At 73.1% G+C, this 111,348-nt stretch carries 110 protein-coding genes, 1 pseudogene and 1 riboswitch (2 of these 112 only partly in view); of the genes and pseudogenes, 63 read left to right on the top strand and 48 right to left on the bottom strand.

What is annotated here, in order from left to right; translation table 11 throughout:
• Both AOQ37_RS22485 and AOQ37_RS22490 read right to left on the bottom strand, forming a co-directional pair.
• A protein-coding gene (locus tag AOQ37_RS22485) for an NADPH:quinone oxidoreductase family protein (protein WP_062646396.1) crosses the window boundary here: on the bottom strand, positions 1–662 show its 5' portion. 310 nt of this gene lie to the left of the window's left edge; only the first 662 of its 972 coding nucleotides appear in the window; it begins with the start codon at positions 660–662; its stop codon lies off the left edge, out of view.
• Positions 663–774: 112 nt separating this feature from the next.
• Positions 775–1,350: a helix-turn-helix domain-containing protein gene (locus tag AOQ37_RS22490; protein ID WP_062646397.1), complete on the bottom strand. Its 576-nt coding sequence runs from the start codon at positions 1,348–1,350 to the stop codon at positions 775–777.
• 70 nt (positions 1,351–1,420) lie between these two features.
• On the opposite strand from AOQ37_RS22490, the gene AOQ37_RS22495 reads away from it, so the two are divergent.
• From AOQ37_RS22495 to AOQ37_RS22515, 5 genes are all read left to right on the top strand, one after another.
• The gene (locus AOQ37_RS22495) at positions 1,421–2,368 is read left to right on the top strand and encodes an NAD(P)/FAD-dependent oxidoreductase (RefSeq protein WP_107085272.1); all 948 of its coding nucleotides are present in this window, start codon (positions 1,421–1,423) and stop codon (positions 2,366–2,368) included.
• A 143-nt stretch (positions 2,369–2,511) separates the two neighbouring features.
• Positions 2,512–4,050, top strand: coding sequence for an ATP-dependent DNA ligase (locus AOQ37_RS22500; protein ID WP_062646398.1), 1,539 nt, complete (start codon positions 2,512–2,514; stop codon positions 4,048–4,050).
• A complete protein-coding gene (locus AOQ37_RS22505) occupies positions 4,047–4,520 on the top strand; it encodes an NUDIX hydrolase (RefSeq protein WP_062646399.1) in 474 nt (157 codons plus the stop codon). Before AOQ37_RS22500 ends, AOQ37_RS22505 begins: the two co-directional genes overlap by 4 nt.
• A gap of 77 nt (positions 4,521–4,597) precedes the next feature.
• Positions 4,598–5,983 carry an NADP-dependent succinic semialdehyde dehydrogenase gene (locus AOQ37_RS22510; protein ID WP_062646400.1) on the top strand — a complete coding sequence of 462 codons (1,386 nt, stop codon included), beginning with the start codon at positions 4,598–4,600 and terminating at the stop codon, positions 5,981–5,983.
• A gap of 25 nt (positions 5,984–6,008) precedes the next feature.
• A complete protein-coding gene (locus tag AOQ37_RS22515; RefSeq protein WP_062646401.1) occupies positions 6,009–6,245 on the top strand; it encodes a DUF6213 family protein in 237 nt (78 codons plus the stop codon).
• 28 nt (positions 6,246–6,273) lie between these two features.
• Here the strand turns inward: AOQ37_RS22515 and AOQ37_RS22520 are convergent, their stop codons facing one another.
• Both AOQ37_RS22520 and AOQ37_RS22525 read right to left on the bottom strand, forming a co-directional pair.
• Positions 6,274–6,951, bottom strand: a complete 678-nt coding sequence (locus AOQ37_RS22520; protein ID WP_062646402.1) for a hypothetical protein — start codon at positions 6,949–6,951, stop codon at positions 6,274–6,276.
• Between the two features lie 128 nt (positions 6,952–7,079).
• Positions 7,080–8,306, bottom strand: a complete 1,227-nt coding sequence (locus AOQ37_RS22525) for an acyl-CoA dehydrogenase family protein (RefSeq protein WP_062646403.1) — start codon at positions 8,304–8,306, stop codon at positions 7,080–7,082.
• Positions 8,307–8,483: 177 nt separating this feature from the next.
• Between AOQ37_RS22525 and AOQ37_RS22530 the strand changes: the two genes are divergently transcribed.
• Complete coding sequence (locus AOQ37_RS22530; RefSeq protein WP_020131608.1) at positions 8,484–9,125, top strand: TetR/AcrR family transcriptional regulator; 642 nt, start codon at positions 8,484–8,486, stop codon at positions 9,123–9,125.
• 109 nt (positions 9,126–9,234) lie between these two features.
• Here AOQ37_RS22530 and def read toward each other — a convergent pair whose 3' ends face one another.
• A complete protein-coding gene (gene def, locus AOQ37_RS22535) occupies positions 9,235–9,792 on the bottom strand; it encodes a peptide deformylase (RefSeq protein WP_062646404.1) in 558 nt (185 codons plus the stop codon).
• Between the two features lie 158 nt (positions 9,793–9,950).
• Between def and AOQ37_RS22540 the strand changes: the two genes are divergently transcribed.
• The 5 genes from AOQ37_RS22540 (at position 9,951) to AOQ37_RS22560 (ending at position 14,488) form a co-directional block, all read left to right on the top strand.
• Positions 9,951–11,189, top strand: coding sequence for a MurT ligase domain-containing protein (locus AOQ37_RS22540; protein WP_062646405.1), 1,239 nt, complete (start codon positions 9,951–9,953; stop codon positions 11,187–11,189).
• A gap of 17 nt (positions 11,190–11,206) precedes the next feature.
• On the top strand, positions 11,207–11,935 hold the full coding sequence (locus AOQ37_RS22545; protein WP_062646406.1) for a type 1 glutamine amidotransferase: 729 nt from the start codon (positions 11,207–11,209) through the stop codon (positions 11,933–11,935).
• Positions 11,936–12,151: 216 nt separating this feature from the next.
• A complete protein-coding gene (locus AOQ37_RS22550; RefSeq protein ID WP_062646407.1) occupies positions 12,152–13,177 on the top strand; it encodes a 6-phosphofructokinase in 1,026 nt (341 codons plus the stop codon).
• Between the two features lie 117 nt (positions 13,178–13,294).
• A complete protein-coding gene (locus tag AOQ37_RS22555; RefSeq protein WP_062646408.1) occupies positions 13,295–14,245 on the top strand; it encodes a cytochrome c oxidase assembly protein in 951 nt (316 codons plus the stop codon).
• Between the two features lie 60 nt (positions 14,246–14,305).
• Complete coding sequence (locus AOQ37_RS22560; RefSeq protein ID WP_062646409.1) at positions 14,306–14,488, top strand: hypothetical protein; 183 nt, start codon at positions 14,306–14,308, stop codon at positions 14,486–14,488.
• Here the strand turns inward: AOQ37_RS22560 and AOQ37_RS22565 are convergent.
• The 4 genes from AOQ37_RS22565 to AOQ37_RS22580 are packed head-to-tail and all read right to left on the bottom strand — an operon-like array spanning position 14,457 to position 18,533.
• A complete protein-coding gene (locus tag AOQ37_RS22565) occupies positions 14,457–15,680 on the bottom strand; it encodes a sensor histidine kinase (RefSeq protein ID WP_062646410.1) in 1,224 nt (407 codons plus the stop codon). The genes AOQ37_RS22560 and AOQ37_RS22565 overlap by 32 nt on opposite strands.
• Positions 15,677–17,407: a sodium/solute symporter gene (locus AOQ37_RS22570; protein ID WP_062646411.1), complete on the bottom strand. Its 1,731-nt coding sequence runs from the start codon at positions 17,405–17,407 to the stop codon at positions 15,677–15,679. Before AOQ37_RS22570 ends, AOQ37_RS22565 begins: the two co-directional genes overlap by 4 nt.
• On the bottom strand, positions 17,404–17,772 hold the full coding sequence (locus AOQ37_RS22575) for a hypothetical protein (RefSeq protein ID WP_374701537.1): 369 nt from the start codon (positions 17,770–17,772) through the stop codon (positions 17,404–17,406). Before AOQ37_RS22575 ends, AOQ37_RS22570 begins: the two co-directional genes overlap by 4 nt.
• Entirely contained in the window at positions 17,769–18,533 is a 765-nt protein-coding gene (locus AOQ37_RS22580) for a LytR/AlgR family response regulator transcription factor (RefSeq protein ID WP_062646413.1), read from the bottom strand. Before AOQ37_RS22580 ends, AOQ37_RS22575 begins: the two co-directional genes overlap by 4 nt.
• A 78-nt stretch (positions 18,534–18,611) precedes the next feature.
• Here AOQ37_RS22580 and AOQ37_RS22585 point away from each other — a divergent pair, with 78 nt between their 5' ends.
• From AOQ37_RS22585 to AOQ37_RS22610, 6 genes are all read left to right on the top strand, one after another.
• Complete coding sequence (locus AOQ37_RS22585) at positions 18,612–19,097, top strand: Lrp/AsnC family transcriptional regulator (protein WP_062646414.1); 486 nt, start codon at positions 18,612–18,614, stop codon at positions 19,095–19,097.
• A gap of 163 nt (positions 19,098–19,260) precedes the next feature.
• The gene (gene ddaH / locus AOQ37_RS22590) at positions 19,261–20,073 is read left to right on the top strand and encodes a dimethylargininase (protein ID WP_062646415.1); all 813 of its coding nucleotides are present in this window, start codon (positions 19,261–19,263) and stop codon (positions 20,071–20,073) included.
• Complete coding sequence (gene rocD, locus AOQ37_RS22595) at positions 20,070–21,299, top strand: ornithine--oxo-acid transaminase (RefSeq protein WP_062646416.1); 1,230 nt, start codon at positions 20,070–20,072, stop codon at positions 21,297–21,299. Before ddaH ends, rocD begins: the two co-directional genes overlap by 4 nt.
• 145 nt (positions 21,300–21,444) lie before the next feature.
• Positions 21,445–23,910: a SpoIIE family protein phosphatase gene (locus AOQ37_RS22600; RefSeq protein WP_062646417.1), complete on the top strand. Its 2,466-nt coding sequence runs from the start codon at positions 21,445–21,447 to the stop codon at positions 23,908–23,910.
• A gap of 81 nt (positions 23,911–23,991) precedes the next feature.
• Positions 23,992–25,245: a PP2C family protein-serine/threonine phosphatase gene (locus tag AOQ37_RS22605; RefSeq protein ID WP_062646418.1), complete on the top strand. Its 1,254-nt coding sequence runs from the start codon at positions 23,992–23,994 to the stop codon at positions 25,243–25,245.
• A 353-nt stretch (positions 25,246–25,598) separates the two neighbouring features.
• Positions 25,599–26,333, top strand: a complete 735-nt coding sequence (locus AOQ37_RS22610) for a lysophospholipid acyltransferase family protein (RefSeq protein ID WP_062646419.1) — start codon at positions 25,599–25,601, stop codon at positions 26,331–26,333.
• Positions 26,334–26,421: 88 nt separating this feature from the next.
• Here AOQ37_RS22610 and AOQ37_RS22615 read toward each other — a convergent pair whose 3' ends face one another.
• The 8 genes from AOQ37_RS22615 to AOQ37_RS22650 form a co-directional block, all read right to left on the bottom strand.
• On the bottom strand, positions 26,422–27,954 hold the full coding sequence (locus AOQ37_RS22615; RefSeq protein WP_374701538.1) for an alpha/beta hydrolase: 1,533 nt from the start codon (positions 27,952–27,954) through the stop codon (positions 26,422–26,424).
• A 187-nt stretch (positions 27,955–28,141) separates the two neighbouring features.
• Complete coding sequence (locus AOQ37_RS22620) at positions 28,142–28,900, bottom strand: urease accessory protein UreD (protein ID WP_062646421.1); 759 nt, start codon at positions 28,898–28,900, stop codon at positions 28,142–28,144.
• A 1-nt stretch (position 28,901) separates the two neighbouring features.
• The gene (ureG, locus tag AOQ37_RS22625; RefSeq protein ID WP_062646422.1) at positions 28,902–29,579 is read right to left on the bottom strand and encodes an urease accessory protein UreG; all 678 of its coding nucleotides are present in this window, start codon (positions 29,577–29,579) and stop codon (positions 28,902–28,904) included.
• Between the two features lie 139 nt (positions 29,580–29,718).
• Entirely contained in the window at positions 29,719–30,393 is a 675-nt protein-coding gene (locus tag AOQ37_RS22630) for an urease accessory protein UreF (RefSeq protein ID WP_062646423.1), read from the bottom strand.
• 34 nt (positions 30,394–30,427) lie between these two features.
• Positions 30,428–32,149 carry an urease subunit alpha gene (locus AOQ37_RS22635; RefSeq protein ID WP_062646424.1) on the bottom strand — a complete coding sequence of 574 codons (1,722 nt, stop codon included), beginning with the start codon at positions 32,147–32,149 and terminating at the stop codon, positions 30,428–30,430.
• On the bottom strand, positions 32,142–32,453 hold the full coding sequence (locus tag AOQ37_RS22640) for an urease subunit beta (protein WP_062646425.1): 312 nt from the start codon (positions 32,451–32,453) through the stop codon (positions 32,142–32,144). Before AOQ37_RS22640 ends, AOQ37_RS22635 begins: the two co-directional genes overlap by 8 nt.
• A 10-nt stretch (positions 32,454–32,463) precedes the next feature.
• Positions 32,464–32,766 carry an urease subunit gamma gene (locus AOQ37_RS22645; protein WP_062646426.1) on the bottom strand — a complete coding sequence of 101 codons (303 nt, stop codon included), beginning with the start codon at positions 32,764–32,766 and terminating at the stop codon, positions 32,464–32,466.
• Between the two features lie 581 nt (positions 32,767–33,347).
• Positions 33,348–33,635, bottom strand: coding sequence for a type II toxin-antitoxin system Phd/YefM family antitoxin (locus AOQ37_RS22650; protein WP_062646427.1), 288 nt, complete (start codon positions 33,633–33,635; stop codon positions 33,348–33,350).
• 86 nt (positions 33,636–33,721) lie between these two features.
• Here AOQ37_RS22650 and AOQ37_RS40500 point away from each other — a divergent pair, with 86 nt between their 5' ends.
• The 3 genes from AOQ37_RS40500 to AOQ37_RS22660 all read left to right on the top strand — a co-directional run bounded on the left by AOQ37_RS40500 (position 33,722) and on the right by AOQ37_RS22660 (position 35,234).
• On the top strand, positions 33,722–33,880 hold the full coding sequence (locus AOQ37_RS40500; protein WP_159401367.1) for a hypothetical protein: 159 nt from the start codon (positions 33,722–33,724) through the stop codon (positions 33,878–33,880).
• 7 nt (positions 33,881–33,887) lie between these two features.
• Complete coding sequence (locus AOQ37_RS22655; RefSeq protein WP_062646428.1) at positions 33,888–34,193, top strand: hypothetical protein; 306 nt, start codon at positions 33,888–33,890, stop codon at positions 34,191–34,193.
• Positions 34,194–34,614: 421 nt separating this feature from the next.
• Positions 34,615–34,757: riboswitch (cyclic di-AMP (ydaO/yuaA leader) on the top strand.
• Positions 34,758–34,760: 3 nt separating this feature from the next.
• On the top strand, positions 34,761–35,234 hold the full coding sequence (locus tag AOQ37_RS22660) for a C40 family peptidase (protein WP_062646429.1): 474 nt from the start codon (positions 34,761–34,763) through the stop codon (positions 35,232–35,234).
• A gap of 64 nt (positions 35,235–35,298) precedes the next feature.
• Here AOQ37_RS22660 and AOQ37_RS22665 read toward each other — a convergent pair whose 3' ends face one another.
• Positions 35,299–35,781, bottom strand: a complete 483-nt coding sequence (locus AOQ37_RS22665; protein ID WP_062646430.1) for an ATP-binding protein — start codon at positions 35,779–35,781, stop codon at positions 35,299–35,301.
• A 213-nt stretch (positions 35,782–35,994) separates the two neighbouring features.
• Here AOQ37_RS22665 and AOQ37_RS22670 point away from each other — a divergent pair, with 213 nt between their 5' ends.
• The gene (locus AOQ37_RS22670; protein ID WP_062646431.1) at positions 35,995–36,855 is read left to right on the top strand and encodes a helix-turn-helix domain-containing protein; all 861 of its coding nucleotides are present in this window, start codon (positions 35,995–35,997) and stop codon (positions 36,853–36,855) included.
• Positions 36,856–36,864: 9 nt separating this feature from the next.
• Positions 36,865–37,119 (top strand): DUF397 domain-containing protein, encoded by a 255-nt coding sequence (locus AOQ37_RS22675; protein WP_062646432.1) that lies wholly within the window; start codon positions 36,865–36,867, stop codon positions 37,117–37,119.
• A gap of 41 nt (positions 37,120–37,160) precedes the next feature.
• Here AOQ37_RS22675 and AOQ37_RS22680 read toward each other — a convergent pair whose 3' ends face one another.
• Positions 37,161–38,288 carry an 8-amino-7-oxononanoate synthase gene (locus AOQ37_RS22680; protein ID WP_062646433.1) on the bottom strand — a complete coding sequence of 376 codons (1,128 nt, stop codon included), beginning with the start codon at positions 38,286–38,288 and terminating at the stop codon, positions 37,161–37,163.
• Positions 38,289–38,435: 147 nt separating this feature from the next.
• On the opposite strand from AOQ37_RS22680, the gene bioB reads away from it, so the two are divergent.
• Genes bioB through bioD form a run of 3 tightly spaced genes read left to right on the top strand, consistent with a single transcriptional unit; the run spans position 38,436 to position 41,708 of the window.
• Complete coding sequence (gene bioB / locus AOQ37_RS22685) at positions 38,436–39,701, top strand: biotin synthase BioB (RefSeq protein ID WP_062646434.1); 1,266 nt, start codon at positions 38,436–38,438, stop codon at positions 39,699–39,701.
• Positions 39,694–40,983 (top strand): adenosylmethionine--8-amino-7-oxononanoate transaminase, encoded by a 1,290-nt coding sequence (locus AOQ37_RS22690; RefSeq protein ID WP_062646435.1) that lies wholly within the window; start codon positions 39,694–39,696, stop codon positions 40,981–40,983. The genes bioB and AOQ37_RS22690 overlap by 8 nt, the downstream gene beginning before the upstream one ends.
• A 2-nt stretch (positions 40,984–40,985) precedes the next feature.
• Positions 40,986–41,708, top strand: coding sequence for a dethiobiotin synthase (gene bioD / locus AOQ37_RS22695; RefSeq protein WP_062646584.1), 723 nt, complete (start codon positions 40,986–40,988; stop codon positions 41,706–41,708).
• Here bioD and AOQ37_RS22700 read toward each other — a convergent pair.
• A complete protein-coding gene (locus AOQ37_RS22700) occupies positions 41,705–44,083 on the bottom strand; it encodes a helix-turn-helix transcriptional regulator (RefSeq protein WP_063781175.1) in 2,379 nt (792 codons plus the stop codon). The genes bioD and AOQ37_RS22700 overlap by 4 nt on opposite strands.
• A 114-nt stretch (positions 44,084–44,197) precedes the next feature.
• On the opposite strand from AOQ37_RS22700, the gene AOQ37_RS22705 reads away from it, so the two are divergent.
• The gene (locus AOQ37_RS22705) at positions 44,198–44,884 is read left to right on the top strand and encodes an esterase/lipase family protein (RefSeq protein ID WP_062646436.1); all 687 of its coding nucleotides are present in this window, start codon (positions 44,198–44,200) and stop codon (positions 44,882–44,884) included.
• 123 nt (positions 44,885–45,007) lie between these two features.
• Positions 45,008–45,694, top strand: a complete 687-nt coding sequence (locus AOQ37_RS22710) for a class I SAM-dependent methyltransferase (protein WP_062646437.1) — start codon at positions 45,008–45,010, stop codon at positions 45,692–45,694.
• Here the strand turns inward: AOQ37_RS22710 and AOQ37_RS22715 are convergent.
• Together AOQ37_RS22715 and AOQ37_RS22720 are read right to left on the bottom strand one after the other, a co-directional pair.
• Positions 45,689–46,063, bottom strand: coding sequence for a hypothetical protein (locus tag AOQ37_RS22715; protein WP_062646438.1), 375 nt, complete (start codon positions 46,061–46,063; stop codon positions 45,689–45,691). The two genes, AOQ37_RS22710 and AOQ37_RS22715, sit on opposite strands and share 6 nt — an antisense overlap.
• A gap of 4 nt (positions 46,064–46,067) precedes the next feature.
• Positions 46,068–46,310 (bottom strand): toxin-antitoxin system, antitoxin component, encoded by a 243-nt coding sequence (locus AOQ37_RS22720; protein WP_062646439.1) that lies wholly within the window; start codon positions 46,308–46,310, stop codon positions 46,068–46,070.
• Positions 46,311–46,457: 147 nt separating this feature from the next.
• Between AOQ37_RS22720 and AOQ37_RS22725 the strand changes: the two genes are divergently transcribed.
• The 9 genes from AOQ37_RS22725 to mug all read left to right on the top strand — a co-directional run bounded on the left by AOQ37_RS22725 (position 46,458) and on the right by mug (position 57,233).
• Positions 46,458–47,324, top strand: coding sequence for an ABC transporter ATP-binding protein (locus AOQ37_RS22725; RefSeq protein ID WP_062646440.1), 867 nt, complete (start codon positions 46,458–46,460; stop codon positions 47,322–47,324).
• 4 nt (positions 47,325–47,328) lie between these two features.
• The gene (locus AOQ37_RS22730; protein ID WP_062646441.1) at positions 47,329–49,896 is read left to right on the top strand and encodes an ABC transporter permease; all 2,568 of its coding nucleotides are present in this window, start codon (positions 47,329–47,331) and stop codon (positions 49,894–49,896) included.
• An 86-nt stretch (positions 49,897–49,982) separates the two neighbouring features.
• Entirely contained in the window at positions 49,983–50,855 is an 873-nt protein-coding gene (locus AOQ37_RS22735; RefSeq protein WP_062646442.1) for a TIGR03621 family F420-dependent LLM class oxidoreductase, read from the top strand.
• Between the two features lie 236 nt (positions 50,856–51,091).
• On the top strand, positions 51,092–51,517 hold the full coding sequence (locus AOQ37_RS22740) for a GNAT family N-acetyltransferase (RefSeq protein ID WP_062646443.1): 426 nt from the start codon (positions 51,092–51,094) through the stop codon (positions 51,515–51,517).
• Positions 51,518–51,729: 212 nt separating this feature from the next.
• Positions 51,730–53,070, top strand: a complete 1,341-nt coding sequence (locus tag AOQ37_RS22745) for a hemolysin family protein (RefSeq protein WP_062646444.1) — start codon at positions 51,730–51,732, stop codon at positions 53,068–53,070.
• Positions 53,067–54,098, top strand: coding sequence for a hemolysin family protein (locus AOQ37_RS22750; protein WP_062646445.1), 1,032 nt, complete (start codon positions 53,067–53,069; stop codon positions 54,096–54,098). Before AOQ37_RS22745 ends, AOQ37_RS22750 begins: the two co-directional genes overlap by 4 nt.
• 267 nt (positions 54,099–54,365) lie before the next feature.
• On the top strand, positions 54,366–55,145 hold the full coding sequence (locus AOQ37_RS22755; RefSeq protein WP_062646446.1) for an SGNH/GDSL hydrolase family protein: 780 nt from the start codon (positions 54,366–54,368) through the stop codon (positions 55,143–55,145).
• Positions 55,146–55,248: 103 nt separating this feature from the next.
• Complete coding sequence (gene purB / locus AOQ37_RS22760) at positions 55,249–56,691, top strand: adenylosuccinate lyase (protein ID WP_062646447.1); 1,443 nt, start codon at positions 55,249–55,251, stop codon at positions 56,689–56,691.
• Positions 56,688–57,233: a G/U mismatch-specific DNA glycosylase gene (gene mug, locus AOQ37_RS22765; RefSeq protein ID WP_078890310.1), complete on the top strand. Its 546-nt coding sequence runs from the start codon at positions 56,688–56,690 to the stop codon at positions 57,231–57,233. The genes purB and mug overlap by 4 nt, the downstream gene beginning before the upstream one ends.
• 6 nt (positions 57,234–57,239) lie before the next feature.
• On the opposite strand, the gene AOQ37_RS22770 is transcribed toward mug, so the two are convergent.
• Positions 57,240–57,650, bottom strand: a complete 411-nt coding sequence (locus tag AOQ37_RS22770) for a hypothetical protein (protein WP_062646586.1) — start codon at positions 57,648–57,650, stop codon at positions 57,240–57,242.
• Positions 57,651–57,849: 199 nt separating this feature from the next.
• On the opposite strand from AOQ37_RS22770, the gene AOQ37_RS22775 reads away from it, so the two are divergent.
• Positions 57,850–59,007, top strand: coding sequence for an ROK family transcriptional regulator (locus AOQ37_RS22775; RefSeq protein WP_062646449.1), 1,158 nt, complete (start codon positions 57,850–57,852; stop codon positions 59,005–59,007).
• A 213-nt stretch (positions 59,008–59,220) separates the two neighbouring features.
• Here the strand turns inward: AOQ37_RS22775 and AOQ37_RS22780 are convergent, their stop codons facing one another.
• Complete coding sequence (locus AOQ37_RS22780; protein WP_062646450.1) at positions 59,221–59,982, bottom strand: GntR family transcriptional regulator; 762 nt, start codon at positions 59,980–59,982, stop codon at positions 59,221–59,223.
• 457 nt (positions 59,983–60,439) lie between these two features.
• Between AOQ37_RS22780 and AOQ37_RS22785 the strand changes: the two genes are divergently transcribed.
• The gene (locus tag AOQ37_RS22785; protein ID WP_062646451.1) at positions 60,440–61,270 is read left to right on the top strand and encodes an alpha/beta fold hydrolase; all 831 of its coding nucleotides are present in this window, start codon (positions 60,440–60,442) and stop codon (positions 61,268–61,270) included.
• Between the two features lie 45 nt (positions 61,271–61,315).
• Here the strand turns inward: AOQ37_RS22785 and AOQ37_RS38940 are convergent.
• Positions 61,316–62,209: pseudogene (locus tag AOQ37_RS38940) on the bottom strand (EamA family transporter); the annotation flags it as partial.
• Here AOQ37_RS38940 and pdxR point away from each other — a divergent pair.
• From pdxR to AOQ37_RS22805, 3 genes are all read left to right on the top strand, one after another.
• Positions 62,200–63,636 (top strand): MocR-like pyridoxine biosynthesis transcription factor PdxR, encoded by a 1,437-nt coding sequence (gene pdxR / locus AOQ37_RS22795; RefSeq protein ID WP_062646453.1) that lies wholly within the window; start codon positions 62,200–62,202, stop codon positions 63,634–63,636. The pseudogene AOQ37_RS38940 and the gene pdxR overlap by 10 nt on opposite strands.
• 199 nt (positions 63,637–63,835) lie before the next feature.
• Positions 63,836–65,422 carry an alkaline phosphatase D family protein gene (locus AOQ37_RS22800; RefSeq protein WP_062646454.1) on the top strand — a complete coding sequence of 529 codons (1,587 nt, stop codon included), beginning with the start codon at positions 63,836–63,838 and terminating at the stop codon, positions 65,420–65,422.
• A gap of 266 nt (positions 65,423–65,688) precedes the next feature.
• Positions 65,689–67,065, top strand: a complete 1,377-nt coding sequence (locus AOQ37_RS22805) for a GNAT family N-acetyltransferase (protein ID WP_062646455.1) — start codon at positions 65,689–65,691, stop codon at positions 67,063–67,065.
• A 138-nt stretch (positions 67,066–67,203) separates the two neighbouring features.
• Here the strand turns inward: AOQ37_RS22805 and AOQ37_RS22810 are convergent, their stop codons facing one another.
• The gene (locus tag AOQ37_RS22810; RefSeq protein WP_062646587.1) at positions 67,204–68,439 is read right to left on the bottom strand and encodes a trans-sulfuration enzyme family protein; all 1,236 of its coding nucleotides are present in this window, start codon (positions 68,437–68,439) and stop codon (positions 67,204–67,206) included.
• 60 nt (positions 68,440–68,499) lie between these two features.
• Here AOQ37_RS22810 and AOQ37_RS22815 point away from each other — a divergent pair, with 60 nt between their 5' ends.
• Together AOQ37_RS22815 and AOQ37_RS22820 are read left to right on the top strand one after the other, a co-directional pair.
• The gene (locus tag AOQ37_RS22815; RefSeq protein WP_062646456.1) at positions 68,500–68,991 is read left to right on the top strand and encodes an Lrp/AsnC family transcriptional regulator; all 492 of its coding nucleotides are present in this window, start codon (positions 68,500–68,502) and stop codon (positions 68,989–68,991) included.
• Positions 68,992–69,024: 33 nt separating this feature from the next.
• Positions 69,025–70,716, top strand: a complete 1,692-nt coding sequence (locus tag AOQ37_RS22820; protein WP_062646457.1) for a DUF885 domain-containing protein — start codon at positions 69,025–69,027, stop codon at positions 70,714–70,716.
• Positions 70,717–70,738: 22 nt separating this feature from the next.
• Here AOQ37_RS22820 and AOQ37_RS22825 read toward each other — a convergent pair whose 3' ends face one another.
• On the bottom strand, positions 70,739–71,254 hold the full coding sequence (locus AOQ37_RS22825) for a rhodanese-like domain-containing protein (protein WP_374701536.1): 516 nt from the start codon (positions 71,252–71,254) through the stop codon (positions 70,739–70,741).
• Positions 71,255–71,481: 227 nt separating this feature from the next.
• On the opposite strand from AOQ37_RS22825, the gene AOQ37_RS22830 reads away from it, so the two are divergent.
• Positions 71,482–71,928, top strand: coding sequence for an Lrp/AsnC family transcriptional regulator (locus AOQ37_RS22830; RefSeq protein ID WP_062646458.1), 447 nt, complete (start codon positions 71,482–71,484; stop codon positions 71,926–71,928).
• Here the strand turns inward: AOQ37_RS22830 and AOQ37_RS22835 are convergent.
• From AOQ37_RS22835 to AOQ37_RS22845, 3 genes are all read right to left on the bottom strand, one after another.
• Positions 71,889–74,912 carry an AAA family ATPase gene (locus AOQ37_RS22835; protein WP_062646459.1) on the bottom strand — a complete coding sequence of 1,008 codons (3,024 nt, stop codon included), beginning with the start codon at positions 74,910–74,912 and terminating at the stop codon, positions 71,889–71,891. The genes AOQ37_RS22830 and AOQ37_RS22835 overlap by 40 nt on opposite strands.
• On the bottom strand, positions 74,909–76,072 hold the full coding sequence (locus AOQ37_RS22840) for an exonuclease SbcCD subunit D (RefSeq protein ID WP_062646460.1): 1,164 nt from the start codon (positions 76,070–76,072) through the stop codon (positions 74,909–74,911). Before AOQ37_RS22840 ends, AOQ37_RS22835 begins: the two co-directional genes overlap by 4 nt.
• 208 nt (positions 76,073–76,280) lie before the next feature.
• Positions 76,281–76,907 (bottom strand): YigZ family protein, encoded by a 627-nt coding sequence (locus tag AOQ37_RS22845; RefSeq protein ID WP_062646461.1) that lies wholly within the window; start codon positions 76,905–76,907, stop codon positions 76,281–76,283.
• Positions 76,908–77,028: 121 nt separating this feature from the next.
• Here AOQ37_RS22845 and AOQ37_RS22850 point away from each other — a divergent pair, with 121 nt between their 5' ends.
• Positions 77,029–78,996, top strand: a complete 1,968-nt coding sequence (locus AOQ37_RS22850; RefSeq protein WP_062646462.1) for an APC family permease — start codon at positions 77,029–77,031, stop codon at positions 78,994–78,996.
• 45 nt (positions 78,997–79,041) lie between these two features.
• Here the strand turns inward: AOQ37_RS22850 and AOQ37_RS22855 are convergent, their stop codons facing one another.
• Both AOQ37_RS22855 and AOQ37_RS22860 read right to left on the bottom strand, forming a co-directional pair.
• On the bottom strand, positions 79,042–79,593 hold the full coding sequence (locus AOQ37_RS22855) for a SixA phosphatase family protein (RefSeq protein WP_062646463.1): 552 nt from the start codon (positions 79,591–79,593) through the stop codon (positions 79,042–79,044).
• Positions 79,590–80,348: a hypothetical protein gene (locus AOQ37_RS22860; RefSeq protein WP_062646464.1), complete on the bottom strand. Its 759-nt coding sequence runs from the start codon at positions 80,346–80,348 to the stop codon at positions 79,590–79,592. Before AOQ37_RS22860 ends, AOQ37_RS22855 begins: the two co-directional genes overlap by 4 nt.
• Before the next feature lie 111 nt (positions 80,349–80,459).
• On the opposite strand from AOQ37_RS22860, the gene AOQ37_RS22865 reads away from it, so the two are divergent.
• Entirely contained in the window at positions 80,460–80,867 is a 408-nt protein-coding gene (locus AOQ37_RS22865) for a CoA-binding protein (protein WP_062646465.1), read from the top strand.
• Between the two features lie 48 nt (positions 80,868–80,915).
• Positions 80,916–82,124: a 4-hydroxybenzoate 3-monooxygenase gene (locus AOQ37_RS22870; RefSeq protein ID WP_078890311.1), complete on the top strand. Its 1,209-nt coding sequence runs from the start codon at positions 80,916–80,918 to the stop codon at positions 82,122–82,124.
• 1 nt (position 82,125) lies between these two features.
• Here AOQ37_RS22870 and AOQ37_RS22875 read toward each other — a convergent pair whose 3' ends face one another.
• A complete protein-coding gene (locus AOQ37_RS22875; protein ID WP_062646467.1) occupies positions 82,126–82,485 on the bottom strand; it encodes an ArsR/SmtB family transcription factor in 360 nt (119 codons plus the stop codon).
• A 61-nt stretch (positions 82,486–82,546) separates the two neighbouring features.
• Here AOQ37_RS22875 and AOQ37_RS22880 point away from each other — a divergent pair, with 61 nt between their 5' ends.
• Positions 82,547–83,662 carry a cation diffusion facilitator family transporter gene (locus AOQ37_RS22880; RefSeq protein ID WP_062646468.1) on the top strand — a complete coding sequence of 372 codons (1,116 nt, stop codon included), beginning with the start codon at positions 82,547–82,549 and terminating at the stop codon, positions 83,660–83,662.
• 179 nt (positions 83,663–83,841) lie between these two features.
• Here the strand turns inward: AOQ37_RS22880 and AOQ37_RS22885 are convergent, their stop codons facing one another.
• Both AOQ37_RS22885 and AOQ37_RS22890 read right to left on the bottom strand, forming a co-directional pair.
• Positions 83,842–84,399 (bottom strand): YbaK/EbsC family protein, encoded by a 558-nt coding sequence (locus AOQ37_RS22885; protein WP_062646469.1) that lies wholly within the window; start codon positions 84,397–84,399, stop codon positions 83,842–83,844.
• Between the two features lie 43 nt (positions 84,400–84,442).
• Complete coding sequence (locus tag AOQ37_RS22890; RefSeq protein WP_062646470.1) at positions 84,443–85,015, bottom strand: helix-turn-helix domain-containing protein; 573 nt, start codon at positions 85,013–85,015, stop codon at positions 84,443–84,445.
• Positions 85,016–85,121: 106 nt separating this feature from the next.
• On the opposite strand from AOQ37_RS22890, the gene AOQ37_RS22895 reads away from it, so the two are divergent.
• Positions 85,122–85,979: a DMT family transporter gene (locus AOQ37_RS22895; RefSeq protein WP_062646471.1), complete on the top strand. Its 858-nt coding sequence runs from the start codon at positions 85,122–85,124 to the stop codon at positions 85,977–85,979.
• Positions 85,980–86,004: 25 nt separating this feature from the next.
• On the opposite strand, the gene AOQ37_RS22900 is transcribed toward AOQ37_RS22895, so the two are convergent.
• Positions 86,005–86,796, bottom strand: coding sequence for an acyltransferase (locus AOQ37_RS22900; RefSeq protein ID WP_078890312.1), 792 nt, complete (start codon positions 86,794–86,796; stop codon positions 86,005–86,007).
• 76 nt (positions 86,797–86,872) lie between these two features.
• On the opposite strand from AOQ37_RS22900, the gene AOQ37_RS22905 reads away from it, so the two are divergent.
• On the top strand, positions 86,873–87,400 hold the full coding sequence (locus tag AOQ37_RS22905; RefSeq protein ID WP_062646472.1) for a gamma carbonic anhydrase family protein: 528 nt from the start codon (positions 86,873–86,875) through the stop codon (positions 87,398–87,400).
• A gap of 16 nt (positions 87,401–87,416) precedes the next feature.
• On the opposite strand, the gene AOQ37_RS22910 is transcribed toward AOQ37_RS22905, so the two are convergent.
• On the bottom strand, positions 87,417–88,076 hold the full coding sequence (locus AOQ37_RS22910) for a DedA family protein (RefSeq protein ID WP_062646473.1): 660 nt from the start codon (positions 88,074–88,076) through the stop codon (positions 87,417–87,419).
• 259 nt (positions 88,077–88,335) lie between these two features.
• Complete coding sequence (locus AOQ37_RS22915; RefSeq protein WP_062646474.1) at positions 88,336–90,246, bottom strand: RICIN domain-containing protein; 1,911 nt, start codon at positions 90,244–90,246, stop codon at positions 88,336–88,338.
• Positions 90,247–90,643: 397 nt separating this feature from the next.
• Here AOQ37_RS22915 and galU point away from each other — a divergent pair, with 397 nt between their 5' ends.
• The gene (galU, locus tag AOQ37_RS22920; RefSeq protein ID WP_107085265.1) at positions 90,644–91,582 is read left to right on the top strand and encodes a UTP--glucose-1-phosphate uridylyltransferase GalU; all 939 of its coding nucleotides are present in this window, start codon (positions 90,644–90,646) and stop codon (positions 91,580–91,582) included.
• A 176-nt stretch (positions 91,583–91,758) separates the two neighbouring features.
• Here galU and AOQ37_RS22925 read toward each other — a convergent pair whose 3' ends face one another.
• The gene (locus tag AOQ37_RS22925; protein WP_062646476.1) at positions 91,759–92,196 is read right to left on the bottom strand and encodes a DUF4442 domain-containing protein; all 438 of its coding nucleotides are present in this window, start codon (positions 92,194–92,196) and stop codon (positions 91,759–91,761) included.
• Between the two features lie 248 nt (positions 92,197–92,444).
• On the opposite strand from AOQ37_RS22925, the gene AOQ37_RS22930 reads away from it, so the two are divergent.
• Positions 92,445–93,494, top strand: a complete 1,050-nt coding sequence (locus AOQ37_RS22930) for a DUF8017 domain-containing protein (protein ID WP_062646477.1) — start codon at positions 92,445–92,447, stop codon at positions 93,492–93,494.
• Positions 93,495–93,607: 113 nt separating this feature from the next.
• Here AOQ37_RS22930 and AOQ37_RS22935 read toward each other — a convergent pair whose 3' ends face one another.
• Both AOQ37_RS22935 and tuf read right to left on the bottom strand, forming a co-directional pair.
• Positions 93,608–94,399 (bottom strand): spermidine synthase, encoded by a 792-nt coding sequence (locus tag AOQ37_RS22935; RefSeq protein WP_107085274.1) that lies wholly within the window; start codon positions 94,397–94,399, stop codon positions 93,608–93,610.
• Positions 94,400–94,540: 141 nt separating this feature from the next.
• A complete protein-coding gene (tuf, locus tag AOQ37_RS22940) occupies positions 94,541–95,722 on the bottom strand; it encodes an elongation factor Tu (RefSeq protein ID WP_062646478.1) in 1,182 nt (393 codons plus the stop codon).
• A gap of 265 nt (positions 95,723–95,987) precedes the next feature.
• Here tuf and AOQ37_RS22945 point away from each other — a divergent pair, with 265 nt between their 5' ends.
• Positions 95,988–96,548 (top strand): hypothetical protein, encoded by a 561-nt coding sequence (locus AOQ37_RS22945; RefSeq protein ID WP_062646479.1) that lies wholly within the window; start codon positions 95,988–95,990, stop codon positions 96,546–96,548.
• A gap of 3 nt (positions 96,549–96,551) precedes the next feature.
• Here AOQ37_RS22945 and AOQ37_RS22950 read toward each other — a convergent pair whose 3' ends face one another.
• Positions 96,552–97,280, bottom strand: a complete 729-nt coding sequence (locus tag AOQ37_RS22950; RefSeq protein ID WP_062646480.1) for a DNA alkylation repair protein — start codon at positions 97,278–97,280, stop codon at positions 96,552–96,554.
• A gap of 49 nt (positions 97,281–97,329) precedes the next feature.
• On the opposite strand from AOQ37_RS22950, the gene AOQ37_RS22955 reads away from it, so the two are divergent.
• On the top strand, positions 97,330–98,133 hold the full coding sequence (locus AOQ37_RS22955; protein ID WP_062646481.1) for a TVP38/TMEM64 family protein: 804 nt from the start codon (positions 97,330–97,332) through the stop codon (positions 98,131–98,133).
• A 14-nt stretch (positions 98,134–98,147) separates the two neighbouring features.
• Here AOQ37_RS22955 and AOQ37_RS22960 read toward each other — a convergent pair whose 3' ends face one another.
• Positions 98,148–99,317, bottom strand: coding sequence for a thiolase family protein (locus AOQ37_RS22960; protein WP_062646482.1), 1,170 nt, complete (start codon positions 99,315–99,317; stop codon positions 98,148–98,150).
• A 210-nt stretch (positions 99,318–99,527) separates the two neighbouring features.
• On the opposite strand from AOQ37_RS22960, the gene AOQ37_RS22965 reads away from it, so the two are divergent.
• Positions 99,528–99,998, top strand: coding sequence for a winged helix-turn-helix transcriptional regulator (locus AOQ37_RS22965; protein ID WP_062646483.1), 471 nt, complete (start codon positions 99,528–99,530; stop codon positions 99,996–99,998).
• Positions 99,999–100,113: 115 nt separating this feature from the next.
• On the opposite strand, the gene AOQ37_RS22970 is transcribed toward AOQ37_RS22965, so the two are convergent.
• From AOQ37_RS22970 to AOQ37_RS22980, 3 genes are read right to left on the bottom strand one after another with little or no spacing between them, the layout of a single operon-like run.
• Positions 100,114–100,836: a cupin domain-containing protein gene (locus tag AOQ37_RS22970; protein ID WP_062646484.1), complete on the bottom strand. Its 723-nt coding sequence runs from the start codon at positions 100,834–100,836 to the stop codon at positions 100,114–100,116.
• Entirely contained in the window at positions 100,830–101,759 is a 930-nt protein-coding gene (locus tag AOQ37_RS22975; protein WP_062646485.1) for a DUF6807 domain-containing protein, read from the bottom strand. Before AOQ37_RS22975 ends, AOQ37_RS22970 begins: the two co-directional genes overlap by 7 nt.
• Positions 101,756–102,925: a Gfo/Idh/MocA family protein gene (locus AOQ37_RS22980; protein WP_199825070.1), complete on the bottom strand. Its 1,170-nt coding sequence runs from the start codon at positions 102,923–102,925 to the stop codon at positions 101,756–101,758. The genes AOQ37_RS22975 and AOQ37_RS22980 overlap by 4 nt, the downstream gene beginning before the upstream one ends.
• Positions 102,926–103,604: 679 nt before the next feature.
• Here AOQ37_RS22980 and AOQ37_RS22985 point away from each other — a divergent pair.
• From AOQ37_RS22985 to lnt, 6 genes are all read left to right on the top strand, one after another.
• A complete protein-coding gene (locus AOQ37_RS22985) occupies positions 103,605–104,480 on the top strand; it encodes an undecaprenyl-diphosphate phosphatase (RefSeq protein ID WP_062646487.1) in 876 nt (291 codons plus the stop codon).
• Positions 104,481–104,653: 173 nt separating this feature from the next.
• On the top strand, positions 104,654–104,833 hold the full coding sequence (locus AOQ37_RS38945; RefSeq protein WP_078890313.1) for a hypothetical protein: 180 nt from the start codon (positions 104,654–104,656) through the stop codon (positions 104,831–104,833).
• A 41-nt stretch (positions 104,834–104,874) separates the two neighbouring features.
• On the top strand, positions 104,875–105,891 hold the full coding sequence (locus tag AOQ37_RS22990) for a YhjD/YihY/BrkB family envelope integrity protein (RefSeq protein WP_062646488.1): 1,017 nt from the start codon (positions 104,875–104,877) through the stop codon (positions 105,889–105,891).
• 63 nt (positions 105,892–105,954) lie between these two features.
• Positions 105,955–106,488 carry a GNAT family N-acetyltransferase gene (locus tag AOQ37_RS22995; RefSeq protein WP_062646489.1) on the top strand — a complete coding sequence of 178 codons (534 nt, stop codon included), beginning with the start codon at positions 105,955–105,957 and terminating at the stop codon, positions 106,486–106,488.
• A gap of 135 nt (positions 106,489–106,623) precedes the next feature.
• Positions 106,624–107,091, top strand: coding sequence for a nuclear transport factor 2 family protein (locus AOQ37_RS23000; protein ID WP_062646490.1), 468 nt, complete (start codon positions 106,624–106,626; stop codon positions 107,089–107,091).
• Between the two features lie 148 nt (positions 107,092–107,239).
• Positions 107,240–108,811, top strand: coding sequence for an apolipoprotein N-acyltransferase (gene lnt / locus AOQ37_RS23005; protein WP_062646491.1), 1,572 nt, complete (start codon positions 107,240–107,242; stop codon positions 108,809–108,811).
• On the opposite strand, the gene AOQ37_RS23010 is transcribed toward lnt, so the two are convergent.
• A complete protein-coding gene (locus tag AOQ37_RS23010; RefSeq protein WP_062646492.1) occupies positions 108,729–109,640 on the bottom strand; it encodes a Gfo/Idh/MocA family protein in 912 nt (303 codons plus the stop codon). The two genes, lnt and AOQ37_RS23010, sit on opposite strands and share 83 nt — an antisense overlap.
• Before the next feature lie 159 nt (positions 109,641–109,799).
• Between AOQ37_RS23010 and AOQ37_RS23015 the strand changes: the two genes are divergently transcribed.
• Positions 109,800–110,312, top strand: a complete 513-nt coding sequence (locus AOQ37_RS23015; RefSeq protein ID WP_062646493.1) for a DinB family protein — start codon at positions 109,800–109,802, stop codon at positions 110,310–110,312.
• A gap of 111 nt (positions 110,313–110,423) precedes the next feature.
• A complete protein-coding gene (locus AOQ37_RS23020) occupies positions 110,424–110,912 on the top strand; it encodes a hypothetical protein (protein ID WP_062646591.1) in 489 nt (162 codons plus the stop codon).
• A 284-nt stretch (positions 110,913–111,196) separates the two neighbouring features.
• Here AOQ37_RS23020 and AOQ37_RS23025 read toward each other — a convergent pair whose 3' ends face one another.
• A protein-coding gene (locus AOQ37_RS23025) for a tetratricopeptide repeat protein (RefSeq protein ID WP_062646494.1) crosses the window boundary here: on the bottom strand, positions 111,197–111,348 show its final stretch. 349 nt of this gene lie beyond the right edge of the window; 152 of the gene's 501 nt are visible here — the last part of the coding sequence; the start codon falls outside the window, past its right edge; its stop codon occupies positions 111,197–111,199.

A 111,348-nucleotide genomic window follows, 5' to 3' on the forward strand; every position in this document is an offset into this window, starting at 1 on the left:
GCGACCTTGGCGGACTGGGTGTAGGCCTCGCCGCCGACGGGGTCGTAGATCACGTCGGCGCCCCGGCCGCCGGTGGCCTCCTTCACGGCGCCCACGACGTCCTCGGCCCGCCGGTCGATGACCAGGTCGCAGCCCAGCTCCCGGGCCACGGCGGCCTTCTCGGGGCCGCCCACGACGCCGATGACGGTCGCGCCCGCCGCCTTCCCGAGCTGCACGGCCGCGCTGCCGACCCCTCCGGCGGCAGCGTGGACGAGCAGGGTCTCGCCGGCCTCCAGGTGCGCCCTGCGGTGCAGGCCGAACCAGCCGGTCTGGTAGCCGATGTGCAGCGCGGCGGCCTCGGCGTCGTCCAGCGACCCGGGCGCGGGCAGCAGGGCGGCCGCGTCGGCGACGGCGTACTCGGCGAAACCGCCGTACGGCAGGGCCGGGTTGGCGATCACGCGACGGCCGTCCTCGGTCTCGCCGCAGATCTCCACGCCCGGCGTGAAGGGCAGCGGGGGCCGCACCTGGTAGTGCCCCCGGACCATCAGCACGTCCGGGAAGTTGATGTTCGCGGCACGCACCCTGAGCAGGACCTGACCCTCGCCGGGCGTGGGCCGCTCCACGTCCTCGAGCCGCATCACCTCGCTCGGCTCGCCGTTCTCGTGCACCTGCCATGCCTGCATGCGGAGCCTCCACGGGACTGCGTCGTCCGACCGGCGTTCCGACCGGCCCGATCCGCATACTAAGCGGTCGCTTGCCATGAGGGAACAGGCGGCGGTCCAGGAGTCGCCTCCGTCACCCCTGCCGCGGCCTCGCTCGAACATGCATCCGCTCCCCCTGTGGCCCGAACAGGCTCAGGAACTCGGCCGGCCCCTCCCCCGTCGACCCGAACCAGTGCGGCAGGCGCGTGTCGAACTCCGCGGCCTCGCCCGCCGTCATCACCACGTCGTGGTCCGCGAGGACCACCCGAAGCCGCCCGGACATCACGTACAGCCATTCGTAGCCCTCGTGGGTGCGCAGCACCGGCTCCTCGTCGCTGCGGGGCACCAGCACCTTGAAGGCCTGGAGTCCGCCGGGCTGGCGGGTGAGTGGCCAGAAGGTGCGCCCGTGCCGCACGATCGGCTTGGCCGCCCGCACCCGCGGATCGTCCGCCCGTGGCGCCCCGACCAGCTCGTCCAGCGGCACCTGGTGGGCCTGGGCGATCGGCAGCAGCAGTTCCAGGCTGGGCTTGCGCAGCCCGGACTCCAGCCGCGAGAGCGTGCTGACGGAGATGCCGGTGGACTCCGACAGCGCCGCCAGCGTCACCTCCCGCTCCTTGCGGAGCCGCCGCAGCCTCGGTCCGACCTCCGCGAGTACCTCATCGGTCGTCATGCCTCCATATTGCCGAAGCGGCAAATATGTTTGTCAATACCGGAGGGTCCCGGCGACCGTGGTCGCGGAGGTGGTCACCGTGACCGAGAAGACCGAGGATTTCGAAGTGATCGTGGTCGGCGGGGGCGCCGCCGGCCTGTCCGCGGCGCTCGTCCTGGGCCGGGCCAGGCGCCGCACCCTGGTCGTCGACGCGGGTGAGCCGCGCAACGCGCCCGCCGCCCACATGCAGGGCTATCTGTCGCGGGACGGCATGTCACCCGCCGAGTTCCTCGCCGTCGGCCGCGAGGAGATCGAGCGCTACGGCGTGGAGCTGGTCCGCGACCGGGCGGTGGACGTCACCCGGGACGAGGGCTTCGCCGTACGGCTCGCGGGAGGCCGGACCGTGCGGGCCCGGCAGTTGGTCGTGGCGACCGGCCTGAAGGACGAGCTGCCGCCGGTCCCCGGCCTCGCCGAGCGCTTCGGCCGGGACGTGCTCCACTGCCCCTACTGCCACGGCTGGGAGGTCCGCGACCAGGCCTTCGGCGTGCTCGCCAGCACCGCGACGAGCGTCCACCAGGCCCTGATGGTGTCCCAGTGGTCCAAGGACGTGACCCTCTTCCTGCACACGGTCGCCGAGGCGGAGCTGACCGGCGAGGACCTGCGCAGGCTGGCCGCGGCCGGGGTGCGGGTGGTCCCCGGCGAGGTGGCCGGGCTGACCGTCGAGGACGACCGGCTCACCGGGGTCCGGCTCCGAGGCGGGCGGGTGTACGAGCGGGAGGTGGTGTTCGTGGCGCCCCGGGCGGTACCGCGGACGGACCTGCTCGCCCGGCTGGGCGCCGAGATGAGCGAGACCCCCTTCGGGACCTACCCCGTGGTCGACGGGCGGGGCCTGACGACCGTGCCCGGCCTGTGGGCCGCCGGCAACGCCTCCGGCTTCGCCGAGCAGGTCGTGAACGCGGCCAGCCGCGGCTACCGGGCCGGGGCCGCCATCAACGGGGAGCTCCTGATGGCGGACCTCGACGCGACGGCCGTCCGCTGAGCGGTCCAGGCCCGTCGGGCCGCGGTTCGGCAGCGCCCCCGAGAGGCACGGGGAACCGTGCGACCAGCCACGACGCGTCCGCGGACGACAAGCGACCCGCTCCCCGGCGTGTAAAACAGCGGAGCGCGCCGCACCATGGCTGCATGCTGTTGACCCGGCTCGCCGACGTGTCCCGCGAGGTCGCCGCCACCTCGGCCCGCTCCCGCAAGATCGCCCTGCTCGCCGGACTCTTCCGGGAAGCGGAGCCGGACGACGTACCGATCGTCATCCCCTATCTGGCCGGACGGCTCCCCCAGGGCCGGCTGGGCGTCGGCTGGAAGGTGCTGAGCCGGCCGGTCGCCCCGGCCGACGGGCCCACCCTCACCGTGCGGGAGGTGGACGCCCGGCTCACCGAGCTGGGCACGGTGTCGGGCACCGGCTCGCAGGCCGAACGGACGCGCCTGGTCGGTGAGTTGATGGGCGCGGCCACCGCCGACGAACAGCGCTTCCTGCTCGGTCTCCTCACCGGCGAGGTCCGGCAGGGCGCGCTGGACGCCGTCGCGGTGGAGGGCCTGGCACAGGCGACCGGGGCGCCCGCCACGGACGTCCGCCGGGCGGTGATGCTGGCCGGGTCGCTGCGGACGGTGGCACAGGCGCTGCTCGCGGACGGGCCGGCGGCGCTGGAGGAGTTCCGGCTCACCGTCGGCCGCCCGGTGCTGCCGATGCTCGCGCACACCGCGTCCACCGTGACCGAGGCGGTCGGCAAGCTCGGCGTCTGCGCGGTGGAGGAGAAACTGGACGGCATCCGCGTCCAGGTGCACCGCGACGGCGACGACGTCCGCCTCTACACCCGCACCCTCGACGACATCACCGACCGGCTGCCCGAAGTGACGGACGCGGCAAGGCGGTTGACGGGATCGCGGTTCATCCTGGACGGCGAGGTCCTCGCCTTCGACGAGACGGGCCGCCCGCGCTCCTTCCAGGAGACGGCCGGCCGGGTCGGCTCCCGGGTGGATGTGACGGCGGCCGCCGAGGCGGTCCCCGTCGCCCCCGTCTTCTTCGACGTGCTCTCCGTGGACGGCCGGGACCTGCTCGACCTGCCCTTCGCCGAACGGCACGCGGAGCTGGACCGGCTGGTGCCCGAGCCGATGCGGGTGCGCCGCACGGTCGTGTCCGGCCCCGAGGACGCCGCGGCCGCCGAGGAGTTCTCGAGGCAGACCCTGCTGCGCGGTCATGAGGGCGTGGTGGTGAAGGCCCTCGACGCGCCGTACAGCGCGGGCCGGCGCGGCGCCTCCTGGCTGAAGGTCAAGCCCGTGCACACGCTCGACCTGGTGGTGCTGGCCGCCGAGTGGGGCCACGGACGGCGCACCGGCAAGCTCTCCAACCTGCACCTCGGCGCCCGCACCGCGGACGGCGGCTTCGCCATGCTCGGCAAGACCTTCAAGGGCCTGACCGACGCCCTGCTCACCTGGCAGACGGAACGCCTGAGGGAACTGGCCGTCGAGGAGAGCGGGTACGTGGTGACCGTGCGCCCCGAACTCGTCGTGGAGATCGCCTACGACGGTCTCCAGCGCTCCACCCGCTACCCGGCCGGTGTCACGCTCCGCTTCGCCCGCGTCCTGCGCTACCGCGAGGACAAACGCCCGGAGGAGGCGGACACGGTGGAGACCCTCCTCGCCGCCCACCCGGAGGTGCGCCCTTGACCCCCGCCACGCCGAAGCGCAGCGCGGGCCTGCTGTTGTTCCGGCACACCGCCGACGGCCCTCAGGTGTTGCTGGGCCATATGGGCGGACCGTACTTCGCGAGGAGGGACGCCGGGGCGTGGACCGTCCCGAAGGGCGAGTACGAGCCCGACGAACCGGCCTGGGAGGCGGCCCGCCGCGAGTTCCGGGAGGAGCTGGGCCTGCCGCCGCCCGACGGCGAGGCGATCGATCTCGGCGAGGTCCGGCAGAAGAACGGCAAGATCGTCACCGCCTGGGCGATCGAGGCGGACCTCGACCCGGCGGCGATCACCCCGGGCACGTTCACCATGGAGTGGCCGCCGAGGTCCGGCCTGACCGAGGAGTTCCCGGAGCTGGACCGGGTGGCCTGGTTCGGGCTCGGCCGGGCCCGCGAGCTGATCGTCACGGCACAGGCCGCGTTTCTCGACCGGCTGGCGGAGCACTCGTCCTGAGCGGATGCGCACGCGTTGCGGCCCGGGGTCCGGCGCGGGAAGGTCGAAGCACGGTTCAGCTCTTCAGGAGGTCGGTCATGCCCATCGCGACGGTGAACCCGGCGAACGGCGAGACGCTTCGGACGTACGAGGCCATGGGCGAGGAGGAGGTGGAGCGGCGGCTCCAGCTCGCGGAGGCCACGTTCCGCACGTACCGGACGACTGCGTTCGCCGAGCGCGCCCGCCTCCTCGGCCGGGCCGCCGACCTCCTCGAGGAGGACCGGGCGGAGATCGGCCGGGTGATGACCACCGAGATGGGAAAGCCGGTGAAGCAGGCGCGCGCGGAGGCGGCGAAGTGCGCCAAGGCGATGCGCTGGTACGCGGAGCACGCGGCGGAGCTGCTCGCCGACGAGGATCCGTCCGCCGCCGACGTGAAGGACTCCGGCGCGGCGCGCGCCCTGGTCCGTTACCGGCCGCTGGGCCCGGTGCTCGCGGTGATGCCGTGGAACTTCCCGCTGTGGCAGGTGGTCCGCTTCGCCGCGCCGGCCCTGATGGCGGGCAACGTGGGCCTGCTCAAGCACGCCTCGAACGTGCCGCAGACCGCCCTGTACCTGGAGGACCTGTTCCACCGGGCCGGTTTCACCGAGGGCTGTTTCCAGACGCTGCTCGTCGGCTCCGGCGCGGTCGACGAGATCCTGCGCGACGAGCGGGTCAAGGCGGCGACCCTGACCGGGAGCGAGCCGGCCGGGCGGGCGGTCGCCGCCACCGCCGGGGAGATGATCAAGAAGACGGTGCTGGAGCTGGGCGGCAGCGACCCGTACGTGGTGATGCCGTCGGCGGACGTCGACCGGGCCGCGCGGGTGGCGGTGACCGCCCGGGTGCAGAACAACGGGCAGTCGTGCATCGCCGCCAAGCGGTTCATCGTTCACACGGACGTGTACGACGCGTTCACCGAGCGGTTCGTCGCGGGCATGGCGGCGCTGAAGGTCGGCGACCCGCTGGAGGAGGAGACCGAGGTCGGGCCGCTGGCGAGCGAGCAGGGGCGGGCGGACCTGGAGGAACTGGTGGACGACGCGCGGCGTGGCGGCGCCGCCGTCCTGTGCGGGGGCGAACGGCCCGACGGGCCGGGCTGGTACTACCCGCCGACCGTGCTCTCCGGGATCACCCGCGAGATGCGCATCCACCGGGAGGAGGCGTTCGGTCCGGTCGCGACGCTGTACCGGGCGGCCGACCTGGACGAGGCGGTGCTCATCGCCAACGACTCCCCGTTCGGCCTGAGTTCCAACGTGTGGACCCGGGACGAGGCCGAGGTCGACCGTTTCGTACGGGATCTGGAGGCCGGTGGGGTGTACTTCAACGGGATGACCGCGTCCCATCCGGGGTTCCCGTTCGGCGGGGTGAAGCGGTCCGGGTACGGCCGTGAGCTGTCCGGGCACGGAATCCGGGAGTTCTGCAACATCACCACGGTTTGGCACGGTGCGTGAGCGTCGCGCGGCTACGATCCCGGATGTGAACCGCGAAGTGACTCTGCCTCTGATCGTCGATGACCGCGGGACCTTGCAGGTGGCCGCGGCCGACGTGAGCAAGCTGCTCCGCACGTTGGGCGGTCGGTGGCTGCATCTCGTCGAGGCCGGAGCGGACGGGCTGGACGAGGACACCGTCGCCGCGTTGACCATCGAGCTCGCCAAGCTGGCCGACCGGATCGATGTGGCGTGCATCGCGCACAGCAGCGGAGGTACGCCGTAGGGGGCGCCCCCGAGGGCGCCCCCGCGCGCTATTTCACGTTGCCCGCGAAGATGGACGTCTCGGAGTCGTAGTCGGGCGCCACCTCGACCTGGAGGTACCTGGCGGTCTTGGGGAGTTCGCATCCCCAGGCGAACGACAGCGAGCGGCCGGCCAGGACGCTGGTGTCGGGGGTGCCGTCGAGACCGTCGTCGAAGATGGCCTCGGCCTCCTTGCCCTCGTCGCCGTAGGCGCAGTTCACGGTCATGCTGGTGGCGTCGAAGGTGGTCTTCGAGCTGTTGACGACCTTGATCGTGAACTTGACGTAGGGCGTGTTCTCGGGGGACGCGTAGTCGTGGGAGACGCTCCGGGAGAACTTCGACAGGCTGATCTCCACCTCGTTGTCGTAGACGACGGTGTCCGAGAGCGTGTAGGCGCCGTCCTCGGTCTCCTCCGCCGCCGGTTCGTCGCCGGTGTCCGTCCCGGCGGCCGCGTCGGTACCGCCCGCGAACTCCGTCTCGGTGACGGTGACGGTGGGCGCGGCCTCCGCGGCCCCGTCACCGTCGTCGCCGGTGACGGTCACCGTGACGGCGGACGCCAGGACCGCCGCGACCACGGCCGCGGCCGCGGCGACGAGGACCGTGGTGGACCTGCGGGGCGGCGGGGGCGGCGGAGGCGGGAACTGCGGGCCGTAGCCGGGCATCGGCGGTGGCGTGAATGCGTTGCTCATGGTCCCCCCAGGACTGTTCCGTTGAAGAGTGAATCATCCCTTGTGCGAGGTCAAGTGGGGAGTCCTGGAACACCGGCGGCCCTCCGGGGGTCCTCCCGGAGGGCCGGAACACGCCGCCGTCCGGCGCTTCAGCGGATCGGCATCCCCGACAGGGTGCGGGCGATCACCAGGCGCTGGATCTCGCTGGTTCCCTCGAAGATCGTGTAGATGGCCGCGTCGCGGTGCATGCGCTCCACCGGGTACTCCCTGGTGTAGCCGTTGCCGCCGAGGATCTGGATCGCCTGCGCGGTGACCGTCTTCGCCGTCTCGCTGGCGTACAGCTTCGACATCGAGCCCTCGGCGGCGGTGAACGGCTTGCCGTTGACCGCCATCCAGGACGCGCGCCAGACCAGCAGCCGGGCCGCGTCGATCTGCGTGCGCATGTCCGCGAGCTGGAAGGCGACGCCCTGGTTGTCGATGATCGGGCGGCCGAACTGCTCACGGGTCTTGGCGTAGTCGAGGGCCACCTCGTACGCGGCGCGGGCCGTGCCGACGGCCATGGCGCCGACCGCCGGCCGCGAGGCCTCGAAGGTCGCCATCGCCGCGTTCTTCACCCGCTCGCCACCGGTCCTCGCCCGCTCGCGGGCCCGCGCCAGCCGCTCGTCCAGCTTCTCCTTGCCGCCGAGGAGGCAGGAGCCGGGGATCCGCACGTTGTCGAGGATCACCTCGGCGGTGTGCGAGGCGCGGATGCCGTGCTTCTTGAACTTCTGGCCCTGGGCGAGGCCCGGGGTGCCCGGCGGGACGATGAAGGAGGCGTGCCCCTTCGAACCGAGCTCGGCGTCCACGGCCGCGACGACCACGTGGACGTTGGCGATGCCGCCGTTGGTCGCCCAGGTCTTGGTGCCGTTGAGCACCCACTCGTCCTTGGCCTCGTCGTAGACGGCCCGCGTCCGCAGCGAGGCGACGTCGGAGCCCGCGTCGGGCTCGGAGGAGCAGAAGGCGGCCACCTTCACGTCACTGGCGTCGCCGTACATCTGCGGGATCCAGGTGCCGATCTGCTCCTCGGTCCCGTTGGCGAGCACGCCGACGGCGGCGAGGCCGGTGCCCACGATCGACAGGGCGATGCCCGCGTCGCCCCAGAACAGCTCCTCCATGGCCATCGGGATACCGAGGCCGGTGGGGTCGAAGTACTGCTGCGCGTAGAAGTCGAGCGAGTAGATCCCGACCTTCGCGGCCTCCTGGATGACCGGCCAGGGAGTCTCCTCACGCTCGTCCCATTCGGCGGCCGCGGGGCGGATGACGTCGGCCGCGAAGCCGTGCAGCCAGTCCCGGACCTCCTTCTGTTCGTCGTTGAGCTCCATGGTGAACTCGGCCATGTCCCCTCCAGGGCGGAACGTGCGTGTTACTAGCGGTAACGCGAGTCTGTTACCGGTCGGTAGGAAAAGTCAACTCCTGCTCACGGCCCGGGAGCCGCCCGGCCCGTTCGATGTCAGGCTGCTGCCAGGTGTTAGTTTGCGCAGGCGTCACCGAATCAGCACGGGTGGGGAGAGCTCATGGACACCACACAGCGGACCGAGCAGCAGCGGTCCGCCGACCGCCGAAGGCGCGAGCTGCTGGAGGCCGCCGACCGGGTGGTGCTGCGCGACGGCCCGCAGGCCTCGATGAACGCGATCGCGGCGGAGGCGGGCATCACCAAACCGATCCTCTACCGGCACTTCGGTGACAAGGGCGGACTCTACGCCGCGCTCGCCAAACGGCACACGGACGCGCTGCTGGACTCGCTGCGGGCCGCGCTGGACGCGCCCGCCGAGCGGCGCGAACGGGTGGAGGCCACGCTGGACACCTACCTCGCGGCGATCGAGGCCCGGCCCCAGGTCTACCGGTTCCTGATGCACCCCTCGGACGGGTCGCCCGGCGAGCAGGGTTTCGACGTGGGCAAGCACTCGGCGCCGCTGCTCCGGCGGATGGGCGAGGAGCTGGCCCAGGTCATCGAGGACCGGGTGGACCTCGGACCCGGGAGTCAGCAGCTGGCCCGGGTGTGGGGACACGGGATCGTCGGCATGATGCACGCGGCCGGGGACTGGTGGCTGGGCGAGCGGCCCTGCACCCGTGCGGAGCTGGTGCGGAGCCTGGCCGATCTGCTGTGGGGCCGCCTCGCGGCGGCAGGGGACAAGCTCGGCGGCCCCGGGTTCTGACCCCCGCCCGCCGGGCCCGGAAGTCTCCGCCCCTCGCCTGCCGGGCGGAAGACGCACGCGGCCGCTCCCGCCACCCCGCGCGGCCGCCCGGGGACACCGCCCCGCGGGCTCAGGCGGCCGGACCGGCCGTCCGGCTCCAGGAGGCCCGTGCGGCCCTGCGCGAGAGCCTCCTCCCGCGCCAGCCGGTCACGCGGTCCGCGTACACCGTGCCCTCCAGGTGGTCCGCCTCGTGCTGCAAGCATCTGGCAAAGAATCCCGTGCCGTGCACGGTGACCGGCTCGCCCGTCACCGTGAACCCCTCGACCACCGCGTGGTCGTGACGCTCCGTCCCCGCCTCCAGGCCCGGCAGCGACAGACAGCCCTCCGGGCCGCGCAGGACGATGCCGTCCGCCCGTACCAGCCGGGGGTTCACCACATGGCCCAGGTGACGGACGTCCTCGTCGTCGGGGCAGTCGTAGACGAAGACCCTCAGCGGCACGCCCACCTGGTTCGCGGCGAGTCCCACACCCTGGGCCGCGTACATCGTGGCGAACATGTCCTCGACGAGCCGGGCGAGTTCGGGGCCGAAGTCGGTGACGTCCTCGCACCGGGTGTGCAGGACGGGGTCACCGAGCAGGGAGAGGGGCCGGACGCGCCCGCGGGCGCCCGGGATGGAGCCGTGTCGCATGATGGCAAGGGTACGGTCCTTTCTGACACGCGCATGCCGCTCACGGGCGTGAGGTGGTGCCGGGATTCGGGAGTGCGAATGGATCTCGATAGGCTGACCACTCACCACGTTGCCGTACGGCAGAGGCGCGGCGCGTACGCAAGGAGGATCGAGAACTGATGGCAGGCAACTCGGACCCGCTCACGCCGCGGGCCAAGATCGCCGTGACCGCCGGCAAAGCGGTCGCGGCGGCGTCGCGCGCCGCGGGGCGCGGCAGCGGTTCGGTGATCGGCGGCCGGGTGGCGCTCAAGCTCGACCCCGACCTTCTCGCCCGGCTCGCCCAGAACCTGGACGTCATCCTCGTCTCGGCGACCAACGGCAAGACCACCACCACCCGGCTGATCGCCGAGGCCCTGCGCGCCGCCGGGCCGGTCGTGTCCAACGCGCTCGGCGCCAACATGCCGGCCGGCATCACCTCGGCCCTCGCGGGCGGGTCGGAGGCGAAGTACGGCGTCATCGAGGTCGACGAGAAGTACCTCGCGGGTGTGGCCCGGGACACCTCCCCCAAGTGCATCGCGCTGCTCAACCTCTCCCGCGACCAGCTGGACCGCGCGGCCGAGACCCGCATGCTCGCGGAGAACTGGCGCGAGGGGCTCGCCGGTTCCAAGGCGGTCGTGGTCGCGAACGCCGACGACCCGCTCGTGGTGTGGGCCGCGTCCTCCTCCCCCAACGTGATCTGGGTCGCCGCCGGGCAGATGTGGAAGGACGACGCCTGGTCGTGCCCGTCCTGCGGCGGTGTGATGCAGCGGCCCGGCGACGACTGGTTCTGCGGCGAGTGCGGATTCCGGCGTCCGACGCCGAGCTGGGCGCTGTCCGGGGACCACGTCCTCGACCCGCACGGGTCGGCCTGGCCGATCCACCTCCAGCTGCCGGGCCGCGCCAACAAGGCCAACGCCGCCTCCTCGGCCGCCGTGGCCGCCGTCTTCGGGGTGCCGCCGCAGGTGGCGCTGGAGCGGATGTACGCGGTGCAGGCCGTCGCCGGGCGCTACGACGTCGTCCAGTTCCAGGGGCGTGACCTGCGGCTGCTGCTCGCGAAGAACCCGGCGGGCTGGCTCGAGACCTTCAGCCTGATCGATCCGCCGCCCACCCCGGTGATCCTCTCGGTGAACGCGCGCGGGGCCGACGGCACCGACACCTCCTGGCTGTGGGACGTCGACTACACGCGTCTGACCGGCCACCCGATCTTCGTCGTGGGTGACCGCAAGCTGGACCTCGCGGTGCGCCTGGAGGTCGCCAACCAGCACTTCCAGGTGTGCGAGAACCTCGACCAGGCCGTGCAGCAGGCGCCGCCGGGCCGGATCGAGGTCATCGCGAACTACACCGCGTTCCAGGACCTGCGCCGCCGCGTCGGCAACTGACCCCGAAGGACGTTTCCATGAGCGACAACCAACTGCGGCTGGTGTGGATCTACCCGGACCTGCTGAGCACCTACGGCGACCAGGGCAACGCCCTCGTCGTGGAGCGCCGCGCGCGGCAGCGCGGTCTCGACGTGGCGCGTCTCGACGTGCGCAGCGACCAGCCGATCCCGACCTCCGGCGACATCTACCTCATCGGGGGCGGCGAGGACCGTCCGCAGCGGCTCGCGGCGGAGCGACTGCGCCGGGACGGGCACCTGTACCAGGCGGTGCAGAACGGCGCGATCGTCTTCGCGGTGTGTGCCGGCTACCAGATCCTGGGCCACGAGTTCGTGAACGACCTCGGCCAGCGTGAGCCCGGTCTCGGTCTGCTGGACGTGACGACGACGCGCGGCGAGGGCGAGCGGTGCGTCGGCGACGTCCTCGGGGACATCGACCCGCGGCTCGGTCTGCCCCCGCTGACCGGCTTCGAGAACCACCAGGGCGTCACCCACCTCGGTCCGACCGCCCGTCCGCTCGCCCGCGTCTCGCTCGGCAAGGGCAACGGCACCGGCGACGGCACCGAGGGCGCGTACAACGACACCGTGTTCGGCACCTACATGCACGGCCCCGTGCTCGCCCGCAACCCGCTGATCGCGGACCTGCTGCTGAAGCTGGCCCTCGACGTGAACGCGCTGCCGCCGATCGACGACCACTGGTACGAGGCGCTCCGCAACGAGCGCATCAGCGCCGCTCAGCAGCCCGCGTAGGCACGGTGGTGCGGCCGTCCGGACGACCGTGTGTTCACCTGATGGTCAGGGTGACGTCAGCAGCCCGTCTGACGGTGCATCCGCACAGGTGAGCAGGCACGTCCAGCAGGCGGACGCATGCTTCGGCCCCGCCCCCTCCTGCCGCTAGGGTGGCGGGGATTCGAGCCGGACAGTGTGGTCCGGACCGGCCCACACTGGAGAAGGTTGTTTCGGGCTATGCGCATTGGTGTCCTCACGTCCGGCGGCGACTGCCCCGGCCTGAACGCCGTCATCCGGTCCGTCGTGCACCGCGCCGTGGCCGACCACGGCGACGAGGTCATCGGCTTCCGGGACGGCTGGAAGGGCCTCCTGGAGTGCGACTACCTCAAGCTCGACCTCGACGCGGTGGGCGGCATCCTCGCCCGCGGCGGCACGATCCTCGGCTCCTCCCGGGTCCAGCCCTCGCATCTGCGGGACGGCGTGGAGCGGGCCCGGGGCCATGTCGCGGAACTCGGCCTCGACGCGATCATCCCCATCGGGGGTGAGGGCACGCTCAAGGCGGCCAAGCTGATGTACGACAGCGGGCTGCCCATCGTGGGCGTGCCGAAGACCATCGACAACGACATCGCCGTCACCGACGTCACCTTCGGCTTCGACACCGCGGTCGGTGTCGCGACCGACGCGCTGGACCGGCTGAAGACCACCGCCGAGTCCCACCAGCGGGTGCTCGTCGTCGAGGTCATGGGACGGCACACCGGCTGGATAGCTCTTCAGTCCGGGATGGCGGCCGGCGCCCACGCCATCGTCGTACCGGAACGGCCCTTCGACATCGAGGAGCTGGCCCGCCGGGTCGGCGAGCGGTTCGAGGCGGGCAAGCGGTTCGCGATCGTCGTCGCGGCGGAGGGCGCGAAGCCCAAGGCCGGCAGCATGGCCTTCGACGAGGGCGCGAAGGACATCTACGGGCACGAGCGGTTCGCCGGGATCGCCCGGCAGCTCTCCATCGAGCTGGAGTCCCGGCTCGGCAAGGAGGCCCGGCCGGTCATCCTGGGCCATGTGCAGCGCGGCGGCACGCCGACGGCGTACGACCGGGTGCTCGCCACGCGGTTCGGCTGGCACGCGGTGGAGGCGGTGCACCGGGGCGAGTTCGGCAAGATGACGGCCCTGCGGGGGACGGACATCGTGATGGCGCCGCTGGCGGACGCGGTCGCGACGCTGAAGACGGTTCCCGAGGACCGGTACGCGGAGGCGGAGACGGTGCTCTAGCCGTCCGGCGGGCTCGGGTCCCGCGGGTCGCCCCCGGTGACGGAGGTCGCCGGGGGCTTCTCTACTCTTGTGGGCGGCAGGAAACGTACAACCCCCCACGAATCAGGAGCCGGCGGCATGGGACACAGCGGGCACGGCATGACCATGGATCTGCCGCCGTTCACGCTGGGGCGGGGCCTTCAGTGGTCGGCGGACCCGTTCTTCCTCGTCGGCTGCCTGGTGGGGCTGGGGCTGTACGGGTGGGGTGTCCTGCGGCTGCGGCGGCGCGGGGACGCGTGGCCGGTGGGGCGGACCGTGTCGTTCGTCGTCGGGGTGCTGACCATCGGGCTCGTGATGTGCACCCGGCTGAACGACTACGGCATGGTCATGTTCAGCGTGCACATGGTGCAGCACATGGTGATCAGCATGCTGTCGCCGATCCTGATCCTGCTGGGCGCGCCCATGACGCTGGCGCTGCGCGCGCTGCCGGCCGCCGGGCGGGGCCGCAAGGGGCCGCGGGAGCTGCTGCTGATGCTGCTGCACAGCCGCTACCTGCGGATCATCACGCATCCCGCGTTCACCATCCCGCTGTTCATCGCGAGCCTGTACGCGCTGTACTTCACGCCGATCTTCGACTTCCTGATGGGCTCCAGGGCGGGGCACCTCGCGATGATGGTGCACTTCCTCGCCGTGGGCGTGGTGTTCTTCTGGCCGATCATCGGGGTGGACCCGGGTCCGAACCGGCCCGGCTATCTGATGCGGATGCTGGAGCTGTTCGCGGGGATGCCGTTCCACGCGTTCTTCGGCATCGCGCTGATGATGGCGTCGCAGCCGATGGTGGGCACGTTCGAGAACCCGCCCGCCTCGCTCGGCATCGACGCGCTCTCCGACCAGAACGCGGCCGGCGGCATCGCCTGGGCGTTCAGCGAGATCCCGTCCGTGCTGGTGCTGATCGCGTTGCTGTTCCAGTGGTACGGCTCCGAGCAGCGGCAGGCCCGGCGCAAGGACCGGGCCGCGGACCGCGACGGCGACCAGGAGCTGGAGGCGTACAACGCCTATCTTGCGTCGCTCGACGCACACGGGCGCTGAACCCGGGGCACCATGGAGGGGACGCGCCCTGCGGAGGGCGGCCCCGAGGAAGGTGTCGCGATGGCAGGTACCACGGACAGTTCGACGAAGACCATGGGGGTGCTCACCGTCGGCGGACTCGTCGCGGTGACCGCCTACACGGTGGCGCTCGGCAGCAACGGCTGGCTGTGGTTCGGCTGGGTCGTGCTGGGACTGATCACGCTCGCCATGATCATGACGCGGACCGGCCCTGGCCGCCGGTGAGGCGGGCCGCCGAGTGGACGCCCGGCTGGTACTTCGGCAGCCGGGCGGTGATCTTCATCCCCGCCCCCAGGGCCGTCTCGATGACCAGGCCGTGGTCGTCGCCGTACACCTGGCGGAGCCGGTCGTCCACGTTGGACAGTCCGATGCCTCCGGAGGGGCTCGCCTCGCCGGCCAGGATGCGGCGCAGCGCGACCGGGTCCATGCCGGCGCCGTCGTCCTCGATGACGACCAGGGCCTCGGCGCCGGCGTCCTGCGCGGTGATCTGGATGTGGCATTTGTCGGCCTTGCCCTCCAGGCCGTGTTTGACGGCGTTCTCGACGAGCGGCTGGAGACAGAGGAAGGGCAGCGCCACCGGGAGGACCTCGGGGGCTATCTGGAGGGTGACGGCGAGGCGGTCGCCGAAGCGGGCCCGGACCAGCGCCAGGTAGTGGTCGATGGCGTGCAGTTCGTCGGCGAGGGTGGTGAAGTCGCCGTGCCTGCGGAACGAGTAGCGGGTGAAGTCGGCGAACTCCAGGAGCAGCTCGCGGGCGCGTTCGGGGTCGGTGCGGACGAACGACGCGATCACCGCGAGCGAGTTGAAGACGAAGTGCGGACTGATCTGGGCACGCAGGGCCTTGATCTCCGCCTCGATCAGTTTCGTGCGGGACTGGTCGAGGTCCGCCAGTTCCAGCTGGACGCTCACCCAGCGGGCCACCTCCCCGGCCGCCCGGACCAGGACGGCCGACTCACGGGGCGCGCAGGCCACCAGGACGCCGTGCACCCGGTCGTCGACGGTGAGCGGGGCCAGCACGGCCCAGCCGACGGGGCAGTCGGCGTGCTCGCAACTGAGCCGGAACGCCTCGCCGCGCCCGCTCTCCAGGGGGCCGGCCAGCCGTTCCATGATCTCGGCGCGGTGATGTGACCCCACGCCGTCCCAGACCAGCACCCGCGACTCGTCGGTCAGGCACAGCGCGTCCGTGCCGAGCAGGGTGCGCAGTCTGCGGGCCGATCTGCGGGCCGTCTCCTCGGTGAGGCCCGCCCTGAGCGGCGGCGCGGCGAGCGAGGCGGTGTGCAGGGTCTCGAAGGTGGCGTGCTCGACGGGGGTGCCCAGGCCGCCGAGGTTCTCCGGGCGGGCGGTGCGGCGGCCCAGCCAGAAGCCCGCGGCGAGGAAGGGCAGGATCGCGATGCAGACGCCCGCGAGGAAACCGCTCATGCCTTCGCCTCCGCCGCCCGCAGCTCGTGCGTGCTCAGCTCCTCGGGCAGGTGGAACCGGGCCAGGATGGCCGCCGTGCCGGGCGGGACCCGCCCCGGGGTGGCCAGGGACACCAGGATCATGGTGAGGAAGCCGAGCGGTACGGACCACAGCGCGGGCCAGGCGAGCAGCGCGTGCAGGCCGCCCGTGCCGGGGAAGCCCGCCATGGTGGCGGCGACGGCGACGAACGCCGAACCGCCGCCCACGAGCATCCCGGCGGCCGCGCCGGGCGGGGTCAGCCGTCGCCACCAGATGCCGAGGACCAGCAGCGGGCAGAAGGAGGACGCCGACACCGCGAAGGCGAGCCCGACCGCGTCGGCCACCGGCAGCCCGCCCACCAGCAGGCTCGCGGCGAGGGGTACGGCCATGGCGAGCCCGGTGCCGAGCCGGAAGTGCCGCACGCCCCGGCTCGGCAGGACGTCCTGGGTGAGCACGCCGGCGACCGCCATCGTCAGCCCGGAGGCCGTGGACAGGAAGGCGGCGAAGGCTCCCCCGGCGACCAGTGCGCCCAGCAGGTCGCCGCCGAGGCCGCCGATCACCCGGTCGGGCAGCAGCAGGACGGCCGCGTCGGCGTCGCCGCCGAGGGCCAGCTCCGGGGCGTAGAGGCGGCCCAGGGCGCCGTAGACGGGCGGCAGCAGGTAGAAGGCGCCGATCAGGGCGAGGACGGCGACCGTGGTGCGGCGGGCGGCGACGCCGTGCGGGCTGGTGTAGAAGCGGACGACGACGTGCGGCAGGCCCATCGTGCCGAGGAAGGTCGCGAGGATCAGGCCGTAGGTGGCGTAGAGGGGGCGCTCCTCCCGGCCGGCCGCGAGCGAGGTGGACATGCCGCCGTTGCTGCCGCGCTCGGCGACCGGGACGGCGGTGCCCTCGGCGAAGGTGAGGCGGGTGCCCCGGGCGATGTGGTGGGTGCCGACGGGGAGCCGGAGCACGGTGTCCCGGTGCGGGCGGCCGTCGATGGTGCCGTCCACCGTCACGGTCAGCGGGCGGTCCAGCCGGAGGTCGAGGGTGGCGTCGACCCGGACGACGCGCTGCTCGCGGAAGGTGGCCGGTTCGGCGAAGGCGTCCCGGGGCGCGCCGTCGCCCTGCCAGGCGAGGACCAGGAAGAGGGCGGGGACGAGCAGGGCGGTGAGCTTGAGCCAGTACTGGAAGGCCTGCACGAAGGTGATGCTGCGCATACCGCCCGCGGCGACGGTCGCGGTGACGACGACCGCGACGATCAGCCCTCCGAGCGAGTCGGGGGCGCCGGTCAGGACGGTCAACGTCAGCCCCGCGCCCTGGAGTTGGGGCAGCAGATAAAGCCAGCCGACGCCGACGACGAAGGCGCCCGCGAGCCGCCGGGACGACTGGGAGGCGAGGCGGGCCTCGGCGAAGTCGGGGAGCGTGTAGGCGCCGGAGCGGCGCAGCGGGGCGGCGACGAAGAGCAGCAGCACCAGGTAGCCGGCGGTGTAACCGACCGGGTACCAGAGCATGTCCGGCCCCTGGACCAGGACCAGGCCCGCGATGCCGAGGAAGGAGGCGGCGGAGAGGTACTCGCCGCTGATGGCGGCCGCGTTCAGGCGCGGGCCGACGGTGCGGGAGGCGACGTAGAAGTCGGAGGTGGTGCGGGAGATGCGCAGGCCGAAGGCGCCGACGAGGACGGTCGCGACGACGACGAGCGCGACGGCGGGGACGGCGAAGGCCGAGTTCATCGGTCCTCGACCAGCCGGACGAAGTCCCGCTCGTTGCGTTCGGCGCGGCGCACGTACCAGCGGGCGAGCAGGACGAGCGGGGCGTAGAGGCAGAAGCCGAGGACGGCCCATTCGAGGCGGCGGGAGTCGGGCATCGCCGCGAAGAGCAGCGGCAGCGGGCCCACGAGCAGCGTGAGCACGGCGAACACCGCGAGGGCGGCGCGCAGTTGGGAGCGCATCAGGGAGCGGACGTAGGTGTGGCCGAGGGTGGTCTGCTCGTCGATCTCGGTCCGCGGACGGTAGTAGCCGGAGGCGCGGCCGGTACGGCGGGCGGGTCCGGTGACGACGACCCGCCGCTCGGCGGGGTCCTGGTGGGGCACGGTCAGGGCCTCCGCATCAGCAGGTCGCGCAGTTCGCGGGTGTGGCGGCGGCTGACCTGGAGTTCCTCGCCGCCGACCAGGACGCTCACCGTGCCGGTGTCCAGACGGAGTTCGCCTATGTGGCGCAGGGCGACGAGATGACGGCGGTGGATGCGGACGAAGCCGCGGGCGCGCCAGCGCTCCTCCAGGGCGGACAGCGGGATGCGGACCAGGTGGCTGCCGCGTTCGGTGTGCAGCCGGGCGTAGTCGCCCTGGGCCTCGACGTGGGTGATGTCGTCGACGGCGACGAAGCGGGTCACCCCGCCGAGCTCGACGGGTATGTGGTCCGGGTCGGGCTCGTGCACGGGGATGCGCGGCGCTGCTCCGCGGCGTTCCGCGGCCCTGAGTTCGACGGCGCGGCGGACCGCCTCGGCGAGGCGTTCCTTGCGGACCGGTTTGAGGACGTAGTCGACGGCCTTGAGGTCGAAGGCCTGGACGGCGAAGTCCTCGTGGGCGGTGACGAACACGACCAGGGGCGGTCGCGCGAAGCCGGTGAGGAGGCGGGCGAGGTCGAGGCCGTCGAGGCCGGGCATCTGGATGTCCAGGAAGACCACGTCGATGGCCTCGGGGCCGTCGGGCCCCGATTCCAGGGCGCGGTTGATGCGGCGCAGCGCCTCGGTCGCGTCGCCCGCGCCCTCCACGGTGCCGATCCGGGGGTCCGCGGTGAGCAGGTACAGCAGCTCCTCCAGCGAGGGGCGTTCGTCGTCGACGGCGAGGGCGCGCAGCATGAAGGTGGAGTGTAGGGGCGATCGGCGCGGCTGGACATGTACCGGGGTGTGGACGTACGCGCTGGATACAGTGCCCGCATGAACAGCGTGCCCGTCCCCTTCGACGAACTCGACCGGAAGATCGTCACCGCTCTGATGGCGAACGCCAGGACGAGCTTCGCCGAGATCGGGACGGCCGTCGGGCTGTCCTCGACGGCCGTCAAGCGCCGGGTGGACCGGCTGCGGGAGACCGGGGTGATCACGGGCTTCACGGCGACCGTGCGGCCGTCGGCGCTGGGCTGGCGCACGGAGGCGTACGTGGAGGTGTACTGCGAGGGCGCCGCGCCCCCGAGGCGCCTCGCGGAGGTGGCGCGCAACCATCCGGAGATCACCGCGGCGATGACGGTGACGGGCGGGGCGGACGCGCTGCTGCATGTGCGGGCGCGGGACGTGGAGCACTTCGAGAACGTGCTGGAGCGCATCCGGGCCGAGCCCTTCATCCGCAAGACGATCAGCGTGATGGTGCTGTCCCATCTTCTGCCGGACAGCCCGGAGGCGGGCGCGAGCCAGCCCGCTCCCGAATAAACCTCCGTTGGCGCAGCGAACCTGCGTCCACCTGGCATATCACGCAGCATTCCTGCGTCGACACGCAATGCTTGTTCCTTGTCGGGCGTCCCCGTCAGTTCCTACCTTGGTGTCAACCCCCAGTCGACCCGCAGGGAAAAGGGAAAGGTGGAGGTACCTCTCAGTGACCGAGACCCGTGTGCGGCGCCCCCGGCGCTTCCTCGTCTGTGAGCCCAGACACTTCGCCGTGCAGTACGCGATCAACCCCTGGATGCGGCCCGGGAGCCCCGTCGACGTCGACCTCGCCCAGGAGCAGTGGCAGACGCTGATCAGCGCCTACCGGGCCCACGGCCACACCGTGGACACCGTGGAGCCGGCCCCCGGGCTCCCGGACATGGTGTTCGCCGCGAACTCGGCGGTCGTGGTGGCGGGCCGGGTCTTCGGCTCCCTGTTCCACGCCCCCGAGCGGCGGCCCGAGTCCGTGCACTACGACACCTGGTTCAAGGCGGCGGGCTACGACGTCCACCGGCCGGAGTCCGTCTGCGAGGGCGAGGGCGACCTGGTGTGGACGGGCCGGTACGTGCTGGCCGGCACCGGCTTCCGCACGACCCGGGAGGCGCACCGTGAGGTGCAGGAGTTCTTCGGCCATCCGGTGATCAGCCTGACCCTGGTGGATCCGCACTTCTACCACCTGGACACGGCGCTGTTCGTCCTCGACGACGACAACATCTCGTACTACCCGGAGGCGTTCTCCTCCGGCAGCCGTGAGGTGCTGGCCCGGCTGTATCCGGACGCGGTGCTCGCCACCCGCGAGGACGCCATGGTCTTCGGCCTGAACTCGGTCTCCGACGGGCGCCATGTGTTCATCGCGCCCCGCGCCGAGGCCCTCGCCTCCCGTCTCACCGAGCGCGGCTATGTCCCCGTCCCCGTCGACCTCTCGGAGTTCCAGAAGGCCGGCGGCGGCATCAAGTGCTGCACGCAGGAGATCCGTTCATGACCGCACCCGTCGTCCCGACGCGCACCTCCGCCGATCTGATCCGCGCCGAGGAGCCCGTCCTCGCGCACAACTACCATCCGCTGCCCGTGGTCGTCGCGAGCGCCGAGGGCGCCTGGGTGCGGGACGTCGAGGGCCGCCGCTACCTCGACATGCTGGCCGGCTACTCGGCGCTCAACTTCGGCCACCGGCATCCACTGCTGATCGAAGCGGCCCACCGCCAGCTGGACCGTCTCACCCTCACCTCCCGCGCCTTCCACAACGACCGGCTCGCCGGCTTCGCAGAGCGGCTCGCGGCGCTGACCGGCCTGGACATGGTCCTGCCGATGAACACGGGCGCGGAGGCGGTCGAGAGCGGCATCAAGGTGGCCCGCAAGTGGGCGTACGAGGTCAAGGGCGTGCCCGCCGACCGGGCGACGATCGTGGTGGCCGCCGACAACTTCCACGGCCGTACGACGACGATCGTGAGCTTCTCCACGGACGAGACGGCGCGGGCGGGCTTCGGGCCGTTCACCCCGGGCTTCCGGATCGTGCCGTACAACGACCTGGCGGCGCTGGAGGCGGCCGTCGACGAGACGACGGCGGCGGTGCTGATCGAGCCGATCCAGGGCGAGGCGGGGGTCGTCATCCCCGACGACGGCTATCTGGCCGGGGTGCGGGAGCTGACCCGCCGCGAGAACTGCCTGTTCGTCGCGGACGAGATCCAGTCCGGGCTCGGCCGGACCGGGCGCACGCTCGCCGTGGAGCACGAGGGGGTCGTTCCCGACGTGCTGCTGCTCGGCAAGGCGCTGGGCGGCGGGATCGTGCCGGTGTCGGCGGTGGTGGCCCGGCGGGAGGTGCTGTCGGTGCTGCGGCCGGGCGAGCACGGTTCGACGTTCGGCGGCAACCCGCTGGCCGCCGCGGTGGGCACGGCGGTGGTGGAACTGCTGGAGACGGGTGAGTTCCAGCGCCGGGCGACCGAGTTGGGCGCGGTCCTGCGGGACGGGCTGACCGGGCTGGTCGGCAAGGGCGTCGTCGGCTTCCGGGCGCGCGGGCTGTGGGCCGGTGTCGACGTCGACCCGGCGCTGGGCACCGGCCGCGAGGTGAGCGAGCGCCTCATGCGCGAGGGCGTCCTGGTCAAGGACACCCACGGCTCGACCATCCGGCTGGCGCCGCCGCTGACCATCACCGGCGAGGAACTGACCTCGGCGCTGGCCACCTTGGAGGGCGTGCTGAGGCGGGACTCCTGAGGGACGCGCCCCGCGCGGGGCGCGGACTCCCGGCCGCGCCGGCGCGCGGAACCCGTCTCCCGGGTGGCTCCGCCGCTGTCGTGCAGGCAGGGTGAGGATTGAGTCAGGAGGTGGTAGACCACTCTCAGCGACAGAGAGGTCGGCCGTGGGCACACACGACGAGGACGACGTCGCCCGCCGGTGGTTCGACGTGGCGGACACCGCCCCCCTGCTGCTGGACGCGCGGGGGGTGGTGACGAGCTGGACCAGGGACGCCGAGCGCCTGCTGGGATTTCCGGCCGCCGAGGCGGTGGGCGAGGGCCTGGCGGGGCTGCTCGCCCCCGAGGAAGCCGGACGGTTGCCGTACGTCCTGGAGCGGTGCCGTCGGGACGGCGGCTGGGCGGGGCTGCTGTCGGCCCGCCGCCGGGACGGGCGGCCGGTGCCGGTCATGGCGCGGATCACCTCGGCCGACGAGCCCGGCGGCAGCGCGCGCTGGCTGGTGCTGCTGAACGAGATGGCGGACGCACCGGGCTGGGACATGAGCCGCGCGGTGCTGGAGCAGATGATCGGAGGCTCCCCGATCGGCATCGCGATGGTCGACACCGACCTGCGTTGCGTGTGGTCGAACGCGGCCCTGGCCCAGTTCGGCGGCGGCCGGCCCGAGGACCGGCTGGGGATGCGGCTGGCCGAGGTCCAGCCGGGGCTGGACTCCGAGGCGATCGAGGCGCAGATGCGGCGGGTGCTGGCGACCGGCGAGCCCGTCCTCGGCTACGAGCTCGTGGGGCGGGTACGGGCGGCGCCGCACCGCGAGACGGCGCACATGCTGTCGTTCACGCGCCTGGAGGACGACCACGGCGACCCGATGGGCGTCTACTACACGGTCGTGGACATGACCGAGCGGCACCGGGCCCGGCAGCGGCTCGCGCTGCTCGACCGGGCCGGCCGGCGCATCGGTCGCAGTCTGGACATCGCCCGGACCGCCCAGGAGCTGGCGGACGTGTCGGTGCCGGGCTTCGCCGACCTCGTCACCGTGGACCTGCTGGAGCCGGTGCTGCGGGGCGCGGAGCCCTCGCCCGCCCAGGTCCCGGACGGTACGGACGGCTCCGTCACCCTGCGCAGGGCGGGCCGGCGGTCGGCCGGCGGTCCCGGGGACACGACGGGCACCCGCGAGGTCGTGCACCGGGCCGGCTCGCCCGCGGTGCGCTGTCTGGTCGGCGGGCGGCCCTGGCGGGTCGAGCGCCTCGACCCGCTGGACCCGCTCGATCCGTTCACCGCGCGGTGGGTCGCCGCAGTGCCCGCCGGGACCGAGCCGCCCAGCGCCCTGATCGTGCCGGTCCGGGCGCGTGGCGTCACCCTCGGCGTCGTCACCTTCCTGCGCCGGCACCGCAACGAGCCGTTCGGCGAGGACGATCTGGTCCTCGCCGAGGACCTGGTCTCCCGGGCGGCCGTCTGCGTGGACAACGCCCGTCGCTACACGCGCGAGCGGGACGCGGCCCTGGTGCTCCAGCGCAATCTGCTCCCCCGCCGGCTGCCCGAGCAGGACGCGGTCGAAGTGGCCGCCTGCTACCGGCCGGCCGACGAGCTGACCGGCCTCGGCGGCGACTGGTACGACCTGATCCCGCTGTCGGGGGCGCGGGTGGCGCTGGTGGTCGGCGAGGTGCCCGGGCACGGCATCGACGCCGCGGCGGCCATGGGGCGCCTGCGGACCGCCGTACGCACCCTCGCCGCCCTGGACCTGCCCCCGGAGGAGATCCTCGCGCACCTCGACGACCTGGTCACCCGCATGGACGACGAGGAAGGCGTGGCGGCCGAGACGGAGCCGCCGGAGCCGTGGACGGACGGGGCCCGGACGGTGGGCGCCGCCTGCGTGTACGTCGTCTACGACCCCGTCGACGGACGGTGTGTGATGGCCGCCGCCGGTCACCCCGCCCCGGCCGTCGTCCTGCCGGACGGCACCGTCACGTTCGTCGAGCTGCCCCAGGGGCCGCCGCTCGGCGTGGGCGGAACGCCGTTCGAGTCGGCCGAGGTGACCCTGCCGGAGGGCAGCACGCTGGCGCTGCACACGGACGGTCTGCTGGCCCGGGGCGAGCGGTGGGCGCTGGACACCGACCGGGAACGGCTGCGGCGGGCGCTGGAGCAGTCGGCGGACACGCTCGAGCTGCGCTGCGGGACGGTGATCGACGCCCTGGTCCCGGCGCGTCCGTACGACGACGTGGCCCTGCTGATGGCCCGGACCCGGCGGCTGCCCGCGGACCGGGTCGCGGACTGGGAGCTGCCCGCCGACCCGGCGGCGGTGGCCGAGGCCCGCAAGACGGCGAGCCGCCGGCTGGCGGAGTGGGGGCTCACGGAGCTGTCGTTCACCACCGAGCTGGTCGTGAGCGAGCTGGTCACCAACGCCATCCGGTACGCATCGGGACCGATCCGGCTGCGGCTGATCCGTGAGCGCACCCTGGTGTGCGAGGTCTTCGACGGCGGCACCACCGCGCCGCATCTGCGCCATCCGCGCGCCACCGACGAGGGCGGCCGGGGGCTGCTGCTGGTCTCGCAGGTCACGCAGCGGTGGGGCACCCGCTTTCTCCCCGAGGGCAAGATCATCTGGGCCGAGCAGTCCCTCACGGATCCCGACGGGTGACCGGCCGCACGCAGCGGCTCGCCCACCCATTCGTCGCATGACATGAGAAACTGGCGCAAGACCGGCGGATGGGGCGCGGCCATGAACGACACGGCGATCGACTACGCGGCGGTGTTCCAGGCGCTGCCGGGCGCGGTGGCGCTGCTGACGCCGGAGCTGGTGTACGCGGACGCCAACCGGGAGTTCCTGCGCGTGTCCGGCCGCAAACGCGAGCAGCTCATCGGCCGGCACCTCTTCGAGGTCTTCCCCGACAACTCCGGCGACGGGGCCGCGAACGGCATGCGCAACCTGGAGGCGTCGCTGCACCGCGTCCTGGACACCGGCGAGCGGGAGTCCATGGCGCTCCAGCGGTACGACGTGGAGTCGGTCGAGCGGCCCGGCGAGTGGGACGAGCGCTACTGGAGCCCCGTCAACGCCCCCGTCCACGGACCCGACGGCTCGGTGGTGCTGCTGGTGCACCGGGTCGAGGAGGTCACCGAGCTGATCCGGGCCCGCGGCCGTCGCGGGGCGGGCGGGAACGGGGCGCGCCACGGCATCCGGAGCCGCGTCCTGGAGGCCGAGCTGTACACCCGGGCCCGCGAGCTCCAGGAACTCAACGAGCGGCTGCGGCTGGCCCACGCCCGCGAGCGCGAGGTGGCCCTCGCCCTCCAGGAGGCGATGCTGCCGGCCGGCCGGCAGGTCGGACACCACCGGGCCGCGGTGCGCTACCGGCCGGCGGTCGGCGCGCTCAACGTGTGCGGGGACTGGTACGACCTGGTGGACCTCGTCGGCGGCAACCGCCTCGGCGTGTCGGTCGGCGACGTCGTCGGGCACGGGCTGGAGGCCGCCGGGGTGATGGGCCAGCTGCGCAGCGCGCTCAGCGCGACCTCCCGGGTCGCCGCGGGTCCGGCCGAGGCGCTGAACGTCCTCGGGCGGTACGCGCATGTGGTGGACGGCGCCGAATCGGCCACCGCGGTGACCACCTTCATCGACTTCGACCACCGCACCATCACCTACAGCAGCGCCGGGCACCCGCCGCCCGTGCTGGTGCACGCCGACGGCCGGGTGGAGTTCCTCGACCGGGCGACCGACCCCCCGCTCGACGCGCGGCCCACGCCGGTGCGCCGGCCCCAGGCCCGCACCTCCTACGACAGCGGTGCCACCCTCGCCCTGTACACCGACGGGCTGGTGGAACGGCGGCACGAGGACATCGACACGGGGCTCGCCCGCCTCGCCGACGCCCTCGCCCGCCACCGGAAGGCGGACCCCGAGCCCCTCGCCGACGCCGTCCTGCTGGAACTGCTGCCGCCCGGGGGCGCGACCGACGACACGGCGCTGGTGATCGTACGGCTGTGAGGACCACCGCCGGCGATGCCCGGCGTCCGGGGAGCGCGACGGCGGCATGAGCCGCGCCGTGAAGTCCGTTCATCGCCGGGGGAGTTCGGGGCCGGGGGTGCCGCTCGGCGGCCGCGGCATCAAGACCGGCAAGCCGGGGCACCCGTCCCGGGGGCTGCGTCCTCGGCGGAGGTGACAACCGCTACGGTTGCGGCAAGATCCGTGGAGATTCGACGAGAAAGCGTTCGCGCGCGCCCGCCCGGCGGCCGCGCGATCGCCGCCCGGCGCTCCCTGCGGCTTGCTGCGGACCGTCCGGGAGCAGCACCCTGGTCAGGCGGCCGACCCGCCGATCCGCCGGAGTGAGGAGCGACCCCTTGTTCTACTACGTGCTCAAGTACGTCTTGCTGGGCCCCCTGCTGAGACTGGTCTTCCGACCGCGGATCGAAGGCCTCGAGCACGTTCCGGACTCGGGTGCGGCCATCGTCGCGGGGAACCACCTGTCGTTCTCGGACCACTTCCTGATGCCCGCGATCCTCAAGCGCCGCATCACCTTCCTCGCGAAGGCCGAGTACTTCACGGGGCCCGGCATCAAGGGCCGGCTGACCGCGGCCTTCTTCCGCAGCGCGGGCCAGATCCCGGTGGACCGCTCCGGCAAGGAGGCCGGCCAGGCCGCCATCCGCGAGGGCCTCGGCGTGCTCGCCAAGGACGAACTGCTCGGCATCTACCCGGAGGGCACCCGCTCGCACGACGGCCGCCTGTACAAGGGCAAGGTCGGCGTGGCGGTGATGGCCCTCCGCGCTCAGGTCCCCGTCATCCCCTGCGCGATGATCGGCACCTTCGAGGCACAGCCGCCCGGCAAGGTGATCCCGACCCTGCACCCGGTGGTGATCCGCTTCGGTGAGCCGCTCGACTTCTCCCGCTACCTCGGTATGGAGAACGAGAAGGCGGTGCTGCGCGCGATCACCGACGAGATCATGTACGCGATCCTGACGCTGTCCGAGCAGGAGTACGTGGACCAGTACGCGGCCGTCGCCAAGGCGGAGGAGGCCGCGGCGAAGGCGGCCAGGGCGGAGAAGGAACGCAGGTTCCCCCGGCTGCCGTCACGTTGACGGACCGTCATCACTCGACGCCCCGTCAGGAAGATGGAAAGGGCGGCCGGATCGCTCCGGCCGCCCTTCGCTGTCCTACGGGGTGGTGCTACGGCTTGGGCGTGGCGTGCGGCGCGCAGGTCACGTCCGCGGAGTCCAGCTTGCCGGTGAGGAGGTAGGCGTCCACCCGCGAGTTGACGCAGGTGTTCACCAGGCCGGTGACGCCGTGGGAGCCGGCGTCCTTCTCGGTGATCAGACGGGAGCCCTTGAAGCGCTTGTGCAGTTCGACGGCGCCCTCGTACGGGGTGGCCGCGTCATCCGTGGACTGCACGATGAGCACCTGCGGCAGGCCCTTGTGGGTCTTGACGTCCACCGGGGTCTGCTGCTGGACCGGCCAGAAGGCGCACGGCAGGTTCATCCAGGCGTTGGCCCAGGTCATGAACGGGTAGTCCTTGTGGAGCCGCGTGTTGTCGCTGTTCCACTTCCGCCAGCTGGTCGGCCACTTGGCGTCGGTGCACTCGACGGCGGTGTAGACGGCGTTGCCGTTCTCCGAGGAGATGTTGCCGGCCGTGTCGGTCAGGTCCGGGGCGGCCGCGTCGACGATCGCCTGGGTGTCTCCCGCGAAGTACTTGCTGAAGACCGTGGCGACCGGGACCCACGAGGAGTCGTAGTACGGGGCGCTCTGGAAGAACGAGATCAGCTCGGCCGGGCCGACGATCCCGCCGATGGGGTTCTTCTTCGCGGTGGCGCGCAGTTCGAGCCACTTGGCCTGGACGGCGGCACGGGTGGTGCCGAGGTGGAAGGTGGCGTCATTGGCGGCGACCCAGTCCTCCCAGTCCTTCCAGCGGCCCTCGAAGGCGACGTCCTGGTCGAGGTTGGCCTCGTACCAGATCTTCTCCCGGGAGGGGTTGACCACGCTGTCGACGACCATGCGGCGCACATGGCCCGGGAACATGGTGCCGTAGACCGCGCCGATGTAGGTGCCGTAGGAGACACCCAGGTAGTTGAGCTTCTTCTCGCCCAGTGCGGCCCGGATGACGTCCAGGTCGCGGACGGTGTTCGGGGTGGTCATCTGCGCCAGCACGGCCTTGCCGCTGCGCTCGGCGCACCCGTCCGCGTACTCACGGGCGAGCTTGATCTGGCCGAGCTTGTCGGCCTCGCTGTCCGGGACCGGGTCGGCCTTCGGCGCCTTGACGAACTCCTGCGGGTCGATGCAGGAGATGGGCGCGGAGTGGCCGACACCGCGCGGGTCGAAGCCCACGAAGTCGTAGGCCTTCGCCACGTTGGTCCAGACGGGGGCCTTGGTGGTGACGCGGCGCGGGAAGCGCAGGCCCGAGCCGCCGGGACCGCCGGGGTTGTAGACGAGCGCGCCCTGGCGCTCCGCGGCCGTGCCCGTGTTGCCGATGCGGTCGACGGCCAGCTTGATCTGCTTGCCGTTCGGCTTGGCGTAGTCCAGCGGCACGGTGACCCAGCCGCACTGGATCGGCTTCTCCAGGCCCCAGTCGGCGGGACAGTCCTGCCAGTCGATGCCGGCCTTGCCGGCCCGCTCCGCCGCGAGCGCGGCACCGCGCGCCTCGCGGTCCTGGCCCGACCGGTCGCTCGTCGCGCTCGCCGTGGGCGCCGTGAAAGCGCCGGCGAGCATCGTCGCGGCGACGAGCACGCCTGCCGAGCCGAGCGCCGTGGTGCGCTTGTTGGGTCGTATGTCCTTCAAGTGGGAACTCCCCCTACCTGGTTATGGCGGCAGAGGGATCCTCGCGGCTGTGAGGCACCTGAGAAAAGGTGTCGTTGACCTTCTTTGCCAATCCGATAACCGGAAAGTGATGTACCGCTCACCGGATGTCGACATGGGTGAGCGCCTCGTCCAACGCCCGCCGCAGCCGCAGCGCGTCGGGCGCGACGGCGCTGACGAGGGTGGCGGGCCCGGCCAGCGGCATGACCCGGGCGTACTCGCCGACACTGCGTGCGGCCGTGGGCGCTCGATGGAACTCCGGGCGCACGACTACGAGTTGCCCCACCGCACGGTACCCCGCGAGGACGGCGGGCCCGTCCCAGCCGCCGGGTGCGCCGGGCCCGCAGGCCAGTTCCTGATCGAGGACGACCCGCCCCGCGACCCGCACGGTGAGCCGACTGGTCAGCCTCCCCGGCTCCTCCCCCACCCGGCCGAGCACCTGCTCCTCGCGCAGCACGAGCCGGGCGTCCGCCCCGAGGTCGGCCCGTGTGGTGACGAACAGGTCGCTTCCCTTGGCGGAGATCAACTGCTCGGGCATCCACCGGAGTTCGCCGCCGTCGGCGACCGCGAGACGGACGTCGTAGTGGGCCTCGTCCTTGGTCTGTCCGGGCAGGGCGATGGTGGCGGCCGCCGAACCGACGTGCAGCCGGGCGCCGTTGCCGACCTCGGCCTCGACGGCGAAGCGGTCGCCGCCGAGCGGTCCGCTCATCGCGCCGACGAGCAGCACGCGGGCCTCCTCGCCGGTGCCGCGGGTGCGCCGCAGGGCGAGCGGTCCGTCGCTCTCGAGGACGGGCAGGGCGGTGCCTCCGCGTCCGTCGGCCCTCGCCCCGATCCGCGCGGTCGCGTGCACTCCGCTCATGTCACGCCGTCCAGGCGGCGATCCGCGCCCGGACCCACGCGGCGACATCGGCGACCCCGGCCTCGCCGCGCAACGACTGGAAGACGACCGGGAGTTCGGCCCGCTGGGCCTTGGCGTCGGCGGCCATCCGGGCCAGGTCGGAGCCGACGTACGGCGCGAGGTCGGTCTTGTTGACGACGAGCAGATCCGCGGTGGTGACGCCGGGGCCGCCCTTGCGCGGGATGTCGTCGCCGCCCGCGACGTCGATGACGAAGACCTGCGCGTCCACCAGGCCCTTGGAGAAGGTGGCGGTGAGGTTGTCCCCGCCGGACTCGACGAGGATCAGGTCCAGCGGCCCGACCTCGTCCTCCAGATCCTCCACCGCCTCGAGGTTGGCGGAGATGTCGTCCCGGATCGCCGTGTGCGGACAGGCGCCCGTCTCGACGGCCGTGATCCGCTCGGGCGGCAGCACCGCTTCCCGGAGCAGGAACTCGGCGTCCTCGCGGGTGTAGATGTCATTGGTGACGACGGCGAGGGACAGTTCGTCGCGCAGGGCCCTGCACAGGGCGGCGACGGTGGCGGTCTTGCCGGATCCGACGGGACCGCCGAGCCCGATCCGCAGGGCGCGGCGTGAACCGTCCGCCCGGCGCGCGTCGGCGCCGACGGCGGCGGGCCCGTGGTGGGAGTGGTCGAGATGCACAACGGCTCCTGTTCGCCCGGGCTGGGTGATGCAGCCCGTCCGGAGTTCGAGGACGAGGCCCGTTTCAGGGCCGAACGGGGTATGGGGGGGGCGGCGCCCCCGGGGTCGGGAACGGGAAGATGCGGCGGGGCGGGAATCCTCACGAGGCGAACAGCCGCACCGGCCAGCCGGCATGCACCTCCGCCCCGATCTCCAGCAGCGGCGCCGAAGCCGCCGGCAGCACGTCGACACCCTGGGTCGGCGCGGCCGTCCCGCAGGACACCGCCCGGTCGACCACCCGGTCCAGCTCCGGCGCCAGCCGGGCCAGCACGCCGGTCGCCGCGAACGGGTCGAGGCCGAGCAGCCGCACCACGGCCGTCGCCGGTCCGCTCACACTCTCGTAGACCGCGCAGTACGCCGCGTCCGCCGCGCCGAGCCCGGCCGCCCGCGCGGTCAGCCCCAGCACCACCGGCTGATGCGCCCCCGCGGGGAACTCCCCCGCCAGGGCGTCGAGTTCGGCGCTCGGCCAGGTCGCGCGGGCGGCCCGCATCAGCTGCCGGCCCAGTTTCCTGGCGGTCAGCCGCAGTGCCGGGGACGGGGTGCGGGCGTCGGCCGCCGCGTCCAGCTCCGCCGGGTCGGCGCCGGCCGCGGCGGCGGCCGCCAGCGCCGCCGTCACCACGCCCGCGGTGTGCAACCTCCCCCGCAGGAAGGCCTCCAGGCCGGTCACACCGGTGATCCGACCCGCCTTGACGGCCTCCTCCGCCCCGCCGGAGTGCGCGTGGCCTCCGGCGGGGAAGCGGCCGTCGGCCAGGACGAGCAGTGCTGCCCTTGTCACATCGAGGTCCTCAGAACAGAGATGGGCACCGGCATCAGAACAGGAAGTAGCGCTGTGCCATGGGCAGTTCGGCGGCCGGGGTCGCCTCGACCAGTTCCCCGTCGATGTGCACGGCGAAGCTGTCGGGGTCGACCCGGACCCGCGGCCGGGCGTCGTTCTCCCGCATGTCCGCCTTGGTCACCGCGCGGGTGGACTCGATGGCGACGAACCTCTTGCCCAGCTGCACCCGCTCCGGCAGTCCGTCCTCGATCGCCAGCGGCGCCACGAAGTTGAACGAGTTGGACGCGGGCGCCCGGCCGATCGCGCCGTACATCGGACGCGGCAGGATCGGCTGCGGCGTCGGGATCGAGGCGTTGGCGTCGCCCATCTGCGCGTACGCGATCTGCCCGCCCTTGATGACGAGGTGCGGCTTGACGCCGAAGAACGCCGGCTCCCACAGCACCAGGTCGGCGAGCTTGCCTCCCTCGACCGACCCGATCTCGCGGGCCAGGCCCTGGGCGAGCGCCGGGTTGATCGTGTACTTGGCGATGTAGCGGCGCACCCGGTGGTTGTCCGCCGGGCCGTCGCCCGGCAGCGATCCCCTGCGCCGCTTCATGACGTGTGCCGTCTGCCAGGTGCGCAGGACGACCTCGCCGACCCGGCCCATGGCCTGCGCGTCGGACGAGATGATCGAGATCGCCCCGAGGTCGTGCAGGACGTCCTCGGCGCCGATCGTCGACGGACGGATGCGCGACTCGGCGAACGCCAGGTCCTCGGGGACCGCGGGGTTGAGGTGGTGGCACACCATCAGCATGTCGAGGTGTTCCTCGGCGGTGTTCACGGTGTACGGCCGCGTCGGGTTCGTCGAACTCGGCAGCACGTGCGGCTCGGAGACCACCGTCATGATGTCCGGCGCGTGTCCGCCGCCCGCGCCCTCGGTGTGGTACGCGTGGATGCCGCGTCCGGCGATCGCGGCGAGCGTGTCGCCGACGAACCCGGCCTCGTTGAGGGTGTCCGTGTGGATCGCGACCTGGATGCCGGTCCGGTCGGCGACGGTCAGCGCGGCGTCGATGACGGCCGGCGTCGAGCCCCAGTCCTCGTGCAGCTTCAGCCCGAGCGCCCCGCCCCGGATCTGCGAGAGCATCGCGTCCTGCGAGACGGTGTTGCCCTTGCCGAGGAAGCCGATGTTCAGCGGGTACTGCTCCATCGCCTCCAGCATCCGCGCGAGGTGCCACGGGCCGGGCGTCACGGTGGTCGCCTTCGAACCCTCGGCCGGCCCGGTGCCGCCGCCGACCAGCGTGGTGACCCCGGCGGACAGCGCCTCGTCGGCGATCTGCGGACAGATGAAGTGGACGTGCGCGTCGACCGCGCCGGCCGTCAGGATCCGTCCGTTGCCGGCGATGATCTCGGTCTCCGGGCCGATGACCAGGTCCGGGTGGACCCCGTCCATCGTGTCGGGGTTGCCGGCCTTGCCGATGCCGGTGATGCGCCCGTCGCGGATGCCGACGTCGGCCTTCACCACACCCCAGTGGTCGACGACGACCGCGCCCGTGATGACGGTGTCGGGCGTGCCGTCCGCGCGGGTGGCGCGGGACTGGCCCATGGACTCACGGATGACCTTGCCGCCGCCGAACACCGCCTCCTCACCGGCGAGTCCGGGGCCGCCGCAGCGGTCCTCCTCGATCTCGATCAGCAGGTCGGTGTCGGCGAGCCGGATGCGGTCGCCGGTCGTCGGGCCGAACAGGTCGGCGTACGCGGCACGCGAGATCTCAGGCATCGAGGGCACCTCCGGTCTCCCCGCGCAGACCGGGCACGACCCGGGCGCCGGCGAGGGGGACGAGTTCGACGTCGACGGGGATGCCCGGCTCGAAGCGCACCGCGGTGCCGGCGGCGACGTTCAGCCGCTTGCCGTGCGCGGCGGCGCGGTCGAACTCCAGGCCCGGGTTGGCCTCGGCGAAGTGGTAGTGGGAGCCGACCTGGACGGGCCGGTCGGCGGCGTTGAGAACGGTGAGCCGGGTGACCTCGCGGCCCTCGTTGTAGACGACCGGCTCGTCGGCGAAGAGGATCTCTCCGGGAATCATCGCTGTCCCCTCAGACGATCGGGTCGTGGACGGTGACGAGCTTGGTGCCGTCCGGGAAGGTGGCCTCGACCTGGACGTCGTGGATCATCTCGGGGATGCCCTCCATGACGTCGTCGCGGGTGAGCAGCTTGCGGCCGGAGGCCATCAGCTCGGCCACCGTACGGCCGTCCCGCGCGCCTTCGAGGAGGTGCGAGGTGATGAGGGCCACGGCCTCCGGGTGGTTGAGCCTGAGCCCGCGGGCCCGGCGCTTCTCGGCGACGTCGGCCGCCACGTGGATCAGCAGCCTCTCCTGCTCGTGCGGGGTCAGTTGCACGTCCCACCTCACATCCTCGCTCCGGACCGTGCGGGGCCCGGTTGCCGCGGCCACGGGAAAAGACCCTGGTGGCATGGACCGGCAGGCTAGTTGGACCGCATTTCGAGCAAGTTAACCGAGCTGTGACCGGTTCAGGCCCACGACGGCGGGGGCCACACACTCGTCGACGCGCGCGGCCCGTCCCGCGCCACCTCCACCGGGACGGGCCCGTACGGCGACTGCTGGACGAGGAAGTCCGGCGCCACGGAGATCCTCGTGCGGGCCGCGGGATCGGGCGTCGTATCGGAGCGCGTCGTCCCTCGTCGTATCGGCGCGCGTCGTCCCGGCCTCCTGACGGGCGACGCCGATCCGCCCCCTGCCTCGCGCACCCGCCCGGCAACCCTCGCTCGGGACACCGCGCGACCGGAGAGGGACCGGCCCGGCACGAGGGCGCCTTCGCGATCCGTCACCAGGCCGGCCGAACGGACGCCGGCGCGGCCGTGGAGGACCGGGCCGTATACGGCGCGGCGGCCGTCACCGCCCGAGGAGCCCGAGCCGCTGACCACCTCGGCCGCGAGCCGAGTGTGCGCGGCGCGTGCGCCCTACGACGGATTCGGCCGCCGGTACTCCGCCGTGACCCCGAACCGGTGCTGTTCGCGGGGAGCGGACGCGACCCCCCGCACGGTGGTCACCGAGCTGATCACCGGCTCGTCCACGGCCCTGTCGAGCGCGTCGAGATCGTCGAGCCGCTCCAGGTCGGCGGCGGAGACGAGGGCGACGAGAGGCTTGCCGTGCCGGGTCACGACGACCCGTTCACCGCCGTACACGACGCGGTTGATCAGGTCGGCGAGTTCAGCCCTGGCTTGCGTCACCGGAATCTCGTAGGCCATACACCCATTCTAACGTCACGTACGCCCTGTACATTTTTTACAGATCCTGTCGGACGCTGGCGTCAGACGCAGAAGGAGGGGCTCCGATGAACCGACCGTCCGCCCGTCATGTCCCGCCCGAGCGCACGAGCTTCGGGCAGTGGACCATGGATCCGTGCACCGCCCGGGAGGCCGTGGAGTACGGCCCGGTGGACGGGATCGTCCCCGGCCGCAGGACCCCGGCCGGCCCGGCCGGCGGGAGGTGAGCCGCCGATGGTGCCCGAGCTGCCGCCACTGCCCGCGCTGACCCGCGCGGAGGCCGAGCTGATCGACGGTTACCTCGACGTGGTGGACATGCTCGGCCGGATCAACCCCGCCCACCACGGGGACACCTACCGCGGACTGCGCGCCGCGCAGGCGCTGGTGGCCAAGGCGACGGCGCTGCGGTACGCGCTGACGCTGATGCACCAGCGGGGCGAGAACGAGCTGCACGCGCCCACGCTCGCGCGGGCGCTGCGCGTCCTGGACGGGGAGCGCCGTACCGCGCGGGTCACACTGCCCCCGCTCGCCGAGAGTTGACCCGGCCGGCCCCCCTCCGGTCCGGGTCGCGCGCGGCCAGGACGCGACGACCGCACCGGAGTTGAAACGACCCATAAGGCGTACCCCCGTTCGGCAGAGCGTCTACTGGTTCCCCGGACACCCCGAAGTTGCGCAAATGGGGCACTCCGCGGGCCGAACGGGGGGCGTCACCGCTGGTGGGAGGCCTTCCGGCGGTTCGACACCTGATCGTCCATCAGAGTGTTCACCCGAACAGGTGAGTGGTGAGTAACCCCACAAATCCCCGGTTCCGTTGGGATTTTCGGACATCGGTGAGCCAAGATCCCTGACTGACGACAAGCCCCCGCCACAAGCGGCGGGGCGGTCCGGGCGGACGCCGAGTCCTGCCGCCGCCCGGATGACCGGTCGACAGGAGTGCATCGGCAGGAGTGGAGGACCCAAGCACGACGGGTCGCCGGGACGGTCGTCTCCGTAGGAGAGACGCCGGACCGAGCAGCCCTTGGGGTGAAGCCGCAGCAGCGGCCGGGCAACTTCGCCAGCCCGAATCCGACAGGTCATCCTTCACAGGCGGCTGACGAAGGGTTGCGCATGACTGCGCTCAATCGTGTCCCGTCGCTCATGGCCCGGGCCGGTACGGCCTCGGCTTTCGCCATCGCCGCCGTGGGCGGCTCGGTCGTGGTCCCGGGGCTCGCCCCGGACGCCGCGGCCGCCACACCGGCGACGAAGGCGCTCCAGATCGCGGCTTCCAAGAAGGGTGCACCGTACAAGTACGGGGCCACGGGTCCGAAGAGGTTCGACTGCTCGGGGCTCACGCTGTACTCGTTCAAGAAGGCGGGCAAGAGCCTGCCGCGCACGGCGGCCCAGCAGTACAACAAGACGAAGCACATCAAGGCATCCAGCCGCAAGGCGGGCGACCTCGTGTTCTTCCACTCGGGCTCGAACGTGTACCACGTCGGGATCTACGCGGGTAAGGGCAAGATCTGGCACTCGCCGAAGACCGGCGACGTGGTGAAGCTCCAGAAGATCTGGACCAAGAGCGTCTGGTACGGGCGGGTCCGCTAGGGCAGTCCGCGCCCCGGTCGCGGGGCTGGTCCTCCCGGGGAGGTGGGGGCGTCCTGACGCGCCTTCACCGCCCCGGGAGCTCACCGTCCGCCGGAGCCGTCAGGGCCCCGGCCACCGGCTCCGCCGCCGCGGCGGCCCACGGGAGCTCCACGGTGACCGTCTTGCCCCCTTCGCGGGTGGGCATCACTCTCAGCCTGCCGCCGTACTCCGCGGTGAGCCAGCGAATGATCACCATGCCTCGGCCGTTGTCCTGCTGGACGGCGGCCGGCAGTCGTTTGGGGAAGCGCGGATGGCTGTCGGTGACCCCGACGCGCAGGTGTTCGTCACGGTCGAGGACGAGGTCCACCGTGAAGGTGGGTGACTGCCCGAAGGTGTGCTGTACGGCGTTGGTGGCGAGTTCCGAGACGATCAGCCGGACGGCGTCGGCCATCTCGGTGTCCGCCGGCAGACCCCATTCCCCGAGTGCGCCGGCCACGAAGACGCGGGCCGTGGAGACCGAAGCGGGATCGCTCGGCAGAGTGACGGATGCTTCCAGGTGATCTGCCATGGCGACGTCGTCCCTTTCCCACGGGACCGGGAGCCCGACACGGTGTGGATGGTTCGAGTACGGTCCCGGACTGGTGCTTCTCCGCCAGACTGCCATTACCGCGTCGGTCACGGGTGGGATCCACCAAGATATGCATATATCTGTCGCCCAATGCGGTGAACTCTGCGACGGCAGAGCGTATTTGGTCGGCCCGATAGGAGTAAGGAGGAGCCCATGCAGCACGGTCCCGCGGTGCGCCGCCGAAAGCTGGGCGCCGAACTGCGCAATCTGCGCGCCCGGGCGGGACTCACCAGTGGTGAGGCGGCCCGGCTCGTGGGCTGGCACCAGTCCAAGGTGAGCCGCATAGAGACCGGTATCAGTGGATCGAAACCGGCCGATGTGCGGTTACTCCTCGACGCCTACGGTGTAGCGGATCCGCAACTGCGGGATCTGATGATGGCGTTGGCGGCCGCCGACGGCAGTGGCGGCCGGGACCACTGGTGGCACGCCTACCGCGGGGTGCTGCCGCCCGCCTACCGGGACTTCATCAGTCTGGAGTCGCAGGCGAGCGCGATGCGCACCCTGGAGACCACGGTGGTGCCGGGGCTGCTCCAGACGCGGGAGTACGCCCGCGCGGTGACCAGGGCCGCCGTGGAGGGGAGCGACGAGGATCAGCTCGACACCCTGGTGGAGGTGCGGCTGGCCCGCCAGGACGTGCTGCGCGCGCAGCCGCCGCTGGAGCTGTGCGCGGTGCTCGACGAGGCGGTGCTACGGCGGGAGGTGGGCGGGCCCGAGGTGATGGCACGACAGCTCGGCCGACTCGTGGAGGCCGCGCGATTGCCCCAAGTTCGGCTCCAGGTACTGCCGTTCGCGGCCGGAGCCCATATCGGGGTAACTGGCCCTTTCGTTATCTTCTCATTTTCGCGCACTTCTGATCTGGATGTTGTCGTTCTCGACCACTTGACGAGTAGCCTCTATCTCGAACGGAAAGAAGACCTCCAGGCCTACACCGAGGCCTTCAACGCCCTTCGGGCGCACGCCCTTTCGCCCGGGGACTCATCGGATTACATCGCCGCGATAGCCGACGGCGCGTAAGGAGGCACCATGTCCGCACCACCGCGGAACGTACCTTCCAGTACCGATCCCGACCGGCTCCCGGATGTGCGATGGCTGCGCAGCAGCTACAGCACGGGAGCGAACAACTGTGTGGAGACGGCCCGGCCGGCCTCCGGCCCCTGGGCCGGTCTGCTCGCCGTGCGCGACTCCAAGGACCCGGCCGGACCCGCCCTGCTCTTCTCCCCCGAGAGCTGGTCGGGCTTCACAGCCGTGTTCGCGGGCCCGCCGACCGCACCGGAGTAGCCGAAGCGGTCAGCGGCGGTCCACGGCCGTGTCACGCCGACTCATGGTCGTGTTTCGCCGATCACCCGTACAGCACGTTCCAGCTCGGCCCCGGAGAGGTCCGCACGAGCGGTCAGCCTGAGACGTGAGATGCCGTCGGGCACGGAGGGAGGACGGAAGCAGCCCACGGCCAGGCCTGCCGACCGGCAGTCCGCCGCCCAGCGCAGGGCCCCCTCCGGGGACGGCGCACGCACGGAGACGACCGCGGCGTCCGGACGCACCGCCGCCAGGCCCGCGGCCGTCAGCCGCGCGTGCAGCTCCCCCGCCACCGCACGCGCACGCGCCGCGCGTCCCGGCTCCCGGCGCAGCAGCCTGAGGGCGGCCAGCGCCGCGCCCGCCGCCGCCGGGGCCAGACCCGTGTCGAAGATGAACGTCCGGGCCGCGTTCACCAGATGCTCGATCACCCGCGCGGGACCCAGCACGGCGCCGCCCTGGCTGCCCAGCGACTTGGACAGCGTCACGGTGACGACGACGTCGTGGGCGCCCGCCAGACCCGCCGCGCGGGGCGCGCCCTGCCCGCCGTCCCCGAGCACACCGAGCCCGTGGGCGTCGTCGAGGACCAGCCCGGCGCCGTGCTCCCGGCAGGCGGCCGCCAGGGCGGCCAGCGGGGCTGCGTCGCCGTCGACCGAGAAGACCGTGTCGGAGACGGCCACCGCCGGGCCGTCGTGCGTGCCGAGCGCCTTGCGCACCGCGTCCGGGTCGGCGTGCCCGACGACCTGGGTGGCGCCGCGGGCCAGCCGGCAGCCGTCGATGAGGGAGGCGTGGTTGCCCGCGTCGGAGACGATGAGCGAGCCGTGCGGGGCCAGCGCGGTGACCGCTGCCAGGTTGGCCGCGTACCCGGAGGAGAACACGAGGGCCGCCTCGAAGCCGCAGTGCTCGGCGAGTTCCCGCTCCAGCTCGCCGTGCAGCTCGGTGGTGCCCGTGACGAGCCGGGAGCCGGTCGCGCCGCCGCCCCAGGTCCTGGCGGCCGCCGCGGCGCCCTCGATGACCTCGGGATGGCGGGCGAGCCCCAGGTAGTCGTTGCTCGCGAGGTCCAGGAGCGGTGACTCGGCCGGGCGGGGCCGCAGGGTCCGTACGAGTCCGGCCCGGCGCCGCAGCTCCGCCTGCTCGTCGATCCAGCCGAACGCCATGGGTCCTCCGGGCTTTTGTAGGTAGCGGACAGACACTAGCGGCCCGGCCGCCCACCCACGGTGTGGCAATACCCACACGTCGAACCCGGTGTGTTGTGTGATCCCTACCTTGGCCCGGAGCGGGTGCGTAGGACAGGATCGGCTCTCATGGACCTGCTGAACACGCTGGTGGACAAGGGGCTTCGGCGCGAGCTGCCGACCCGCGAGGAAGCGTTGGCCGTGCTGGCCACCTCCGACGACGACGTGCTGGACGTGGTGGCCGCGGCCGGCCGGGTGCGCCGGCAGTGGTTCGGGCGACGGGTGAAGCTCAACTACCTCGTCAACCTCAAGTCGGGGCTGTGCCCCGAGGACTGCTCCTACTGCTCCCAGCGGCTCGGCTCCACGGCCGGGATCCTCAAATACACCTGGCTCAAGCCGGAGGAGGCCTCGCAGGCGGCGGCCGCGGGGCTGGCCGGCGGGGCCAAACGGGTGTGCCTGGTGGCGTCCGGGCGCGGTCCGACCGACCGTGACGTCGACCGGGTCGCCGGCACCATCAAGGCGATCAAGGACCAGAACGAGGGCGTCGAGGTCTGTGCCTGTCTGGGCCTGCTCTCCGACGGCCAGGCCGAGCGGCTGCGCGAGGCGGGCGCCGACGCCTACAACCACAACCTGAACACCTCCGAGGGCACGTACGGGGAGATCACGACCACGCACACGTACGCCGACCGGGTGGACACGGTGCAGAAGGCGCACGCGGCGGGCCTGTCGGCGTGCTCGGGCCTGATCGCCGGCATGGGCGAGTCCGACGAGGACCTGGTGGACGTCGTCTTCTCGCTGCGCGAGCTGGACCCGGACTCCGTGCCGGTCAACTTCCTCATCCCGGTCGAGGGCACCCCGCTCGCCAAGGAGTGGAACCTCACCCCGCAGCGCTGTCTGCGCATCCTGGCGATGGTGCGGTTCGTCTGCCCGGACGTCGAGGTGCGGATCGCGGGCGGACGCGAGGTCCATCTGCGCACCATGCAGCCGCTCGCGCTGCACCTGGCCAACTCGATCTTCCTGGGCGACTACCTCACGACCGAGGGCCAGGCCGGCAAGGCCGACCTGGAGATGATCGCGGACGCCGGGTTCGAGGTGGAGGGCGCCGGGCAGGTCACCCTGCCGGAGCACCGGGTCACGGCGGGCGGTGGCTGCGGGTCCCACGACGGTGGCGGCTGCGGGTCCCACGACGGCGGTGGCTGCGGCTCGCACGGGGACACCGGATGCGGCTCGCACGAGGGCGGCGGTGTGTGCGGCTCGGTCCCGGCCGCGGCCCCGGCCCCGGCCGCGGCCGCGGCCCCGGCCGCCGCGACGGCCGCGACGGTCGGCGAGGCACGTACGGACCTGGTCGCCGTACGCCGCCGTGGCGCCGGTACCGATCTCGCGCCCAATGCCTGAGCGGCGGCCGCTCGGTGTGCCCGAGCTGATCGAGCTCGACCGGCGCCATGTGTGGCATCCGTACGGTCCGATGCCCGGCCGGGTCGACCCGCTCGTCGTGGAGTCGGCCGGCGGGGTACGGCTGCGGCCGGCCGACGGTTCGGGCGAACTGGTCGACGGCATGGCGTCCTGGTGGTCGGCGATCCACGGCTACAACCACCCGGTGCTCAACGAGGCCGTGCGCGAGCAGCTGGGCCGGATGAGTCATGTGATGTTCGGCGGGCTCACCCACGAGCCCGCCGTCCGGCTGGCGAAGCTCCTTGTCGACATGTCGCCCGACGGTCTGGAGCATGTCTTCCTCGCCGACTCCGGCTCGGTCTCGGTCGAGGTCGCGGTGAAGATGTGCCTCCAGTACTGGCGCTCGCTGGGGCGCCCGGCCAAGGGGCGCCTGCTGACCTGGCGCGGCGGCTACCACGGCGACACCTGGCAGCCGATGTCCGTCTGCGATCCCGAGGGCGGGATGCACGACCTGTGGACCGGGGTGCTGCCCCGGCAGGTCTTCGTGGAAGCGCCGCCGGTGGAGTTCGACGAGGCGTACGCCGAGCTGCTGCGCGAGACGATCGGGCGGCACGCCGACGAACTGGCCGCGGTGATCGTGGAGCCGGTGGTGCAGGGCGCGGGCGGGATGCGGTTCCACTCCCCCGGTTACCTGCGGGTGCTGCGCGAGGCGTGCGACGCGCACGACGTGCTGCTGGTGTTCGACGAGATCGCGACCGGTTTCGGGCGCACGGGTGCGCTGTTCGCGGCGGAGCACGCCGCGGTGACGCCGGATGTGATGTGCGTCGGCAAGGCGCTGACCGGCGGCTATCTGACGATGGCGGCGACACTGTGCACGTCCCGGGTGGCCGACGGGATCTCGCGGGGCGAGGTGCCGGTCCTGGCGCACGGGCCCACGTTCATGGGCAACCCGCTGGCCGCGGCCGTCGCCTGCGCCTCCATCGAGCTGCTGCTCGGGCAGGACTGGCTCGCCGAGGTCAAGCGGATCGAGACGGGGCTGCGGGACGGGCTCGCCGAGGCGGCGGAGATCCCGGGCGTGCGGGACATACGCGTCCTGGGTGCGATCGGCGTCGTCCAGCTCGACCACCCGGTGGACATGGCGGCCGCCACCCGGGCCGCCGTGCGCGAGGGCGTCTGGCTGCGGCCGTTCCGCGATCTGATCTACACGATGCCGCCGTACGTCACCGGTGACGCGGACGTGGCACGGATCGCGCGCGCGGTGTGCGCCGCGGCGCGGGAGGGATGAAGATGCCGATCCTGGTGATCACGGGGACGGGCACGGAGGTCGGCAAGACCGTCACGACGGCCGCGGTCGCCGCGTCCGCGCTCGCGGCGGGACGGTCGGTGGCCGTCCTCAAGGCCGCGCAGACCGGGGTACGACCGGACGAGGGCGGGGACGCCGACGAGGTGGCCCGGCTCGCGGGCGCGGTGACGACGGCCGAACTGGCCCGTTATCCGGAGCCGTTGGCGCCGGCGACGGCAGCGCGCAGGGCGGGTCTGCCGGCGGTGCGGCCGCAGGACGTGGCGCAGGCGGCGCAGAAGCTGGCCGCCGAGCACGACCTGGTGCTCGTCGAGGGTGCGGGCGGGCTGCTCGTGCGGTTCGACGAGGCGGGCGGGACACTGGCCGACGCCGCGCAACTGCTGCGGGCTCCGGTGCTGGTGGTGGCCACGGCGGGTCTCGGCACGCTGAACACCACGGAGCTGACGGCCCGTGAACTGCGGCGCCGGGGAGTGGAGTTGCTGGGGGTCGTCATCGGCAGTTGGCCCGAATCCCCCGATCTGGCGTCCCGTTGCAATGTCGTGGATCTGCCGGAGGTGGCCGGGGCTCCCCTGCTGGGGGCTCTGCCGTCGGGCTCCGGCGCTCTCGCACCGGCCGAGTTCCGTGCCGTGGCGCCCGGTTGGCTGGCACCACGGCTGGACGGGATCTGGGAGGCGGAGACCTTCCGGGAACGGACCGGTTCGGGGTCCTAGCCGTCGTCCGTGTCCGTTTCCGCGAGCAGGCGTACGAGTTCGATGCGGGAGCGGATGTCGAGGCGGGTGAAGACGCCGCGCAGGTGGTGGTCGATGGTGCGGGGGCTGAGGGCGAGGCGGGCGGCGATCTCCCGGTTCGTGGCGCCGTCGGCCGCCATCCGGGCCACCAGGAGCTGCTGGGCGGTCAGGTGGGCCGTCGGGCGCCGGTCGCCGCGGGCGGGGGCCGCGGGGGCGCCGAGCGCGCGCAGTTCGGCGCGGGCGCTCTCGGCGCAGTGCGGGGCGTCGAAGGACTCGAATGCCTCCATGGCGCTGCGCAGCCGGTCGCGGGCCTCCGTGCGCCGGCGCAGCCTGCGCAACGCGCTGCCGAACAGCATCTCGGTGCGGGCCCGTTCGAAGGCTCGGGTTCCCTCGGCGTGCAGCCGGAGGGCCGTGCGGTAGTGCTCCAGGGCGTCGGCTCCCGGCGTGAGCAGCGCCCGGCAGCGGGCGCTGAGGGCCAGGTCGTCGGCGCTGCCGACGGCGATCGCCCAGCGGTCGTAGTCGGCGTGCGCGGCGCGCGCCACGCGGGTCTCGCCGGTGCGGACGGCGGCCTCGACGTAGTGCGGGGTGGCCAGGTGGCGGATGGCCCGGTGGCCGTGGCCCGGCCCCGAGGCGGCCAGCGCGCGCAGCCGGGCCGCGGCGGCGTCGTAGCGGCCCGAGCCCAGGTCGAGGAAGGCGAGCGCCCACTGCGCGAGGGCGGCGGGCAGGCCCAGGGCGTGGGCGAGGGCGTAGGACCGGGCGGCCGCGGCCCGCTCCCGGCACAGTTCCTCGTCGCCGGTGAGCGCGGCGAACATCGCCAGGGCGGCCTGGAGATGGCAGGCGCCGTTGTCCTGCCCGGTGGCGTATGCCTGTCGGAGGGCGTCCAGCGCGGTGGCCTCGGCAGCGCGCGGGCGGCCGGTCCAGAAGTCGGCGTAGGCGCGGAACTCCATGGCCTGGGACACGGTGGCGGTGACGCCCCGGGCGCGGGCAGCGGCGGCCGCCCGGACCGTGGCGGTGGCCGCGCGGGTGTGGTCGCCGAGCATCAGCGCGGCGATGCCCGCGTGCAGCAGGAGGGTGGGGTCGCCGCCCGGACCGCACCGCCCGGCGGTGGCCTCCAGCAGGTCGCGCGCGTCCTCGTACCGTCCCTCGACGGCGGCGGCGATCCCGCCGAGCACCCCGGGCGGTCCGACGCCCGACTGCCCCGCGACGAGCGTGGCTTCCCGGCATCGACGCAGATCACCGGTGTAGACGGCGGCTTCGGCGGCCCGGGCCAGGAAGTGGGTGACGGGGGCGGCGCCGGAGCCGCCGCAGGAGGCGTCTGAGGGAGCGGCGGAGGTGAGGGTGGAGGCGTCTGAGGGAGCAGGGGAGGTGACGGGGGCGGCGTCTGAGGGAGCGGCGGAGGTGACGGGGGGAGCGGCGGCGGCGGTGTTCCGGTTCGGTGACGGGCCGCCGGGCGCGGGCCGCGTCCCGGCCGCCCGTGACACCCGCGCCGCCCGCGCCGCCTCGGCCAGCAGCGCGTCGAACGCCTCTCCCGCGTGTCCGGTCCGCAGCGCGAGGATGCCGGTGAGGGCCTCGGCGTCGGTGCGGGCGGCCAGGGCGCGGGCCCGGTCGCCGTCACCGCGGTGCCAGGCGTCGGTCGCCGCCTGGGTGAGGAGCCGGGACCGTTCGCCCGGGTCCGTGCAGAGCGCGGCGGCGCGTTCGGCGAGGGCGCCGGAGAGCGCCGGGTCGCCGACGGCGCGCGCCCGGCCGGCCGCCGCCGTGAGCTCCGCGACGAGCCGTGCGCTGGGCCCGAGGGCTCCGGCGCCCCGGTGCCAGGAGCGCCGGGGCCCCTCCCCCGGGCCGTGCAGGACGCGGGCGAGCAGCCGGTGCGCGTCGCGCCGGTCGGCCGGGGCGGCCGTCTCGTACGCGGCGATCCGGGTCCAGGCGTCGCGGAAGCCGACGCCGCCGGCCGTGGCACAGGCGATCCCGGCCGCCTCGGCCGCCTCGAGGGGCCGGGTGTCGAGCCGGGCGGCGGCGACGGCGCGCAAGAAGGCGTGGGTGGGCACCGGATGCTGGTCGGCGGCCGCCAGCAGGAGCACCAGCCGGGTGCCGTCGGGCAGCGCGCGGACCTCGCGGCGGCGGGCGCGCAGTGTCGCGGGGGCGAGCTCGGCGGGTTCGGCCGGCAGCGGGTCGAGGCCGGCGGCCTGCCGTTCGGTCAGCCCCGCGACGAGTTCGGCGGCGGCCCGCGGATCGCCGTGCACGAGACGCAGCACGCGGACGCGGACGCCTTCGGACAGCGGCGGGACCGGGCACGGCCGCGCACCCGGCGGCGCCGGTGGCGAAGTGCGGTCCAGCGACGGGGGGTTCACTCGTGTCACCACACAAGTGACGTTACTGGCGGGTTACTTGAACCGTAAAGACTGGCGATTTCACCGATGCGGCGCGCGTAGACCCGCCCGACACTCCTGGCAACCCCACACGTTTCAGGAGGCATCATGCAGCGCCACAAGCGTCGCATCGCCGCGGCTTTCTCGGCCGTGGTCTCTTCGCTCCTTCTGTCACTCTCGTTCGCCGCCCCCACAGCCCATGCCGCGACCCACAATCCGATCGTCTTCGTCCACGGCCTCAGCAGTTCCTCCAGCAGCTGGGACGAATGGGTCGCGGACTTCAAGGCCGACGGCTACACGGCCGCCGAGCTGGACGCCTGGACGTACAGCTGGACCCAGTCGAACGTCACGACCGCCTCGCAGCTCAACACCGAGATCAAGAACGTGCTGGCCAGAACCGGCGCGTCCAAGGTCGACGTGGTCGTCCACTCCATGGGCGCGCTGAGTTCGCGCTACTACCTCAAGAACCTCGGCGGCACGGCGTACGTGGACGACTTCGTCTCCGTCGCCGGTGTCAACCACGGGACGTCGGTCGCCTCGTGGTGCAGCTGGCTGTACACCTCCTGCTCCGAGATGGTCACCGGCAGTTCGTTCCTCACCTCGCTCAACTCCGGGGACGAGACCCCGGGCAGCGTGAACTACGCGGCCTACTGGTCGAACTGCGACTCGGCCATCGACCCGGACTCCTCGGCGCTGCTGAGCGGGGCCACCAACGTCGGCGTCGGATGCATCTCGCACACGGACATCAACAACGACTCCGGCGTATACGAACAGGTGCGTGCCTTCGTCCAGTAGCCAGGACAACCTCCGGCCGTTCGACTGTTCGACCGTTCGACCGGCGAGCAGCACGACAGCGGGGGTGCGGCGGGCCTGCGCGGGGGAGAATCCCGGTAGGCCCGTCCTGCCCGGGAGGTCGCCATGCCCCTGCGCTCCAGCCGCACCGCCCGCTCCACCAGGGTGCCCGGTGATGCCGTCCACCACCCGCTGTTCGCCCGCTGCTACGCCCGGCTCGGCGCGGCCGCGGAGACCCGGGCCGGTCTGGCCGCCGTACGCGACCAACTGCTCGTGGGTCTCTCCGGTCGGATCATCGAGATCGGCGCGGGCAACGGACTGAACTTCGCGCACTACCCGGCCGCCGTCTCGGAGGTCGTGGCGATCGAGCCCGAGCGCCATCTGCGCACGCTGGCGCTGGAGGCGGCCCGGAGCGCACAGGTGCCGGTGGACGTCGTGCCGGCCGTGGCGGAGGCGCTGCCCGTCAAGAGCGAGGCCTTCGACGGGGCGGTGGTCTCGCTGGTGCTGTGCAGCGTGCGGGACCTGCCCCGCACGCTCGGGGAGCTGCGGCGGGTGCTGCGGCCCGGCGGTGAGCTGCGGTTCTTCGAGCACGGACCGGGCGGAGGTCCGGCGATGCGGTTCACCCAGCGGGCGCTGGACCGGACGGTGTGGCCGACCCTGGCCGGCGGCTGTCACCTCACCCGGGACGCCCTCGACGCCCTGCGCGAGGCGGGATTCGAACTCGGCCCCTACCGTCGGCTGACCGTGCCGGAGAAGGGCCCCCGGTCCCCCGCCTCGTACTGCGTCCTCGGCCGGGCCCGCCGCCCCTCATAGGCTCCACCGGCGCAGTTCGCGCGCGATGTCGGACACCGACGCCTCCCCCGTCTTGACCAGCCGGGCCAGGTCGCGGACCTGTTCGGGCGAGGTGGCGACCTTCAGGCCGCTGGCGACGAGATAGGCGTACGCGACGGCGCAGGCGAACAGGGCGTTGGAGCGTTCCAGCGCGGGGACGTGGATGAGGAGCTGGAGCAGCGCGGCGGCGCGGGCCGGCGCGTCGTCGTAGACGGGGACGTCGAATATCTCGGCCTGGTGGCGGGCCACGGCGGCCACCAGCGCCCCCCAGTCGGTGACCTGGGGGTCTCCCGGGGTCTTCTGTTCGGCGAGCATGAGCAGCCAGGCGAGATCGATACGGAGATCGCTCAAGGGATCAGCGGCGACCTTCGCGCGTGCCGCCCTCGCGGTCGGCGCCGAACTCCTCCACGAAGACGGCCTCGTACTGCTTCATGAAGTCGCTGGCGGCCTCGACGAAGGTGTGGCCGACCTCGCCGGCGTCCTGTCTGACCAGCTCTTCTATGTAGCGGTTGACGCTCATGCCGCGGGCCGTCGCGCGCTCGCGGGCGGCTCGGGCCGTGCCCTCGTCCACGCGTACGTTCAGCTGGGTCTTCGCCATACTTCGACGCTAGCGCCGTGCCGCTAGCAACGGCAAGGGCGGCCGGGAAGCGAAAAGGGATACCGGGTGTGCGCCGGGTCACACTACGCTCGGCCCGCACAGACATCATCCGGTGACCGGCACGTCCGTACGAGCGAGGAGGCAGCCTTGTCCATACCTGCTGCGGAGCACGCACCCGGCCTGGCCTCGGCCGACGGGATCGCGGCCCGCGCCCGCGGTCTGACCAAGGCGTACGGCTCGGGCGAGACCACGGTGCTCGCCCTGGACTCGGTGGACGTGGGCATCGCGCGCGGCCGGTTCACCGCCGTCATGGGGCCGTCCGGGTCAGGGAAGTCGACCCTGATGCACTGCCTGGCGGGCCTCGACACGGTGTCGGCCGGTCAGGTGTGGATCGGCGACACCGAGATCACGGGGCTGAAGGACCGGGAACTGACCCGGCTGCGCCGGGACCGGATCGGGTTCATGTTCCAGTCGTTCAACCTGATCCCGACGCTGAACGCGGCCGAGAACATCACCCTGCCCATGGACATCGCGGGGCAGAAGCCCGACCAGAAGTGGCTGGACCAGGTGATCGACACGCTCGGCCTGCGGGACCGGCTCAAGCACCGGCCGTCGCAGCTGTCCGGCGGCCAGCAGCAGCGCGTGGCCTGCGCCCGGGCACTCGCCTCCCGCCCCGAACTGATCTTCGCCGACGAGCCGACCGGCAACCTGGACTCGCGCGCCGGGCTCGAGGTGCTCGCCTTCCTGCGGGAGGCCGTCGACGACCTCGGGCAGACCGTCGTGATGGTCACCCATGACCCCGGCGCCGCCGCCCACTCCGACCTGGTGCTCTTCCTCGCGGACGGGCGGATCGTGGACGAGATGGAGCGGCCGACGGCGGACGCGGTGCTGGAACGCATGAAGCGTTTCGACGTGATCCGCGCCCAGTCCGACGGGGAGAGCGCGGCCGGCAGCGCCCTCCCGGTCACCGACGCCGCCGCCCCCGCCCCCGGCACCGACGCCAAGGAGAAGTGACCCGGTGCTGAAAGCCACCCTCCGCAGTTTCCTCGCGCACAAGGGGCGGCTGCTGCTGTCCGCGCTCGCCGTCGTCCTGTCGGTGGCGTTCGTCTCGGGCAGCCTGATCTTCTCCGACACGGTGTCGCGCACCTTCGACCGGCTCTTCGCGTCCACCTCGGCGGATGTGACGGTCGAGCCCGGCGACGACCTGGAGGCGTCCGTGCCGACCGGCGCGGTGCGGACCGTGCCCGCCTCCCTCGCCGCGCGGGTGGCGCGCCTCGAGGGGGTCGCGTCGACCCACGCGGACGTCAGCGTGGAGAACATCACCGTCGTCGACGCCGACAACGCGTCCGTCGGGCCGACCACGGGCGCGCCCACCATCGCCACCGACTGGTACGTCACCGACCGCAGCCCGGTGGAACTGACCTCCGGCCGCGCCCCGCGGGGCGCGGCCGAGGCCATGCTCGACGCCGACACCGCCGACAAGAAGCACGTGGAGATCGGCGACACCCTCACCGTGATGGCCCAGCCGGGCTCGTTCAAGGTGAGGATCGTCGGCATCGCCACCTTCACCACCACCAACCCGGGCGCGGCCCTGGTCTACCTCGACCCCGCGACCGCCGCCGACCAGCTCCTGGGATCGGCGGACAAGGCCACGAGCATCTCCGTCGACGCGGCGCGGGGGGTGAGCGACACGGTCCTCGAACGGCTCGTCGTCGCCGCCGTCGGCGCCGGGGCGTACGACGTGAAGACCGCCGACGAGCAGGCGAAGTCGTCCGCGGAGGCGCTGGGCGGATTCCTCGACGTGATCAAGTACGTGATGCTCGGCTTCGCCGGGATCGCCGTCCTGGTCGGGGTGTTCCTGATCGTCAACACGTTCTCGATGCTGATCGCCCAGCGCACCCGGGAACTGGGCCTGCTGCGTGCCCTGGGCGCCGACCGGCGTCAGGTGCGCCGCTCGGTGCTCACCGAGGCGGTGCTGCTCGGTCTCGTGGGCTCCACCCTCGGGCTCGCCGCCGGTATCGGTCTGGCGGTCGGGCTGATCAAACTCATGAGCGCCTTCGGCATGAACCTCAAGACGACGGAGATGGTGGTCGGCTGGACGACCCCGGTGGTGGCGTACGTCGTCGGCGTCGGCGTCACCTTCGTGGCGGCCTACCTCCCGGCCCGGCGCGCCGCCACCGTGTCGCCGATGGCGGCCCTCGCGGACGCGGACATCGCGGGCGTGGGGCGGCCGCTGAAGGTGCGCGCGGTGGTGGGCGCGGTCGTCGGCGCGCTGGGCGTGGCGGCGCTCGCCGGCTGTGTGAGCTCCTCGGAGACGGCGGCCGCGGCGTCCCTGCTGGGTCTGGGCGTGGTGCTCACGCTCGTCGCCACCGTCATCGCCGGGCCGCTGCTCGTCCGTCCGGTGATCCGCGTGCTCGGCGGCGCCTTCCCCGCGCTGTTCGGCACGGTCGGCCGGATGAGCCAGCGCAACGCCCTGCGCAACCCGCGCCGCACGGGTGCCACGGCGGCCGCGCTGATGGTGGGCCTGGCCCTGGTGGGCGGGATGTCGGTGGCGAGCGCCTCGATGTCCAAGTCCTTCGACCAGCAGATCGACAAGACGCTGGGCGCCGACTTCGTCGTCCAGAACGCCAACTTCACACCGTTCTCCCAGGAGGTCACGGACGCGGTCCGCGGCACCGACGGCGTCGGCCTCGTCGTCCGCCAGCGGTTCGCGCCGCTCGCCGTACGGCTGCCCGACGGCAAGCGCGTCGAGACGACCGCATCCGGTTACGACGACCAGGTCGACGACGTCGCGCACATCACCTACGCGCAGGGCGACACGGCGGCCGCGCTGGCCGACGGCGCCATCGGCATGGACGTCGACTTCGCCCGGGACCACGGCGTACGGCTGGGCAGCGTGCTCCCGGTGGAGTTCCCCGGGAAGCGGACCACGTCGCTGAAGGTCGGCGCGCTCACCGATCAGGACGGCGGCGACGGGTTCGGCATGCAGGGCGGACTGTTCCTCGGGATCGCCGCCGTCGAGAAGTACGTGCCCGGCGGGCAGGACTCCGCGCTGTACGTGAACGCGGCCTCCGGGACGAGCGGCGACCAGTTGCGGCCCCGGCTGGAGAAGACGCTCGACACGTATCCGCAGGTGCAGGCGCGCGACCAGGCCGACTACAAGAAGCTGGTGCACGACCAGATCGCCGTACTGCTCTATCTGGTGTACGCGCTGCTCGGTCTCGCGATCGTCATCGCGGTGCTCGGCGTGGTCAACACCCTGGCGCTGTCGGTGGTGGAGCGGACCCGGGAGATCGGGCTGCTGCGGGCGATCGGGCTGGGCCGGCGGCAGTTGCGCCGGATGATCCGGCTGGAGTCGGTCGTGATCGCGGTGTTCGGCGCGGTGCTGGGGCTCGGGCTCGGGCTGGTGTGGGGCGTGTGCGTACAGCAGGTGCTGGAGCTCCAGGGCATGAAGGCCTTCGCCGTTCCGTGGGGGACGATCGTCGCGGTCGTGGTGGGCTCCGCGGTCGTCGGTGTGGTGGCGGCGCTGCTGCCCGCGTTGCGCGCGTCCCGGATGAACGTGCTGGCCGCGATCGCGCACGAGTGACGCGGGCACGGACTCGAGTCGCTTACTACTCAAGAGTGCTGAAATCGGATGCGCACGCCGATGTCGCCTTCCACCGAGGAGAGCTCATGCCGCGTCCGTTCCGTTTCGGCGTAAACATGATGACCGCCGCTCCCGCAGAGGAGTGGGGCGCCAAGTGCCGCCGGGCCGAGGAGCTCGGTTACGACGTGATCCTGGTCCCCGACCATCTCTGCATGGTCGCTCCGTTCCCGGCGCTGATCGCGGCCGCCGCGGCGACGGAGCGGCCACGGCTCGGCACCTTCGTGCTCAACGCGGGGTTGTGGAACCCGACCATGCTCGCCCGCGAGGTCGCGACCACCTACGCCCTGACCGGCGGCCGTCTCGAACTCGGGCTCGGCACCGGCTATGTGCAGGAGGAGCACGAGGCGGCCGGTCTGCCGTACCGCCCGCCGGGCGAGCGCGTGGACCATCTGGAGCACATGGTGAAGGAGCTGAACCGGCTCCTCGACACGCTCGACCCCCGGCCGCCGGTGCCGCTGCTGATCGGCGGCAACGGCGACCGGATGCTGGCCCTGATCGCCGAGCACGCGGACATCGCGGCCTTCACCGGAGGGCGTTCGGTGCCGGGGAGCAAGGCGGGGCAGATGGTGCCGATCTCTCCCGAGGAACTCGACGAGCGGGTGGCCAGGTACCGGCGGCTGGCGTCGGGCCGCGAGGAGCCGGCCGAGCTCAACCTGCTGGTGCCGATGGTGACCGTCACCGAGGACCGCGAGGCCGGACTCCGGCCGCTCGTCGACCACCTGCCGGACCTGACCATGGAGCAGGCGCTGGAACTGCCCATGACCCTGGTCGGCACCCTGGACCAGATCACCGCGCAGCTGCGGGCGCAGCGCGAGCGGTACGGGTTCTCGTACCTGACCGTCATGGAACCGGAGATGGAGGCGTTCGCTCCGGTGATCGCCGAGCTGCGCGGCGAGTAGCGGTACGGGCCCGGACGCCTGGCTCCCGGACGACTGGAAAGCCGAAGGGCCGGAGGGCCGGAGGGCCGGCCGTCCGGCCCTCCGGACGGCCGGAAGCCGACGGGCTGGACGCCTGGCCGTCCGGCCCCCGGACGGCTGGAGGGCCGGAGGGCCGGCGTCGGCCCGCCCGGCCGCCCGGCCGTCCGCATGGTGGAAATCCGCGTTCCGGCCGGTTTCCCGCGTGGTGGGATCGGCCCATGACTGATCTGCGGATACGGGCCGCCGGCCCGGAGGACCTGGACACCGTGCTGGCCTTCTGGAAGACCTCCGCCGAGGGCACGAGCATCAGCGACGACCGCAGCGGGGTGGAGCGGCTCGTCGCGCGCGATCCGGGGGCGCTGATCCTGGCCGAACGGGACGGCGAGCTGGCCGGGACGGTGATCGCCGGGTTCGACGGATGGCGGTGCCATCTGTACCGGCTGGCGGTGCACCCGGAGCGCCGCAGGCAGGGCATCGCATCGGCGCTGCTGGCCGCCGCGGAGGAGCGGTTCGTGCGGCTGGGCGGGCGCCGCGGGGACGCGATGGTGCTCACCCGTAACGAAACGGCGCATCATGCCTGGCGCGCGGCGGGGTACGCGCCGGAAGAGAAGTGGCGGCGCTGGGTGAAGCCACTGACCGACTGACCGGAGCCCGAAAGGGCAGTTTTGCTGATCCTTTACCATTGGGGGACTGTGCGGACGTTCCGCGCGGTCCCCCGATGACTTCACGAAAGGTGTGAGCGTCCGCCCATGGGCGAGCCTCCCAGTACCCCCGCGGCCTCCACGGCCCCCGCGATCCCCACGCGACATCGCGCGTGCCTCTCCGCCCTGTCCGACCATGGGACGGAGGTGACCCGATGACCGAAGTCCTGCTCCTCCTGGTGGCGATCCTGCTGTCACTCGCGTGCGGCGCCTTCGTCGCCGCCGAGTTCTCGCTGACCACCGTCGAGCGCAGCGAACTGGAACGGGCGGTGGAGCGCGGCGAGCGCGGCGCGCCCGGAGCGCTCAAGGCCGTGAAGAACCTCACCTTCCAGCTCTCCGGCGCCCAGCTCGGCATCACCGTCACCAACCTCGTCGTCGGCATGCTCGCCGAGCCGTCGATCGCCGCGCTGATCGCCGGGCCGCTGGAGTCGATCGGCCTGTCGAGCGGCACGTCCAGCTCCGTCGCGCTGGTGCTGGGCACGGCCCTGTCGACCGTGTTCCTGATGGTCGTCGGCGAACTCGTGCCCAAGAACTGGGCGATCTCCTCCCCGCTGGCGGTCGCCAAGCGCGTGGGCAACGCGCAGCGCTGGTTCAGCGCCGCCTTCCGGCCCTTCATCACCCATCTCAACAACACCGCGAACCGCATCGTGCGCCGCTTCGGCGTGGAGCCCACCGAGGAACTCGCCGCCGCACGCGGCCCCCAGGAGCTCGCCGCCCTGGCCCGGCACTCCGCGAAGGAGGGTGCCCTGGAGCCGGACACCGCGGAACTGTTCGTGCGCACGCTGAACCTGGCCGACCTGACCGCGGAGAACGTGATGACCCCGCGCGTCCAGGTCATCGCCCTCGAAGCGGCGGCGACCTGCGAGGACGTGGCGAACGCGACCCGGGCCACGGGCCTGTCGAGGTTCCCGGTGTACCGCGGGAACCTCGACTCGGTGGTCGGCACCGCGCACATCAAGGACGTGCTGGCGATCCCGGCGGAGCGCCGCACACGCGTGCCCGTCTCGGAGCTCATGCGTGAGCCGCTCCTCGTGCCCGAGTCCCTGACCGTGGACCGGCTGCTGGACCGGCTGTCCGGCAAGCGCACGATGGCCGTGGTCATCGACGAGTACGGCGGCACGGCGGGCGTGGCGACCCTGGAGGACATCGTCGAGGAGGTGGTCGGCGAGGTCCGCGACGAGCACGACCCGCACGAGACCTCCGACCTGGCCGCCGCGGGCAAGGACGACGAGGGCCGCGCGCTCTACTCGGCCGACGGCGCCGCCCGCACCGACCAGCTCGCGCGCGTGGGCCTGCACGCCCCCGAGGGGCCGTACGAGACGCTCGCCGGGCTGCTCGCCACCGAGCTGGGCCGGATACCGGCCGTCGGCGACACGGTGGAGGTCGCGGGCTGGCGCATGGACGTCGTGGACGCCTCCGGGCGACGGGCCGCGCGCGTGCTGCTGCACGCGCCGCTCGCCCCGTCCGAGGGCTTCGAACAGGAGGCCGGGAAGTGACCGCCGTCCAGTTGCTGATCGCACTGGCGACCCTCGTCGTCAACGCGTTCTTCGTCGGCGCCGAGTTCGCGCTGATCTCCGTACGCCGCTCCCAGATCGAGCAGTACCTCGAAGGCGACGCGAAGGGCGCCCAGGGCGACCGGCGCGCCAAGAGCGTGCTGTGGGGACTCCAGCACGTGTCCGCCCTGATGGCGGCCGCCCAGCTCGGCATCACGCTGTGCACGCTGGTTCTCGGTGTGGTCGCCGAACCCGCCATCGCGCACCTGCTGGAACCGGTGTTCCACGCGGTGGGCGTGCCGGAGGGCGCGGGGCACGCGGTGTCCTTCGTGATCGCGCTGGCGGTGGCGACCTATCTGCACATGCTGCTCGGCGAGATGGTGCCGAAGAACATCGCGCTCGCGGAGCCGGTGCGCAGCGCGCTGCTGCTAGGACCGCCGCTCGTCACGCTCGCCCGGGCGCTGCGTCCGGTGATCTTCGCGATCAACGCCTTCGCGAACGCCCTGCTGAAGCTGATGCGGATCGAGACCAAGGACGAGGTCGCCGCGGCCTTCTCGGACGCCCAGCTCGCCCAGATCGTCAAGGACGCGGGCGAGGCGGGTCTCATCGACGACCGCGCCCTGGAGCGGCTGCACGACGCCCTGGAGCTGGGCCGGCGGCCGGTGCGGGATGTCGTCCTGCCGCTGGAACGGGTCGTCTACGCGCGCGTGGGCGTCACCGCGGAGGAACTGGAGCGGCTGGCGGCCGAGTCCGGGTTCTCCCGGTTCCCCGTGGTGGACGAGGGGCGCCGGATCGTCGGATACCTGCATGTGAAGGACGCGCTGGACGCCTCGCCGCGCGACACCGCGTTCCGGCTGGGCGACATGCGGCCCATCGCGCGGGTGCGGGAGGCGACTCCGCTGGACGACGTCCTGACCGCGATGCGGGGCAGCCGTACGCATCTGGCGGCCGTGCTCGGCTCCGACGGGCGGCTGTCCGGTCTGGTGACCATGGAGGACGTCCTGCGGGAGCTGTTCGGACAGCGGGCGTGAGGACGCGCACGGGTAAGGGGTGACCGGGAGGACCGGGGGTGGCCCGGGCGCCCGAAATGGTTGGTCCGGGCGACCGGGGTGACCGGGGTGGCCGAGGTGACCCGGTGGTCCGGGCGACCGGGGTGGCCGAGGCGGTCCGGGTGGCCGGGCTGGCCGAGGTGACCGGTGGCCCCCTTGACCCCGGTGACCGGGGTGGTGCCGGGTGACCGGGATCGCCCCGGGTGACCGACCGCCGGGTATGCGACTCGGGCTACCATCTATGTCGCCATGCAGACGAACCCCACACACACCAGCCTGGTCGCGCTCGGCGACTCCTTCACCGAGGGCATGTCGGACCTGCTGCCCGACGGCTCCTACCGAGGCTGGGCGGACCTCCTCGCCGCGCGGATGGCCGCCCGCACCCCCGGCTTCCGCTACGCCAACCTGGCGGTGCGCGGCAAGCTGATCGGGCAGATCGTCGAGGAGCAGGTTCCGTTGGCGACCGCGATGGGCGCCGACGTGATCACCCTGGTCGGCGGCCTCAACGACACCCTGCGCCCCAAGTGCGACATGGGCCGGGTGAAGGGCCTGCTGACGGAGGCCGTGGAGCGGCTCACCCCCGCCTGCAAGGAACTGGTCCTGATGCGCAGCCCCGGCCGGCAGGGACCGGTCCTGGAGCGGTTCAGGCCGCGCATGGAGGAGCTGTTCGCGCATGTCGAGGAGCTGGCGGAGCGGCACGGCGCGATCGTCGTCGACCTGTACGGCGCGCCGTCCCTCGCGGACCCGCGCATGTGGGACGTCGACCGGCTGCACCTGACGGCCGAGGGGCACCGCCGGGTCGCGGAGGCGGTCTGGCAGCGCCTCGGGCACGATCCCGAGGACGCCGAGTGGCACCTGCCGATGCCGGCGACCCTGCCTCCGGGCTGGGCCGCCCGCCGGGTGGCGGACGCGCGGTTCGCCCGGCAGTACCTCCTGCCCTGGATAGGCCGCCGCCTGACCGGCCGGTCCTCCGGGGACGGCCTCCCGCCGAAGCGGCCCGACCTGTCGCCGTACGAGGGCCAGGCGTAGGCGTTCACGCGCGCCCACGCCGCGCCGTGACGCCGGTCTCGTAGGATCCGCCGAACGGCACCGTGGCGCTGGCCTGCACGAACCGCCAGTAGAATCCCTTTACGTGACTTCCGCTCCCGCCAAGCCCCGCATCCCCAACGTCCTCGCCGGACGATACGCCTCCGCCGAGCTCGCCACGCTCTGGTCGCCCGAGCAGAAGGTGAAGCTGGAGCGTCAGCTCTGGCTCGCCGTGCTGCGGGCGCAGAAGGACCTCGGGATCGAGGTCCCGGACGCGGCGATCACCGACTACGAGCGTGTCCTCGACACCGTCGACCTGGCCTCCATCGCCGAGCGCGAGAAGGTCACCCGGCACGACGTCAAGGCCCGGATCGAGGAGTTCAACGACCTCGCCGGCCATGAGCAGGTCCACAAGGGCATGACGTCCCGCGACCTGACGGAGAACGTCGAGCAGCTCCAGATCCGGCTCTCGCTGGAACTCGTCCGCGACCGCACGGTGGCCGTGCTGGCGCGTCTCGGCAAGCTGGCCGGTGAGTACGGCGAGCTGGTCATGGCCGGGCGCTCCCACAACGTGGCCGCCCAGGCCACGACGCTCGGCAAGCGGTTCGCGACCGCCGCCGACGAGCTGCTCGTCGCGTACGGCCGGGTCGAGGAGCTGCTCGGGCGTTACCCGCTGCGCGGCATCAAGGGCCCGGTCGGCACCGCCCAGGACATGCTCGACCTGCTCGGGGGCGACGCCGCCAAGCTCAGCGAGCTGGAGGACCGGATCGCCGGCCACCTGGGCTTCTCCCAGGCGTTCACGTCCGTCGGCCAGGTCTACCCGCGCTCGCTGGACTACGAGGTCGTCACCGCGCTGGTGCAGCTCGCGGCGGCCCCCTCCTCGCTGGCGAAGACGATCCGGCTGATGGCCGGGCACGAGCTGGTGACCGAGGGGTTCAAGCCCGGCCAGGTCGGCTCCTCGGCGATGCCGCACAAGATGAACACCCGCTCCTGCGAGCGCGTCAACGGCCTGATGGTCATCCTGCGCGGCTACGCGTCGATGACCGGCGAGCTGGCGGGCGACCAGTGGAACGAGGGCGACGTGTCCTGCTCGGTGGTGCGCCGGGTCGCTCTGCCGGACGCCTTCTTCGCGCTCGACGGCCTGCTGGAGACGTTCCTGACGGTCCTCGACGAGTTCGGCGCCTTCCCGGCGGTCGTCGCCCGGGAGCTGGACCGCTACCTGCCGTTCCTCGCCACCACCAAGGTGCTGATGGGCGCGGTGCGCGCCGGTGTCGGCCGTGAGGTCGCGCACGAGGCGATCAAGGAGAACGCCGTCGCCTCGGCGCTGGCCATGCGCGAGCGGGGTGCCGAGCGCAACGAGCTGCTCGACAAGCTGGCCGCCGACGAGCGGCTCCCGCTCGACCGTGCCCGGCTCGACGCTCTGATGGCGGACAAGCTGTCCTTCACCGGCGCCGCGGCCGCCCAGGTGACCACGGTCGTCGGCCGGATCGAGGAGATCGTGAAGCAGCGCCCGGAGGCCGCCGGCTACACCCCCGGAGCGATCCTCTGACCCGCTTCACCCGCGCGGAGCTCGAGGCCGCCCGCGACCGTCCGGTACCGGACGTCGTCGCGGGCGGCCTGCGCGTGCTGTTCTGCGGCATCAACCCGGGGCTGATGACGGCGGCGACCGGCCACCACTTCGCCCGCCCGGGCAACCGCTTCTGGCCGGTGCTGCACCTGTCCGGCTTCACGCCGCGGCAGCTGAAGCCGGCGGAGCAGCGGGAGCTGCTGTCCTACGGGCTCGGCATCACCAACGTGGTGGCGCGGGCGACCGCGCGGGCCGACGAGCTGACGGCCCTGGAGTACCGGGAAGGCGGCAGACTGCTGGCGGAGAAGGTGACCCGGCTGAGGCCCCGCTGGCTGGCGGTGGTGGGCGTGACCGCCTACCGGGCGGCCTTCGACGACCGCAAGGCGGCGGTGGGACCGCAGGAGCGGGTCTTCGGGGACACCCGCGTGTGGGTGCTGCCGAACCCCAGCGGGCTGAACGCGCACTGGACCGCGGCGACGATGGCGGAGGAGTTCGCCCGGCTGCGGGTGGCGGCGCGGGACTGACCCCGGTCAGGGCGGGTCGTTCTCCGTCACGACCAGGAGGAGCTGGAACGGCAGTTCCCTGTCCCACTGGGAAACGCCCAGGGCTATCCAGCGTGCCGTTCCCGGCAACCGCCACAGGTGGAGGTCCGGCACGTGCGCGCTGAGCGAGGCCCAGGGCTCCGGTATCTCCTCCCCCTCCATCGAGGACTCGAGCGTGCTCGCCAGGCTGACCAGGTGAGGTGCACCCCAGCGGTCGGTCAGCCGCTCCGACAGAGCGTCCCGGTCGGCGTCGTACTGGTCCTCCGTCTCCTCCCACCCGGTGCCGTCGTCCTCGTGGAAGTCGCGGCTGGTCTCCAGCTCGGCGACGAGATACCCCTCCTCGGGGACCTCCCGGACGCACAGCAGGTCGACGGTGGCGAGGCCGCGCGCGATGTCCATGGCGTCCAGTAAACCCGCCCCCACTGACAATTGGCGGCCCGTCAGCACTCCGTCCCGGCCGCGGATCGGGCGCCGCGACCCCGGCCGTCCGGCGGACGACGGGCGCGGCCGTTGGTTGCGGTACGGATTCGACACTCGCCGGGGTCCGCCGCGCCGAGTACGATCCGCCCAACACGCGCACGAGCTGGAAGGACGGACGTTGGGGCAGCTGACCGGCGGGGATCCCTCGCTGCTGCGAAGGATCAATTCCGCGGTGGTGCTGCACGCGCTGCGTGCCGCGGACTGCGCGACGCTCACGGAGATCACCCGCGTGACGGGCCTGTCCCGGCCGACCGTCGAGGGGGTCGTCGAGGACCTCATCGGCGCCGGGCTCGTCGTCGAGAAGGCGGCCGACGAGAGTATCGCCCGACGGCAGGGGCGGCCCGCGCGGCGGTTCCGGTTCCGGGCGGAGGCCGGTCATCTGCTGGGCCTGGAGATCGGCTCGCACCGGGTGGCCGCGCTGCTGGCCGACCTGGACGGCCGGGTGCTGGGCGCGCAGGCCAAGGAGGTCGACGAGGCGGCACCGGCGGACGAACGGCTGGAGCGGCTGCGTACGGCCGTCGCCGAGCTGCTGCGCCGGGCGGGCGTCCCGCGCAGCTCGCTGCGGGCCGTGGGGGTCGGCACGCCCGGGATCGTGGAGGCGGACGGGACCGTGCGGCTGAGCACCGCGCTGCCGGAGTGGACGGGGCTGCGGCTCGGCGAGCGGCTGAGCCGTTCCTTCAAGTGCCCGGTGCTGGTGGAGAACGACGCCAACGCGGCGGCCGTGGCCGAGCACTGGAAGGGGTCGGCCACCGAGTCCGACGACATCGTCTTCGTGCTCGCCGGGCTGAGCCCGGGTGCCGGCTCGCTGATCGGCGGCCGGCTGCACCGGGGGTACGGCGGGGCGGCCGGGGAGATCGGCGCGCTGCATCTGCTGGGCCGGGAGGTCACGCCGGAGACGCTGCTGTCGATGACGGACGAGCCGCTGCATCCGCTCGACGAGCAGGCGGTCGCCGCGGTGTTCGCGCAGGCCCGCGAGGGCGACCAGCAGGCCAGGGCGGCGGTGGACCGCTTCATCCAGCGACTCGTCCACGACGTGGCCGCGCTGGTCCTGGCGCTCGATCCGGAACTGGTCGTGGTGGGCGGCTGGGCGGCCGGTCTGGACGGTGTCCTGGAGCCGCTGCGCAACGAGTTGGCGCGCTACTGCCTGCGCCCGCCGAGGGTGGCCCTGTCGATGCTCGGTGAGGCGGCGGTGGCGACGGGCGCGCTGCGGCTGGCCCTCGACCATGTCGAGGAGCAACTGTTCGCGGTCGAGGGCACGGTGACCGCGCGGAGGTGACGGCGCGGAGGTGACGGCGGGCGCGTGACCGGGCGTGCGTGACCAGGCGTGCGTGACCAGGCGTGCGTGACCAGGCGTGCGTGACCAGGCGTCAGAGGTGGAACGCGTCGTGCCCCGGTGGGGTTGCGGGGCACGGTGTCGGGGGCCGCGCGGTGGCCGGACGCAGGCTGTTCAGGGAGCCTGCGTCCGGCCGGTCCGCGGTGGCCGGGGTGTTCAGGAGGCCTGGCGCTCCGGCCCGTGGTGTATCTCCACGCCGCCGGACGCGCCGAACGTCAGTCGGCAGGTGTCCGCGCGGTAGGTCGCGACGGAGAGCGCCGCGGTGCGTCCCTCGGCGAAGAAGCGGGTGGTGACGACGAGGACGGGGGCGCCGGGGAGCCGGTCGAGTTCCCGGGCGTCGTCCGCGCGGGCCGAGCCCAGCTCCACGGCGCGGTCCTGGCCCTCCAGTTCGAGGCGCTGGAGCTCCCGCAGCACCGCACGCGCGCGTGCGGCCTCGGACGGGGTGTCGATCGCCGTGAGGTCGGGCACCGAGGTCACGGGGACGTAGAGCAGTTCGGCGGCGACGGGCTGGCCGTGCGAGACCCGCGACCGGCGCACGATGTGCACGGCCCGGTCGCGCGGGGTCTCCAGGGCGGTGGCGACGACCGCGGGCGGAGCCGCGAGCGCGCAGTCGACGGTCTGCCAGCCGTCGTCGCCCGTGCCCGGCCAGACCTGCTCGTCGCCGCCGACGGCGACGCCCATGCGCGGCGGCGCGACGGTGGTGCCGACCCCCCGGCGGCGCTGGAGTCGGCCTTCCAGTTCGAGCTGCTCCAGTGCCTGGCGGAGCGTGGCACGGGCGACGCCGAAACGGGCGGCCAGGTCACGTTCGTTGGGCAGGATCTCGCCGACGGTGAATTCCGAGTCGAGTGCCTCGCTGAGCACGGTCTTGAGATGCCAGTACTTCGGTTCCGGTACCGATTCCAGCTGCGTGGTCCCCACCCTGTCCTCCGCAATCGCCGTGGTCCGGCGGCGTTTTTTCGCGCCCTTGTTTATTAAAGGTTGTTGTACTTCTCAGCGACGATAGGGCGGCCCCCACCCTTGGTCAAGACCAATCCTCGATCCCTCCGGAGGCCGACAGGCGTCCGACAGAAAAGCGTTCACGGGGCGTTCGTACGGGGGCGTTTTCGTGACACTCCGGCAACGTCCGCTCAGCAAAGGGCCCCTGCGACGGAGGGGACGCGCGGTCCGTCCCGGGGGCTACCCGTCGGTAGCCGTTGCTGACAAGCTGTCTACAGCGTCCGATCGGTCCGTCTCCCGGTCCACGGCCCGTCCGCCGCCCGTGCATGGCCCGTCCGCGGCCCGTGCATGGCCCGTCCGCGGCCCGTCCGCCGTCGGTCCGCGGTCCGGTCCAGTCCAGTCCAGTCCAGTCCCGTCACGTCCAGTCGAGGAGCTCCCGATGTCCGCCACCGTCTCCTTCACGGTCCCCTCCCCCAGCGGGCCGGTGCCCGTCACCGTGTCCTACGCGCGCGTGGGCCGGGGCGAACCGCTGCTCCTGCTGCACGGCATCGGACACCACCGGCAGGCCTGGGACCCGGTGGTGGACATCCTGGCCACCGAGCGCGAGGTCATCGCCGTGGACCTGCCCGGCTTCGGCGTGTCCCCGCCGCTGCCGGACGGGCTGGCCTACGACCTGCCCACGACGGCCGCCGTGTTCACCGCCTTCTGCGAGGCGCTGGAGCTCGACCGGCCCCATGTCGCGGGCAACTCCCTCGGTGGCCTGCTCGCCCTGGAGCTGGGCCGCGAGAAGGTCGTACGGTCCGTCACCGCCCTGTCGCCCGCCGGGTTCTGGTCACAGGCCGAGCGGCGCTACGCCTTCGGCGTGCTCCTCACCATGCGGCGGCTCGCGCGCCGCATGCCGCCGCCCCTCGTCGAGCGGATGGCCCGCACGGCGGCCGGCCGTACGGCCCTCACCAGCACCATCTACGCCCGCCCGAGCCGGCGTTCACCCGAGGCCGTGGTCGCCGAGACGCTGGCCCTGGCCCGGGCCACCGGGTTCGACCAGACGCTGCGGGCCGGCATCTCGGTGCGGTTCACCGACGACCTGCCCGGAGTGCCTGTCACGGTCGGCTGGGGCACCCGCGACCGGCTGCTGGTGCGCCGCCAGGGCGTCCGGGCCAAGCGGGTCATCCCCGGCGCCCGCCTGGTGCGACTGCCCGGTTGCGGTCACGTCCCGATGAACGACGACCCGGCGCTCGTCGCGCGGGTGATCCTCGACGGCAGCCGCTGAGGTCCCGGGGGCGCGCCGCCACACCCCGGCGCCCAGGGCGACTCCGGCCCCGACGAGGGCGCTCCCCACGGCCTGGGCGGGGCCGTAGGAGCCCGCTCCGACGAGGGGGGCGGTACAGGCGGCCGCCACAGGGATGAGCCCGGAGAAGAGCGTGGCGCGCTCCGCGCCGATCCGCTGCATGCCCGTGTACCAGCACACGAAGCCGACGACGGTGACGACGGCCGCCTGCCACAGCAGCGCGGCCGCCTCCGCGCCGTCCGGGCGCCGCAGCCACGCGCCGCCGTCGAGCAGCAGTCCGCTCGCGGCGGCCTCGGCGGCGGCGATCCCGCACACCGCGGCGGACAGCAGCCGTGGACCCAGCACCCGCAGGACGGGCACGGCCAGGACCGCGAAGCCGACCTCCCCGGCGAGCGCGCAGACGGAGTACGCGATGCCCGCGCCGTCCGTCCGGCCCCAGCCCTGCACCGTGGACGCGCCGACGGCGACCAGCGACGCCCCGGTCAGCACCGGACGGCGGGGCCGGCGCCCCGCCAGCAGCGGGACGAGCACCGCCACCACGACGGGCGCGCAGCCCACGAGGACGCCGGGGACGGCGGGTTCCGCCGAGCGTTCGGCGGCCAGCACGGCCACGTTGAAGCCGACCATCCCGACGGCCGCGAGCAGCGCCAGGCGCAGCCACAGCCGGAGGGTGAGCGCGCGCAGCCGACCCCCGGCCCCCGCCCCCACCAGGGGCACGAGCAGCAGCCAGGCGAGGCCGTAGCGCAGGGCCTGGCCGCCCGCGTACGGATAGGCGCCGAGGACGCTGTTGGCGGTGAAGGAGCCTCCGACGAGCAGACAGGCGAGGGCGGCGAGCAGGGACCCGCGCAGGGTGGTCGCGTTCATGAAGGCGACGCTAGGAACGGCGGCGGTCCCGGTTAAGGTCCACTTCCATGACGCCATCGGGGACCAATCCGGGCCCGGAGCCCGGGTCGGCGGCCTGGGAGCTGCTGCTCCCGGCCGCCTCCGCCCCGCCGCGCGCGCGGGGCCGTGCGCTCCGGGCCGCGCTGCGCGACGCGGTCCGCGCGGGGCGGCTCGCGCGGGGCACCCGGCTGCCGTCGAGCCGGGACCTGGCCGCTGATCTGGGCGTCTCGCGCGGGCTGGTGACGGAGGCGTACGAGCAGTTGACGGCGGAGGGCTACCTGCGCAGCGGGCGTGGCGCGGGAACGTGGGTGAGCGGGGCCGTGCGGGCGGCCCGGCCACGCGCGCGTGACCTCGCGCCGCGTCCCGCGGGCGTCCGGGCCGACTTCGTGCCGGGCACCCCGGACCTGTCGCTGTTCCCGCGCGCCGCCTGGGCCGCCGCGCAGCGGAGTGTGCTCGCCGGGCTGCCCCATCACGAACTCGGCTACCCCGACCCGCGCGGACTGCCCCGGCTGCGCACCGCGCTCGCCGAACTGCTCGCCCGCCGCCGGGGCGTGGTCGCCGACCCGGAGCGCCTCGTCGTCGTCTCCGGGGTGGCCCAGGCGACGGCGCTGCTGGGGCTCGCGCTGCACGCGCGCGGGACGGACGCCGTCGGCGTGGAGGATCCGGGGAGCCCGCAGCACGGCGCCCTGTACGCGGCGGCGGGCGTCACCGCCGTTCCGCTGGCGCTCGACGACGAGGGGCTGGCCGTGGAGCCTCTGAGGTCGTCCGGGGTGCGGGCGGTGGTGACGACGCCCGCGCATCAATTCCCCACGGGGATCGCCTACTCCGCGCGGCGGCGCGCCGAACTGCTCGACTGGGCCCGGTCGGTGGACGGCTTCGTCGTCGAGGACGACTACGACGGCGACTTTCGTTACGACCGCGCTCCCGTGGGCGCGCTCCAGGGCCTGGACCCCGAGCGGGTGGCCTACACCGGGTCGGTCAGCAAGTCGCTGGCCCCGGGGCTGCGGCTCGGCTGGCTGCTGGTTCCCGAGGCGCTGGCGGAGGACGTCGTCGAACGCAAGCGGACGATGGACCTCGGCCATCCCACCCTCGACCAGGCGCTGTTCGCCCGGTTCGTGGAGCGCGGCGACTACGACCGTCAGCTGCGCCGCTGCCAGCGGGCCTACCGGGAACGCCGGGACGCCCTGGTGGAGGCGCTCGGGGAGCACTTCCCCGGGGCGCGGGTGTCCGGGATCGCGGCGGGTCTGCATGTCATCGCCGAGTTCCCGGGGCGGTACGGGCCGCAGGAGCGGTTCCTCGCGCGGGCGGCCGCGGCCGGGGTGGCGGTGCGGCCGCTGGCGGAATACGCGCACGCGAGGGTGGGCGGGGACACCCGCCCGCGTCTCGTCCTCGGCTACGCGCAACTGCCGCCCGCGCGGATCAGGGACGGCGTACGTCTGATGGCGGAGGCCGTCGCGGGCGCGTGAGATGGGCGGGCGGCACGGGGGTGGGTGACGTGGGCGGGTGGCACGGGGGTGGGTGACGTGGGCGGGTGGCACGGGCCGCGCGCGTCGGATCCGGTGGAGTGCGCGGCCAGTTGTTCACTTGTGGTTTCCGTGCGCGCTGCGGCGCACCAGTAGTTGTGGCTGTGCACACCGGCCGGTTCCCGCCCCTGGAGGCCCTTCCATGTCACCCAGTCCGTTCCCCGGGCGCCGCAGCGTCCTGCGCGGCTCGCTCGCCGCTTCCGCGGCCCTGACCCTGCCCGCCGCCGTCGGCGCGGCCCCCGCCTTCGCGCTGTCCGGGCGTCCCGGGGCGGGCTGGGGTGTGCAGACCGGGGACGTGACCTCCGACTCCGGTCTGGTGTGGGTGCGCTCGGACCGTCCGGCGCGGATGATCGTCGAGACCGCGGCCACCGAGTCGTTCCGGGGCGCCCGCCGCTGGCACGGACCGCTGCTCGGCTCCGGCACGGACTTCACCGGCACGACCCGGCTGCACGGTCTGCCGGCCGGCGAGCAGATCCACTACCGCGTGCTGCTGGCCGACCCGGACGACCCGCGGCGCACCGGGGAGCCGGTGGCCGGTACCTTCCGCACCGTGTCGCCGAAGCGTCGGCACGGGGTGCGCTTCCTGTGGTCCGGGGACCTCGCGGGCCAGGGCTGGGGCATCAACCCCGAGCTGGGCGGTTACCGCATCTACGACGCGATGGCGAGGCTCGACCCCGACTTCTTCCTGTGCAGCGGTGACAACATCTACGCCGACGGCCCGCTCACGGCGACCCAGGCACTGCCCGACGGCACCCTCTGGCGCAACGTCACCACCGAGGAGAAGTCCAAGGTCGCCGAGACCCTCGCCGAGTTCCGCGGCAACTTCCGCTACAACCTGCTCGACGAGAACCTGCGCCGCTTCAACGCGCAGGTGCCGTCCGTCATCCAGTGGGACGACCACGAGGTCCGCAACAACTGGTACCCGGGCGAGGTGATCGCCGACACCGACGCCCGGTACACGGAGAAGAGCGTCGACGTGCTCGCGGGGCGCGCCCGCAGGGCGTTCAGCGAGTACTTCCCGATCTCGACCCTGCGTCCCGGCGCCGAGGAGGGCCGGGTGCACCGGGTCGTGCGCCACGGGCCGCTGCTGGACGTGTTCGTGCTGGACATGCGGACGTACCGCAACGCCAACTCGCCGGACGACCAGACCGTGGACCCGCAGGGCATCCTCGGCGCCGAGCAGCTGGAGTGGCTGAAGCGGGAGCTCTCCCGGTCGCGCGCGGTGTGGAAGGTGATCGCCGCCGACATGCCGCTCGGACTGGTGGTCCCCGACACCACCGAGGGCAGGGCGAACATCGAGGCCGTCGCGCAGGGCGACCCGGGCGCGCCGCTGGGCCGCGAGCTCCAGATCGCCGAGCTGCTGCGGTACATCAAGCACCGGCGGATCACCGGCACCGTGTGGCTGACGGCCGACGTGCACCACACCTCGGCGCAGCACTACCAGCCCTCGCGGGCCGCGTTCGGCGACTTCGAGCCGTTCTGGGAGTTCGTCTCCGGACCGCTGAACGCGGGAGCCTTCCCGGCCAGCGCGCTGGACGACACGTTCGGTCCGGAGCGGGTGTTCGTGAAGGCGCCGACCGCCTCGAACGTCTCGCCCGCCGGCGGCTACCAGTTCTTCGGCGAGGTCGACATCGACGGCGGCAGCGGGGAGTTGACGGTGCGTCTGCGCGAGCAGGACGGGACCGTGCTGTTCACGAAGGTCCTCCAGCCGGGACGGGTCGGCCAGTAGTCCGCCGTCCCGTACCCTCGGACGCGTGCCGCGCACCGGCGTCATCCCCCGGTGCGCGGCACGGCCGTGCCGCTTTCGTGCCACTTTCCTGCGGCCTCCGTGCGGCCTTCGTGCACGGCGTGAAGGTAGAAGAATTAACAAAACGGGCATTGGGAACCTTTACCCATCAGTCACAAACAGTTCGTGATCACGCAACACCGTTCCTCCACAGTGGCTGCATGACTCGAGACTCCTTCGATGTGACGCGTGCGAAACGCGGACGCCCCGTGCACCACTGGCGACGGGACGTGGTGGAGCTCGCCGCGCTGTTCACCGCCGTCGCGGCGGCCGACGGGGTGGCGAACCTGGTGGGCCACGGTCCCGACGGTCCGGTACTGCTGACCGTCTCGGCGGCCCTGCTCGTCGCCACCGCCGGCTTCCACACCTGGTGGTCACGGCGCCACGGTCACGCGCCGCCCACAGGCGATACCGACGCCCGGCCGCCTTCCCACGAGACGCAGGCCGGGCCGTCCGAACTCCCCTCCGGCGTCGCCGAGGAGAGCGCCCTGTGGCGGATGCGGACGACGGTGAAGGACGCCCCGGGGTCGCTGGCGGCGCTCTGCGCGGCGCTCGCCGGCCACCGGGTGGACATCCTGAGCCTCCAGACCCACCCGCTGGGCGAGCACACCGTGGACGAGTTCCTGCTGCGTGCCCCCGGCGCCCTGGCGGCGGCCGAGATCACCCGGGCCGTGGCACTGGCGGGCGGCAGCGGTACCTGGATCGAGCGGGCCGACGCCCACGACCTGGTGGACGCGCCGACCCGGGTCCTCGGCCTGGCCACCCGCACCGCCCTGGACGCGGCTGAACTACCCTTGGCGCTACGTCAGTTGCTGGGACGCTGCACGATCCGTTCACTCCCCGCCGCACCGGGCGGGAGCGGCCGGGGACCTGAGGGCGTGCCCGTGGAAGGCGTACTGGAGGAGACCGTGATGCGCCTGCGGGCGCCGGAAGGCGGAGTGATCACCGTGGAGCGGCCGTACCTGCCGTTCACCCCGACCGAGTTCGCCCGCGCGCGGGCGCTGGTGGAGCTGGACGCCCGGCTCGGTCCGCGGGTGCCGCGCGGCCAGGACGTGCTGACCCTGCCCGAGGGCAACGCCATCACCGTGCGCCGGGCCGACATCGGTGACCTGGCGGCGGCCAAGGCGATGCACGAGCGGTGCTCCTCGCGCACGCTCGGGATGCGCTACCACGGGCCCGTCGGCGACGCCGACCGCTACCTCAGGCACCTGCTCAGCCCCCGCTTCGGCCGCACTCTTGCCGTGCGAACACCCTCGGGGCGCGTCGTCGGCCTCGGGCACCTGCTGTGGGACGGCGACGAGACGGAGGTCGCCCTGCTGGTCGAGGACCAGTGGCAGCGGCGCGGCATCGGGGCCGAACTGCTCGGCAGGCTGGTGGCGATGGCCGTCGAGGCGGGCTGCGAGAGCGTCTACGCCGTGACGCAGGCCTCCAACACCGGGATGGTGGCCGCCATGCGCGGCCTCGACCTGCCCCTCGACTACCAGATCGAGGAGGGCACCCTGGTCATCACCGCACGGCTGGACGGCGCGGCGGTCCGGGCCCGGGCCGGCTCCGGGCGCCGGGAGGAGCGCGTCTCGCGCGACTGACCCACGCGTCGCGGCGACGCGGATGCGAGCGGGCCGGACGGCCCCGGCGGTACTGCGCCGCCGGGCCGTCCGCGTCGGACCGCCGTCCGCGTCGGGCACCTCCGTCCGGGCCCGGCGGCCCTGATCCGCTCCCGGCGGTCACCCGACGGCAGCCCCCTGAACGGCAGCCTTCTGACCGGCCGGGGCGGCCATGGTGTCGGCGCCGAGCGCCCCGCGCAGGTCCTCCCACAGGTCCTCGACGTCCTCCAGGCCCACCGAGAGCCGCAGCAGCCGGTCGCTCACGCCCGCGCCCCGGCGCTCCCGCTCGTCCACGATGCGGTGACTGATCGACGCCGGGTGCTGGATGAGGGTGTCGACGCTGCCCAGGCTGACGGCCGGGGTGATCAGCCGGACCCCCGCGATCACCTCGTGCGGGTCGCCGTGAACCTCGAAGGCGATCATCGCGCCGCCGATGCGCGGATAGTGGACGCGGGCCACCCGCGGGTCGGCGGCCAGCCGCCGGGCCAGGTCGGCGGCGGTCGCGGAGGCCGCCCTGACCCGCACCGGGAGCGTCGACAGGCCCCGCAGCAGCAGATAGCCGGCCAGCGGATGCAGGACGCCACCGGTGGCGAACCGTATCTGCCGGAGCACTCCGGCGAACTCCTCGTCGCAGGCCACCACGCCGCCCAGCACGTCCCCGTGGCCGCCCAGGTACTTGGTGGCGCTGTGCAGGACGAGCCGCGCGCCCAGCTCGGCGGGGCGCTGGAGCACCGGCGTCGCGAAGGTGTTGTCGGCGAGCAGCGGGACCGAGCCGCACGAATGCGCGACGGCCCGCAGGTCGACCTCGGCGAGCGTCGGGTTGGCCGGCGACTCCACCATCACGAGACCGGTGTCCGGGCGCAGCGCGTCCGCGATCCCGGCCGGGTCGGTCCAGGTGACCTCCGAGCCGAGCAGCCCGGCGGTCAGCAGGTGGTCGCTGCACCCGTACAGGGGGCGGACGGCGACGACGTGCCGCAGCCCCGCCGCGGCGCGCGCGAGCAGCACCGCGCTCAGTGCCGCCATCCCGCTCGCGAACGCGACCGCGCCGCCGGTCCCCTCGAGGCGGGCGAGGGCCGTCTCGAACCGGGCGACCGTCGGATTGCCCAGCCGGCCGTACACGGGCGGGCCCTCGGGCTCGGCGCCCGTGGTGGCGAACGCGTCGATGCGGGCGGCCTCGGCGCGGCTGTCGAACGAGGGATAGGTGGTGGACAGGTCGATCGGCGGGGCGTGCAGGCCCTGCCGGGCCAGGTCGTCCCGCCCGGCGTGCACGGCCTCGGTGGCCAGTGCGCGGGGCGCTCTCGACGCGGGTCGGCGTACGTCGTCGTACGCGTGCGTGCTCGCTGCGGCTGAGTCCATGGACGGCAGGGTGAACATCGGACGGGATGCCGTGTGCGAACACCGTGTTACGTTCGGCCCATGGCTGAATCCGTCGTACTGGACCCGGTCGATCTCCAGCTGCTGCGGCTGCTCCAGAACGACGCCCGGACCACCTACCGCGACCTGGCGGCGCAGGTCGGCGTCGCGCCGTCGACCTGTCTGGACCGGGTGACCCGGCTGCGCCGCTCCGGCGTGATCCTCGGTCATCAGCTGCGCCTCGATCCGGCCAAACTGGGGCGTGGCCTCCAGGCGCTGCTGTCGGTGCAGGTCAGGCCGCACCGACGGGAGCTGGTGGGGCCGTTCGTGGAGCGGATCAGGGGGCTCCCGGAGGCCCTCACCGTCTTCCATCTCACCGGACCCGACGACTATCTCGTCCATGTCGCCGTCACGGACATGGCGGATCTCCAGCGGCTGGTGCTCGACGAGTTCACCTCGCGGCGGGAGGTGGCCCGGGTCGAGACGCGGCTGATATTCCAGCAGTGGGACTGCGGGCCCCTGCTGCCGGCGACGACTTCGGGACAAACCGCGTGACGTGCCCCGTCGCCTCGTACGAGGATGGAGCCCATGTCACAGACCAGCAGCCCGCTTCCCCGTGAGGTAGCCGACGCGTACGTCGACGACCTCATCGCCCTCGACCCGGTGACCGGTACCTATCTCGGCGTGCAGGAGAGTTCGAGCCGTCTGCCCGACTACTCGCCCGCCGGTCAGGAGGCGCTCGCGCGGCTCGCGCGGGACACCCTGGCCGCGCTGGACGAGGCGGAGCGCAGGCCCGGCGCGGACAGTGACATCGAGCGCCGGTGCGCGCGTCTGCTGCGCGAGCGCCTGACCGCGGAACTCGGTGTGCTCGAGACCCATGAGGGCCTGCGCAGCGTGGGCAACATGGCCACACCCCCGCATCACGTGCGCGAGGTGTTCACCGTGACCCCCACCGAGACCGACGCGGACTGGGCCGCGGTCGCCGAGCGGCTGCGCGGGGTGCCGGCCGCCCTCGCGGGTTACCGGGAGTCCCTGGCGCTGGGTCTGGAGCGCAAGCTGTTCGCGGCGCCGCGGCCGACCGCCACCTTCGTCGGACAGCTCGGCGAGTGGTCGGACACGGACGGCGCGGGCCGCGGCTGGTTCGAGGACTTCGTGTCCACCGGTCCCGACGCGCTGCGCGCGGAGCTGGACGAGGCCGCGCGCACCGCGACCGCGGCCGTCGTGGAGCTGCGGGACTGGATGCGCGACGTGTACGCGCCGACGATCGAAGGCGCCCCGGAGACCGTCGGCCGCGAGCGGTACGCCCGCGCGGCACGCTACTTCAACGGCACCGTCCTCGATCTCGACGAGGCGTACGCGTACGGCTGGGCGGAGTACCACCGGCTGCTCGCCGAGATGCGCAAGGAGGCCGAGAGGATCCTGCCGGGCGCGGAGACACCCTGGGTGGCGCTGGCCCATCTCGACGAGCACGGCCGGCACATCGAGGGTGTCGACGAGGTCCGCGACTGGCTCCAGGGCCTGATGGACCAGGCGATCGAGCGGCTCGACGGGACGCACTTCGAACTCGCCGAGCGGGTGCGGAAGGTGGAGTCGAGGATCGCTCCGCCCGGCGGCGCGGCCGCCCCCTACTACACGCCTCCGACGGAGGACTTCTCGCGGCCGGGCCGCACCTGGCTGCCGACGATGGGGCAGACCCGCTTCCCGGTCTACGACCTCGTCTCCACCTGGTACCACGAGGGCGTCCCGGGTCATCACCTCCAGCTGGCGCAGTGGGCGCACATCGCCGGGGACCTGTCCCGCTACCAGGCCTCCGTCGGCATGGTCAGCGCCAACTGCGAGGGCTGGGCGCTGTACGCGGAACGGCTGATGGACGAGCTCGGCTTCCTCACCGACGCGGAGCAGCGGCTCGGCTACCTGGACGCGCAGATGATGCGGGCGGTCCGGGTGATCGTCGACATCGGCATGCACCTGGAGCTGGAGATCCCGGCGGACTCGCCCTTCCACCCGGGTGAGCGCTGGACGCCGGAGCTGGCCCAGGAGTTCTTCGGCGGGCACAGCAGCCGTCCCGCGGACTTCGTCGAGAGCGAGCTGACCCGCTATCTGACCATGCCCGGCCAGGCGATCGGCTACAAGCTCGGCGAGCGGGCCTGGCTGCTGGGCCGGGAGAAGGCCCGCGAGCGCCACGGCGACGCCTTCGACCTCAAGTCCTGGCACATGGCGGCCCTTTCGCAGGGCTCGCTGGGTCTGGACGACCTGGTGGACGAGCTGGCGCGGCTCTGAGACACGGCTGCGGGCCGGGCGGTCAGCAGCCGCAGTCCGCCGCGTCGACGGGCGCGGTGAGGGGATCGGCGGCGCGCCGCTCGCCGCCCTCCCAGGTCTCGTAGGCGAAGCCCTCGCGCGCCCAGTACTCGAACCCTCCGAGCATCTCCTTGACCCGGTAGCCGAGTTCGGCGAGCGCGAGGGCGGCACGGGTGGCGCCGTTGCAGCCGGGCCCCCAGCAGTAGGTGACCACCGGCACGTCCCGGTCGAGGAGCCGCTCGGCCTGCTCGGCGATGAGCGCGGTGGGCAGGTGGACGGCGCCCGGGATGTGGCCCTGGTCCCAGGACTCGGTGGAGCGGGAGTCCAGGAGGACGAAGCCGGGATCGCCGCCTGCGGCGAGGGCGGTCGCCACGTCGGAGACGTCGGCGTGGAAGGCGAGGCTCGCCCGGAAGTGGGCGGCGGCCTCGGCCGGGGCGGCGGGGGCCACCCGCAGGACGGAGTTGACCGTGGTCGCGGCGGCCGTGCCGGTCCTGGCGGTGAGCGGGGTCATGGGGGTCATCGCGGGGCCCTCCCGTGGGGTTCCGGCTGGTCACAGCGTTCGGCGAACGTTCGGCGAGCTCTCGGCGAGCTCTCGTCGAGCTCTGGGTGTGCTCTCGGTGTGCTCTGGTCGAGCGCACGGTGCGCTCTCGGTGACCTGAAATCTACGACCGGCGACCCCTCTGCCTGAAGGGGATTTCCCCGGCCCGGACCTTGCTCCGCCGGGGATTCCCCTGCTATCTCTCGCTCATGACCGTGTATTCCCCGGACGCCACCGACTGGCGCATTCTCGAGGTCCTCCAGCGCGAGGGCCGGGCCAGTTTCGCCGACCTGGCCCGTGCCGTGGCGATGTCGCCGAGCGCCGTCACCGAGCGGGTGCGCCGGCTGGAGGAGGCGGGCGTCATCCAGGGGTACGCGGCGGTGGTCGACCCCGAACGGCTGGGGCTGCCGATCCTGGCCTTCGTGCGGCTGCGCTACCCCCACGGCAACTACAAGCCCTTCCACGATCTGGTGGCCGTCACGCCCGAGATCCTGGAGGCACACCATGTGACGGGCGACGACTGCTTCGTCATCAAGGTCACCGCCCGTTCGATGCGGCACCTCGAAGAGGTGTCGGGCAAGCTCGGCGCGCTGGGCTCGGTGACGACCAGTGTCGTCTACTCGTCGCCGCTGCCCAGGCGACCGCTGGGCCGGTAGCCGCGCTGCCGCACCACCGAGCCCGTCCTTCCCTTGACGACCTCCAGCTGGGCGTGGATCCGCCGCCGCAGGTCGGCGACATGGCTGACGATGCCGACGCTGCGGTCGCGTTCACGCAGCGAGTCGAGGACGTCGAGGACCTCGTCGAGCGTCTGGTCGTCGAGGCTGCCGAAGCCCTCGTCGATGAAGAGGGTGTCGAGGCGGACCCCGCCCGCCTCGTCGGTCACCACGTCGGCGAGGCCGAGGGCGAGGGCCAGCGAGGCGAAGAAGGTCTCGCCGCCCGACAGCGTGGCGGTGTCCCGCTCGCGCCCGGTCCAGGCGTCGACGACGTGCAGTCCCAGCCCGCTGCGGCCGCGCCCGGCCCGGTCGTCGGAGTGCACGAGGGTGTAGCGCCCCGAGGACATGCGCTGAAGCCGCACGGTCGCGGCGGCGGCCACCTGCTCGAGGCGGGCGGCCAGGACGTACGCCTCCAGGCGCATCTTGCGCTCGTTGTCGGCGGAGGTCCCCGCGGTGAGAGCGGCCAGCCGGGCCACCCGGTCGTACTCCTCACGCAGGGGCCCGAGCCGGCGTACGCCGCTCTCCGCGCGCGCGGAGAGCTGGTCGAGTTCGGCGCAGCGCCGGGCGGCCGCGTCCTGGGCGGAGGCGGCCGTGCGCAGTCGCTCGGCCGCGGCGGCCGCCGCCCGTTCCGCGGCCGTGAGGTCGGCGGGCGGCCGCTGGGCCGCCGCCACGGTGTCGGGTTCGGCGAGGACGGCCCGGACGGCGGCCTCCTCGGCCTGCCGGGCGTCCAGCCGCCGCTGGAGCTCACGGTGGGCGGTGTCGTCGAGGAGGGCGTCGGCGGCGGCCCGCGGGGTGTCGAAGCCGGCCCGGAAGGCGGCTTCGTCGAGGCGTCCGTCGGCGGCCTTGAGACGCTCGGCGCTCTCCTCGGCGACGCGGGCGGTGTCGGCCGCGTCGGTGAGCCGCGCCGCCAGCTTCTCCAGTTCGGCGGCCCGCGCGGCGACGCTCTCTGCGGTCCCCCTGGCCTGCGTCAACTCCTCTTCCAGGGCGGTCCGCTCGCTGTCCAGGCGCTCCCGGTGGCCCACCCGGGACGCGGTCCGCACCGCGGCCTCGCGCTGCGCGGCCGTGCGGCGCTCGTGCTCCTGCTCGGCCCGGCGCAGCTCTTCGCGCGCGGGGTGCAGCGCGGAGGCCTCGCGGCGCGCCCGCGCGTAGCTCTCCTCGCCCTCCTGGGCCTCGGCGGCGAGCCGGTCGGTGGGGGTGTCGCCGGCCTCGGCGGTGGCGGCGGCGAGCGCCTCCCTCACGAGGCCCAGATCGCGTTCGTCCCCGGCGTGCCGTTCCTCCGCCTGCCGGGAGGCGGTGAGCGCCCGTTCCTCGCTCTCACGGTCGACGTGTCCGGCTACCTTGCGGGCGGGCGCGGGGTGTTCGGTGGCGCCGCAGACGGCGCACGGTGTCCCGTCGGCGAGGGTGGCGGCCAGTTCGGCGGCGATGCCGTTCAGCCGCTGCTCCTTGAGGTCGAGCCAGTGCGCGCGGGCCGACTGCGCCTGCTCGCCGGAGGCGAGGGCCCTGCGCCGGGCGGCCTCCAGGTCGCGGGCCAGTTCGTCGCGCAGCCGGGCCGCCTTCAGCCGCCGCTGCATGGGCTCGCGCCGACCGTCTAGCTGTTCGGCGCGGGCGGCGGCCTCCTGGGCGGCCTCGATCCGGGCCCGGAGACCCGCGCGGACGGTGTCCCAGTCGGCGAGCCAGGCCTCCGTCTCCGTCAGGACGTCCTCGTCGTCGCGCTCCCGCCGGTCCAGGTCGGCCCGCTCGGCCACGAGTGCGGCCAGCCGTCGCTCGCCCCGGCGGGCGGACTCCAGCCCGCCCAGTTCCTCGGCGGCCCGGCGCGCGGCGGCGGCGAGCCCGGCGGCTCCGGCGTCCGCGAACCGCCGGGGCAGCAGGTCCCGCGCGTGTGCCGCTCGCGCGGACGCTCTGGTGTGCTCGGTGTCGGCGGCCTCGCGCAGCTCCAGCGCCGGGGCCACCGACTCGGCCTTGCGGGCCCGCTCCATCCGCGTCTGCGCGTCCCGGTGGTCACCGGCCCGCTCCTCCAGTACGGCGGCCCGCTCGCGCGCGTCGGCGAACCGTCGCTGGAGCCGCGCGCGTTCGCGTACGTCCGCCAGGGAGCGTTCGGCGGCGGCCTGCGCGGACTCGGCGGCGAGGCGGCCGCAGTGGGCGGTCGTCAGCAGCTCACGGGAGGTGCTGCGGGCGACGGCGGCCGCGGCCAGCACGGCCTCGGCGAGCCCCGGCTCCCCCGGGGCGAACTCGGGCAGCTCCATGGCGTCCCCGGCGACCTGCTGCATCCGGTGCGCGTCGGCGAGCAGCGCGGAGTCGCCCTCCCGCACGCGTGCCTCGATGAGGCGGCGGCGCTCGACGAGCCGCTTCTCCACCTCGGCGAACCGCCGGGTGTCGAAGAGCCGGCCGAGGAGCCGGCCGCGCGCCTCGGCGTCGGCCCGCAGGAAACGGGCGAAGTCGCCCTGAGGCAGCAGCACGACCTGGCAGAACTGCTCGCGGCTCATGCCGAGCAGCTGGGTGATCTCCTCGCCGATCTCCTGGTGCGAGCGGCTGAGGTCCTTCCAGGCGCCGGCGGCCGCGTCGTACTCGCGCAGCCAGCTCTGCGCCTTCTCGACGGTGGTGCCCGTGCCGCGTTTCTTGGGGCGCTCCCAGGGCGGCTGCCGGGTGACCTCCAGCCGCCGTCCCGCGACGGTGAGTTCGAGGGTGACCTCGGTGCGGGTGCCGGGCGCCGCGTGGTCGCTGCGCAGGGTGAGTCCCTGGCCGCTCTGCCGGGCGCCGGGTACGGAGCCGTACAGCGCGTAGCAGACGGCGTCCAGGACGGAGGTCTTGCCGGCGCCCGTCGGGCCGTGCAGCAGGAAGATGCCGGCGGCGGAGAGCTCGTCGAAGTCGACGCTCTGCGGGGCGCCGAAGGGGCCGAAGGCCGTCAGGCCGAGCCGGTGCAGCCTCACCGCGCCACCTCCCGTTCCGCGTCGTCCGCGCGCACCGCGTCGAAGGCGTCGCGCAGGACGCCCTGCTCGCGCGCGTCGGGGCCGGCGCCGCGCACATGGGCCACGAAGTCCTCGGCGATCTCCTGGTCGCTGCGGTCGGCGAGGCGCCGGGCGTACGACACGTCGGGGTCGTCGGGTGCGCGTTCGGGGGCGAAGACGAGGCTGAGCGTGTGCGGGAAGCGCCGGGTGAGCCGGGCCATCGGGTCGGCCGGGCGGACGGGGTCGGTGAGCGTCGCCTCGACCCACGCCTCCTCGTGGCGGGTGAGGGCGGGGTCGGCGAGCAGCTCCTCCAGGGGGCCGCGGACCCGGGCGAGGGCGCGCGGCACCGGGCAGTCGATCCGCTCGGCGTCGAGCCGCCCGTCGGCGTCGAGGTCGACGAGCCACATGGTCTTGCGGTGCGCGCTCTCCGAGAAGGAGTACGGCAGCGGGGAGCCGGAGTAGCGCACGCGCTCGGTGATGGTCTGGCAGCCGTGCAGATGGCCCAGGGCGGTGTAGTCGACGCCGTCGAAGACCCCGGCGGGCACCGAGGCCACCCCGCCGACGGTGATGTCCCGCTCGCTGTCGCTGGGCTCGCCGCCGGTGACGAAGGCATGGGCGAGGACGACGGAACGCGTCCCGCGCGCGCGGGCGGCGAGGTCGGCGCGGACCCGGTCCATCGCGGCGGCCAGCACGCTCTCGTGGCCGGCCTTCTCCACACCGAACTCGTCCTTGACCAGGGCGGGTTCGAGGTAGGGCAGGCCGTAGAAGGCGACCTCGCCGAAGGCGTCCTCGATGATCACCGGGGTCCCCGCCGCCGCCGGGTCCGTGCGCAGGTGGATGCCCGCGCGTCCGATGAGTCCGGCGCCGACCCCGAGCCGGCGGGCCGAGTCGTGGTTCCCGGAGATCATCACCGTGGGCACCCCGAGGTCGGCGAGCCGGTGCAGGGCGTCGTCGAACAGCTCGACCGCGGCGAGCGGGGGCACCGCGCGGTCGTACACGTCTCCCGACACGACCACCGCGTCGACCTCGCGCTCACGCACGGTCGCGACGAGGTGACCGATGAACTCGGCCTGGGCACCGAGCATGTTCACCCGGTGGAACGCCCGGCCGAGATGCCAGTCGGAAGTGTGCAGGAGCCTCATGATTCACGAGACTAACGGCCGGGTCCGACACCGCGGGCGGTTGCTCCCGTATCGCACCGTCACACACCCCGCCAGAAAAGTGCGTTACGGACATTTCACCCGCCCGTTCGCTCAACGCGCCGCACATCACACGATGCAGGCCCCACGCCACACGTCGCGCGGCGCACGCACAACCCGCACGTCACACTCAGGCGTCAGGCGTCAGGCGTCAGGCGTCCCCGTACGCCTCCCCGCCCAGCTCGAAGGTCGCCGTGCCCGCCGTCGCGTCCGCGAGCCAGGCGCGGAAGGCGGGCACGTCGGCGTCCGGCAGACCGATCTCGATGGTCACCCGCTCGCCGTAGCGGACGTCGCGTACCGCGCGTCCCGTCGAGTGCAGGTCGTTCTGGACCTTGCCGGCCCGCTGGTGGTCCACGGTCACCGTGGCCAGCCGGAAGCGGCGGCGGGTGAGTGTGCCGAGGCTGTCGAGGGCTTCGCCGACCGCGCCGCCGTAGGCCCTGATGAGACCGCCCGCGCCGAGCTTGACCCCGCCGTAGTACCGGGTGACGACGGCGACGACGTACCGCATGTCACGGCGCAGCAGCATCTGGAGCATCGGGACGCCCGCGGTGCCGCCGGGTTCACCGTCGTCGCTCGCCTTCTGGACGGAGGCGTCGGCGCCGATGACGTACGCCCAGCAGTTGTGGGTGGCGTCGGCGTGCTCCTTGCGGACGGACGCGACGAAGTCCTGGGCCTCCCGCTCGGTCGCCGCGGGGGCGAGGGCGCACAGGAAGCGGGAGCGGTTGACCTCGGTCTCGTGCACACCCGCGTGGGCGATCGTGCGGTACTCGTCCTGCATCCGGCCAGCCTATGCGGTGATCGCCGGGTCGCCGTCGGCGCAGGGGCGGGCGACGATGTGCGGGTGACCGAGGGGGGGGCACCGCGGAACGTGGCCCGACCGATCGCAGGGAGCGCGCAGCATGACCGGCACCCGGACGAAGGGGAGCGCCGCGGATCCGGCGTCCTCCCGCTGGCGGGCCTGGCTCCTGGAGGGACTCAGCGAGCAGACCGCCCGCCATCCGGGTCCGCACGCCACCCCGCGGGCGCGGCAGCCCGGGCACCGCTGGTGGCGCGTGATGTGCCTGACCGGGGTCGACTACTTCTCCACGCTCGGCTACCAGCCGGGCATCGCCGCCCTCGCCGCCGGACTGCTGTCCCCGCTCGCGACGCTCGTGCTGATCGCGCTGACGCTGCTGGGCGCACTGCCGGTGTACCGCCGGGTGGCCCACGAGAGCCCGCACGGCGAGGGCTCGATCGCCATGCTGGAGCGGCTGCTGCCGTGGTGGTCGGGGAAGATCTTCGTCCTGGTGCTGCTGGGTTTCGCGGCCACCGACTTCATGATCACGATCACGCTGTCGTCGGCGGACGCCGCCGCCCACGTCGTGGAGAACCCCTTCGCCCCGCACTGGATGGCCGACGGGAACGAGTGGATCACGCTGCTGCTGGTCGGGGCGCTGGGCGCGGTGTTCCTCAAGGGCTTCCGGGAGGCCATCGGCATCGCGGTACCGATGGTGGCGACCTATCTCGCGCTCAATCTGGTGGTGCTCGGCGTCTCCGCCCGGGAGATCCTCGCGCACCCCGCGCGGATCGGCGACTGGACGGACGCCATGACCGCCGAGCACTCCTCGCCCTGGGCCATGGTGGGCGTGGCCCTGCTGGTCTTCCCCAAGCTGGCGCTCGGCATGTCCGGCTTCGAGACCGGGGTGGCGGTGATGCCCCAGGTCAAGGGAGATCCGACGGACACCTGGGAGCAGCCGAGGGGGAGGGTGCGGGACACCCGCAAGCTGCTGACCACGGCCGCGCTGATCATGAGCTGCTTCCTGCTGCTGTCGAGTCTGGCGACGACCATCCTCATCCCCCAGGACGACTTCGAGAGCGGCGGTCCGGCGAACGGCAGGGCGCTGGCCTATCTCGCGCACGAGCATCTGGGCGAGGCCTTCGGCACGGTCTACGACGTCTCCACGATCGCGATCCTGTGGTTCGCGGGCGCCTCGGCGCTCGCCGGTCTGCTGAACCTCGTCCCGAGGTATCTGCCCCGTTACGGCATGGCGCCCGAATGGACGCGCGCGGTGCGCCCCCTGGTGCTGGTGTTCATGGCGGCGGCCGTCTGCATCACCCTGTGGTTCAACGCGAACGTCGACGACCAGAGCGGCGCCTACGCCACCGGTGTGCTGGTGCTGATGCTGTCGGCGGCGTTCGCGTCCACCGTGGCCGTGCACCGGCGGGGCCACCGCCGGGCCACGCTGGGCTTCGGCGCGATCACGGCCGTGTTCGCCTACACGCTCGTCGCGAACGTGATCGAGCGGCCGGACGGCATCCGGATCGCGGCGATCTTCATCTTCGCCATCCTGGTCACGTCCTTCGCCTCCCGGGTGCGCCGCGCCTTCGAACTGCGCGCCGCCGAGGTCACCTTCGACGAGACGGCGGCCCGGTTCGTCGACGGGGCCGCGCGGCACGGGCCCCTCCAGCTCATCGCGAACGAGCCGCGCGAGCACAGCACGCGCGCGTACCGCGTCAAGGAGGGGGAGCAGCGCGAGCACACCCCGATCCCCGGCGGCGGCCCGGTGCTCTTCCTGGAGGTGTTCGTGCGGGACTCCTCGGACTTCACGGCGGACGTCACCGTGCGCGGCGACGACAAGCACGGGGTCCGCCGGCTGCGCGTCTCCGGACCCACGGTGCCGAACGCGATCGCCGCGGTCCTGCTGGCCCTGCGGGACCGGACGGGTCAGGTGCCGCACGCGTACTTCAGCTGGACCGAGGGCAACCCGGTCGGCCATCTGGTCCGGTTCCTCGTCTTCGGCGACGGCGAGGTCGCCCCGGTCACCCGTGAGGTGCTGCGCCGCGCGGAGCCCGACCCGGGGCGGCGGCCGCGCGTGCACGTCGGCTAGGCAGTGTCCGCGAAGTCCCGCCCGGCCCGCGACGCCCGGTACGGCCTAGGGCTCCCGCGACGTGCGGCCCCTCGGCACGGTCGTCGACGTCAGCAGGGCGGTGCCCGGGGTCAGCGACCGCCAGCCGGGCCCGTACGCGTCCAGGACGGCGATCGCCGAGGTCGGGAACTTCAGCCGCACCTCGTCCAGGGCGCCGCCCCGGCCCTCCCCGGCGAGGTCGAGGACCAGTTCCTCCAGGCCGGGGTTGTGTCCGACCAGCAGCAGCGTCCCGACCTCGGCGGGCGTCTCGTGGACGACCTCCAGGAGTTCGGGGACGTCGGCCCCGTAGAGCCGGGGGTCGAAGCGCACCGGGGGCGGGGTGTCCCACTCGGCGGCGGCCAGTTCCCAGGTCCGGCGGGCGCGGACGGCGGTGGAGCACAGGGCGAGGTCCGGGACGTGGCCGGCCTCGGCCAGCGCGCGGCCCGCGGCCGGCGCGTCCCGCAGACCGCGCGGGGCGAGCGGCCGCTCGTGGTCGGGGACGCCCTGCGGCCAGGCCGACTTGGCGTGCCGCAGCACCACCAGCCGGCGCGGTGGTGTCCCGCCGCCGGGCCCGGTCACGCCGGGGCTCCGACGTCGCGGGTGAGTTCGAGGCCGAGGAGGCGGTCGGCGTAGGCGTAGCTCTCGAAGCGGGCGCCGTCCGGCAGCTCGGGCCCCGCGTCCTCCACCCACCGCAGCACCCGCAGCACCTCGGGCAGGTCCAGGTCGTCCTCCCAGGCGGTGCGCAGCCGTCCGCGCACGTCCTCGGGGACCGGCCGCGAGGGCCGCCGGGCCCAGTCGGCGACGGTTCGCCGCCAGCGTACGAGGGTGTCCCGGGCCTCGCCCAGTATGTCCGCGTCGAGCCGCAGGGGCTCGGTGCGGGGCCGGGAGAGAAGGGCGAGCCGAAGGGCGGCGAGGTCGGTGTCCGCCGCCCCGGTGCCCCGGTCCGACCCGAGGCCACCGGGCACCGCGCCCTCCACCGGCGCGACGGCGAGCCGCACCCCGTCGGGGGCCGGGCCGCCCTCCGGCACCACGTGGAGGATCTGCGCCTCGCCCACTCCGGCGCCCGCGCCGAGGTCACGGCCGTCCTCGAAGGGGTGCATGCCGAGGGCGGTGGCGCCGGCCCGGAGTTCCGCCTGATCGCGTTCGCCGGACAGCAGCGCCCACACGGGCGTGCCGCCGAGTTCCAGCGCGCGCACGAGCAGATCGGCGACGAGGAGGACCCGGAGCGATCCGGCTCCGTACCCCGAGGCGTGCGCCTCCACCCGGGTCAGGCCACGGCGGACGGGGGCGGCGACAGCGGGCTCGCCGGTTCGGGCGTCGATGATGCTCAGCACGAGGCGAGCCTAGGCGGGTGGGCGCGACTTCGCAGGCAGGGACCGGAATCAGGGTCGGCGGGGCGCTGTTGTAGCCGGGGACTGTTCCTTTCCGACTCGAGGAGGCCGCCGGTGTACGGCGACGAGGCAACCATCCGCAAGATCCTCACGGGACTCGGCGACACCTGGGCCGTCGTGGGTCTGTCGACGAACCGCGGGCGGGCGGCCTACGGGGTCGCCGAGGTGCTCCGGCGCTTCGGCAAGCGGGTCGTCCCCGTCCACCCGAAGGCGGAGACGGTGCACGGGGAGCAGGGGTACGCCTCCCTCGCGGACATCCCCTTCGAGGTGGACGTCGTCGACGTCTTCGTCAACGGCGACCTCGCGGGTGCCGTCGCGGACGAGGCGGTCGCCAAGGGGGCGAAGGCGGTGTGGTTCCAGCTCGGTGTCGTCGACGAGGCGGCCTACGACCGGACCCGGGCCGCCGGCCTGGAGATGGTCATGGACCGCTGCCCGGCGATCGAGATTCCCCGGCTGGGCTGACCCGCGGCCGCTTCCCCGGCCGGGCCGGGGCCCGCCCATACTGTGCGGGTGACCACCGACTCCCCTTCCCCCCACCACACTCCGGTCGTCGTCGTGGGCGCGGGCCCCGCGGGTCTCACCGTCGGCAACATCCTGCGGGCCGCGTCCGTCGACTGCGTCGTCCTGGAGACGGAGAGCCGCGCGTTCATAGAACGGCGGCCGCGCGCCGGTGTCCTCGAGGAGTGGGCCGTCCACGGACTGCGGCGACGGGGCCTGGCGCGCAACCTGTTGGCGGGTGCCCGGCGGCACTCCGCCTGCGAGTTCCGCTTCGGCGGCGAGCGCCACCGCTTCTCCTACGCCGAGCTGACGGGCCGCCACCACTGGGTGTATCCGCAGCCGTTGCTGGTGACGGACCTCGTCGCCGAGTACGTCGACGTACGCGGCGGCGACGCCCGGTTCTCGGTGCGTGGCGTCGAGCTGCACGACCTCGGCACGGGCCGGCCCTCGGTGTCGTACAGCGACCCGGGCGCCGCCGAACGGCATGTGCTGACCTGTGACTTCGTGGTCGGCGCCGACGGAGCGCGCGGGGTCAGCCGGACCGCGGTGGTGCCGGAGCGGGCCCGGATCGCGCGGCACGACTACGGCACGGGCTGGCTGGCGCTGCTCGCCGAGGCGCCGCCGTCCTCCGACTGCGTCCTGTTCGGCGTCCATCCGAACGGGTTCGCCGGGCACATGGCCCGCAGTCCCGAGGTGACCCGCTACTACCTCCAGTGCCCGCCCGGCGACGACCCGGAGAACTGGTCCCACGACCGGGTCTGGTCCGAGCTGCACGAGCGCCTCGCGGCCGCCGGGGCCCCGCCGCTCACCGAGGGGCGGCTGATCGAGAAGCGCGTGCTGGACCTGCACGACTACGTGGTCGAGCCGATGGCGTACGGACGGCTCTTCCTGGCCGGGGACGCGGCCCACCTCGTCGCGCCGATCGCCGCGAAGGGCATGAACCTCGCCCTGCACGACGCGTTCCTGCTGGGCGACGCGCTGGTGGCGTATCTCGACGGGGGCGAGGGCGCCGGCCTGGACGGCTACTCGCAGGCCTGTCTGCGCCGGGTGTGGGACTACCAGGAGTTCTCGCAGTGGCTGTCCGAGGTCTACCACGGGAGTGCGACCGGCGATCCGTTCCGCGCGGGCACGAGCTTCGCCCGGCTGCGCCGTCTGTTCACGTCTCCCGCGGCCGCTGCCGCCTTCGCGGAGCAGTACCTGGGAACGGCCGCGCGCTACTGAGTCAGTCGTGCACCGGTTCGTCCCCGAGCCGGTGGTCCGCCACGTTCAGCGCCTCGTCCACCAGTCGGCGCAGATGGCCGTCGGAGAGCGAGTAGACCACCCGGCGTCCTTCCTTGCGGGTGCTCACGAGCCCGGCCAGCCGCAGCCGCGCCAGATGCTGGCTGACCGCCGGCCGGGCCGCTCCGACCCCTTCCGTCAGCGTCGTCACGTCGGCCTCGCCCGCGGTCAGCGCGTGCAGCAGGGCGAGCCGGGTGCGGTCGCCGAGCAGGGCGAGCAGCTCGGCGGCGAGGGCGAACTGTTCCTCGCCGGGAGTGCGCGGATGCGCATGGTGTGCAGGTGATAGGTGCATGCGTGCGCTCATACGCACATAATGGAGGGGTGGACGGGCACGCGTCCACCTCGGCACAGCGGAAGGGACCGACGTGAGCGAGCGGCACGACCACGAGCACGGCCACCGGCACGACCGCGGGCACCCTCACGACCACGCCCACGAGCATCCGCACCACCACCAATCCCCCGCCTCCGCTCCCTCGGCGCCCCCGGCGTCCGCCCCGGGCCTGCGCCACCGCGTCGCCCACCTCCTCACCCCGCACTCGCACGAGAGCGCCGACAGGATCGACCCCGCCCTGGAGTCCTCGGCCCGGGGCATGCGGGCCCTGTGGGTCTCGCTGGCGGTCCTGGGCGTGACGGCCGTCGCGCAGGCGGTCGTGGTCGCGTTGTCCGGGTCGGTGGCCCTGCTCGGCGACACGGTGCACAACACGGCGGACGCGCTGACGGCCGTGCCGCTGGGCATCGCCTTCGTGCTGGGCCGGCGGGCGGCCACCCGCCGCTTCACCTACGGCTACGGGCGGGCGGAGGACCTGGCGGGGATCGCGATCGTGCTGACGATCGCCGCCTCGGCGGCCTTCGCGGGGTGGACGGCGATCGAGCGGCTGCTGGATCCGCGCCCCGTCGAGCAGGTCGGCTGGGTCGCCGTCGCCGCGCTGGCGGGCTTCGCGGGCAACGAGTGGGTCGCGCGCTACCGCATCCGGGTCGGCCGTTCGATCGGCTCCGCCGCGCTGGTCGCGGACGGGCTGCACGCCCGCACGGACGGATTCACCTCGCTGGCGGTGCTGCTGGGCGCGGGTGGCTCGGCGCTCGGATGGCAACTCGCGGACCCGGTCGTGGGGTTGGCGATCACTGCGGCGATCGCGCTGGTGCTGCGGGACGCGGCGCGCGAGGTGTTCCGCCGCGTGATGGACGGCGTCGACCCGGCGCTGGTCGACCGGGCCGAGCAGGCCCTGCGGGAGGTCGAGGGGGTGCGCGCGGTCGGCGAGTTGCGGCTGCGCTGGATCGGCCACCGGCTGCGGGCCGAGGTCGCGGTCGTCGTGGACGGCGAGGCGACGGTACGCCGGGCCCACGCGATCGCCGTGGCGGCCGAACACGCCCTGCTGCACGCCGTACCGCGCCTGACGGCCGCGCTGGTCCACGCGGACCCGGCGCCGGTGCCGGGCGAGGACGACCCGCATCTGGCCCTCGCCCATCACACGGCGGCCTGACACTGCGGCCTGGCGACCTCGGCCCGGCACGGCAGTCGGCGCCGTACGCCCGAGCACTACGATCCGGGGACTACGGTCCGGGCGCTGCGGCGCCTTCACCACGGTCCGGGCACTGCGGCGTGGGCACTGCGATGTGGGCGTCACGGGCCGGTACTGCCGGTCGGTGACGCGAGGCCGGCTCAGGCCACGCCGAGACCCTCCAGCACCACCGCGCCCGGCAGTTCGGCGAAGGCCTTGCCCGGCACCAGCAGCTTCCCGCGCCGACGTCCGCTGCCCACCAGGACGTACGGCAGGTCGACGACGGCGGAGTCCACCAACACGGGCCAGGCGGCCGGGAGTCCGATCGGCGTGATGCCGCCGTACTCCATGCCGGTCTCCCCCACCGCGGTGTCCATCGCCGCGAACGAGGCCTTGCGGGCGCCTAGTCGACGGCGGACGACCCCGTTGACGTCGACCCGGGTGGTGGACAGCACGACACACGCGGCGAGCGTCGTCTCACCGCCCCGCTTCCCGGCGACCACCACGCAGTTGGCGGACTGCTCCAGCAGCTCACGGCCGTAGTGCTCCACGAAGACGGCCGTGTCGGCCCACTGCGGGTCGGTGTCGACATGGACGAACCGGTCGGCGGGCACACTGCCGCTCCACTGGCGTACGGCGTCGGCGACCGGGCCGACCAGCTCGTCGAGGCAGTCGGGAGCGGGCGTGGCGGTGTCGAAGTGTCCGATGGGTGCGCGCATGGCCGCACGCTAACAAGAGCCGCCCACCCGCGGACGGGGTGTCTCAGCGCACGGGCGGCACCGAGACCGCCATCACCATCTCCATCGGCACCTCGCCCCGGTTGCCGTAGACATGCGGGACGCTCGCCTCGAACGAGGCGCTCGCGCCGGTCGGCACCCGGTACTCCTCGCCGTCCACGGTGAGGGTCAGTTCGCCCACGGTGACGTGGACGAGTTCGACGGTGCCCACGGGGTGGGGTTCGGACAGGCTGTTCTCCCCCGGCATCAGCCGCCAGTCCCACATCTCCAGCGGGCCGGGCGCCTCCGCGCCCGCGAGCAGCCGGTTGTAGCTGCCGGCGTCGGTGTGCCACAGCCGCACCGCCCGGTCGGCCGGGACGATCCGCACCTTCACGCCCCGCTCGTAGTCGAGGAGGGTGGTGACGCTGATGCCGAGCGCGTCCCCGATCTTGACGACCGTGCCGATGCTCGGATTGGTGCGGGCCTGCTCGATCTGGATGAGCATGCCGCGACTGACACCGGCCCGGGCGGCGAGCACGTCCAGGGTGAAGCCGCGCACCGCACGCCAGTGCTTGACGTTGCGCGCCAGGGACTGGGTCAGGAGTTCGAGGTCCGACACGTTCCGTCCACTTCGGGAGTCCAATATTCTGGATGCCAGGATTCACTTCCCTGTACTACGGTGGGGTGTACCTGATCGTGCACCGAACTGTACTGCGAGGGACCCCGTGACAGCACTCTTCGCCCTGGCCACCAGCCTCCTGTGGGGCCTGGCCGACTTCGGCGGAGGGCTGCTGACGCGCCGGGCCCCGGCGCTCACCGTGGTCGTGGTCTCGCAGTCGATCGCGGCCGCCGTCCTCGGCGCGGTCGTGGTCGCCACCGGGGGCTGGAGCGAGGCCGGTCCCCGCCTGTGGTTCGCGGTCGCGGCCGGGCTGGTGGGCCCGGTCGCCCTGTTCTCCTTCTACAAGGCGCTGGCGCTCGGCCCCATGGGAGTCGTCTCCCCGCTGGCCACCCTCAGCGTGGCCGTACCGGTCTCGGTCGGGCTGGTCCTGGGCGAGCGGCCGGGGCTCGTGCAGGTGGCGGGTATCGCGGTCGCCGTGATCGGGGTCGTCCTGGCGGGCGGCCCGCAGCTGAGGGGCGCCCCGGTGCAGCGGCAGGCCGTCCTGCTCACACTGGTCGCGGCGCTGGGCTTCGGCACGGTGTTCGTCCTGATCACCGAGGCGTCCACGACCGTCACCGGCCTGTTCCTCGCCCTGTTCGTCCAGCGGGTGACCAACGTGGTCACCGGTGGCGCGGCACTGTACGCGGCCGTCCGGCGCGGGGCGCCCGCGCTTCCCGAGGGCGGCCTGGCCTGGTCCGCGCTGCCGGCGTACGGGTTCGTCGGGCTGGCCGACGTCGCCGCGAACGGCACCTACGCCGTCGCCGCCCAGCACGGCCCGGTCACGGTGGCCGCCGTGCTCGCCTCGCTCTACCCCGTGGTGACCGCCCTCGCCGCGCGCGGCTTCCTGCGCGAGCGGCTGCGCGCGGTCCAGGCGGCGGGCGCGGGCCTGGCCCTGGTGGGCACACTGCTGCTGGCGACCGGATGACGGAGTGACCGGGTGACCGGGTGGCCTACGGTTCCAGCCGGGCCAGCGCCTCCGCCGTCTCCTCGTCCAGTTCCGACAGCGCGACCAACTGGTCCGAGGTGACCCCGTCGGGGATCGGCACCGGCGCCGGGGTGCGCAGCGGCGGCTGCCAGCCCTCGGCGGGCGTCCAGCGCCGTACGACCTTGGCGGGCGCCCCCGCGACGACGGAGTGGTCGGGCACCGTGCCGCGCACCACCGCACCGGCCGCGACGACGACGTTCCGTCCGATCCGCGCACCCGGCAGGATCACCGCCCCGGTGCCGATCCAGCACCCCGGGCCGATCTCCACGGGCTCCATGCGGGGCCACTGCTTGCCGATGGGCTCGTGCGGATCGTCGTAGGAGTGGTTCGTGGACGTGACGTACACGTACGGACCGAAGTAGCAGTCGCTGCCGATGGTGACCGTGGTGTCGGCGATGACATGGCTGCCCCGGCCGAGCACCACACCGTCGCCGAGCCGCAGGATGGGGTCCGGGCCGAGGTCCAGGTCGGGCATCAGACCGGCGGTCAGGGTGACCTGCTCACCGACGATGCAGTGCGCGCCGAGGTGGATCCAGGGCTCCCCGAAGACCGTGCCGAGCGGGAAGGCGAGGCGGGTCCCCCGACCGATCGAGCCGAAGCGGAGACGGCCCGGGTGCTCGGCGGTCACGGAGCCCGTGCGCTGCACCCACGCCCAGCCCGCGTGGACGGCGCGCTGCACCAGTCGACGCCGCCATGATGAGAACGTGTTCCAGGGCTTCGGCACCCGCTCACCGTACTCAGCGCGCGGTGCGCCCACGGGCTCCTGACCCTGTGATCTTCGCCCCACCGGGTGGCGTACGGTACGAAAAGACGACCGACACGAGGAGACGGTGATGACGCACAAGGCGCTGATCGTGGGCATCGGCGGCAGGGAACCGAGCATCGACGCCGAGGCGTTCGTGGCGCCGACGGCCTCGGTGATCGGGGACGTGACGCTGGAGGCGGGCGCGAGCGTCTGGTACGGGGCCGTCGTGCGCGGCGACGTGGAGCGGATCACCGTCCGTGCGAGCGCCAACATCCAGGACAACGCGACCCTGCACGCCGACCCCGGCTTCCCGGTGACGATCGGCGAGCGGGTGTCCGTCGGCCACAACGCGGTGGTGCACGGGGCGACCGTCGGGGACGACTGCCTCATCGGGATGGGGGCGACCGTGCTCAACGGGGCGATGATCGGGGCGGGTTCGCTGGTCGCCGCGCAGGCACTCGTGCCCCAGGGGATGGAGGTCCCGCCGGGATCACTGGTCGCCGGCGTACCGGCCAAGGTCCGGCGGGAGCTGAGCGAGGAGGAACGGCAGGGCGTGACACTGAACGGCACCCTGTACGCGGACCTGGCCAGGGCGCACGGGAAGGTGCACGAGTAGGGCGGCCGGGGCGCGCCTACTCGGCGGCGGCGGGCACGGTGGCCGCCTCGGGCTCGGCCTCCCGCGCAGCGCCCTGCATCTTCTTCGCCTTGCGCTTGATGATCAGCATCGACGTCAGGCCGATCAGGACCGCCAGCACCAGGCCCAGGTACGAGAACCTCTTCAGCCAGGACTCCGCCACGACACCCACGTAGTAGATGACCGCCGTCGTGCCGCCCGCCCAGGCGATGCCGCCGAGGACGTTGGCGATGAGGAACTTCCAGTACGGCATGTGCAGTACGCCCGCGAGCGGGCCCGCGAAGATGCGCAGCAGGGCGACGAAGCGGCCGAAGAAGACCGCCCACATGCCCCACTTCTCGAAGGACCGCTCGGCGGTGGCGATATGCCCCTCGCCGAAGTGCCTCGGGAACTTGGCGCCGAGCCAGGCCAGCAGCGGACGTCCGCCCTTGCGGCCGATGGCGTAACCGATGGAGTCGCCGATCACGGCGCCCGCGGTGGCGCACACGCCGAGGACGACGGGGTTGACACCGCCGTGCTGGGAGGACAGCAGCGCGGCCGAGACCAGGACGATCTCACCGGGCAGCGGAATGCCGAGGCTCTCGAGTCCGATGATGAGCCCGACCAGGGCGTAGACGGCGGCCGCGGGCACCGTGTCGAGCCATTCCTGCACGTGCACCGCGGGTTCCTCCCGTTTGACGTCCGTGGGCAGCCTTGCCTTCCCGGAAGCCTACCGGGTCGGCCGGACCCGGCCCGTCGCGTGGGGCGGGCCCCCGCACCGCGGCTCCGGGGGTGGCGCGTGGGGCGGGCCCCCGCACCGCGGCTCCGGGGGTGGCGCGTGGGGCGGGCCCCCGCACCGCGGCTCCGGGGGTGGAGGGAGGGGCCGCTCCCCTCGGGCGGCCCCTCCCTCCGGCTCCGCGCCCGCGTGACCGGGGTCCTCAGCGACCGAGGGAGCCGGTCACGTCCGCGACGGCACTCCCCAGCACGTCGGAGACCTCGGCGGCCGCCGGGAGCACGTCGAGGACCGTCGCGGTGACCGGGGGCTCGGCCGGACCGGCCGGCGGGTCGCAGCACTGCACCTGGGCGGCCTTCGTCTCGAACTCGGGCCCGGCGGGAGCGGTTCCGGCGGGCGCGGGCGCGGTGTCGGGGGCGAGCGGGCGGTCCTCACGCGGCGCCGGGAGGTCCGGGGAGCCCGGTCGGCCCGGACCGGGCTGTCCGGCCTCGCTCCGCGGTTGCGGACCGGGTGCTCCCGCCGGCGGCCCGGCCGGGTCGAACAGCCACCGCTGTCCGCCGGTTCCGTCCCGCTCGGTGACGACCGCGGCCGCTCCCGGCCGGCCGGCGGCGCGCGCGACGGCCAGGCCGTCGTCCCGCCGCAGCAGGAGTTCACCCCGGACCGTCAGGTCGAAGAACGTCTCGCCCGCGTGCACCAGACAGCTGACCAGCGCGGTCGTGCGGCGACCGGGGTCCGCGACCAGGCAGCGCGTCGGGTCGGCCGCGCTGCGCAGCAGCCCGTCGTCGCGGTACGACCACCGCTGGGACGCGGCCGGCGAGCAGTCCGCGAGGACGATCGCCGCGCCGGGCCGGGCCAGGGCGCGGTCGGCGTCGAGGCAGAGGTCCGTGTCCGGGCCGCGCAGCCTGCCGTGCGCGACCTCGCCGGACCGGGACGCGGAGGCGGCCGACGGGGATCCCGAGGGCGAGGTGCGGCCGGAGCCGCCGGGCAGCTCCTGTGCGCCGCCGGCCGGGGTGCCGGTGCGGCCGGCGGGCGCGCCCCAGGTGGCCCCGGGGGCGGGGACACCGTTGTCATCGGACCAGCCCTTGGCCACGAAGACGGTCGCCAGCAGCGCGAGCGAGGTCAGGCCCACACCCACGAGCACGGCCTTGGGCCGGCGGCCCGGCAGGTCGAGCAGTCCCGCCGAATCGGTGCGATGCCGGCCGCCTGCGGCGGGCGGGCGCCGGGCGGGGAGCCGGACGGGCGGCGCGGACCCGGCCTGCGCGTCGGCGCGGGTCGTGCGTCCGGGGCGCGAGTCGAGGTAGCGGCGGGCGCCCCAGCCCAGCACCGTCTCGGTGAGCAGCACGCCGAGGCCGTCGTCGAAATGGCTGAGTTGTTCGGCGGCGTGCCGGCAGAAGCGGCAGTGCGCGAGATGCTGCCGGACATCGGGCAGCAGGGTTCCGCCGCGGCGCAGCGGAATGTCGAGGAGGCGGTTGTAGAAGCGGCATTCGGCCGTCGGCGCGAGTTCCCGGTGGGCGCGTACACAGCCGGCCCGGAATTGTTCCCGGGCCTGTTCCAGGGCGGCCGCCGCGGAGAGGGTGTCCACGCCCGACAGACCGGCCGGTACGGATATGGGTTCCGCCTCCACCTCGGTGTGCCACAAGAGACATTGAGAGGCGGCCGGGAGCAACTGGAAAGAGCGCTCGGCGAGTTGGCGCCTTTCGGCGGTCACCGCCCGTGCGGCGCGCAGTCCGCGGCCGCCGACGGTTTTCCGCAGCTCCGGCAGAACGTCGGCCACTCCGTCGGCGCCGGCCCATTCCCGGACCGTCTCCCGTACGGCGACGAGGAGTTGGGGACGCAGGGCGCCGCCGGTGCGACCGTCCGCGAGCCGGCCCAGCACCTCGTGGAACGCGGCGGCGGCCACGAGCCGCGCCGTGTCCTCGGTGCCGGCCAGGCAGACGGTCGCGTAGTCGTGGGCGGCCCGCCAGTGACGGGCGAACAGCAGCGCGACCGCTCGGGCACGTCCGTCGTCGCCGGCGGGCCGGGCGGCCAGTCGGGCGGCGAGAACGGGATCGGAATCCCCGGGGATCCAGCCGGGGCGGGGCGGGTGGGGCGGGCGTGGGGGGTTGGGGGATTGCACGGAACCATTTCCTTCCAAGCCGACGAACGGCACGGAAAAGCACGGTGTCGGAAAGCCGGTGCCTGATTGGTGCATACCTTTGGCCTGACCAGGCACGTTGGTCTGATCCGACCCGTCCGTAAGGGGAGGCTCACCTTCGCACAAGTGCCTCACAGGAAACAAGGAGTTCGAGTGACGCACGTTCAAAGCGCGGAAATCTCAGATAAGTTACCGGCGGTATCCGTACCCTCATTCGAAATCCGCCCGGTGCGTGCGCTCACCTCGTGGACACCCAAAAGCGCGATGCCACACCGGATCTCCCCTTCCGGACCCGGCGCGCCCGCCCGCCCCGACGCAGGGACGGTCCACAGGAATCTCAGATGTGACTCCCGGGGTACTCCCATCCCCGTGCGACAGCATGATCCGCATGAGCGCCCCCCACTCCGCACCCCGCGTCCGCAAGGCGGTCGTCCCGGCCGCCGGCCTCGGTACCCGCTTCCTCCCCGCCACCAAGGCGACGCCGAAGGAGATGCTGCCGGTGGTCGACAAGCCGGCCATCCAGTACGTCGTCGAGGAGGCGGCCGCCGCGGGACTGGACGACGTCCTGATGGTCACGGGCAGGCACAAGCGGGCCATCGAGGACCACTTCGACCACGCCTTCGAACTGGAGCAGGCGCTCGCCGCCAAGGGGGACACCGTCCGGCTGGACGCGGTACGCGATCCGGCCCGGCTCGCCGACATCCACCACATCCGGCAGGGCGACCCGCTCGGGCTGGGTCACGCGGTGCTCTGCGCCCGCAACCACGTAGGCGACCAGCCGTTCGCGGTACTGCTCGGCGACGACCTCATCGACCCGCGGGAAACCCTGCTCAGGCGGATGCTCGAGGTCCGCGAACGGTACGCCGGCAGCGTGGTCGCCCTGATGGAGGTGCCACCGGAGCAGGTCCACCTCTACGGCTGCGCGGCCGTGGAGCCGTCCGGCGAGGACGGGGTGGTGCGCGTCCCCGGTCTGGTGGAGAAGCCGGCGCGCGAGGACGCGCCCAGCCGGTACGCGGTCATCGGACGGTACGTCCTCGATCCGGCCGTCTTCGACGTCCTGGAGAGCACCGCGCCCGGCCGCGGCGGTGAGATCCAGCTCACCGACGCCCTCCAGGACCTCGCGGCGGGCGGCACGGTGCACGGCGTGATCTTCTCGGGCCGCCGCTATGACACCGGCGACAAGGCGGAGTACCTGCGCACGGTCGTCCGCCTGGCCTGCGACCGGGCCGACCTGGGACCGGAGTTCGTCGCCTGGCTGAAGGAGTTCGTGGCGGACCTGGAGAACGGCGACGCGGACCGGGAACGGCTGGCGGCCTGAGCGGCCCGTGGCGGGTGGCCCCTACCCGGGCACCGGCGGCACCCGGCAGGGGGCCGACGCCCTCACCGGGCACCGCCCACCCGCCCGGTTGCTCAGCCGCTCGGCCACGCAGCCGGTCAGCCGGTCACGCAGCCGGTGAGCCGGTCAGCCGGTCACCAACTCGGCGTCTACGCCGGTCAGTTGTTGGGACGCAGGGTCCAGGTCACCGTCATCTCGCCGGTGACCGCCCCGTCGGCGCGCCGGATCTCGATCGCGACCGGGAACTCGGGCCGCTCCCCCGCGTCGAGCTGCGCGACGACCTCGGCGGCCGGGCGGCCCAGCGTCGCGGTGGCGGTGACCGCGCCCATGGCCAGCTTGCGGTAGGCGATCTCGGCGCCGACGGCGAGCGGCACGGCCCGGGAGAGCTGGTCGCCGAACGCGGCGAGGACGATCGCGCCACTGGCGGACTCGCCGAGCGTGAACATCGCCCCGGCGTGCGGACCGCCCACGTGGTTGTGGAACTCGCCCTGGTCGGGCAGGGCGACCACGGCCTTCTCCGGGCCGGCCTCGAGGAACTCGAGGTTGAGGGTCCGGGCCATGGGCACGGTGGCGGCGAGCATCTCGCCGATGGACATCTGGTCTGCACTCATGAACAAGATGTTACCTACGAGTAGCTTCCGCTGACCAGACCGGCGTGACGTTCGCCCCACCTCCTCGCACTCCCCCGCCGTCGGGAAGGGGCGCCGAGGAGGTCCCGGACGCCGCAATCCGGGAAGTACGGGGGCACACTGCGCACACTTCGGCCCCGCGCGCCGGATTCGGTACGTCCCTGACAAGGGGCGGTGACCGAATCGTGTCCCGGACAGCACTAGGGTTTCTGGCCATGTGGCCAGGACAGCAGCCGCCCGGGGGAGAGCAGAACCCGCAGGCGCAGAACAATCCGTATCAGCAGCCGGGATACCAGCAGCCGAATCCGTATCAGCAGCCCGGCTACCAGCAACAGCCCGGGCAGCAGCCCAATCCCTACCCGCAGCAGCCGCAGTGGGGCGCCCCCACGCCCGCGGGCGCGCCCACGCCCCCGCCCGGCGGAGGCGGTGCGGGCGGCGGCAACCGGACGAAGCTGGTCGCGATCATCGCGGCCTCGGCCGTCGTCGTGGCCGCCGGTGTCACCGGCTTCCTGGTGCTGGGCGGTGACGACGACGATCCGGTCGACACGAGCAAGGGCGGCGCGACCCCCACGGTCTCCACGTCCGGGTCCGCCGCGGCTTCCGACTCCCCGTCGGCCGGCACGGACGACAACCCGCGCGGCGGCGAGACCGCCAAGGCGACCGTCGCCGGCTGGAAGGTCGTGGTGAACCCCAAGTGGGGCATCGCCTTCGACGTGCCGGCGGACTGGGAGGTCCAGTCCCCGACGCTCAGTCAGGGCTTCGAGTGGGAGGACAAGGAGCAGCCCGACGGCTACGACCAGATCCTCCAGGGGGGCACGGCCGAGTTCAAGTCGAAGTGGTGCTCCACGGACTCCGACAAGGACGGCAAGACCGAGGACACCGCGCTGGCCGTGGTCGGCAGCAAGGGCGCCGAAGGGGCCAAGAGCACCGACGAGATCGCCATCAACACGCCCGCCTGGTGGGTCTTCGGCGGTTACACCGAGCCGGACAAGAAGAGCCTGACCTTCGAGAAGAAGGCCACCCCCTTCACCACCGCCTCCGGCATCGTGGGCAGTTACGCCTGGGCCCAGTCGACCAACACGCCCCAGAAGGGCAAGTGCGACAGCGACGGCAAGGCGATCACGTTCGGCTTCAAGAACTCCAACGGCGACTACGTGTCGTGGAACCTGTACGGGGCCAAGGGCGTGAAGGACGAACTGCCCAAGGCCACGATCATGCAGATCCTCAGCACCGTCCGCCTGAACGGGACACCGACGCAGAACTAGCGGCGCCCCGGCCGCCGGCCGCGCGCGGCGGCACCCCGCGCGACGGCCGGCCGGTGACCGGTGGGCGGTCCACGGCGGCGCGCTCGCGGCGCGTCGGCGCGGACGGCCACCGCTCAGCCGATGCCGAACGCGCCCTCGGGCGGTTCGGGGGACGGTACGGCGTCCTCGTCCCGCACCGGCCGGGCGTCGCCGATGAACCGGCGCAGACCGGGGCCGTGCTCCACCCGGGCCGGGAACGCGTCGGCGGCCGTGCGGCGGGACAGCGCCATCACGTCCAGCGGATGGTGCGAGGCGACGAGCACCGCGTTGCCGAACCGTCGGCCGCGCAGCACGGCGGGTTCGGCGATGAGCAGGAGCTCCTCGAACACCGCTGCGAAGTTGGCGAGTTGGGACCGCAGGAAGCCGAACGGCGCCCCGTCGGCGAGGTTCGCCAGATAGACGCCGTCGCCGCGCAGGACCCGGTCGGCCTGCCGGGCGTAGGTCAGGGACGTCAGCCGGGCGGGGACCCGGGAGCCGCCGAAGACATCGGCGACGAGCGCGTCGACGGAGTCGTCCGGCGCCGCTTCCAGCCAGTCCCGCGCGTCGGCGGCGTGCGGCGCGATACCGGCTCCGGCCGGGACCGGCAGGTGTTCGGCGATCAGCTCCAGCAGACCGCGGTCGAACTCGACGACGTCCTGCCGGGAACCCGGCCGGGTCGCGGCCAGGTACCGGGGCAGGGTGAGCGCGCCGCCGCCGAGATGCAGGACGTCCAGGGGCCGCGCCGGCTCGGCGACGGTGTCCAGGACGTGCCCGAGGCGCCGCGCGTACTCGAACTCCAGATACGTCGGCTCGTCCAGGTCGACGTACGACTGCGGCGCCCCGTCGACGGTCAGCAGCCAGGCCCGCTCGCGGTCGACGTCGGGCATCAGCTTGGCGGTGCCGTGGTCGACGGCGCGGGAGACGGGTATGGGCTCGTCGTTCACCGTCCCATTGTGCCCGCGGGCCACGCCCCCGGAGAGGCGCGGCCCGCGGGCCCCGCGCACGTCGGCCGCGGACACCGGCCGCCCTCACAGCACGGCGGTCACGGTCCCCGCCCCCACGGTCCGTCCACCCTCCCGGATGGCGAAGCCGAGTCCGGGCTCCAGCGGAACCTCACGTCCCAGCTCGACGGTCATGCCGACCGTGTCGCCGGGACGCGCGACCGTGATCGTGCCCAGGTCCACATCCCCGACGACGTCCGCCGTACGGATGTAGAACTGCGGCCGGTAGCCGGTCGAGACGGGCGTGGTGCGACCGCCCTCCCGCCCCGACAGGACGTACACCCGCGCCGTGAACCGCCGGCTGGGCACCACGCTCCCCGGCGCCACCACCACATGGCCCCGCCGGACGGCGTCCCGCGGCACCCCGCGCAACAGCAGCGCCACGTTGTCCCCGGCCTGCGCCTCCGTCATCGGCTTCCCGAAGGTCTCGATGCCCGTCACCACCGTCTCGGTAGCGGCGCCGAGCACCTGCACCGGGTCCCCCAGCCGAAGGGTCCCGCGCTCCACGGCGCCGGTGACGACCGTCCCCCGGCCGGTGATGGTGAGCACGTTCTCCACGGGCAGCAGGAACGGCGCGTCCAGATACCGCTCGGGCATCGGCACATAGGTGTCCACCGCGTCGAGCAGCGCGTCGATCGACGCCGTCCAGCGGGGGTCGCCGGCCAGCGCCCGCAGCCCCGACACCCTGACGACGGGCGCGCAGTCGCCCCCGTAACCGTGCTCGGTGAGTAGGTCACGGACCTCCAGTTCGACGAGGTCGATGAGCTCGCTGTCCTCGCCGTCCACGAGTGCGTCCGCCTTGTTGAGCGCGACCACGATGTGGTCGACGCCCACCTGACGGGCGAGCAGGACGTGTTCGGCGGTCTGCGGCATGATCCCGTCGAGCGCGGAGACGACGAGGATCGCCCCGTCGAGCTGCGCGGCGCCGGTGACCATGTTCTTGACGTAGTCGGCGTGGCCCGGCATGTCCACGTGCGCGTAGTGCCGGGTGTCGGTCTCGTACTCGACGTGCGCGATGTTGATGGTGATCCCGCGCGCGGCCTCCTCCGGTGCCCGGTCGATACGGCCGAACGGTACGAAGGTGCCGGTGCCCCGGTCGGCGAGGACCTTGGTGATGGCGGCGGTCAGGGTGGTCTTGCCGTGGTCCACGTGCCCCATGGTGCCGATGTTGAGGTGTGGTTTGGTCCGCGCGTAAGCGGTCTTGGGCATGGCTGTACCTCGAAGCGTGTCCGTAGGAAGGGGGACCCCGGCGAAGTGGCCGACCCTCCCCCTTCGGGGTCCGCCGGACGATCCGGAGAGGGTCAGCTTCGGGCGCCGTCGACAGCGGCCACGAGGAGCGGGACGGCAGCCTTCGGCGTATCCGCGACGGCGGATGCTGCGAGGAGGAAGGCGTACCGGAACATGGTGCCGATCATGGCCGACGGTTCGGTCGGCGTCGAATGGTTTTCGCCGGATGGGGAGGGGTTGGGTCCAGATGACCGACATCGGTACGACGGAGTCGTGGGAGCGGTGGTGGGAGCTGCTGCCGCAGGGAGTCCGCGAGCAGGTCGACGGGTACGTCCTCCAGGACGCCCTGATGCCGGCGATCCGCGCCGCCTGGGTGGCCGGACGGGCTCACGGCGTCGGCCTGCGCGAGGCGCAACTCGTCGTCCACGAGCGGTATCTGCACCACGGTGACAGGATCGCCCGCACTCCCGACGATCCACTGGACCCGGATTCGCTCGACGCCCGCGCGGCAGGTGCGCCGGGGCGGGTCGTGGCGATCGAGGTCGTCTGGGACGGTGACACGGTCCACGACTGGTTCGTGATCCTCTACGCCGTCACCGCCGACCCCGAGGGCGAGCAGGCGCTGGCCACCGTCTACCGGCGCACGGCGGAACGGCACCTCGACGGTACGGATCCCGCGCTGCACCATCCCTGCGCGGCCGTCGCCGACAAGGTGGGCAGGGCCCTGGCCGCGCGCCTGTCGGTGCCCTTCCTCTTCGCGAGCCCGCACATCCCGGACGACAGGGCACCCCGCCTGCGGCCCTCGTAGCCGCTAGGACGCGTCCCCGATGTTCTTCAGCGCCTCACGTACCGTCAGCGGCGCGAACCGCCCGCGCTCGCGGGCGACGAAGAGGCGGACGGCGGCGGGGTCCGTCCTGGCGTACTCGCGCAGGGCCCAGCCGATCGCCTTGCGGAGGAAGAAGTCCGGGTGGCCGGACTGCCGCAGGCAGTAGCCGAAGAGACGGTCGGCGTCGGTGCGTTCCTTGTAGCGGAGCTGGTGGAGCAGTGCGGTACGGGCGACCCACAGGTCCTCGTCCTCGATCCAGACGTCCATGTCGGCGGCGAGCCGGGGATCGGCCGCGACGAGCGCGCCGACCACGTGCGCGGCGAGCAGGTCCACCGTGTCCCACCAGGACTTCGTGGTCACCAGCCGGCGCGCCACCGGCAGGAACGCCGAGGACAGCCGTGGCGCGTACCGGCGCAGGTAGTCGACGGCGAAGTAGTGGTACTCGCGCTGCGGCAGCGCCCAGCAGCGCAGCGCGATCGCCGTGCAGTCGGCCTCGTCCGGGCGGGGCGTGTCCGCAAGGACGGTGCGGGACAGGGCCCGGCGGGCCGGGGTGGGGAGGCCGAGGAAGGGCGCCACGTCCTTCATGTAGGCACGCATGGCGGCCGCCCGGCCGGGATCGGCCGCCGCTCCGTACGCGGCCGTCAGCCGCCCCAGCACAAGGTCGGCGAGATCGCTGTCCGGCACGCCGATCGCGTCCGCACCTGTGACCGTCATGAGACGAACCATACGGCGATCACACACATCCGTCGGTTAGTGTCGCGGGATGCTCGATGCCACCACCCGCTCTGGGGGCACCGCCACGGCCACTCCCCCGGCCATCGCCACGGAGCTCGTCGTCCCCACGCTCGCTCCCGTCATCACGCCCGTCGCCACGGCGGTCGACGCGCCCGGCGGCCTCGCCGCCCGCTGCGCGAGAGTGCTGCGCTCGCCCTGGTCCCGCTTCGCGCTGCTGGTCACACTGCTCGCGGCGGCCGCGTCGAGCGTGCTGCTCTTCGAGCCGCAGAAGCTCCTCGCGGACGGCTGGCCACCCCAGTTCGGCGGTCTGGCGGCCACCGCGGTCTTCGCGGTGGCGTACGGACTGTGCACGGTGGCGTTCGTGCCCCGGCCGCTGTTGAACCTGGCCGCGGGCGCGCTGTTCGGCTCGCAGTGGGGCACCGGCGCGGCGCTGGCGGGCACCGTGCTGGGGGCCGGGATCGCCTTCGGGCTGGGCCGCCTCCTCGGCCAGGACGCGCTCCGGCCGCTGCTGCGCGGTCGGCTGCTGAAGGCGGCGGACGGCCAGTTGAGCCGGCACGGCCTGCGCTCGATGCTGGCGGCCCGGCTGTTCCCCGGCGTGCCGTTCTGGGCCGCGAACTACTGCGCCGCCGTCTCCCGCATGGGGTGGGTGTCCTTCCTCGCGGCGACCGCGCTGGGCTCGATACCCAACACCGCCGCCTACGTCGTCGCCGGGGCCCGCGCCTCGTCGCCGACCTCGCCGGCCTTCCTGATCGCCATGGGCTGCATCACCCTCCCGGCCCTGGCCGGCGCGGTGGTGGCCTGGCGCAAACGCCACCACCTGCGCCGTCCCTGAGCCGTGTCACCCCGTCAGACGGACTCCAGCACCATCGCGTTGGCGAGGCCGCCCGCCTCACACATCGTCTGGAGCGCGTAGCGGGCGCCGCGTTCGCGCATCGCGTGGACGAGCGTCGTCGTCAGCCGGGTACCGCTCGCGCCGAGCGGGTGCCCGAGCGCGATCGCGCCGCCGTGCACATTGACCTTCGCCAGGTCGGCGCCGGTCTCCTGCCGCCAGGCCAGGACCACGCTGGAGAACGCCTCGTTGACCTCGAAGAGGTCGATGTCGTCGAGCCGCAGCCCCGCCCGGCGCAGCACCTTCTCCGTCGCAGGGATCACGCCGGTCAGCATCAGCAGCGGGTCCGAGCCGGTGACGGCGAAGCTGTGCAGGCGGGCGAGCGGCCGCAGGCCGAGGCGGGCGGCGGTCTCGGAGGAGGTGATCAGCACGGCCGAGGCGCCGTCGTTGACCGGGCTCGCGTTGCCCGCGGTGACGTTCCACTCGATCTGCGGGAAGCGCTCGGCGAACACCGGGTCGTAGTAGGCGGGCCGCAGGCCGGCGAGGATCTCCGGGGTGCTGTCGGGCCGTACGCACTCGTCGCGCGAGACGCCGTCCAGGGGTGCCACCTCGGCGTCGAAGAGCCCCCGCGCCCAGGCTTCGGCGGCCTTGAGGTGCGAGGAGACGGCGAAGGCGTCCATCTGCTCCCGGGTGATCGACCACTTGGCGGCGATGAGCTCGGAGCTGATGCCCTGCGGGACGAGCCCCTCCGGGTAGCGCTCGGCGACGCCGGGGCCGAAGGGATCCTTGCCGGGCGGCACGTTGGACCACATCGGCACCCGGCTCATCGACTCCACTCCGCAGGCGACGACGAGGTCGTACGCGCCGGAGATGACGCCCTGGGCCGCGAAGTGCACGGCCTGCTGCGAGGAGCCGCACTGCCGGTCGACGGTGGTCGCGGGGACCGTCTCGGGGAAGCCCGCCGAGAGCAGCGCGTAGCGGGTGGTGTTCATGGCCTGCTCGCCGACCTGGTCGACGGTGCCGCCGATCACGTCGTCGATCAGCGCGGGGTCGACCCCGGAGCGGTCGACGAGGGTGCGCAGGGTGTGGGCGAGGAGTTCGACGGGGTGGACGTGGGCGAGGGAGCCGTTCGGCTTGCCCTTGCCGATCGGGGTGCGTACGGCTTCGACGATGACTGCGTCACGCATGTGCGGTGCCTCCATGACGAGCACGAGCAGGGCAGAAACAGGAGCGGGAGCAGGAACAGGGGGGCAGGAGCAGGAGCAGGGGGACAGGAAGGGGAACGGGAACGGGGAACCTACCGATGAGTAGGAAATCCGAACTCACCATAACTCCGTGGGTTGGAAAATCCAACTAACCCGGATTGGGATTTCCAACCCTCCCCTAGACTGGCCGTCATGGCCGCCTCCAGAGACCCGCGCCCCTGCTCGATCGCCGACGCCCTCGCCCTCGTCGGGGAGAAGTACTCCCTGCTCGTCCTGCGGGAGGTGTGCCTGGGCAACGCCCGCTTCGACCAGCTGGTGCGCAACATCGGCGCCCCGCGCGACATCCTGGCCACCCGGCTGCGCCGCCTCGTCGACGCCGGGATCCTGACCAAGCGGGCCTACAGCGAGCGTCCGCAGCGCTTCGAGTACCTGCCCACCCAGGCCGGGCTCGAACTGGAACCGGTCCTGATGACCCTGATGGCGTGGGGCGACCGCCATCTGCGCGGGGACGACGACCGCCCCATGGTGCTCGAGCACGTCTGCGGCAACGAGCTGCGCCCCGTGGTCACCTGCGCGGCCTGCGGCGACCGGGTCCGCCACGACGACGTGAGCGCGCACCCCCAGGCACCCGGCTGGACGGTGACGGGCCCGTCGGCCGCCTGACGCCACCGCGTCAGCGCAGGTGCAGGCGCAGCCGGGAGAACACGGCCGTCGGGCCCCTGCCTCGCGGAGCCGCACGGCGCCCGGTGATGACCCGAGGCGAGCCGGCGAGTCGGGCTCAGGGCCGCGCGTACACGTCGAGCCAGCCGCACATGCCGAACCTCCCGTGCGCCGAAGGCTGTTCGGCCCGCACGGCGGCCTCGGCGAGGTGGGACACATCGCCGGCCGAGAGCCGGTCGAGCTGCTCCGCCGTCGCCCGCGCGGCCGCCCCCGCACCGCGCAGCCAGCGCTCCCGCCACTCGGCGAGCCGGGGTGCCACCAGCGCGGCGGCGGACCGGTGGAAGGCGGACAGGGCGGCCGCACCGTCCGCCGCCTCGCGCAGCGCCCGGTAACCCTCCATCGCGAGGTCGCGCCGTGCACGGGCGATCCGGGCCTGCTCCGCCCGCGGGGCGTCGACCGGGATCATGGTCGCGGCGGCGTACGTCGCGGGGTCGGTGAGGTACTCGGGCGGCAGGGTGAGCACCGCGTCGCCGGCCTCCGGCAGGCCGCCGTTCTGCATCAGGACGGTGATGCGCAGGTCGTCCTCGTGGACCAGCCGGTGGACGGTGCCCGGCGTGAACCAGGCGACCGTGCCCGGCGCGAGGGGGGTGACCTGGTACCCGGACGCGGTCAGGGTCTGCACCGCGCCGTGCCCGGCGGTGACGACGTACCCCTCCGAACACGTCAGGTGCATATGGGGGGTTCCGCCGCGCCGACCGTCGGCGGCGGGCCAGTCGTACACGCGCAGCTGCGAGACGGCGACCCCGCCCGGCAGTCCCCCGTACCCGCTCCCGCTCACCACGGATGGGCCTCCAGATAGGCGGCGATCTCCTTCCGCCCCCAGGCCCCGTCGGCCACCACCACGCGGTAGCGGCGGGTGAGGGTGTCACCGGGGGCGAGTTCGAGCTCTTCGAAGAAGGACCAGGAGGGGGCGATGCCCGCGAAGGGCTCGTTGCGGACGAACCAGTGGGCGGGGTGCGCCCCCCGGGCACCGGAGTGGTCGTTCTCGGGGGCGTGCGCGAACAGGACGGTGGCGTGGCCGTCGGCGCCGTCGTGCTCGCCGGAGAGGGCGAGCCAGGGGCTCTGCGAGGCCATCAGCCCGGGGCCCTCGCCGTCCGGGCCGATGATCCGGCCGTCCCGGAAGGCGCGCGGGCCCCGCCAGAACAGGCCCGTGTACCCGGCCAGTTCGCGCCCGGCGGTGGTCGGGCTGCCGAAGCGCAGCGGCTCGTCCCTGCGGTTGGTCACGGCGCTGGTCCAGGTCAGCGCCCAGGATCCGGTCTCCGGTTCGACGTCGTGCACCTCGATCCGACGTGCCTCGTCCGCCCACAGCTCACCGCTGTGCGGATGCCAGGTCAGCCGTTCCGCGATGACGGCCCCGCCGCCGTCCGCGGACACCTCGTCGAATCCGATGTGCGCCATCGAACCGACCCGCTCGGGAAGTTCGAGATACCCCTCGCCGTGCACGTACGAGTTGCCGCCCCACAGGTTGGCGCCCGAGAGGTGCGAGGCGGTCAGCGACAGCCCCTTGTGCCAGCGGTGGTCGTTGGGCCGGTAGTCCGTGACGACGTCACCGGAGAGGGTCCGCAGCGGGTGGATGTACGGCCTGGGCGCCTCCCACGCCGCCTCCGGCCGGTAGACGTAGGTGAGCAGCTCGGCGCCGCCGGCCGGGTGGGTCACGGTGACGTGGTCCCCGTGCGCGTGGACGAGCCGCAGACCGCCGCTCACGCGGGAACCTCCGCGGTCGTCTCCGCGGTCGTGGCCGGTGCCCAGCCCGGGGCGCCGCCGTGCAGCGCCGTGTAGTACGGGTCACCCGGTCCGATCTCGCCCCGGCGCACCGTCGTGTCGGTGAACGCCGACTTGTAGAGCGCGCTGATCAGCTCCAGGCTGGTCCGTCCGTCCGCGCCGCTGCTGCGCGGCCGCACGCCCGCGCGCATGCTCGCGACCAGCTCGCGCAGCTGGGCCAGGTGCGAGCTCGGGACGTCGGGGCCGAAGTCCTGCCAGGCCGCCGCCAGATCGCCGGGGACGTCCGGGGCGGGCGTGATGTGCCAGTCGGCGTTGGAGTGGCCGTAGAGGTGGGTGAGTTCGACGGTGGCGCGCTCGCAGTCGATCCGGATGCGGCTGACCTCGTCGGGGCTCAGCACGCTGTTGACGACCGTCGCCAGGGCACCGCTCTCGAAGCGGACCAGGGCCGTGGACACGTCCTCCGTCTCCACGTCGTGCACGAGCCGGCCGGCCATCGCGCGCACCTCGCTCCACGGGCCCAGCAGGTCGAGCAGCAGGTCCATCTGGTGGATGCCGTGGCCCATGGCCGGGCCGCCGCCCTCGGTCTGCCAGCGCCCACGCCAGGGCACGGCGTAGTAGGCGGTGTCGCGGTACCAGGTGGTCTGGCAGTGCGCGACCAGCGGACGCCCGAGGGCCTGCCCGGCGAGCAGCCGCCGCACGTGCCGGGTCCCGGACCCGAAGCGGTGCTGGAAGACGATCGAGGAGTACGGCCCCGCCTCGGCGCCCTCCTCCGCCTGCACGGCGTCGTAGTCGGCGAGGGTCGGCACCGGCGGCTTCTCGCACCACACCCAGGCGCCGGCCCGCAGCGCCGCCACACTCTGCCCGCGGTGCAGGGTCGGCGGGGTGCAGATGGTCACCAGGTCGGGGCGCTGCTCGGCCAGCATCCGCTCCAGGTCGGTGTACGCGTGCGGGACCCCGCTCTGCGCGCAGAAGGCCTCGACGGCGGTGGCATCGATGTCGACGGCCGCCACGACCTCGGTCTCGCCCTCGGCGGCGAGCTGCTGGAGGGCGGGCAGATGGGAACCGCGCCCGATCGCGCCGATACCGACGATGGCGGCCCGGACACGGCGGCCGTCGAGCGCGGCAGGCCGCGGAGTGGATGGGGGCATGGACGTGATCAGCACTCCTCCGACGTACGGCCGAACGACGACCGGGCGGGCCAGCAACCGATGGGGAAGCGCGCGGTACCTGCATACAGCAAGCGCTTTCCCATCGGTAGCAACGTATGCGGCGGCCGGGCGGCCGGTCAACCATGGGGACGCCGGTCCGGGCCACCGATCACGCACGTGAGACGCGTGCGGGAGGCCGCGGGGCGGGGCGGCGACGCACGACGGCCTCCCCGGCGACGCATGACGGCCTCCCCGGCAGGGCGCCGGGGCCCCTGTCACCAGGACCCTGGGATCGCGGCGCCCGGCGCCCCAGCCCTCTCCGTCAGCGGGGTGCCGACGGACGGCGCACGGCGACCCCGCAAACGGGGCCCTCGGATCGCGGCGCACGGCGGCCTCCTCGGCAGGATGCCGAGGGGAGCGGCACGCGGCGACCGCGTGAACGGGCTCTGGGGGGCGCGGTGCGGGCGCCGTGTGTGGGGGTTTCTCGGGGCTCGTGCGGCGAGGGGCGGGTTCGGGCCGGTGGGAGTGCTCGGGGGGCGGCTGCGAAACCCCTGTGCCGGGGCTGTCACCCGGGAACGCTACGCTTCCCTCGGCACACACTTGATCACCTGATCATCGCGCGCGACGGGCCGACCGTCGCCGTCGCCCTCTCCGATCGGCACTTGGACTCCGTAACCTCATGTCTTGGTTTGAATCCCTCATCCTCGGACTCGTCCAGGGGCTGACCGAGTTCCTCCCCGTCTCCTCCAGCGCGCACCTGCGGCTGACCGCCGCGTTCTCCGGCTGGAAGGACCCCGGCGCAGCCTTCACGGCGATCACGCAGATCGGCACGGAAGCCGCGGTGCTGATCTACTTCCGCAAGGACATCGGCCGGATCATCTCGGCGTGGAGCCGGTCGCTGTTCGACAAGACGATGCGCAAGGACCACGACGCCCAGATGGGCTGGCTGGTGATCGTCGGCTCGATCCCGATCGGCCTGCTGGGCGTGACGCTCAAGGACCAGATCGAGGGGCCGTTCCGCGATCTGCGGATCACCGCCACGATGCTCGTCGTCGTCGGCATCGTGATCGGCATCGCCGACCGGCTGGCGGCCCGCGACGAGTCGGGCGGCAAGCACCGCGCGCCCAAGCAGCGCAAGACCTTGGAGAACCTGGGCGTCAAGGACGGCCTGATCTTCGGCCTCTGCCAGGCCTGCGCGCTCATCCCCGGCGTCTCGCGCTCCGGCGCCACCATCAGCGGTGGTCTGTTCATGGGCTACAAGCGCGAGGCCGCGGCCCGCTACTCCTTCCTGTTGGCCATCCCGGCGGTACTGGCCTCCGGCGTCTTCGAGTTGAAGGACGCGGTCGAGGGCGGTCACGTGGCGTGGGGGCCCACGATGTTCGCGACGGTGATCGCGTTCGTGTCCGGGTACGCCGTCATCGCCTGGTTCATGAAGTTCATCAGCACCAAGTCCTTCATGCCGTTCGTCTACTACCGCGTCGTGCTCGGCATCGTGATCATCGCCCTGGTCGCGACGGGTTCGCTGAGCCCGCACGCGGCGGAGTCGGCGGGCTGACCCCGGCCGCTCTGCCCCGGCCCGTGGGGCGGGGCACCACCGCACGGACCGGCCCGCCGACCCGAACACCGCGGGCCGTCAACGCAGTTGATCGATCAGCCGTGACCAACCCCATAACCGTGCGCGTAGCCGTCCGGTAGCGCAGTGTCAGTGCTTGCGCCTACGCTTGGCGCATGTCCCCCAACTCTGTGCCCTCTGGTTCCGTGCGGTCCGCTGCCGAGTTAAATGAGCGGATCCGGGCCCTTTGGCTGCGTGCGGGCGGTTCGCTCTCCGCCCAGGAGCGGGCGGAGTACGAGCTGCTCGTCGTGGAGTGGGCCATCGCGATCCGCGGCGAGGTCGTCAGAGCGGCCTGAGCCCCGGGCCGGACTTCAGGGGCCGTCTCGCCGCGCCGCCCGTGTCGCCCCGTGTCCGCATCGCGGCGTTCCGTTACGCTCGCGTCGCCACAACGGACACGATCTTCCTGGAGGGCAGGACGGCGAGGATCAAGCGTGAGCGCCTCGTCAGGACGCTGACGTTCTGGCTGCGACCCGCCTTCACGCTGCGCGTCATCAACCGGTTCCAGAAGATCGTGGGCTTCGACCGGTCGATGGCCCTGGCCTCGAGCGCGCTGACCGCGCTGGTCCCGCTCTCCATCCTCATCGGCGCCGTCGTGAGCAGCTTCGCCGACTACGACGCCGCCGAGCAGCTCATCAGGCGCTACCACCTCACCGGAGCGGGCGCCACGGCCGTCAGCACCCTCTTCTCTCCCACCGAGGGCAACAGCGCCGGCGTGGGCGCCTTCGGGGCCGTGTTCCTGACGATCTCGACCCTCAGTTTCGCCCGGGCCGCGCAGCGGCTGATCGAGCAGACCTGGGAACTCAGCCCGCTCAGCGTGCGCAACACCCGTAACGGCCTGTGGTGGATCCTCGGCCTGGGCGGCTACGCGGCGTGCACCGCCGCGCTCACCGCGCTGCTCGGCGAAGGCGAACTGGGGCTGGTCGCCTCGGTGTGCGAGGTGCCCGTGACCGCCGCGTTCCTCGTCTGGAGCGGGTGGCTGCTGTCCGCGAAACGGATCGAGTGGCCGGACCTCGTCCCCTTCGGCATCACCGCGGCCGTGCTGTCGGCGGCCTATTCGGTGGGCGCGGCCGTCTATCTGCCGCGGCTGTTCAACTCCTACGCCGCGCGCTACGGGGTGGTGGGCGCGGTCTTCGCGATGATCTCCGCGCTCTTCGCCGTCATGCTGGTCCTGGTCGGATCGTCGGCGCTGGGGCGCGAGGTGCGGGACGAACTCGTCCGGATCCGCCATGGCCACCGTCCGTCCGACCACGAGGTCCGGCAGCAGTGGGACACCCTGGTCGAGCGGACGCGGTCCCACTGGCGCACGGCGCGGGGACAGATCTCCCGCCATCAGAACGGCGACTCCGACCGCTGAGCGCGTCCGGGCCGTACCGCCCCGATTAACGGTGAGGCACCCGCCTTGGGCAGGATGGTCTCCATGACCGAGATCCGCACCCCCCGTCTCCTCCTCCGCCGCTGGCACGACGACGACCTCGTGCCCATGGCCGACATCAACGCGGATCCGCAGGTCATGCGCTGGGTGGACGACGGCTCCGTGCTCGATCTGGAGCAGACGGCGGAGGCCATCGAGAAGTGGGAGGAGGAGTGGGACGAGGAGGGTTTCGGACTCTTCGCCGTGGAACTCCTCGCCTCGGGCGAACTGGCCGGTTTCGCGGGCCTGTCGGTGCCTGACTTCCTGCCGGAGGCACGGTCCGAGGTGGCGATCAGCTGGCGGTTCGGATCCCCCTTCTGGGGCCAGGGATACGCGTCCGAGGCCGCCCACGCGACGCTTGAGTTCGCCCTCCAGGACCGGGGCCTCGACCGCGTCATCAGCATCATCCGGATCGGCGACGAAGCCTCCGAGAACGTCAGCCGCAAGCTCGGCATGGCTCCGGAACGCGAGACGGTGCACCCGGTGCACGGACACCCGCTCAACATCCACGCCATCGACCTCACCGAGTTCCACGGCTGACGGCCTCGCGGGCACCGGCATGCCTGGACACCGGGATAGCAGGACACCGGGATAGCAGGACGCCGGGATAGCGGGATACCGGATCGTTCCCGCACGGAGCTTGGCTGAGCAGCCCGCGTGCCCAACACTCGGGCCATGACGCAGCGTGTGGAACTCGCCGCCGTGATGGACCGGTTGGCCGTGGACGGACTGGTCACCGACTACGCGGTGGCGGTCGACGACGGTGACTGGGCGGCGTACCGGGAACTGTTCACATCGGACGGCCGGGCGGACTACCGCTCGGCCGGCGGGATCGAGGGGGAAGCCGGACACGTCGCCTCATGGCTGGCGGAGAACCTGCGGGTGTTCGCGATGCGCCAGCACCTCATCGTCAACCGCCGGGTGCGCTTCGGGGTTCTGGAGCAGGACACCGGCGACACGGCCGTGGTCCAGGCCGACTACGTCAACCCGATGAGACTCGCCGCCGACCACGACGACTCGACGGCCGGGCCGCCGGACTTCGTGTGCGGCGGCAGGTACTCCTTCGGTCTGCTGCGCACGGCCGACGGATGGCGGGTGCGTGAGGTCGTCGTCCGGGAGAAGTGGCGGCGTCTGCCCGGCTGAGGCGGCGGAGGGGGGCGGCGCACCGCGGGCGGCGCCCGGCGGAAGGCGATCGACGGCAGGCGCGGAGGAGGCGATCGTCACGCCCCCTGTCGGAGATCGTCGGCGGCGCGCACACTGAAGGCATCCCGAGCGGGTAGGGAGGTGCCGTATGAAGACGTTCGGACTCTGGGTCACCTCCCCCTGGCGGCGTACGGCCGTCGCCGTCGGCGCGGGCGCGCTGCCCGTGCTCGCGTTCCCCGCGCCGGCCCTGTGGTGGTGGGCCTTTCTCGCGCTCGTCCCGTGGATCCTGCTCGTCCGCTCGGCGCCGACGGACAGGCGGGCCGCGTACGACGGATGGAGCGGCGGGTTCGGTTTCATGCTGGCGATGCACCACTGGCTGCTGCCGAGCCTGCATGTGTTCACCCTGGTCATCGCCGCGCTGCTGGGCGCCCTGTGGGCTCCGTGGGCGTGGCTGGTCCGCCGGTTCCTGGCGGCGGACGTGATCCCGAGCCGCGGCCGGGTGTTCGCCGCGCTGCTGGTGCTGCCCTCGGGCTGGCTGGCGATCGAGCTCGTCCGCTCCTGGCAGGGGCTCGGCGGGCCGTGGGGCATGCTCGGCGCCAGTCAGTGGCAGGTGGAGCCCGCGTTGCGGCTCGCCTCCGTCGGCGGGGTGTGGCTGCTCAGCTTCCTGGTGGTGGCGGTCAACGTCGCGGCCGCCGTTCTGGTCAGCGTTCCGGGGTCCCGCTCCCCTGCCGTCGCCGGGCTCGTCGCCACCGCCGCCACGGCCTCGGCCGCCTGGATGTGGGCGCCGCGCCCCGACACCGGCGGACAGACCCGGATCGCCGTCGTGCAGCCGGGGGTGATCGACGGCCCCGACCGGCGCTTCGACCGTGAGGAGCAGCTGACCCGGCGGCTGATCGGGCAGGACGTCGATCTGATCGTCTGGGGCGAGAGCAGCGTCGGCTACGACCTCGACGACCGCCCGGACCTGGCCCGGCGTCTGGCGGAACTGTCCCGCGTCACGGGCGCCGACATCCTCGTCAACGTCGATGCCCGCCGATCCGACCGGCCCGGCATCTACAAGTCCTCGATGCTCATCGGGGCCGCGGGCCCGACCGGCGACCGGTACGACAAGATGCGGCTGGTGCCGTTCGGCGAGTACATACCGGCCCGTTCCCTGCTCGGCTGGGCCACCTCCGTCGGCAAGGCCGCCGGGGAGGACCGGCGGCGCGGCACCGAGCAGGTCGTGATGAACGCCGGGCACGGGCTGCGGATCGGGCCGATGGTGTGCTTCGAGACCGCGTTCCCCGACATGAGCCGGCACCTGGCCGCGGACGGCGCGGACGTGCTGGTCGCGCAGTCGTCGACCTCGTCCTTCCAGCACAGCTGGGCGCCCGCGCAGCACGCCTCGCTGGGCGCGCTGCGCGCCGCGGAGACCGGGCGGCCGTTCGTCCACTCCACCCTGACCGGCGTCTCGGCCGTGTACGACGCGAGTGGCCGGCGTGTGGGCTCGTGGCTGGGCACGGACGCGAGCGCGACAGCCGTCTACGACGTCCCGCTCGCCGACGGTGTCACCCCGTACGTCCGCTACGGCGACTGGCCGGTCCACGGCGCCCTGCTGGTGCTGCTGGCCCTCGCCCTCACGGAGGGCGCGCGGACGGTCAGGACGCGGAGGACTGCTCCCGCACCGCTCGTACCACCCGCTCGCACAGCTCATGAGTCGCCAGCGCGTCCCGGGCGCTGAGCACCTTGCCGGCGCGCACCGCGTCGAGGAAGGCCAGGACGGCCTGCTCGATGCCGCGCTGCCGGGCCACCGGCACCCAGTCCCCGCGCCGCCGCACGGTCGGCTGCCCCTTGTGATCGATGACCTCGGCGAGGTTGACGACCTGGCGCTTGGTGTCCTGTCCGGACACCTCGAGGATCTCCTCGTTGGAGCCGCTGAGCCGGTTCATCACGCCGAGCGCGGTGAAGCCGGGCCCGGCGAGCTGGAGGACGACGTGGTGCAGCAGGCCGTTCTCGACGCGGGCGCGCACGGTGACGTCGTCGACCGGGCCCGGCACCAGGAAGCGCAGGGTGTCGACGACGTGGATGAAGTCGTCGAGGATCATCGTGCGCGGTTCCTCGGGCAGGCCGACCCGGTTCTTCTGCATCAGGATCAGCTCGCGCGGGTGGTCGGCGCACTGGGCGTAGCCGGGCGCGAGGCGCCGGTTGAAGCCGACGGCGAGGGACACGTCCCGTGCCTCCGCGAGCGTGACCAGCCGCTCCGAGTCGGCGAGTTCGTAGGCGAGGGGCTTGTCCACGTACGTGGGGACGCCCGCCTCCAGCAGCCGGGAGACGATCTCGGGGTGGGCCGCGGTGGGCGCGTGCACGAACGCGGCGTCGAGGCCGGTGGCGAGGAGCGCGTCGAGGTCGTGGTGGCGCCGCTCCCGGGGCAGGTGCAGGCCGTCGGCGACCCGGTCGAGGGTGGCCGGTGTGCGGGTCTGGAGGTGGAGTTCGACCCCGGGCAGCGCGCCGAGCACCGGCAGGTACGCCTTCCGCGCGATGTCGCCGAGTCCGATGCAGCCGACCTTCACGGGCGCTCCCTCGCTAGCTGTACTGCCGCCCGGCCCACCGCCCGGCCTGTCCGAACGGCAGCATACGGGGCCCTTCCCCGGGCGCCGCCCGCCGGTCCTCGACGGGTGCGGACCGAAAACCCGTGGTGGCGGCGGCCGGCCCCCGGTCACCATGTCGACATGACGACGCAGCGCACCGCACCCGCCCAGAACGCCGACGAACGCGCGATGCTGGAGGGTTGGCTGGACCATCACCGGCAGACGCTGGCGTGGAAGTGCGAGGGACTGACCGACGCCCAGTTGCGCACCGCCTCGGTGCCACCGTCCGAGCTGTCCCTGATGGGTCTGGTGCGGCACATGGCGGACGTCGAGCGCGGCTGGTTCCGCAGGGTCCTCGTGGGCGAGGACGCGGGCCCGATCCACCGGAGCGACGGGGACCAAGACGGCGCCTTCCGACCCACCGAGCGGGACACCTGGGCGGAGGCCTTCGCCACCTGGCAGTCCGAGATCGAGGTCGCCCGGCGGCACGCGGCGGGCTTCGCCCTGGCCGAGCTGTCGCGCGGCCGGAGCAGGTTCACCGACGAGCCGTACAGCCTGCGCTGGATCTACACCCACATGATCGAGGAGTACGCCCGGCACAACGGCCACGCCGACCTGATCCGGGAACGCATCGACGGTTTCACCGGCGAGTGACGTCAGCGCGGGCGCGGCCGGTCCCTCGTACGGGGTACGGGATCACCCGTGCGGGGCAACCTCCGCCGCTCCGCTGTTGCCCGGGTGGGCGCAACCACCAGAGTGGCGCGGGTGCAGCGAACGACGACTACCGCAACGCTCCTGGTCACCGTGGCCGTCTCGGCCCTCGCGGGATGCGTGACCGTCCAGCACCCGGCCGCGCCCGGGCCCGTCCCGGCGCCGTCACAGCCGTCCGTGCCGCGGCCGGAGGGCCGGACCGAGGTGCAGGTCGTGCAGGCGCCGGTCCGTGAGGCGCTGGAGATGGTCGGGCCCTCCCGGAAGCCGGGACCGGCCGCGCCGTCCACGCCGGCGCAGCGGCGGCGGACCGGCGCGCCGGCCGGGTCCGGTGGCTCGGGGCCGGCGCCCGCGCCGCGTTCCCGTCCGCACGGGCGGCCGGCCCACCCGGAGGCCCGGCGGCACACCCCGCCGCGCGTCGAGATCCCGGACGTGGCGGAGGAGGTGCGCAGGAACACCGATGTGTGCGCGCTCGGCAGGACGTACGGCGGATGGCAGGGCGACAGCCCGGAGGCGGCGATCTGCGAGCAGGCCTACGGGCGGTGAGGGTGCGGTAGCCGTGGAGCTCGGGGCTCGGGTGCCGTGGTCGCCGGGGTTCAGGCGCCGTGATCGTCGGGTTCGGATGCCTTGACCGCCGGAGTTCAGGCGCCGTGATCGTCGGGCTCAGGTTCCGCGGTCGTCGAGGTTCAGGTTCCGTGGTCGTCGGGCTCAGGTTCCGCGGTCGTCGGGAGAGCGTTCGCCGGGGCGGCCGTGACGCGCCACTGCGGTCGCCCCGGCCGGCGCTGCTCGGGGCGGCCGCCCCGTCTGTCACGTCATGCGCCCCGCCGGTCTCACCACTCCCGCTTCAGCGGGCCCCGCCCGTCCCATCCGCCGTCGTCCTCGCCGTCCCCCAGGCTCCGTTCCATCCGGCTGATCGCCGCCCGTACGCCGTCCCCGTAGCTGTCGTCCCTCAGTGCCACGGCAGCCGTACGGGCCCTGCGCA

The sequence above is a fragment of the Streptomyces maremycinicus genome, assembly GCF_001184025.1.
GTDB classification, from domain to species: Bacteria; Actinomycetota; Actinomycetes; order Streptomycetales; family Streptomycetaceae; genus Streptomyces; species Streptomyces maremycinicus.

Excerpts from the sequence above, each read along its gene's own strand:
- def (WP_062646404.1), bottom strand. The coding sequence starts at position 9,792 with ATGCGACACGGCTCCATCCCGGGCGCCCGCGGGCGCGTCCGGCCCCTC.
- AOQ37_RS22840 (WP_062646460.1), bottom strand. The coding sequence starts at position 76,072 with ATGAGGCTCCTGCACACTTCCGACTGGCATCTCGGCCGGGCGTTCCAC.
- AOQ37_RS22680 (WP_062646433.1), bottom strand. The coding sequence starts at position 38,288 with ATGGCGTTCGGCTGGATCGACGAGCAGGCGGAGCTGCGGCGCCGGGCC.
- bioD (WP_062646584.1), top strand. The coding sequence starts at position 40,986 with ATGCCGATCCTGGTGATCACGGGGACGGGCACGGAGGTCGGCAAGACC.
- bioB (WP_062646434.1), top strand. The coding sequence starts at position 38,436 with ATGGACCTGCTGAACACGCTGGTGGACAAGGGGCTTCGGCGCGAGCTG.
- AOQ37_RS22705 (WP_062646436.1), top strand. The coding sequence starts at position 44,198 with ATGCAGCGCCACAAGCGTCGCATCGCCGCGGCTTTCTCGGCCGTGGTC.
- AOQ37_RS22755 (WP_062646446.1), top strand. The coding sequence starts at position 54,366 with ATGCAGACGAACCCCACACACACCAGCCTGGTCGCGCTCGGCGACTCC.
- AOQ37_RS22815 (WP_062646456.1), top strand. The coding sequence starts at position 68,500 with ATGGCTGAATCCGTCGTACTGGACCCGGTCGATCTCCAGCTGCTGCGG.
- AOQ37_RS22740 (WP_062646443.1), top strand. The coding sequence starts at position 51,092 with ATGACTGATCTGCGGATACGGGCCGCCGGCCCGGAGGACCTGGACACC.
- AOQ37_RS22830 (WP_062646458.1), top strand. The coding sequence starts at position 71,482 with ATGACCGTGTATTCCCCGGACGCCACCGACTGGCGCATTCTCGAGGTC.
- rocD (WP_062646416.1), top strand. The coding sequence starts at position 20,070 with ATGACCGCACCCGTCGTCCCGACGCGCACCTCCGCCGATCTGATCCGC.
- AOQ37_RS22885 (WP_062646469.1), bottom strand. The coding sequence starts at position 84,399 with ATGCGCGCACCCATCGGACACTTCGACACCGCCACGCCCGCTCCCGAC.
- AOQ37_RS22550 (WP_062646407.1), top strand. The coding sequence starts at position 12,152 with ATGCGCATTGGTGTCCTCACGTCCGGCGGCGACTGCCCCGGCCTGAAC.
- AOQ37_RS22690 (WP_062646435.1), top strand. The coding sequence starts at position 39,694 with ATGCCTGAGCGGCGGCCGCTCGGTGTGCCCGAGCTGATCGAGCTCGAC.
- lnt (WP_062646491.1), top strand. The coding sequence starts at position 107,240 with ATGAAGACGTTCGGACTCTGGGTCACCTCCCCCTGGCGGCGTACGGCC.
- AOQ37_RS22520 (WP_062646402.1), bottom strand. The coding sequence starts at position 6,951 with ATGAGCAACGCATTCACGCCACCGCCGATGCCCGGCTACGGCCCGCAG.
- AOQ37_RS22965 (WP_062646483.1), top strand. The coding sequence starts at position 99,528 with ATGGCCGCCTCCAGAGACCCGCGCCCCTGCTCGATCGCCGACGCCCTC.
- AOQ37_RS22655 (WP_062646428.1), top strand. The coding sequence starts at position 33,888 with ATGGTGCCCGAGCTGCCGCCACTGCCCGCGCTGACCCGCGCGGAGGCC.
- AOQ37_RS22585 (WP_062646414.1), top strand. The coding sequence starts at position 18,612 with ATGAACAGCGTGCCCGTCCCCTTCGACGAACTCGACCGGAAGATCGTC.
- AOQ37_RS22615 (WP_374701538.1), bottom strand. The coding sequence starts at position 27,954 with ATGCTCGCCGGCGCTTTCACGGCGCCCACGGCGAGCGCGACGAGCGAC.
- AOQ37_RS22710 (WP_062646437.1), top strand. The coding sequence starts at position 45,008 with ATGCCCCTGCGCTCCAGCCGCACCGCCCGCTCCACCAGGGTGCCCGGT.
- AOQ37_RS22810 (WP_062646587.1), bottom strand. The coding sequence starts at position 68,439 with ATGGACTCAGCCGCAGCGAGCACGCACGCGTACGACGACGTACGCCGA.
- AOQ37_RS22665 (WP_062646430.1), bottom strand. The coding sequence starts at position 35,781 with ATGGCAGATCACCTGGAAGCATCCGTCACTCTGCCGAGCGATCCCGCT.
- AOQ37_RS22955 (WP_062646481.1), top strand. The coding sequence starts at position 97,330 with ATGCTCGATGCCACCACCCGCTCTGGGGGCACCGCCACGGCCACTCCC.
- AOQ37_RS22490 (WP_062646397.1), bottom strand. The coding sequence starts at position 1,350 with ATGACGACCGATGAGGTACTCGCGGAGGTCGGACCGAGGCTGCGGCGG.
- AOQ37_RS22650 (WP_062646427.1), bottom strand. The coding sequence starts at position 33,635 with ATGGCCTACGAGATTCCGGTGACGCAAGCCAGGGCTGAACTCGCCGAC.
- AOQ37_RS22875 (WP_062646467.1), bottom strand. The coding sequence starts at position 82,485 with ATGAGCGCACGCATGCACCTATCACCTGCACACCATGCGCATCCGCGC.
- AOQ37_RS22945 (WP_062646479.1), top strand. The coding sequence starts at position 95,988 with ATGACCGACATCGGTACGACGGAGTCGTGGGAGCGGTGGTGGGAGCTG.
- galU (WP_107085265.1), top strand. The coding sequence starts at position 90,644 with ATGATCCGCATGAGCGCCCCCCACTCCGCACCCCGCGTCCGCAAGGCG.
- AOQ37_RS22640 (WP_062646425.1), bottom strand. The coding sequence starts at position 32,453 with ATGATTCCCGGAGAGATCCTCTTCGCCGACGAGCCGGTCGTCTACAAC.
- AOQ37_RS22735 (WP_062646442.1), top strand. The coding sequence starts at position 49,983 with ATGCCGCGTCCGTTCCGTTTCGGCGTAAACATGATGACCGCCGCTCCC.
- AOQ37_RS22800 (WP_062646454.1), top strand. The coding sequence starts at position 63,836 with ATGTCACCCAGTCCGTTCCCCGGGCGCCGCAGCGTCCTGCGCGGCTCG.
- AOQ37_RS22745 (WP_062646444.1), top strand. The coding sequence starts at position 51,730 with ATGACCGAAGTCCTGCTCCTCCTGGTGGCGATCCTGCTGTCACTCGCG.
- AOQ37_RS22845 (WP_062646461.1), bottom strand. The coding sequence starts at position 76,907 with ATGCAGGACGAGTACCGCACGATCGCCCACGCGGGTGTGCACGAGACC.
- AOQ37_RS22850 (WP_062646462.1), top strand. The coding sequence starts at position 77,029 with ATGACCGGCACCCGGACGAAGGGGAGCGCCGCGGATCCGGCGTCCTCC.
- AOQ37_RS22785 (WP_062646451.1), top strand. The coding sequence starts at position 60,440 with ATGTCCGCCACCGTCTCCTTCACGGTCCCCTCCCCCAGCGGGCCGGTG.
- AOQ37_RS22510 (WP_062646400.1), top strand. The coding sequence starts at position 4,598 with ATGCCCATCGCGACGGTGAACCCGGCGAACGGCGAGACGCTTCGGACG.
- AOQ37_RS22950 (WP_062646480.1), bottom strand. The coding sequence starts at position 97,280 with ATGACGGTCACAGGTGCGGACGCGATCGGCGTGCCGGACAGCGATCTC.
- AOQ37_RS38945 (WP_078890313.1), top strand. The coding sequence starts at position 104,654 with ATGTCCCCCAACTCTGTGCCCTCTGGTTCCGTGCGGTCCGCTGCCGAG.
- AOQ37_RS22980 (WP_199825070.1), bottom strand. The coding sequence starts at position 102,925 with ATGCCCCCATCCACTCCGCGGCCTGCCGCGCTCGACGGCCGCCGTGTC.
- AOQ37_RS22565 (WP_062646410.1), bottom strand. The coding sequence starts at position 15,680 with ATGAGCGGTTTCCTCGCGGGCGTCTGCATCGCGATCCTGCCCTTCCTC.
- AOQ37_RS23015 (WP_062646493.1), top strand. The coding sequence starts at position 109,800 with ATGACGACGCAGCGCACCGCACCCGCCCAGAACGCCGACGAACGCGCG.
- AOQ37_RS22720 (WP_062646439.1), bottom strand. The coding sequence starts at position 46,310 with ATGGCGAAGACCCAGCTGAACGTACGCGTGGACGAGGGCACGGCCCGA.
- AOQ37_RS22670 (WP_062646431.1), top strand. The coding sequence starts at position 35,995 with ATGCAGCACGGTCCCGCGGTGCGCCGCCGAAAGCTGGGCGCCGAACTG.
- pdxR (WP_062646453.1), top strand. The coding sequence starts at position 62,200 with ATGACGCCATCGGGGACCAATCCGGGCCCGGAGCCCGGGTCGGCGGCC.
- AOQ37_RS22570 (WP_062646411.1), bottom strand. The coding sequence starts at position 17,407 with ATGAACTCGGCCTTCGCCGTCCCCGCCGTCGCGCTCGTCGTCGTCGCG.
- AOQ37_RS23000 (WP_062646490.1), top strand. The coding sequence starts at position 106,624 with ATGACGCAGCGTGTGGAACTCGCCGCCGTGATGGACCGGTTGGCCGTG.
- AOQ37_RS22525 (WP_062646403.1), bottom strand. The coding sequence starts at position 8,306 with ATGGCCGAGTTCACCATGGAGCTCAACGACGAACAGAAGGAGGTCCGG.
- AOQ37_RS22825 (WP_374701536.1), bottom strand. The coding sequence starts at position 71,254 with ATGACCCCCATGACCCCGCTCACCGCCAGGACCGGCACGGCCGCCGCG.
- AOQ37_RS22560 (WP_062646409.1), top strand. The coding sequence starts at position 14,306 with ATGGCAGGTACCACGGACAGTTCGACGAAGACCATGGGGGTGCTCACC.
- AOQ37_RS22905 (WP_062646472.1), top strand. The coding sequence starts at position 86,873 with ATGACGCACAAGGCGCTGATCGTGGGCATCGGCGGCAGGGAACCGAGC.
- AOQ37_RS22985 (WP_062646487.1), top strand. The coding sequence starts at position 103,605 with ATGTCTTGGTTTGAATCCCTCATCCTCGGACTCGTCCAGGGGCTGACC.
- tuf (WP_062646478.1), bottom strand. The coding sequence starts at position 95,722 with ATGCCCAAGACCGCTTACGCGCGGACCAAACCACACCTCAACATCGGC.
- AOQ37_RS22930 (WP_062646477.1), top strand. The coding sequence starts at position 92,445 with ATGTGGCCAGGACAGCAGCCGCCCGGGGGAGAGCAGAACCCGCAGGCG.
- AOQ37_RS22500 (WP_062646398.1), top strand. The coding sequence starts at position 2,512 with ATGCTGTTGACCCGGCTCGCCGACGTGTCCCGCGAGGTCGCCGCCACC.
- AOQ37_RS22675 (WP_062646432.1), top strand. The coding sequence starts at position 36,865 with ATGTCCGCACCACCGCGGAACGTACCTTCCAGTACCGATCCCGACCGG.
- AOQ37_RS22925 (WP_062646476.1), bottom strand. The coding sequence starts at position 92,196 with ATGTCCATCGGCGAGATGCTCGCCGCCACCGTGCCCATGGCCCGGACC.
- AOQ37_RS22530 (WP_020131608.1), top strand. The coding sequence starts at position 8,484 with ATGGACACCACACAGCGGACCGAGCAGCAGCGGTCCGCCGACCGCCGA.
- AOQ37_RS22555 (WP_062646408.1), top strand. The coding sequence starts at position 13,295 with ATGGGACACAGCGGGCACGGCATGACCATGGATCTGCCGCCGTTCACG.
- AOQ37_RS22770 (WP_062646586.1), bottom strand. The coding sequence starts at position 57,650 with ATGGACATCGCGCGCGGCCTCGCCACCGTCGACCTGCTGTGCGTCCGG.
- AOQ37_RS22580 (WP_062646413.1), bottom strand. The coding sequence starts at position 18,533 with ATGCTGCGCGCCCTCGCCGTCGACGACGAACGCCCCTCGCTGGAGGAG.
- AOQ37_RS22540 (WP_062646405.1), top strand. The coding sequence starts at position 9,951 with ATGGCAGGCAACTCGGACCCGCTCACGCCGCGGGCCAAGATCGCCGTG.
- AOQ37_RS22545 (WP_062646406.1), top strand. The coding sequence starts at position 11,207 with ATGAGCGACAACCAACTGCGGCTGGTGTGGATCTACCCGGACCTGCTG.
- AOQ37_RS22635 (WP_062646424.1), bottom strand. The coding sequence starts at position 32,149 with ATGCCTGAGATCTCGCGTGCCGCGTACGCCGACCTGTTCGGCCCGACG.
- AOQ37_RS22620 (WP_062646421.1), bottom strand. The coding sequence starts at position 28,900 with ATGAGCGGAGTGCACGCGACCGCGCGGATCGGGGCGAGGGCCGACGGA.
- AOQ37_RS22995 (WP_062646489.1), top strand. The coding sequence starts at position 105,955 with ATGACCGAGATCCGCACCCCCCGTCTCCTCCTCCGCCGCTGGCACGAC.
- AOQ37_RS22935 (WP_107085274.1), bottom strand. The coding sequence starts at position 94,399 with ATGCCCGACGTCGACCGCGAGCGGGCCTGGCTGCTGACCGTCGACGGG.
- AOQ37_RS22820 (WP_062646457.1), top strand. The coding sequence starts at position 69,025 with ATGTCACAGACCAGCAGCCCGCTTCCCCGTGAGGTAGCCGACGCGTAC.
- AOQ37_RS22660 (WP_062646429.1), top strand. The coding sequence starts at position 34,761 with ATGACTGCGCTCAATCGTGTCCCGTCGCTCATGGCCCGGGCCGGTACG.
- AOQ37_RS40500 (WP_159401367.1), top strand. The coding sequence starts at position 33,722 with ATGAACCGACCGTCCGCCCGTCATGTCCCGCCCGAGCGCACGAGCTTC.
- AOQ37_RS22605 (WP_062646418.1), top strand. The coding sequence starts at position 23,992 with ATGAACGACACGGCGATCGACTACGCGGCGGTGTTCCAGGCGCTGCCG.
- AOQ37_RS22960 (WP_062646482.1), bottom strand. The coding sequence starts at position 99,317 with ATGCGTGACGCAGTCATCGTCGAAGCCGTACGCACCCCGATCGGCAAG.